The following is a 115,343-nucleotide window of genomic DNA, read 5'->3' as shown; positions in this document are numbered from 1 at the left end:
GATTTGTAGTTGTGAGATGCATTACAATTTCCTTCATATTTGGTAGAAAATTCTCATGCTTCTCGATACCGCTCAAACCTAAAAAGTTGGCAATTTGTCCGCTGAAGATTATGACGGCAATTCCAGCGGTAAATCCGATGGTTACAGGGCGAGGAATAAATTTTATCAATGCACCGAGTTTAAATAGCCCCATGAGAACGAGAATAATTCCCGCCAAAAATCCCGCAAGCAATAAATTTTCGTATCCATATTCCATGACAATTGCGAAAAGGATCGGAATAAATGCACCGGTCGGTCCGCCAATTTGAAATTTAGAACCTCCGAACAAGGAAATACAGATACCGGCAACGATGGTGGTATAAATGCCATATTCCGGTTTTACACCAGCCGCAATAGCAAACGCCATCCCTAATGGAATGGCGATAATGCCAACAATGAGGCCTGAAATGAGATCCTTGCGGAATGCGGCTGCATGGTATCCTTCAAATCTTCCCATCCATTTCATCTGAACTACCTTCTATTCTTCATATATTTGATTATTTGAATATATATGAAATGTTACTCCTGTCATCGAATAATGTCAATCGTAATAATCTCGTGTCGCTTCGCATGTTTCCGGCTGCAAAACGAAAAAACAAGGTGATCCTTGATGTTGCTCATGGATACCCTTGTTTTTCAGTTTAAGATTCATTTCGAATGACCTCAAGTAATGAAATGGCATCAACGAGATGATTATCGAAGATCTGCTTTGTGACTGCGAGCAGGTCTTTAATCAACGGGTCACGTAACGAATAAATGACAGAAGTACCATCTTTTAAGCCCGTCACCACATTTTTATTTCGCAATACTGCCAACTGCTGAGAAACGGCTGAACCTTCTGATCCTAAAATACTCTGTATCTCATTTACGTTTTTATCTCCTTCACTCAGAACCTCCAGGATACGAATCCGCATGGGATGCGCCAGCGCCTTAAAAAAATCGGCTTTAAACTGTTGGATATTTTGATTCATGGCTAACGCCTCCTTAATCACTATACTTTTGAATATATGAATATCATAACACAACTTCACCCAAAAACATTCTGGAAAGAAGGGCATACCGGAGCATGGATTGTGATTTGGTTGCAACTCCTATATAATACACATTATATTCAAATATCTGATTATTTGATTAAAAGAACATAAGGAGTGGGTACGAATGCCGGACTCTACGAGTAATAACTCATCACATCAAGATTCGTCATCCTCTCACGAATTGACTACACCTTTCATGCAGGTAAGCAGACAAACCGTCATAACAATGGGGATTCATGCGTTACATGAGATTGGGTCCAATTCCATTTGTAACGTTTGTATCGCCAATGGAGGTTCCTGTTGTCAAGGGTGTCGACATCTTGTCAAAGGTATTGGATGCCAAAAACGAAATGCAAGTTGTACGGCATGGTTATGCGGGTTTTTAAAGTTCTTTTTGTATGAAACTGGTCTACTACGAGAATGGAATGACTTTTGGGAGCAAGTCCCGGGACAAGATTACCGTGAGGACTTTACGCCAGAGGTCTTTTATGTGACAAAGTCGTTATACCTTCCGGATCTTCGCAATTTGAGTGAGGCTCTTGCTACTGATCTTCATGAACTGGCTAAATCTCACATTGCGATCGGGTTTATCCTAACCCTACGGGAAAAAATCGATAAACAGATTGATCAACTCCACGAGTGTCAGCATAATCGGAAAAGGAAAACCAAAATAAAACGGAATATAAAAATGTTATCCAGTTCTTTCCACCGTTTTCAAAAAGAACTTCATGAATATCGACAAAAATTTCCGATTTCGTAGCAATTTCAATAAGGATGAAGGGTGGGAATATTGGTGTTTCATTCGCGTATTACAGCCATTGGAACGTATGTACCCCAACGAAAACTGACAAATGATGATTTGGAAAAGATGGTGGATACCAGTCATGAATGGATCGTACAGCGGACAGGCATTCATGAACGACGTATTGCTGAGCGAGACGAATTTACCAGCGATCTCTGTATAAGTGCAGTCAGGAATCTCGTCTCTCGGTATAACAAGACAATCGAGGATGTGGATTTTATTATTGTTTGCACCACTACACCAGATTTTCCTTTTCCTACAGTATCCTGCTTAATTGAAGCCCATTTTCAAATTCAAAACGCTGGTGCGATTGATATTAGTGCCGCTTGTGCTGGATTTACTTATGGACTTATCATGGCTCATGGCTTGATTGCTTCTGGATTGCATAGGAAGGTTCTGGTCATTGCCGGTGAAACGCTGTCCAAAATTACAGATTATTCGGATCGTACAACCTGCGTCTTGTTTGGCGATGCCGCCGGTGCCGTTCTCGTGGAAAGAGATGACCAGTTTGAGGGATTCGTCAGTCATCATGTTGGCTCCGATGGCACAGGTGGGGTCCATATTTATCGGACAGGGCTTGCCAATAGACTCGGCGAGCAAAAGTTGTGCGACAACAATTGCATTGTCCAAAACGGAAGGGAAGTATTCCGTTGGGTGATGCGAACAATACCCAATTCGATTCATCAATTGATGAACAAAAGCAGTCAGACAATAAACGATGTGGACTGGTTTATTCCCCATAGCGCGAATTTGCGACTGATTGAGCCGCTTTGTGAGAAACTGGAGTTCCCTATAGAACGTACGTTGCATAGTCTAACTCACTTCGGTAATACATCGTCTTCAACGATCCCCCTTTCACTCGATTTAGGGATTCGGAGTGGGAAAATCCGTGCGGGAGATAAAGCCTTACTGTATGGGTTTGGGGCTGGGCTCGTGCATGCGGGCGTCCTCGTAAGGTTACAGCTTGATCCTGTCGTTAACGAACCTCTTCCATTATAAATAACGATTATATGTAGCGGTGGCACCTTATGAAGGTGCCTCTTTGTTTTAGTGGGAATAAATCTTGCGAAGGGAGGGAACAGATAAGTTAAATATTCAAAAATTCAAATATTTATTGGAGGCCCTTGTTGTGTCATTAAAGAAGTCCCGCAGCCTGCTCTGTTTGGTTGTATGGATGTGTTTGCTGTCCAGCACAGGATGTCGTTCATTGAACCAGCCTGCTTTCAGCGAAAAGATAAAGCAGGAAATGAATCCTGTGCAAGCGATTCGTCTGTTGGAAGAAGGAAATCAACGATTTGTTACGGGGCATTTAGCAGAAAAACATGTCATTCGAAATCGGAGGCAGCTTATCTCCGAACAAAAACCGGTCGCTGTCATCATAAGCTGCTCCGATTCACGAGTAGCACCGGAAATTGTGTTCGATCAATCACTGGGGGATCTCTTTGTGATTCGCGTTGCTGGAAATATCGTGAATGATGATGTCATAGGAAGTGTCCAATATGCAGTGGATCATTTACACGTTCCGATTGTGTTAGTTTTAGGGCATGAGAACTGCGGCGCGGTTATTGAGGCATTACAAAGAAGGAGGCATCCAGCTTATTTACAATCCATTGTTAATAAGATTGAACCGGCTGCTGAAAAGGCGATATCCGCTGGCATATCCGAAAAAGACATAATTGACCGGGCTGTAATTGAAAATGTCAAAATGGTTGAGGATGAACTACTTGAATACCCGGCATTCAGGTCTCATTCTGGCTGTCGCGACCATTTGGATCGGAGATGGGTCCGCCAAATTTCTGGCTAAGGTACAGCCCGAAAAGTTGGCTGCCGCTGAATGGCATTTCGAAACCGGAAATCGGGTTTCTTTGATTGTAGGAGGTCATTTGAACCCGGACACGTTGGAAGTAACCGGTGCAATTGAAATCCCATGGGGGCTCAGCTTTCTCGCCACAGGCGATCCGAATGGAACCGTAGTGGGGTTGAACGATTTTCCAAGATCGGAATGGCCGCCGCTATATGTCCATTATTTGTTCGATTCGATGGTCGGCATCGGCTTTTATTTACTTGCTATTCCTGTTCTGTTCCTGACTATCAACAAAATAAAGCGCTGGAATGCCTATAATCGATGGCTCCTGACCGGGATTGTTGCAGGAGGGCCATTATCCCTTCTTGCCATTGAACTGGGATGGTTTTATGCCGAGGTGGGAAGACAACCCTGGATTATCAGAGGATATATGAAAGTTTCAGATGCGGTCACAACAAATCCCAACGTTGGTGTTACGTTTTGGCTTTTTGCCGCACTGTATGCGCTTCTCGGCGTCATTTGCTTATTCGTCCTTGGTCGATTGTTCCGAAACAAGCCTGCGGAAATGGAACTAGAGGAAAGGCGTATTATTTTGTAGAGGAGCATGGAGATGTCGTTGGAGCAGCTTGGAATTACGGTGCTTTGGGTGTTTTTGTACGGGTATTTGATCGTTGCTTCGATTGATTTCGGCGCTGGTTTTTATGCTTATTACGGCAGAGTCATCGGAATCGAGTCCGTTATTGGGCCGCTGATTTCCCGATATTTGTCTCCCGTCTGGGAAGTAACGAATGTGTTTCTGGTCTTTTTCTTCGTAGGTATTGTCGGTTTTTTTCCGGACACTGCTTACTACTATGGTACCGCTTTGTTAATCCCCGGAAGTATTGCGCTAATCTTGCTTGCGGTCCGAGGATCCTTCTACGCATTTACGAATTACGGGGCAAGAAAAAACAATCTTTACTTACTTGCTTACGGATCCACGGGATTACTGATTCCGGCTGCGCTGTCAACAGTTTTCACCATATCGGAAGGAGGTTTTTTGTCTTTTGAAGGCCACTCCGTCCACTTGTTGATGGAGGAGTTGTTTTTTAGTACCTATTCCTGGGCGGTGGTTCTGCTAGCCATTTCAAGCGTTCTATTTATAAGTTCTTCTTTCCTTACTTATTACGCGGCGCGTGCTGAAGATCGAAAGGCGCTGGAATGGCTTCGCCGGTTTGCACTCTGGGGAGGCATTCCGACCATCATCTCCAGCTTATTTACGTTTATGGCGTTGCGAAATCATAACCGAGACCATTTCCTAAACACATTGGATGTGTGGTGGATGTTTGGCTTGTCTTTTATTTGTTTTGCGATTGCGGTGTGGTTCATCTGGCGCAGGCATCGATATGGATGGGCGTTTATCTTGGTTATGGCCCAGTTCGCCTTTGCCTTTTTCGGTTACGGACAGTCACATCTCCCGTATCTTCTCTATCCCATCTTGACATTAACCGGCGGCGTGACCAATCCAGTGATGGGGCGTGCACTGGTTGCAGCATTCACGGCGGGGCTGCTGTTGTTGATACCGGCATTGATATTGCTGTTACGCTTGTTTTTATTCAATGCAGACTATGTAAAGGGGAAAATAAGATGAATCTTTTTGATCGACAAGACAAATGGCTCATGTGGTTATGTTTTGGAATTGCCTTTTTGCTTTTCTTATCGTCGGTTCGATATTTATTTTAACCGGCAAATATATAGGTTTGGCACTTTTTTTGTGCATTGTGCATAGAGCTCAGTTCCCTGCACGTCATGGGGCGATACGTCCGCTCAGCGATGCCACTCTCATCTTAAAGACAAGAGCACCGGGTTTTCCCTGTAACCATCGAAATACTCCTTTATAAGCAAGAAATTTCGCTTTGATTGTCATCCATAGTCATATGGGACTGCCGCTAGACATCAAGCTGGCTTCCCTGGTTTCAAGCATCTATATTTTGCTCAGTGCGCACAGCCATGACTGAATCAAGCGGCCAATTCGCAAGAACAGGCCTTCATTATTCAATCAGGGCCAGCGTTTCATTCGTCGGCCGAATCGATCGAATCGGGTCGACTCATCACCTTCGAGCATCGGCTGGTGCCCGTACTGGATACAGCACTCCTATGCTGCCATGGAAGCTGACAATTAAGGATTTGTATTGCATCATTCCCACCAACCCTGAGCTGTTTACAATGGAGCTCGAAGGCAGTGACTTGCTGCCCCCCTGCCCGTATCCATTGTGTGTAGAGAAAAATGAGCTTCCTCCGTCGATCGGGGAAGCTCATTTTTCAATCAATTGACCAGACTAGCCTTCCTGCTTTGAAGTTCATTCATACTTACTTTACCCCGTTTAGCGCTTTGTAATTGGCTAACGGCAGCTTTCACTTCGAAGACGTATACCGATCCAACAAGGCGAAGGCCCGCCGTCCCAGCCTTTTCTGTTCATCTAACTCAAGCGTTCAGTAGCAGTTGTATGGATGTGGCTCAGATGCTCTTATCAACACAAGCAGTCAAACGCTTCTCGATGTCGGAAGCAATGTTCATCAAGGCCTCATTCTCCACAAGTCCAATGAGAGCCGTTGGCTTCGGCATGCCGATCTTGGTCCTTTCATTCTCCACATACACAGCCAGTTTGCAGGGAAGGAAGTATCCGACCAACGCATTTTCGGACAAAACCCGCCTGGCCTCCACTGGGTTGCAGACCTCGAGAATCTGATACGGCATGTCGAATTCGACGCCTTTCTCGTTCAGCTTCGCCTTCATATCCAGTTGCCATAGGACGCCGAACTTCTCCGCCTTCAAATTTTCCGTCAGTGCTTCAACCGCCTGCTCAGGTGTTTTGGTAGTTTCAACTGTATAATGGAACATCGTTTACAACTCCCTTTACATCATTTCTGTACGACCAGAACGTAATGTGCGCCGGTGGGGTGATCCGTTTCCAGTATGGTAAAACCGGCTTGCTCAAACGAGTGTGTCAACTCCTCGGAGCCTATTCGATGGTGCAGCGGCGGCCCTTGATCCGTCTCCTGCTTTTCCCACTCTAGGCATGCACACCGGCCGCCTCTGCGAAGGACCCGGTGAATCTCAGACAAAGCCTGTTGAAGCGGCTCCGCTTCATGCAGGACCAGGGACGCGATGACACGATCCACCGACTCTTCCTCCAGAGGAATCTGCTCAAGCCGGCCTTCGATGGTCTGAATATTTTTTATCTGCTTCTGTTTCGTCTTGCTGCGAATAACCTCCAGCATCATGGGCTCGATATCCAAGGCAAGTATGGTCCCACTTGTTCGCTCTGAAACAGGGATGGAAAAATACCCCGTGCCAGCTCCAAGATCCAGAATAGTTGCTGACTCGTTCTCATTCAGGGCCAGCTTCTCTAGCAAAGATTCCGGGGGAAGAACAGCCTTACGTTCGGGACTGTCGAGTTTAGCCATATTTTCAGGATTAAAGCGACGCTCGTGCATGGGATTGTCCTCCATTCATTCACTAAAATACTTTAACCGTTTTTATCCTTGCCCTAAACCACGCTCACCACTCGTTTACTTGCTTGCCAGTTTACCTTTCCAAGCCCCGATGCCACCTTGCAGATGGGCGATCTCCTTATGGCCGTTCTTCAACAATATTTTTGCCGCACTTTTACTACGCATACCGCTGCGGCAATAGAGCAGCACGTCACGATCCTGGGGAATCTCGGAAAGCCTTCGGGACAATTGCGAAAGAGGAATATTCTTCGCATCGGCAATATATCCGCCTTTATATTCATTCGGTTCTCGGACATCGATCACCAGCGGTTTGCCGGGTTTGCCCATATGGCTCTTAAATTCCTCTGCGTTAAGGTTTCGGAGTCCTTTGGCCGGTTTAAAGCGCGAATATGCAAACCACACGACTAGCACAAGGATTCCGATATTAATGATTGTACCTGTGTCCAAAGATTCCACATCCTTTCGTATTCACTTGTTTGCCTGTCGGCTGAAAAAAATCCCCCTGCGCGGCACACAGCTGCCGGAAGCCGCGCTTATGCAGGATGCGGGCTGCTTTATTACTCTGATAGCAACTTGAGGACAAAATAATGACGGAGTCGTCGTTAGAGAGCTCTTTATGCCACACATAAGGCAGACGTCCGAGCGATATATTGATCGAGCCGGGAACATGCCCATGCAGATAGTCCGATGCATCCCTGACATCGAGTATTTTCACACTTGACTGATTTCGTGCTTTCTCCAATTCATGACAGGGCACATATTGGAAAGAAGGAACGGGCCAAAAGCCGCGCAGGACCCACAGGATCACGGCTCCGGCAAGAATATACAAGAGTGTTATCATATGAAGTCCTTTCTACAGTACTGCGACAGCTGAATAATGACACAGCTGCCGCAGACCATGGTTATTAGAGAGGCAAAACCTCATACAAGCTTTTCTGTCCAGGCGTTCAATCCGCCGGTCATATTTACGACGTCGAAGCCCTTCTCGCTTAGCAATTCACACGCAAGACCGCTGCGATTGCCGCTACGGCAGATGACGATCGTCTCTTTCGACGGATCAAGTTCTTTTAGCCGCTCGGTGAGCTGTCCAAGTGGAATGTGCTTGGCGCCTGCGACATGGCCGGATGCCCATTCGTCGGGCTCCCGGACATCAAGCAGGTTCAGCTTCTCGCCATTCTTTAACCTTGCGGCCACTTCTTGCGGCGTTGTTGCTTTCGGAATTTTGAATGCCATGTTTTTCACTCCCTCAGATTGTTAGTTGTTGTATTAGCGGCTCTTAACCAGAAGCTCCACAGCTTCTTTGACCATCTTTCCTGTATCGTTACCGGCAGCATGTTCCGCCATGATGCATTGCTGCAAATTTTCTGCAACGATCTGCGCGATAGCCTTGTCCGATGCGTTGCGAACGGCGGACAACTGTGCCACAACTTCTTTGCAGCTCTTTCCTTCCTCCATCAAACGCAGCACCCCGCGGACTTGTCCTTCGATTCTGCGCAGCCGGGTTTTGATTTCGTCCGTGTATTCGTAGTTCATGTCCAACAACTCCTTATACGAGTATGGGTATAGTATAAAGGAAAAAATTATAAGTTCATATACGCTTGTTCAAATGAATAAGTTTACCTTTCCGTTCGCGGCGTCACCCAGATATGCGGCTACTCCTGCATACTCCAGACCATCGATCAATTCTTCCTGTTTCAGACCGAGCAAGTCCATCGTCATCGTACAAGCGACTAACTTAACGCCTTGTTCTTGAGCCAGTTCAACCAGCTCGGGCAACGACAATGCTTTGTGCTTTTTCATCACATGCTTGATCATCTGGGGCCCGAGGCCGCCGAAGTTCATTTTTGACAAACCCAGCTTCTTCGCGCCGCGCGGCATCATCCATCCGAAAGCTTTTTCAAGAAGGCCTTTGTTTGTCTTTATCGGTTCGTCCCGGCGAAGCGCGTTTAATCCCCAGAACGTGAAGAAGATTGTCACCTCGTGATCATAAGCCGCCGCTCCATTCGCAATAATAAACGCCGCGATTGCTTTATCCAAATCGCCGCTGAAGAGCACGATTGTCGTTTTATCTTTTTCCAATTCCAACGTCACATACCTTCTCTCTCATAATATTTACTCATACCCCTATAGGTATATTAACGGACAATAATAAAGAATGCAACCCTTCTGCCGCGGCAAATGTTTGCAGATACGATTAATGCATTCACAAAATGGACGACCACACTTTAATGGCCGTAAGTGCGATCAGGACGACCAAACCATATCGAAGTACCTTTACATTGATTTTCGAACTGATCATCGTGCCGATCGGTGCTCCGATCAAACTGCCGATGACGGTATATACCGTCGCCCACAGAGGGATATCCCCGCCCGTGATTTTTCCGATGACGCCTCCAACGGCCGAAATAAAAACGATCGCGAGCGAGGATGCAATCGTTGTGCGCGTGGGAATTTTGAGCACGGTGAGCATAATGGGAATTAAGATAAACGCTCCGCCGGCCCCTACGATTCCAGAAACGATACCTACTACAAATGCCGCAGTAATGGCGATGATTTTGTTGAAACGGAGGTCATCCGTATCTTGTTGTGTCCCCCTGTTGGGTATTAGCATTAGCACGACCGCCAGTACCGCAAGGATGCCGTAAATCAGGTTGATGACATCTCCGTTCAACATACCCGAAACAAAGCCGCCGACCAGGCTGCCGACGAGGATGCTGCACCCCATATAAAGGACCAACTGTTTATTGACGACGCCCGTTCCGCCCTTTTTGCTTTTTTTCCGGAACGCGATAACACCAGCAAGTGAAGCGAAAAAGACCTGAAACATGCTGATGGAGGAAACTTCGTGGGCTGTAAAGTGTGCCGCACCGAAAAGGGATGGAATATACAGTAGGAGGGGATAATTAATAATTGCGCCACCAATACCAAGCAACCCTGAAAAGAAAGAGCCGACCAGACCGATGAGCACCATGACAATGAGCAGTAAGAAATCCATGACACCCTCCTGTCGTAAAGTTTTCTCTAATGCGTGACATCAAGTTGAATACAGGTTATAATTAAAACCAAGTAAACTTATCAGAAATAAGGTGATCCGATTGCTTCAACATTTAAAAAGCTTTTTCGAAGATAAATGCCCGGTGTGCAATCAAAGACTGCAAGCGAAAATCGATATGGCTTGCAGCACGAAAACTTGCCCCCATGGCCATTATACCGAAGAAAGTTACTGTTCCCTTGGCATCACTATCGTATATGACGAGGCGAAATAAGCGGGCCCTTCCGGGCCCTTCCGGGTCCCGCTTTTTTTATACTTTGCGAACGTAAAATTTATAAACGCCGTCTTCTTCGACGTGCTGAATGAGTTCGTGTTTCGTCTGTTTAACCCAGGCTTGAAAATCATTGACGGAGCCTTTGTCTGTAGACAGGACCTCCATAACTTGACCTTGTTGCAGACTATCCAAGGCTTTCTTCGCCTTAACGATCGGCATCGGGCAGGCCATACCTTTCGTATCTACCGTGATATCTGTATTCACTTTGATGTCCTCCTTTATTTATCATGAACCGCACAGCGGTTCGGACCAATTTCCATCTCGCGTTGCTCGTCTTCGTTCGGTGTAATCTTACCCATATTCGTTTGTCGAATCTCCTGATAGGCGTTCGGTTGAGGCGGCAAATTCACGGTTACCGTCCGCCGGAACGTCTCCTCGTCTTTAATGTTCAAGCCCGGATTGTCGCGGTAGAGATCTGACAATCGGGCCATGACGCGGCCGCCATCTCCAAGCTCCGTCACTTTGCCGAAGTGGGCAGGCAGTACGATCAAATCCTGAGCCAAGCCTTTGTAACGGTTGTACAAGGTGTTGCGAAGATCGCCGACCCAGTCCTCTGCTTTGCCGGCCAAGTCCGGGCGGCCGATCGATTCGATGAACAGGATGTCGCCCGTAAGCAGATATTGATCATCCACGATAAACGACGTGCTTCCGATGGTGTGACCCGGCGAGTATATAGGTTGAATTTTGATCTTGATATTCCCTACCGAGATCTCACGACCTTCTTCCAGTTTCTCATATTGGAACGTTACTTCTGTCGCGTCCTTGGGCGGCAGCCAGTACGTTGCACCTGTTTGCTCCGCCAATTTGCGCCCGCCGGAAATGTGGTCCGCGTGCAAGTGCGTGTCCAGCGTATGTTTAATGGCCGCTCCCTGTTCCTCAGCGAAGCGTTCGAATACATCCGTCATTCGGAGCGTATCGATTACAGCTGCTTCACCGCTGGAAATGACCATGTAGGAAAGACAGCCTTTTCCGATCCGCACGAACTGGTACAGGGAGCCCCCGTCTTTCAAATCTCCGATTTTCACCGGCTCCAAATGCTCGCTCCAAGATTTCATGCCGCCTTCCAGATAAGAGACGTTAGTTCTTCCTGCTCCAACCAATTGTTCTGCCACGAATTTGGACGAACCTTCCTTGGCGCATACCACAAGCAAAGGTTTGTCGCTTGGAATTTGGTCTAGCACTGGATCCACGCCGTCAAGCAAATCAAAATACGGAATGTTGATTATCTCGACGCTCTCTCCTTCCACTTTCCAATCGTCGAAGTCACTTTGATTGCGCACGTCGAGAATGAAGAGTTCTTTTTTGTTCAGAACGATTTTCGTCAGTTCTCCCGCTGTCATCGGGCGGAGTCCGGTTGCAGTAGTCAATGTTGATTCCCCCTTTGATGAATTAGAACGTCAAGGACACGTTTGCGTCCTTCGCGAAATCCAGGAATGTGACGGCGCCGCCGACTTCGATTCCTTCAATGAAATCCTCTTTCTTTAAGTTCATGACGTCCATCGTCATTTGGCAGGCGATGATTTTCACGCCCATTTCCTGCGCCATATTCACCAGTTCCGGGATGGAAGGAATGTTGGCGTTCTTGAAGCCTTCCGCAAAATATTCTTTGCCTGCCGGCAGCGGAAGCTGGTGATGGACCTGCTTGTGAATCAGGTTCAGTCCTTCGAAGGTGAAAAAGATGGCTACCTCCGCGTCGGTTGCTGCAGATGCCGTCGCGATGTTGAAAACCTTATAGGCATCGAACATTCCACCATTGCTTGCGATAATCGCTACTTTCGTGCTCATTTTAAACGACCTCCTTGGTCCATGATTAGATTTGAAAGTTCTTTTCTATCGGTCCGGACCACCCAGACATGCCGGGCTCCACGTTTTTTACGTTCTTGAAACCCTTCTCGGACAGCAACTGGCAAGCCAGATCACTGCGCGTGCCGGTACGGCATACAACATGAATATCATCTTCGGTATTCAGCTCGCCTAGGCGCTCTTCCAGTTCCCCAAGCGGAATGGAGACGGCGCCAGGAATCCGGTTAAACGCATATTCGGCAGGCTCGCGAACATCGAGAACGGTTACGCTGCCCAGCTTTTTCTCCAGCTCATCATTGGTCACGGTGTGAGGATATTTTTTCTCTTCCTTGATCTCATCCGCGCTCGATTTACGGATAAAGTGCTTAAGCACATCGCCATTCTGAATCGTGCCCAAATAGTGATGGCCGGTATTCTTGGCCCAGCCCTGAATGTCCGCCAGTGAACCTTTATCGGTTGCCTGAACCTCGATGACCTGCCCGGAATGCAACTGATCCATCGCTTTCTTGGTTTTGACGATAGGCATGGGACAGGCCAAACCTTTGCAATCGAGCGTCTGATCTGCTTTGATTTCTGAATGTGCAGTCAAATCGTAACCCTCCTATATTGGTGTTTTGCCGGGGCTTACATATCCTGTACGAGTTTACCCTACGGATTCACATAATATAATTACTCATACCCCTATAGGTATATTACATCCTAAAGAAAGGCATTGTCAACAGGGGAGAATAGTTAACTTCAGGGTTATGACTGTGAGTCCCCGCTGACTATCCACTTTATATTTACACTCTTGATCCCATATGGCGCTAAGGTATGTTCCAATACAATCTTCATCTTTTCCTGATCCAATTCTGCTTCCGAAGGATGAACTAGAATCGTCACCTCGCCAATCCCTTGTTCAAAATGCACCCCTTCCAGAGCAGAAGACGGCGGAAACGGGTTATCATATTTATCAATACGAGTATTTAACAGTTGCCCAATAGCTGTAATTCGAGGTGCCTTAATGGACGTTTTATTCACATAGAAAGTCTCGACTGGCACTGCCATACCGTTCTGATATAAATAAATAACATAGGTTTCTGTAATTTCCTGGTTCTCAGGAAGATCGTCTGATGACCGCAACGATTTGTTATTGACTTGTCCGATGATTCGGAGCGTTTCCTCTGTCTCTTTGAAGCCCTCGAACCGATATAACTCTTGGTTGCTTGCGTCTACAAGAAGCGTAGTCGGATTTGTCTTGATCCGGTAATGGTTCGCGAGGTCGGGATGAACATCCACATGTACGACTTCATAAGAAAGTTCATCCTGACATATTTGAACTTCGCGAAGCACATTGTTCATAGATCTGCCTAATGGGCACGCCGACAACGTAAACAACATCATTTTTTTAACGGGCAAATTCATGTTGAACACCTCTTTTCCATTATTTGATTTTGGAAACAGCTTCTTTCATGGTGTCATAATTGATAGCTCCTTGATATTTCTCGCGAATAACTCCGCTGGAGTCTAACAGATACGTAGTTGGATACGCGACGACCTGATACGTCTGCATGATCGTTCCTTCCGAATCTAATAAGATAGGAAATGTCAAGCCATAGTCTTTAACAAATGACATAACTTTGTCCGTTTTCTCCTCCGTCGGTGTTAAATTAGCCCCTAAAATGACGACGTCTTGTTGGTTATAGTCTTCATAAAACCGCTGCATATGGGGCATCTCTACTCTGCAAGGCGGACACCAGGTTGCCCAGAAATTAATAAGTACTGTTTTTCCTTTATAATCGGATAGCTTGACAGGATTGCCTTGCAAATCATTCAAGGTAAAATCCGGCGCCTGTTGTCCCTTTTGAATGCCCACTTTAATATTCTGGCCTGCGGATTCCCTGACAGAAGTCCCTTCAGACGATTTTTTTTCATAATAATCATAAGCCCCATAAGCAACAAGCATAACGAGGGCAATGATGGCAATCACACTTTTCTTCATCTCTATTGATCCCCCTTGTTAGAATGTAATGTCCCAAAATGTATATTGAGAAAGCCAAGCACTGATCTTTTGCAATTGGCCGGTAAATAGCAGCAGTCCCATTCCAATAAGAAGCCAACCGTTAATTTTCGACAGAAGAGGCATCCATCGATTCATTTTTTTCATCATGCTCATCGAATACGTCAACAACCACGAAATCAATAGAAAAGGAACTCCCAACCCAAACGAATACACGGCCAGCATCCCTATTCCGTTCCACAGTGTCTCCGTAGATCCGGCCAGAAGCAAAATAGACGATAACGCCAACCCAACGCATGGACTCCAACCTGCTCCAAACGCCACACCAGTAAGAAGCGAACGGATTATGCCGCGGCTCGCAGTTGGTTTGGTTTGCCACGTTCTACCGGACATCAGCAGACGAAAATTTAGAAATCCGGCCATTTGCAGACCAAACACAACAATCAACAGACCGCTTATTCTTTGTACCAGCTCGCGTTCTTGCGCGAAGAAGCGTCCAATGAAGCTTGCAGACGCACCCATCGTAATAAAAATCAGACTAAACCCCACGATAAAACTAAACGCCTGAAGGCTCAGATTCCACCGATTCACGACAAGTTTGCCATCTTGAAAGGTAGAGCCTGTTAAATGGGAAATATAAGCGGGGATAAGCGGAAATACGCAAGGGGATAAAAAAGAAAGCATCCCCGCTGCAAAGGCTACCAGGATTGTAAGATTATCCATGAGGACCTCCTTTCTGTTGCTTTTCATCCAACCAGGACCATCCTGTTAAACACGCGGCAGCCAATAGAAAAATGATCTGCTGTTTACTGAAGGACAACAACCATACCGGACGATCGGCAACCAGAAACGAAAGCAACACATTTCCGATCGAAAACCAAACGGCATGGTTTAATCCACTTCCCGAATCGGATCCTTTTTGAGAAACCAATAATGAGATCAGGAGAAGAACAGTCATTCCAGCGTTTGCTGTATGATACAAGGAAGACTCCTCGCCTGTAATAAGCAACAACAAGTGATAGACCAACCAGCCCGATAAAGTAAACCAAATCCCCATATCGATCCACATTTTGACGCTTAAATTTTGTTTCGAATTTCTGTACCAGATATAGGAAGCCGTAACCAGACTTGCTATCCATCTTCCGCGTTCCCCACCATCAAAATAAAGTAAAGACATGGGTTGTGTGATCACATCTATGGGATAAAAGATCAGAAAGCTTCCTTTCCAAACGAGCAACCACAGCCAGAATGCATTCGCTGCATCGGACAAGTATATCCGACGCTCCAAGCTGCCTCTAAGCCGATACTGCAGCATCAACCAGCCTCCCGCTCCATAACTCAGATAAAGAATCAGTTGCCCATTTAGAACGAAAGATCCGATCTGTATATTTTGCAATTCTCTTCACCTCCTTCTCACGTAAAGCCTAATCTTCTTCTTTAAAGAAATGATAAAGCTCTCCATTGGGGGAAATTACCTCCAAGTCCAACTAACCTCCTGTGATAGGCTTTGCTTAAACCGTTAGCGCATCCTTTTCGCTACGGTAAATTACAAAACTACAGGAGGTATTACAATGCTGAAGAAAAAAATGACCTTGTCTTTACTCGCTTCTGCTCTAATTTGTGGCTCAATTATAGCGGGACAACCTACGGTTTCGGCCGCGGGTCAAGAAGGAATCATCGAAAAAAGTGTTAACTTTCGTGAGAAGCCTTCCCTAAGCGGTGACCGCATTCGTTATCTAAAAGCCGGTGAACATGTCGATATATTGGAACAAGTAAATCAGTATTGGTTTAAAATCAAGGACCTGCGTGGTCAAACTGGGTACGTAACCACTCAAAGTCAGTTCATAAAAACGAATGGTTCCGTTACGGACAAGCCTGCTGAACCGGTATCTGGGACGCCCAAGAGCATTATTGACGCGGGTATGAAGTACTTGGGAACGCCTTATGTATTCGGTTCAAGCCGTTCCAATACCCAAACGTTCGATTGTTCTGATTTCGTCAGACAAGCCTTTAAAGATGGAGCCGGAGTTATTCTTCCAGGGAATTCAAGAACCCAGGCTGCTTATGTAAAGAAAATTGGAGCTACTACGACAAACTGGAGGGAGCTGCATCCTGGAGATATTATGTTCTTTATGTCCTACGAGGGGAGTAAAAGTAGTGACTACTCCGGAATCAATAAATCCTCGCAGCGAATTACCCATAATGGAATCTATCTAGGAAATGGGAAAATTCTGCATACGTATTCCGAGAAATCGGGCGGGGTTCGAATCGATCAAATTGAAGGGAAGCATTGGGAGTACCGATTTGTATTTGGCGGAAGCGCTATAAAATAGATGTGTAAGGAAGGGATGCTATTGTCCCTTCCTTTTCAAACTATCAGAATTGGAAATTTGAAGCATCTTCCTTCTCACGATTTCAGGTTCCAGTTCTATACCTGCACATAGCACTTCAAACCAAGCCGTATTCAAAAAAGCAAGCGCTTCTTGTCGGTTTTGAAAATTCTTCCCTCCTTTCTTTGGTCTGGGGGATATATCCAAATAGGTCAATATCAATATTTCACAGATCAAAGTCCGATATCCTTCATTCATCTTAAACGACCTCCTAAGCACCGTGCTTCAATACTATCGGAGGGGTGTTAAGTTTTAATAAAGCTAGGTTTGGCAATGATTGGTTTGCCTATACTACTATGTAGGTATGAATCACTTGCAGAGAAGAGGAGAGAAGATGGAACTTACCATAATTCAGCAAAACGATACGCATGGTTGTTTGGATGCCCATCCTGAATTTTTTTGGCATGATACACAACCTTCGTATATGACATGTGGAGGGTTTTCGCGCATACATCGATATGTAACAGAACTAAAAAAAAGACGTCCCCATGTCCTTTTTGTCGACGGAGGCGATTTGTTTCATGGCACAGCTCCTCTTGTATTGTCCAAAGGAGAAGCCATTATCCCATTATTGAAAATGATGCCGCTTGACGCATTCGTTCCAGGAAATTGGGATTATGCGTATGGCCCATCACAGTTGTTTGCTCTCTTGGATCAGGTTTCTTTTCCGGCCCTGGCAATGAATATGAAATCTTCATCCGCTGCCGCCCCGCTTAAGACGCAGTGGATTAAAGAAATGGGCGGAATTCGTATAGGTATGACGGGATGGACCTACTCATTTGTAGATCAAACGATGCCACCTGCTTTTTCCGAGGGATTGTCTTTCTCACTTGATCTAGCTGAGATGAGCCGGAACATACGAAAATTACGGGTGGAAGATAAGTGTGATCTCGTAATCGTATTGAGCCATATGGGACTGCCCCTGGACGTGAAAGCCGCTTCCAATATCGAAGGAATCGATATTATTTTAAGCGGTCACAGTCATGATCGACTTACCCATCCCATTAGACAAAATGGAACATGGATTATTCAATCCGGAGCCAGTTCTTCGTTTCTTGGGCAGTTTGAACTGAATTTTGAATCCGGCATGATAACGAAGGTTCAACATCGTCTTATTCCGCTATTTGCACATGAATTCGAAGAAGATCCGGAAATCTCCAAATTAATTGTTGAAATTAACGAAAGGCATGAAACGCATTTAAGTGAGATCATTGGGGAACTACAGACACCGCTGCATCGCATGTTCCTCAATGAAACGCCAATGGATCGACTAATTACCGATGCTTATCTCCATTCTGTCGAAGCCGATATTGCTTTATCACATGGTTGGAGATACGGAGCCCCTATTCTGCCAGGTCTCGTAACCTTGCGGGACTTATATCAAATCATTCCGACAAATCCAGAGCTTTTCACCGTAGAACTGGATGGCAAACAGATTCTGGAGGCTTTTGAATCTAATCTGGAACAGGTCTTCTCCCCTGATCCTTTCCACCAAAAAGGGGGATATGTCATGCGGGCAAGCGGCATCACAATGGCTTACAAACCTTATAATCCGCCTGGCCATCGAATTGAACATTTTCTTATCCAAGGAAAACCATTGAAGCTAGGAACCACCTATCGAATTGTGAGCGCAGGTGAACAAATTCTATACCACTATGATCCACTTAAGAAGAAGCTAGGGATCCATGCTCACGATGTGATTACACAGTATTTTAAGTCTTACAAGAAAATTGAAATCAGTGATACACCCAAAATTTTTTGCATATAGCAAAACAAACCGGTGCAATCCATGCCGGTCTGTTTTGTTATTTCAAATTTTTTTTCGAGTTGCGAGGCAGTGTTACCCAAAACGAATGTTTATTATTCTCCGACTCCAGTCCCACTCTGCCTCCATGCTTCTTCACAATTTCTTTTACAATAGCCAAACCAAGCCCGCTTCCTTTTGCTTTCTCTCCGCGATGTCTCGATGGATCCGCTTGAAAAAAACGTTCAAATACAAATCCGCGCACCTCTTCAGGTATTGGCTCGCCAACATTACTGACGGTGATTCGATACTGAAGAGGTTCGATAACCCCGATCACCCAAATCATCCGTCCCGTATTATAGCTTATCGCATTCTGTATCAGATTGTTTAACACCTGTCTTAATCCGCCTTCGTCACCGATGACAACGTCTTGTGAAACAGATACTTCCAACTCCATATTGTTGCTTTGAAGTTCCCATTGAAAAGACTGCGTGCACCGAGTAATCAGGTCATCGATTTGTATATTGCTGTAAGTCATGCTTGCAGCTTGTCGATCCTCCCATACAGAAAGCTGATGCAACTGCTCCACAAGCCGGGTAATATGCTGAGACTCTTCCAGCAGTGACAGATACAAGTCTTTATCCCCGACAATCACACCGCTGCTTAATGCCTCCAGGTAGCCGTTTAGATTGCTAAGAGGTGTTCGTAAATCGTGAGATATGTTGCTTAGCATCCTTTTGCGATTTTCTTCAGTCTGCTTTAAAGTCTGAGTCAAATCGTTAAAATACTGAGTCAATTGGCCAATTTCATCCACTGACGATACTTTAATGGGCTCTGGGTATGATCCGTCCATTAGCTGCCGTGTCAATTGGGTCAAACGTTTTAAAGGAGAAAGTATTTTCTTGATAAACACAAAATGGATGAGCGCGGCAACAACGATTGCTAGCAAACTTGCCCGAATCAGATAAAAATGCATGGTTCTGTTAAAGAAAATGTTCTTATCTTCACCGACAAGTCGATACTTTTCTACAAGAACACAAGCAAAATCCTTGACTGAAACACCTACTAGCCAGATGACAATGAGCATGACCAGAACGTTAACCGCAATTAATTTCCAAGTTATATGCTGCTTCCATGTACTAAACTGCTTAATTTGCGACAAAGCGATACCCCATTCCACGGATCGTTTCAAAAAAACACGGGACATCGCTCGATGTCTCGATCTTTTCCCTTAGCTTTCCCACATGAACATCTACCGTGCGGTCGATCACATTTTTCTCTTCGTTCGGATAAAGCTCGCATAAAATTTGCTCACGCGATAAGATTTGATTGGGATGTCTCATAAAAAAGTACAACAGTTTAAACTCATGCTGAGTAAGAGGGACAATGTTCCCGTTATATTTGACTTCTCCACGCAAAGGTTTTATTGTCAATCCTTTAAAACTAATTTTGCTGCATCGATTTGATGTTCGTCGAAGTACAGTATTCACCCGTGTGACCACTTCTTGAGGGCTGAAAGGCTTTGTTACATAATCATCAGCACCCATTTGAAGTCCTTCAATCCGCTCTGATTCCGTAATTTTGGCCGTCAACATAATAATGGGAATATCACTTTTGAGTTCGCAGCGAATCCACGTGCATAATTCTTCACCGCTTAGCTTCGGCATCATCAGGTCTGTAATGACGAAACAAGGATCATGCTTTTGAAAAGCCTCCTTTCCTTCTTCTCCATTTTCAGCCTCTAATACTTCGTACCCTTCTCTTTCCAGATATAGTTTAAGCAGCTTTCTTATTTTCGGATCATCTTCGATGATCAATATGTTTTTTCCCAGCATGCGTTCCCCTCCCTAGAGTAGGTTTTCATTTTATAAGGATAGTTTAAAGAAACGTTAAAGTTCATTCCAGAACTACAATTTGGATATCGGTTTCTGACAGGGTCGTAATCATAGCTCTACGGTGAGTCTATAGATCCTTGTTCACGGAAATTAAAAGAAAACAAACCGGAACCTTGCAACTAAAGTTGCCATGGTTCCGGTTTGTTTATATGCTTGACGTCAACCTTCTGGCGTTGGTTTCCCTTCAATCGTCAATGGTGCATGCTTCATGGACTTTTGTGGAACAATGGGATCGGAATATCTAACCTTATCTTTGAACCAATTTCGACGAATTATGATGAATACAACTGCTGCTATAATTATCAGCACTGCTATTAGCTGAGATATGCGAATGTTCTTTCCTGCTTCCATCATCCCCCAACCAAACGAGCTCATTGGCGACCAAGTCGTCTTAAGGAATGAGGCAAGCCATTCCGGTCCGGCAAAAACCAAGCTATCCGTGCGAACCCCTTCAATGTAAAAACGTCCAAGCGAATACCAAATGAAGTAACTCATAAACAACTCGCCAGCTCGCAAAAACGGCCGTCTGCGCAGCCAAAGAAGGAATAAGAGCCCTGCAAAGCTCCAGACAGACTCATACAAAAATGTCGGATGGTAATATTGACCGTTGATATACATCTGGTTGACTATAAAGTTCGGAAGATGAAGTGTGTTTCTCAGAAAACTTTCTGATACTGAACCGCCGTGAGCCTCTTGATTCATGAAGTTTCCCCAACGTCCAATCATTTGACCGACGATTAAACCTGGGGCGCATATATCTGCGATACGCCAGAAATTATAGCCTTTTTTACGTGTGTAAATGACAGCAGCCGCAATGGCAGCGATCAAAGCTCCATATATGGCAATACCCCCATGCCATATGTTAATCATTTCCAAGGGATTGTTCTTATAATTTTCCCATTCAAAGGCTACATAGTAGATTCGTGCTCCGATTAATGCAGAGGGAAGACCATACAAGACCAGATCCATAAAAAAGTCGGACTTTATGCCAAATCGCTTTCCCTCATGAGAAATCAGTATCAAACCAAGTAAAGCACCCAATCCAATAATGATTCCATACCAGTGAACAGAAAACTGGCCTATCGAAAATGCTATCGGGTCTAACATGAGAGATCATTCTCCTATCTTTATTTCTCCTATACTGAAATGTGTTGTGCGAGTCTCGTGCTTCTTTATAGGATTTTGTTCTTCTTGGCTCAAGCCTAATTTCTTTCGTGAATATTTTACAGTGGAAGGAAGTTTTTTAAGCCTTACCTCTTAAGAATTATAACACATGATATAGACACTTGCCGAATCTGTGACAAGGAAGTCTCTTACTGTACATAAAAAAGCCGTGTGCATCTTTGCAGCACGCACAGCGGCTTTCTTGTATCGATCCCCGTATTAGGATTGATAATATGGTCTCCCATACATCACTTGAAATTCGGCGTCAAATACATTGCGATAAACAACTTGTAACCGGCTGGAGGAGGCATCGATAACCTTGCCTTCGCCGGCATAAATGCCAACATGTGTAATATTCATAAATCTCCCGTTCGCCTCATAGCTCCAGAAAATCAAATCACCCGCTATTAGCTCATTGGAGGTAAGGGAAAGTTCGTTTTCCGCGATAAAGCGCGCCTGTTCTGCCGCCGTTCGGGGCACCTCAACGCCTAATTGCCGATATACCCACTGTACTAGATAACTACAATCGGTATAGTTATCTTTTCCTGCTTTTAGCTGGCTGTATGGATCGCCCAACCGAGTCAATGCCAGTTCGACAGCCTGGCTTCCAAGCACACCAGCGGGCAAATCGGATATAACCGCCGCAGACTGTTCGGACGTTAATCCGGTATCACCGTTCTTCCCAAGAATGGCCATCATCATGGGACGAAATTCAACCGATAGAAGTTCATTCGTCAAATCGACCTGTTCCGTGGAAAAACCATAGAGCGTCGCTTGCTGCTCTGCTGTTCGGGTAGAAATCGACAGTTGCAGGACGTGCTCGTATTCTGTTACCGACTGTTCCTCCACACTTCCATCACTCTGTTCAACGGCAACGGTTCTTGTATGCTCTAGTGTTTCGAGCTGCGAGTCGATCTGATTCATATCCCAAAAAACAGCCTGCAGCAACTCCTCTCTCTGTTGATCCATTGTAAACACTCTATGCGAGCGGCAAACTGGGCGTCCATTTCCTCTAAGATTTGAATCATTTTTTTGTGTCGGGTCCTGTATTTTCGTCAGCCACAAAAATGCCGAACGGTGAGGAAAGCAGCGCCGCGACGATCATAATGATTATTACCGCTCGCCGGGCTTCGTCGTCATCAAGTTATACAGTTTCGTGTGCCGCGGGAACTTATCGTTAAACGGTACAAGGGAACTGCCGACCTTCATCAGTCCATTCCCGGCGTCAACATTCGTAATGTAAGACAGTTGCAGATCCGAAATGTTGAGCAACTCGGCAAGCTCCATCCGGTCGGTGCTGGCCTGATTCAGCATGACGATGAATTCACTGTTTGCGAGCATGGTGCGGGCTGTATGGCTTTGCAGTAGATCGTCCACATTTTGCGTAATCCCTGTGCAAAAAGCGCCATACTTTCGGACACGCTTCCAGAGCGTGAACAGGAAGTTGGCGCTGTATTCGTGCTGAAACAAAAGGTAGATTTCATCAATAAAGATAAACGTATTCTTGCCTCTGGCGCGATTTTGCGTAATCCGATTCAAGATGTTGTCGAGTACGACCAGCATGCCGATGGGAAGAAGCTGCTTGCCCAAGTCGAGAATATCGTAGCAAATCAGCCGATTGTGGACGTTGACGTTGGTCGATTGGGCGAACGTATTCAGACTGCCGGAAGTAAATAATTCAATAGCCAGCGCGATGTCCTGAGCCTCCGGTTCTGCTTGCTTGAGCAGCTCCGCGCGAAAATCCTGCAATGTCGGCGGCTGTCCCTTATAGTTGCTCCGCAAATACTTGCGGTACACAGCGGCGGTACAGCGATCGATGAGCGACTTCTCCTTGGCTCCAAGCTGATGTCCTCCGATCAACTGCTCGCACAACGACAGGACGAATTCCGATTTAAGAATGATCGGATTGGCTCCGTCGCCATAATCCCGGTTCATATCCATCGCATTGATATGGTTCGACGAAGTAGCAGAAATGTGAATCGTCTCGCCACCCAGCGCATTTACCAGAGCGGAATACTCCCGCTCCGGGTCAATCAGGATAATGTCGTCATCGCTCGCCAATATCTGGTTGACGATTTCCCGTTTTGCGGCAAAGCTTTTACCGGAACCGGATACGCCAAGGATAAAGCTGTTTCCATTCAGCAGTTGCTTTCGATTGGCGACGACCATATTTTTGCTGATGATGTTTTGCCCGTAATAAATGCCGTCCGGATGCACGATCTCCTGCGCTCGAAACGGGATAAAGACAGCCGTACTTTCAGTCGTGAGCGTCCGCAAAGCATGAACCTTTCGCAGCCCATACGGTAGCACCGTATTCAAACCGTCCATTTGCTGATAGGAGAGCGTAGAAAACTGGCACAAATGCTTGCGGGCCGTAGTGAGCAATGTCTCCGTATCGCTATCGAGTTGTTCTTTGCTGTCCGCGACATGCACCATCGTAAGTAGTCCGAACATCATCCGCTGGTCGCGTGTGGTCAGGTCGCTAAGAAATTCCTTGCTTTCTTTGCGCTGCTGCTCCATGTCGTAAGGGATGACAGCAGAAAAGTTGTTGTTGCGATTTTGCCGCCGTTGCCAATTCGTAATGTTCGTTTCCACACCGAGCAGTCGATTCTCCACTTCGCGGACAGCTTCGTCGGTCGGAATCGGGATCACATCGAGCGATAGAAGCAAGTTGCGGTTCAAGTCGCACAGTTCAGCTACCATGCTGTCCTTGATGTAGCTGGCGTAATCACGCAGAAAGATGACCCGACCGTAGTATTCGCCCATCCGAAAATGATCTTTGGCAAACTCGAAGGTGTCCGGGCAAATGTAATCCTTGAAATCGTGACCCTTGCGCATCATCTCCTGCATGTCGAAGCGAAAATCGGCTTCCTCGCCAATCCGGAAGAAGTCATGCAGAATGCGCAGGCGGTCAGTCGCATCAAGCTCGGTACATTTCGAGCCGAGACGAGAGAAATGCGCCGTCAACTCCGTGCCGACCCGCGCGAAGTAATGGCGAGCTTCATCCACATTCTTTTTAACCACGGAGATGGTGATGTATTTCTCTTGAATCGTCCCATTTGTGTTGCCATCAGTCGCTTTACCAAGCAACATGTCGTTGTACTCCTGCCGATACACATCCAGCCCGTCGTGCTGGAGCGGAATAAGAATGGAACGTTCTACATCTGCCTGATTCAGCCGCCGATTGTGAATCGTAATCTTCGTCGTTGCGCCGCTGTCAAACGAATTAAGCAATTCGGAGTAGGAAAGGAACATCGTCTCCTTGTCCTCTCTCGATGCGACAGCGTAATTTATGTCCGCGAAACGGAACGACTTCGAGAACTTGTTGCCGACAGCAAAAATCCCGTCCGGCCAGATGGCGCGGATCGGGATCGCTTGTTGTACGCTTTTGGGAATGACAGACCGCTCCTTGTCCTGCTTCATGGTCCGCCTGAGCGTCTTAATCATTGCGCTTCATCCTTTCTTGCTCACGCTTGTGCAGGCTTCCTTTCAGCGCTTCGTAGTATATGTTGGTCGAGCGGAAGACAAGCCGTCTTGGCATCAGAAACTCCGACTTCACATACGCCCACAATAGTTGCTCCGCCGTCATACCGTGATAGCGGATAAACCCGAGCGCGGCGCAGGGAGCTGCCCCCAATATGCACATCCAACTGAGCGTTTCCAGTCCAAAATGACTGCGCAGCCCGAAATACAGTCCAATCGCCGCAGCGACCGCCAGAACAGAAAAAAAGAACTGCCGCAAGGACAGTCCGAAGAACAAGCTTTCCGTATAATCCCGGATTTCCCGGTTGATTTTCACTTCCACTTTTATCCCTCCCGGATGAGCAGTCTACGCCTCAGGCTCGTTGCATTCAGGTTTGAACAGTGTGTCGTCATCAAATGGCACAGGATTGCTCAATAGTTCCACAGCAAGCTGAAAGCCATCCTTCATCCCTTGCAAATATAACCACTCATTGATAATCGATTGTTTAAAATGATGTCTGTCCTCCCAAGCTTCAAATTCAGGCATACGACCAATATCCATACCAACAAACAAGACTTGAAAAGCCTTCTTTTCTTCAGCACGAACACGCTTGAGATCAGGATGATGCTCGAATCGTGCAGAAACGTAGTCCAATCGACCTTGAATAGCTGTTCGAAACCACGGTGGAATTTCCATTACCTGCTTCCCCCCCACAACTCTTTTACCTTACCTGCTGCTTCTGCTTGGCTTTCATGTGATGATAGCAGGCTACTAGCTGATCGACCTTCTGACTTTGCTCTTGAAATGCTTGATGGCCGGATAAAGAAATGGATTGCTTTATTAACTGTTCACCAAGCGTATTCAGCTTTCGCCGCTCCTCTTCCAGCTTTCTTAACAATTCGTTCATTTATCCATCCTCCCGTTTTTATTGTGAGAGCCGACATTTTTGAATGAAATACGGTGTATGTTAGAAGACTACTTCGATGGTAAGTTTTAATCTCATTTATGTCAATTGTGTGCTTCTCCATAATGGGAGTTATAAACTCATCCCCTTTAAAGAGGTGACGCTTGATGATTGGTTACGATAAAAAGAAGGTGGGGCAACGCATTCGGAAGCAACGAGAGGCTTTGGAAATTTCTCGTGAACAGCTGGCTGAACGAATTGGACGGGTCCCAAGATTTTGCGCCGATATTGAACGAGGTAAAGCCGGGATGTCCATTGAAACGATGTTCAGCATTTGCAATTTGCTCAAGCTTTCTCCTAATGAATTGCTTCTGGGTCAAGAGGAGAGCTCCACACCTTACGATGAAACAGCATTGATTATGGCTGCGCTCAATCAATGCACAGAAAAGCAGCGTAAGGATGCTTTGGCGCTATTGAAGCTTTTTCTGACAGCAATCCGATAACTCCCATCATTCACAAGGTGGTTACAGTCCCATCATTTCGCGCACGATGCGATCTGCCATTTTTACCGTACCGACAAGAACGAGCATGTTGAAAAGTAGGGTAAGCGCCCGGCGCCTTACCGCATTGCGGCGGCAGGTTTCCAAGCACTCCCCTCCGAACCGGACATACACCTCTCAATGTATCCGGCTCTCCAGAAATCAGTCTAAGTTTCCAGCGTGTAACTGTACGTGGCAGTGTTCGCAGAGAGCCATCGTTTTACGCCTTCGCGCAATCATGGCTTTTTCCCATTTTTTCCTGCCCTTCAGGTCTTTCAGCTTGCGGACATGGTGAATATCCATGTCCACATTTTCCGCTCCGCACCATTCGCACTTTTTCGCCTTTAATCTTGCAATCAGGCTGTTCGGACTGCTGTTGGCGTAGACTTTTGGTTCAGCGTCAACATTTTCGGCAGCGGCTTCGTCACTGTGACGGAAGCCCTCGTTGTATAGCAACATCACTTTTGAGCCGGATTTTGTTTCGTATTTCACGCCAAAGTCTTTGCCCATTCTGTATTTGTCCTTGATTGCGCCAATACGGGTCTTGTATTTCGCGGCAAATGTTTTGAACATGCTGTATTTCATGATGTAGCCAAAGCCGCTCAGCACGGAAACATTGTCGGCAATTTTGTAATAGTTATACAATCCCCGTATTTCGGCGTTATACTGTTGCAAGATTTCAAGGTCGTCATTGTGGAATAGGTGCGTCCGATGGAACGGTTTCCAAACCTCACGATTGCCGTTTCTCGCGTCATAATGGATTTTCATCGCGCCGTAATAGATCAGCTTGTTCATCCATTTTCCCTTGGGGACATACAGCTTAATCCGCTCGTTGTACACGCGGCGGGTCATACCGTTTTTGTCCTTCTTGATGTCCCTGGAACGGTTGGAATAGATGTCAAAGCTAAGAAAGCGCGCTGTATCTTTTGCATTTGTTACCAATGTCTTGTCTGCAGATAGATCCAATTTCAGGCTGTCCTTGAGGAATGACCCCACTTCGGTCTTGAGGGTTTCTGCATCCCGCTTACTTCCGATGACGCCAATCAGAAAATCGTCCGCGTAGCGGATATATACCACTCTGCGATAAGATTCATCCATTTGGTCTGTGCTGTCTATGCTCATCATCTTGGCTCGTGTTTCGCGGATTTCCCTTTGTGCCTGCTTCTTTTGCTCATCCGACAGGGATTCCCATTTCTCTTTGCTGTATTTCCTGCCGCGCAGATAGTCAAGGTGTCCCCGATAACGGTTGTATTCGCAGCTTCTCAAACGTTTCTTTCCGGAATTGAATTGCCCTGCGTATTGCTCCATAAATTTGTCCAGTTCATTCAAGTAGATGTTCGCAAGAATCGGACTTGCTCCGGAGCCTTGCGCTGTGCCGGATAAGGTATTGTGATAAACCCAATTTTCCATATATCCGGCTTTCAGGAACTTCCAAATCAATCCCAGAAAATGCTCGTCTTTGATTCTGCGGCGAAGCAGACTGACCAAAACATGGTGGTCTACGTTGTCGAAACAGCCACGTATATCTCCCTCAACAAACCATTTCACGCCCGTAAAACGGGTTTTGACCTCCAATAACGCTGTGTGACAGCTTCTTTTCGGTCTGAATCCGTGAGAGCGTGGCGAAAAAGTACCCTCATAGATACTTTCCAGTATCATGCGGATAACCTCTTGCAACAATTTATCGTCGAAAGAGGGAATACCCAGCGGGCGCTTCTTTGTCGAGTCGCTGTTTTTTGGGATATAGGTTCTTCTTGCAGGGTTCGGCTGGTAACTGTAATTTTTGAGTGACGCAATCAGCTTGTCGATCCGTTTGATACTCATTCCATCGATTGTCGACCCATCCGTTCCCTTTGTCATGTTGCCCGCCGTGGCATAGATGTTCTGATAGGCTTGCAAATAGAACTCCGGGTTGTACAGGTTGCGATACAGCCTTTCATAGCTGTAATCGCTGATACACGCTTTTGACCGTAGACTTTCCAATACTCGATTAGGACTCCTCATTGTGCCTCACGCACCTTTCCTTATCTTGTATGGGATGATTTCCTGCCGCCCTTCGCCATGTGGACGCCATTAACGCCCTCGGACTACTACGGCGGCTCCGTTGCCATGCCGGATTTTCAGCGTCATCTCTCTTGGCTCCCGCCTTGAGATTTATCACCTTGTGGCATTACACATAGCTGTAAAACAGCGTTCCGGTTTAGGCAATCTCCGTTTAGGTTTACTGAACATAGCTTGTTGTGATGTCGGATGGGATTTTCGCCCGTTACTCGCTTATTGCGATTGGTCGTCACGGATATACCGCGGTTGGAAAACTAATTGTTCCTTCCGCCGTGACGCACGGCTTCTCAATCATCCTAACGCCGTTGGCTTGGCTATGCCCCCTTGGGCTATCCTTAAAGCAGTGTAGCTTTCATCCTCGTTCACAACATTTCATCTCGCCGCTCAGTCGTGGATAGATGATTTCTCCAACTTGCGACTTTACCAGTATGCTGCACTCCCCGTCAGGTTTCCCCTTCGGATAAACTGGTCGATGACAGCGCGGCGCGTACCGCGCCCGTTATATCTTTACGCTGCTGCCTTGCCAAAGGCAGGATTCACATAAACCCGCGCACGGGCTTTTTTGCCCATGCTTACGGACGCACTGAGTTCCCCAATATACGTCCACACCATCGTAACCGCGCCCGCACTAGCATCGACGGCTGGGGGAGCGGTGGCAAAAGCGGAATAGATGATACAAGCCAGTACAATAATCGCGCCTTCCAGACACGCTGCCGCGTACCCTTTCAGGAACGACTTGCCGATATTTTGGCTTGGCTCCCCCGCAAATGCGGACAGCGGAACGGGGGCTATTGCCGTATACAAATAGATACGGAAAAAGCGCCCGTACACCGAAAGGATCATCACAAAGGATAGTACCGTAATGAACAAACTGCCGAGAATGGTGACGATCCACAGTGGAATGCTTTGCCAGAAGCCAACGTCTTCAATCGCTTGCGCTACCGTATCCGGCAAGGCCATAGCCTCTGACGTTCCGAACCCGGAGCGTCCCATCATCGTTGAGATGATCCCCTGTACAATAGTAAAGAGAGCCATCATCAACTCCAGCCCATAGGTTACGACCGCCTTGGCGAGCACAAAGCGGATAAACAGCTTGACGGCCATCTCCGGCCTTTTCACTTCCGCAAAGCTGCCGGTAGTCTTCACAACGCCAATCACAAAAAATAAGACCAGGAGTGCCAATCCCGTAGCTTGCAACGCACCATGAATATCAATAATCACACGCCATACGCCGCCACCCTTAAAATCCGCTGGCGATTGCGTAACGAGGCTCCAGATTTCATTCATCTTATCGTTCCAGGTATCCAAGGCATTTTCGAGATTGTCGATGACCCAACTGTTTTTTGCCATATTCTCACCCCTTCCGTAAACAGGGGACAGACGAATCGTCCGCCCCCCCTTATGCTAAAGCTTCAAGCTCATCCGGCAATCAGGGCAAGGATTTCCTTCGTAAACGTAATAATGACTCCGCCGGCGAGTGTCAAAAATCCGTTTGCGCGCTGAGAAGGGTCATGGGACTTTAGCGACAACCCAATTTGAACAATGCCAAAACCGAGAATAATCATGCCGATCGCACGGATTAAACCGAATATAAAAGTAGATAGGTTGTTGATTGTCGTCATTGGATCGCCTTCTGCATAAGCGGTAGAGGTGAATACGGTTCCCGCTAAGATCAGCACGATGTACAGGGCCAGCAGCCGTTTCGTTTTCATTTTCAAGTTCATCATTCCCTTCGTATAAATAGCGACTCTACTTCTTCTTCCGAAAGAAGTTCATAATCCCCGTCTTCATGAAGGAACACGGATTGCCAGTCCAAAGCGTGTTCCGCGCCGCCATGCTGAAAGGGAAGACCGTTACCATCCGTCGTTAGCGAGACATGAGGATGCTTGAGCAAATCATATTTGTCGTCCTGGACTGGATGTTCGCCACGAATAAAGAGCAGGCAAAAGCGGTTATCCAGCAGCCTCACCTCGTCGGGTGTGAGCAATTCGCGGCCTGATTGCTGGTAATTGATCGAGTAGCTGCCGTTTCTCCCCTTGCTCTGGCCGTAGGTATTGGTGTCAATCGTTTCCTTACCAAGCAGCTCCGAGACGTATTTGTGGGTAGACTGTTCGTTGCCGCCCAAGTACAAAAATTCGTCGCAGTTGCCCACAATCGATTCCCATGCGTCCTTGTACAGCGCCTTGAGCTGCGCTAAATTTTGCAAAATGATAGAAACGGAAATTTCCCGGCTGCGCATCGTGGAGAGCAGCTTGTCAAATTCGTCGGGAAGCGCTACATTGGCGAACTCGTCCATCACAAAGTGAACATGAACCGGGAGACGTCCGCCGTGCCGATAGTCCGCTTCGTACATCAAGCATTGAAAAAGCTGTGTGTAGAGCATGCCGACAATGAAGTTGAAGCTGCTGTCGTTATCGGGAATGACGGCAAACATCGCCGTCTTCTTCTCCCCCATAACGGGCAATTCCATTTCGTCGACTATGCTCATCCCCGCAATCGTATGCAAGTTGAACTTCTCCAACCGAACGCCGAGGCCAATCAAAATGGACTTGGCCGTCTTGCCCGCCGCCAGCTTGAAAATGTTGTACTGCTTGACGGCAAGGTGTTCCGGATCGCGCATGGCCAGCCGCTCGAACAGCTCATCAAGTGGACTTTGGTACGTTTCGTCCTCTTCCCGCACCTCAGCAGCAGCGATCATATCCATCACCATCGGAAAGTTCTGCTCTTCCGGCGGCGCTTCATACAGGAGGTACAGCACGAGCGCTTCCAGCAAAGCGGTCTCGGAACGCTCCCAAAAGGGATCGTTTGTATTGCTGCCCTTAGGAGTCGTATTGCGAATCAGATTGGTAACCAGCTTGAGAACATCCTTGTCGTCTTGCAAATAGGCGAATGGATTGTAGCCATGCGAACGGTGCGGATTGATGAGGTCCAGCACCTTGATGTCGTAGTCTTTGGACTTGAGCAAATGGCCGGTATCGCGAAGAATCTCGCCCTTTGGATCAAGCACGACAAAGGACGTATGCGCCTGCATAACATTCGGCTTGGCGTAAAACCTTGTTTTGCCGGACCCGGAACCGCCGACGACAAGAACATTCAGGTTCCGGAGATGCTTGCGGCCATCCAAGCCGATGCGTACCTGCTGCGTCAGAATCTTGTTTTGTTCCGGTTGCTTGTCGCGATACTTGGCATTTATCCGTCCGGCCTTGCCCCATCGTGCGCTGCCATGCTCTTCGCGCCGCCGATAGTTGCGCGGGGACGCCAAGTAGATGCCGACCGAAATCCCATAAGTCAGCGTGAACAGCAACAAGCTTCGCGGCGTATCCTCGACCCATTGAATCTGGAAGGGATGGTTAATCGCTTCGCTGAGATGCAGCAGAAGTGCAGGTAATCCCTTTGACAAAGCAGGGGCGGCAAGCAGCGCCGCCCACACGACCGGAATAAAAAAAACCGCAAAGAGTAAAAGATTACTCCTTGCGGTTTCAGCGCGCCGCATGATGACTCCGGCGCTTTATTTTTTGATAGGGAGCGTCAATCGCTTTGAGCAGTAAATCGTCAACAGGATCGGTCGGCCGCTGCTGGCCGATCAAGTCGTTGCGGAGCGCATTTAAGGCGTTGATGACAATGCCATGCTCGTAATGATCCATTCTCAGGATGCGTTCTTCCTCTTTCATCGCCACTCCTCCCAACGGAAAAATGAAAAGCAGATTCATGCCACGACTAGCGGGTGGTGGAATCGCTGCGATTCTGTTGCTGCTGTTGCTGCTGTCGCTGCTGGGCCAGCATACGGTGCATTCGACGGGATATGTCGTGTGCCGCATCCTTCATCACCGTCAGCTCGGCGCGAATATGCTGCGGCTCCAACTCCTTGAGCCGTTCGTGAACCCGGCCGAAGCGGAAAGTAGCCGTCTCGACGCCGAACTTTTTGCAAAGCATATACGCAGCACAGTAAGCTTGAAAATTGTAATGTGAACGGCTGTAGTCGTTATGGCCGCGATCAATCTCCGCATGCGCCAGCTCCTGTGCGAGCGCCCGAAAAATGTCACCAGCCCCAAGTCCGCGACGTATCACGATGCTTCGCGTATCCGGCTGATAAAGCGCATGAACCTCCGCAGGCAAGCTATCTCCAATCGTAATCGGAATAGGTGACCGGTCCATCAATGCCTTGATGCGCGTGCGGTCATCCGGGTAGATCGGCGATTCCTTTTTCGGTGCGGTTGTTTGCGCAACATCGAACATCTTCTTGGGGTTGTAGCTGATTGCGGTACTCCCATCTTCCCGCTTGTATTCCTCGCCTGGCTCCAAGATGTAGAGGCCGGTTTCCTTGCGACGGATATAGACGCCTTGTTCTTTCCAGCTATCAAAATCAGCAATGCGAGTGGCATCCGGGCGCTGCGCGAGAATAAGCAGCGCATTCGCGACGCTGTAGAGATCAAAACGGCTTTGTACGTCCAGATAATGCTGAAATTGTTCGCCGTTTTGCGCAATGTCGGCTGTGGCAGTATCAATCGTCTCATACGTCCACTGCCGCAGTTCTTGCTTTTTTTGCGCCCATGCTTCTTTGTCGAACGGCTGCTCACGCTGACCGGAGGCCGTCGTGACTTGGGGCTGGAATAACTCGTCCAGTTCGCTCATTTCGATTTCCCTCGCTTTCGACTCCCGGCCATCGGAACGGATGCTTTACTGCCGGACGCCGACTTCCCGCGATCTCTGCGCTTAGGCAACGACGGTTCCTGCACCTGCTTCCGCCGTCTGCTCTCTGCCGCCCGGTTTTCCTCCCGAATTTCACGCAGCAATTGGCGGACGGACACTTTTTCCTTCGGCTTTTCAGGGTCAATCGTAACCCTTTCGTATGCCGCGCTGCGCTCGGAGGTAGGCGCGGACGGAGAGGATGGTTCCGTTGTCCTCTCCTCCTGTGTCGGCGGGAGGGGAAGCGGACGCTCCGGTTCCGTTCGCTCGACCTCCCACGCCTCGGCCGCCGGTTGATTGGCTCCCTGCTGCGCGTTTACCGGCTGAACCTCCGCCGCCGGCTCGGGCTTTCCCAACAGATCGTCCAAAAAATCCTCACTGACTGCCGCGCCCTCGTTTGAAGCTGGAGGCTCGCTGGTTCCTTCTTCGGGTGTTACGGCATGTTGCTCTGGTGGTTGCGCCGCTCCTTTACGCTCGTCCGACTGCTTCTCGCTGCGGGACTTCACAATCTCCTGCTTGATGCTGGCCGTATCTACGGTCGCCAGCTTGAAGCGTTCAACGATTCGGTTGATCTTGGACGCATCCTCGGCCCGCACCATGACATCGCAAAGCCCGTCCACATTTTTCTTGTCACGCAGCGCGCAATAGAGGACACCGTACCGCTTCGCTTCTTTGCAAAAAGTCGGCAAGTCTTCATTTCGTACTGCAAACACCTTCAGCTCCTTGCCGCTGCGCAGCAAGCTTTCCAGGCGAATGCGGCCTCTTGTTCGTTTTTGCCCTTGCAGGGCGGCGAACAAATAAACGGCCAGATGCTTCGCGCCTTCGCCGGAGATTTTCGCCATGACCTCAATGCCACGAAGACTCATGCTGACGACCTGATCGGCCGCTTCGGTTCCGCTGCTCATGGACATTGGCCTCCCTTCGTGTCGATTGGTCTTCCTCGTTACGTTGCAGCTTGTTTGCCAGTTCGTTGGATCGGGCAAGAATGCCCGTACAAAGCCTCACCTCCTTTCGGAGCTTCGCAAGCTGACGGGAAAGTTCGGCAATTTGCGACTTGTACGATTCGATTTGCTCAGGATGCTGGCAGCGGCGAAGCCGGTTGTACAGCATTTTGCGGGAGCCGTATCCTTGCCGCAATTCTGTTTGCAGCTCAGCGTGGTAAGCCAACAATTGTGCTTTGCTGGAAATGCCGTGACGACACAGCAGCCTGGTCTGCTCCGTAATGGCCGTCAGATGCCGCAAGTCTTCGCGCAATAAAAAAGACGTCCGTTTGAGGGACGCGCGGGAATGGGGCAGAATCCCCATCTTGAATAAGTACCGCAGATACAAGGCTTGCAGACCGCTAAATCTACGTCTGATGTGCAGGGTGCTGCGAACGATGACGGCTCGCCTGCGCCGCGGCAACGGCATGGGTGGCTGACGCTGCGGTAACTGGTTTTGCAGAATACGCTCTTTTATCGCATGCTCCGTATATTCATCGCCAAGACTACGCAATCGAACAAACCGCTCTTTGCCCGGCGGACGTACCGCCAAATGCTTGACGTTCGACTTCATTTCATAACCCTGCTTTCTAAGGATCGCGAAGAATTGCGTCACCGTCATGGCAGCGGCGATAGCGGCGTCGATGTCCTCGCGAATCAACCCGCGCCAAGTCGGCTTGCTCTCCTGTTCCGCTCGCCACTCGCCGTAATGCTTGGTCTTACCCGGTTCCGGCTGCTCGATGACCGATAAGGTATGCTCCCGGCAAAGTCGATCGGATGTTTGCCGCATCAGCGCGTAAGAGGCTTTGTTATCGTAATAGCGTTTACCATCCAGAAACGACACCGAGTTTAAGACGAAGTGATTGTGCAGATGCTCCTTGTCCAAATGGGTCGATACCACGACTTCAAAGCGCTCCCCCCATAATTCCTGTGCCAGTTTGACGCCAATGGCATGTGCCACCTCCGGCGTCGTTTCGCCCGGAGCAAACGCCTGATACCCATGAAAAGCTACAATGCCATCGGTCTTTTGAAATTGTCGTTTGGTTCGCAGCATTTGCTCGTAAGCGGTGAGCGGATCGCAATTGATCCCGCTCACGTAAAGCTGTTTTTCAGTTTTCGCATCCGCGCTGGTATAAGCGAGCACCTGATGTAAATCATCATGCGCTGCACGCGCTTGATCGGTTTTATCAGGATTGGTGGCATAATCCAGCACACGCTTGAGGCGGTCGGTAATATCCCATATTGCGGTTGTTGCCATGTACGCTGTCCCCTTTACGGTGGATGTACGTTAGAATTTCCTTGTAGCTCGATTCTCGGTTCCGGTGCGGTCACGGCCTGTTGAATCTGCTGGACGGCGCGGCGCAAGTGATCTGCTTCCTGCTGAAAAACTGCCCGATCCAAATGACCTGTCGCATGGGCCTTCGCTGCGAGTTGATTTAGGTTATTGCCGACGGCATGGAGCTCGCGCATCATCGCGAAATAGTCTTTTGGCGGCATCGCCTTCGGAACATAGCCATTAATGAGAGATCGAATATAACCCTCCTGTGAAAGTCCCGATTTTTTCGCGCTCGCTTGGAGTCTAGTGTTTTCATCATAGTTCACCCATACCTGAATGCGAATCGCTCGTCTTCTCATCATGTTCACTTCTTTCTTCAAAGGAAATGGCCCGCATGAAATAGCTGAATGGTTTCTGCTGTTTCTGAAAAATACCGATCATTGTTGAACCTATATTCTTGACAAAACAGCGTGCTGTTGAGGTAGGGGTATTAGGGGTTTGCCCCTAACAAGCGAATTTGGGAGACCAAATTCAGTGCTTGCTACAACACGAGACATTCGTCTCGCGTTGCCCTTCAAGGCACCTGCCGGGAAAAAGGGAGGGGCATCGAAACGACAAAAAGACGCTGATCGCTCAGCGTCTGTCACTTAAAGTTGTTCACACATCCTTTGCTGCATGGCGCAATATTCCATAATCTGACGGTGGAAAGAGGCGTCTGATTGGCGCAATGCTTTGCATCAGTTGCACGTATAATTGTCCCGTGCTATCATAAGAATAGAAACAAGGAGTCGGACGCCATCCGACTCCCCTGTACAACATTTGGGTGGGAAGCCTCCCAGAGAAGACTTATTCGAAAATAACCCGTACCCTCGGCGCTAACCTGGGCGGGTTATTTTCGCTTTTTCAGGTATGTGAGCAATGCCAGCAAGAACATGCCGAGCATAATCACTTCTGTAAGCGAAAATTGCATAAGCATCACCTCCGCTCTGGAGGCGATACTTTCCCACCCAAGTCAGTTGTACATCCGTATTATAACAAACAAAGAAATAGATTAATAGAACACAGAACCGCTTGTGTTCCCAGCGATTTCACCCGACGCCGAGCAAAATACAGAATACCTTATCGAGTTGGCTCTTCGCGCTGTTTACGATAGACCATCAGGTCGTCGTTTACATCTTTCACGAAGGGCGGCTCGTCAGAAATCTCATAAGTTTGACTGAATAATTGCCGAATCATCGCTGCCGCAGAACGGCCCGGTTCGTCGTTGTCCAAATGAAACACCAGACGCTTCACTTCCGGGTAGCTTTGCAAATAGTTAGTGAGTGCAGCCGGTGCGATGCTTTCCTTAGCGCTGTATATCCCGGCCAGCGACAGTTGATGCGATTGTCGCCAGTCTTTCCCTGCAATTGTCTCAAGGGTGCAGTAGGATAAGAGATCAATTGCACTTTCAAACAAATGCAGCTCGGTGCCGTTGTCATCGGCCGGTATAGCGAACGAATACCGTTTATCGCTGCCTGGCGCTTCGCCCAGATATCGAGTGTTGGTTGTCCCGCGAATTGCCGCATAGCGCGGAGTGCCTTGCAAATCAAACCCAACAAAAATCGCATTGTGGTACATTCGGCTTTCGTACAGTCGTCCCGTTTTGAGACAAAAATCGATTACATCGCGAGAAATGCCACGTTTGGAGAGATAAGCGACGACGCGATTCGAAGTCTCATACGGTTCGGGAAGCTCCAGCCGCGCATTTGAACCATCTTGCTGGATGGCAGAAGTAGCCGGAGCCATGTGAACTGGCGGATTACCGTCAATTTGCAGCACCGCATCGGGAAACGACATGCCTCTTACTTTAATGAGGTAGTCCAGCGCAGAACGACCTCCGATCCCCCTAGACCACCAGAACCATTTATCGTTGGAGATTTTAAGGCTGTCATGGGTTCGGGTCGAATAGGCGTTGCGTGAGCAACGAACCAGTTCGTATGGTTCGAAACATTGTAGATAGGTGAGCAGATCCCATTGCTTGGCACGTTCGATTTGTTCCTTGTTTACATAGCTCATTACCGTAGTTCCTCTCTAAAAAAGTAAGTAAGAGACGACGGCTTTATTACTCGTGTCTCTTAATCGTAAGGCTGATTTTCTTTCATCCTGCCGCACTTGGTCATCGTGCCTTACCCTTCTTTTTGGGATACAGATAAGCACTTCTTTCCCTCAACTCTGTAGCGCCTTTCTGTTTCATGAATGCGTCTAACTCGCTTTCATAGACTTGACTGGTCACCCCGTTCGAATCACGGATGTAATAATACGTGTCGCCAAATCCGTTCTTCCCTTTGGATATCAATTCTAATGCTGGCACGGTTTCTCCCTCCTCGGTCGGATCGGTTCCGTAACAAATAGGCGGTAGAATTGGGCAAAAGCATCCGCCGCCGCTTGGGATGGCATACAACATGTGCGTTCCTCCAGAAATGCGAAAAGGACCCCAAAGCCGGAGTCCATTTCGTCATGTGATTTTACCTTTCCATTGCTGCTATCGCTCTCGATCCGCAACCCGCCGTTCGGGTGCTTCCGGTTCTTCATCCGACACGCTGTCCACGGCTTCGTTTTCCCGTTTGTCCATGTTCAGCAGCACATTTAACTCCGCGAGCCGCGCGGACTTGGTTTGCAGTTCCTGCTCTTGCTTGAACGGTGCCTCGATCTGCTCCTTCGCCGTTACCATCTGTTGCTTGAGTGTTGCGAGCTGCTCACGGCAATAAGCGAGCTTATTCGGCAAATCCGACAAGGTATTGTTTATTCGACTCATATTGCCACCTGCATCCGGTCCTAACGTAATCGTATGGCCCAAAGCGCCGCGCAGTGTCACTTTGTATTCCTTTGCAAAGCTATCAAACGATAGCCATAAAGAAAAGCCCATGTAACTGCCTGCTTCCTGCGGATCGGGAGAGGTCATGCCCTTGCAGGCTTCTAATAGCGCTGCGCCCGCCGAAGCGCGTTCCGTATACGTAAAATCTTTGATGGTCATACCGGGAAAACGGGAATCGTCGCTGCTAGCCTTATCCGACACTTGGGTGCGCATGAACAAGGCCACGTCCTGCTCATACCCGGCAATACGTTCCTCCGTTGACTTAATTTGTTGCGGCAGCATTTTGAGCAGCCGATCCTCCAGCGCATATCGCTGGCTTAAATGATTGGCCTTGAGCAGCTTGAGCTTCGACACTTGAATGTCGAGGTCCATCTTCTCCTTGATGTACGGATTACCGGTCGCCAGCGCTTTAACCTCGGCATAGGACAACGCCGTCTCATCAATATCCTCGGCAGACCGTACCGGCGATTTGCTGGTCATAATCTGCGAGATAAACCGCTGCTTGTTCTCCAGCGTTTGATAAAGATAAGCGTCGAACGTGTTCTCTGTAACATAACGGAAGATGTGAACCTCGCGGTTCTGGTTGCCTTGCCGAATAATCCGCCCGCTGCGCTGCTCCAGGTCGCGTGGTCGCCACGGACAATCGAGGTCATGAAGCGCGATCAACTTGGTTTGAACGTTCGTTCCCGCGTAGGGTAAGCGCCCAGCGCCTTGCCGCATTACTGCGGTAGGTTTCCAAACGCTCCCCTCCGAACCGTACATACAACTCTCGCTGTATACGGCTCTCCAGTATTCTTAGTCTAACAATCCGGCGTGTAATTTCTTATGACAGCTAACGCAGAGCGCCATCGTTTTCCGCTTTCGAGCGACCATCACTTTTTCCCAAGCCCGTTTGCCTTTCAGGTCTTTTAGTTTCCTGACATGATGCATGTGGATGGAAACACCCTCTCCACCGCACCATTCACATTTGCGGGCTTTTATCCGGTCCATCATGCTTGTTCTAGCCATAGTGACCGAGATATTGTCGGGATTGTTGTCTATGGATGGGCTCGTATCCGGCATTTCTTGGCGTCTGAATCCTCCATTGTACAGAAACAGCGTCTTTTCGCCCGCAGTTGTTTGGTATTTGACCGCGAACTTCCCGTCAATGCAGTATTTTCTTTTGAGTTTCCCGATACTGCATTGATATTTCAGACAAAAGGTTCTGTACATGCTGTACTCCATCACATATTTGAAACTTTGGAGGTTGCTGACGTTGTGAGCTAATCGATAATAGTTGTATGTCCCCAGAATTTCGCTATTGTACTTTTTCAGAATTTCAAGGTCGTCATTGTCTACCAGATACCGTCTATGCGTAGGTCTCCAGATTTCTTTATGGTCTATATCCGTTTTGATGTGAAGAGCCTTATAGGCCAGCAGTTTCTTCAGCCACTTATCTTGCGGCATATACAGCAAGACTCGATTGCTCATGCTGCGCCTGCCGTTGTGTGTCTGTTGATCGCGGCAGACGCAGATATCGTAGCCTAAGAACCGTGCTTTGGTTGCTGTGTGCGTAATCAGCGTTTTTTCCTCGGACATTTCGAGCTTTAATGTTTCCCGAAGATAGTTGCCAATATCACGCTTAACCTGTAAGGCATCTTCCTTTGAACCAATAATTCCGACCAAGAAGTCGTCTGCATACCTGACATATTTGAGCCTGCGGAATGTGGGATCGAAGGGATCACGACAATGCACGCTCTGTATGCTGGCTTTCAGTGCCTTGATCTCCTGCAAAGCCAGTTGTTTTTCCTCGTCCGACACACCATTCCATCTCGCCTTGGTTTCTTTGCGCTTGACCGAGAGTCTGTATTCCCAGAAGCGATATTCTTTTGTTCGTTGATGAACAGTTCCTCTATCGAACGATTTGATATACTTTTCCATATGCTTATCAAACCGGTCGAGATAGATATTTGAAAGAATCGGGCTTATGATAGAGCCTTGCGCCGTGCCCGAGTAGGTATTATGGAATTTCCAATCTTCCAAATATCCGGCTTTAAGAAACTTCCATATCAAGGCGATAAAATATTCGTCGTCGATTCGTCGCCGCAGCGTATCCACCATAATATGATGGTCGATGTTGTCGAAGAAACCGCGAATGTCGCCTTCAACGAACCATTTCGCTCCTGTGAATTCCTTTTTAATTTGCGCCAGCGCGGTGTGGCAGCTTTTGTTCGGACGGAAGCCATGAGACAGGCGGGAGAACGCACTTTCAAAAATGCTTTCCAGCATCAGACGAACCACTTCTTGCACCAGTTTGTCATCGAAAGACGGGATACCGAGAGGCCGCTTTTTACCGTTTGCTTTCTCGATGTACACCCGTCTTGCGGGATTCGGCTGGTAAGAATGATTTCTCATGCTGTCGATAATCTTGGAGATACGTTCCATTCCCATGCCGTCAATGGTTTTTCCATCCGCGCCTTTGGTCATGTTGCCAGGTTTTGCGTAGATGTTTTGGTAGGCCATCAGATAAAATTCAGGGTTATACAAATTCCGATATAGCCGTTGAAATCGATATTTGGTGTTACACGCCTTAGTGCTTAGACTTTTTAATACCTCTAAAGGATTTCTCAATGTCTCGCACATCCTTCCTTTTTCAGTATTAAACGAATACCTGTTTCCCTTCGCCATGTAGACGGCTTTCCCGTCCTCGGACTACTATGGAAACTCCGTTGCCTTATCGGATTTTCAGAGCCTTGCGCTCATAGCTTGTTGCAAGCGTTCCGACTTAGGCAATCTCCGTTTAGACGATTGAAAATGGCTCGCTGTGATGTCGGATATGACGGTTCGTCCTTTTCCGTAAATTACGGCTTGGAAACATGCGGTATCATGTAAATGCACATGGGACACCGTACATTTACGCATGTTATACGGCGTATCAACTATCTTTCGCCGTAGCTGCACAATGGGGCCCATCGGACTGTCATTCAAGCAGTTTAGCTTTTATCCTCGTTCACAGCTTTTCATCTCGCCATTCAGTCGCGGTAGCGATAGTTTACCGACTTGTGGCTTTTCCTGCGTGCTATTGTCCCCGTCTGGTTTCCCTTTCGAGTAAGCAGGCTGATGATAGAGTGGTGTGGTCACACCGTGCATACCTTTCTCTACTACCTTGCCAAAGGTAGAATTTTCAATCGTCCGCAGATCGACCAGGATTCTGGCTGACCTTTACGGACGCACGCCCATCTTAAACGTCGATCCAAGCAGCACCCGAACCTGCCCCGTTCGTACTTTCGCAAACAATTCTTTCTTCTTCACTTCTGTGTTGGCGTCGTGAATAAAGGCGATCTCCTCTGCCGGAACGCCTTTCTCCGTCAGTTTTCGCCGCAGCTCGTCGTACACATTAAAGGTTCCGTCTTGCTTAGGGATAGAAAGGTCGCAAAAGACCAGTTGCGCGAGCCGCTGCTCACGACTATCGGCCCATTTCTGATAGACGTTATCCGCGCAAGCGCTTACCTTACTGCCTTCGTCATCGGGTAGCATGGCGTTTGCCAGCCGTTGATCGAGGGCCAGCTTGCGTCCGTCGTTGGTGATCTTGAGCATGTTGTCTTCATGCGGCTCTACTCGCTTCGCTCTCACCTGTTCGGCGCGGCTGGCGAGATCCGCGACCATCTCACGCTGAAAATCGCTCGGCGGCACAGCGACGTTGTGGAAGTAGGCTTTGGGAACCGGAAGCTGGAGCATATCCGCCGTCTGAATGTCCGCCACTTCCTTAAAAACGTTCATCAGCTCCGGCAAATTATAAAAACGGGCAAACCGCGTTTTCGCGCGATAGCCCGTTCCTTCTGGTGCCAATTCGATGGCGGTAACTGTTTCGCCAAATGTCGAAGCCCACGAATCAAAGTGCTGCAAGCCTTGCCCGCGTAGCCGCTCGTATTGCAAGTAGCGCTGCATCGTGTACATCTCGGTGATGGAGTTGGAGATCGGCGTACCCGTGGCAAAAATAATGCCCCGTCCTTCGGTCAATTCATCCAAATAGCGGCACTTGGCAAACATGTCCGACGACTTCTGCGCTTCGGTTTGCGACAGCCCGGCGACGTTGCGCATTTTCGTATAAAGGAACAGATTTTTATACGAGTCTGCTTCGTCGACGAACAATCGATCTATGCCGAGTTCCTCGAAGGTGACCACATCATCCTTACGGCTCGCGTCGCTCAGCTTCTCCAGCTTGACCTGCAGCGTCTTCTTTGTCCGCTCAAGCTGCTTGATGGCGTACCGCTCGCCCTTGGCTTCCTTTAGCTCGCGGATGCCGCTTGTGATTTCGGATATTTGCTCGTAAAGCTGCTGCCGCTGGCGCTCCGCCGAGATCGGAATTTTTTCAAATTGCGAGTGGCCGATAATAATCGCGTCGTAATCGCCGGTGGCAATCCGTGCGCAGAACGTCTTCCGGTTCTTCGTTTCAAAATCCTTCTTGGTGGCGACCAGCACGTTCGCGGACGGATAGAGCATCAAAAATTCCGCTGCCCATTGCTCGGTCAGATGATTAGGAACAACCAGCATGCTTTTGTTGCACAGGCCCAAATGCTTGCTTTCCATAGCCGCGGCGGTCATTGCAAAGGTTTTGCCCGCGCCGACGCAATGGGCGAACAGGGAATTGCCGCCGTAGAGCGTGCGGGCAACCGCATTGACCTGATGCTGCCGCAACCGGATTTCCGGATTCATCCCGGTGAAGCGGATATGACTTCCATCATATTCGCGCGGACGGATGGAATTGAACCGATCATTGTACAGTCGCGTGAGCTGCTCCCGGCGCTGCGGATCTTGCCATATCCAGTCTCGAAACGCTTCCTTCATGGCTTCCTGCTTTTGCTGTGCGATAGCCGTTTCCTGCTTGTTCAGCACCCGCTTTTCCACACCGTTCTCAACGGCCGTATCGAAAATTCTTACATCCCGCAGATTCAGCGTGTCTTCGAGAATTTTGTACGCATTGATGCGATTCGTACCATAGGTGACATTAGCCTTAATATTGTTACTGCGATCATCGCTTTTGCCTTTGACGTTCCAGGCTGCTGTGTAGCCAGAATACATCACATTGATGGAGGTTTGGTACATATACGGCGTATCCACCAGTTCGAAAATGAATGCCCGAATGACTTCCGGCGGCAGCCAGGTTGCGCCCAGTCGCACATCAATCTCGGAAGCGTCCAAGTCCTTCGGCTGCACGGCTTCCAGCGCTCTAACATTTTCAGCGTACCGCTCGGTGTCATAGGCCGCAAACTGTTTGGCAGCGCGCAGCTTTTCACGCACATTGCCCGATAAATACGCATCCGCTGTTTCGTAGGTCGGTTGTCCTTCTTCGTCCAGATTCTCAGGATTCGGGAAGATCACGCCGCGAAGCTCCTGCACAAGCTGTTCCTGCGCGAGTCCGGTCAACTCTGCCATATACGGCAGATCGACGCGAGCTTTCGTACCGATGGAAACCGCCAGCGCCTCCGAGGCCGTATCCACCTGTTTGATGTTGGCTCGTTGCCGAATGGTACGCTTCGTGAACATATCCGCCTTACGTAGCAACCGTCCTTCCTCATCTATGACTTCCAACGAACAGAGAAGGAAGTACGAGCTGTCATCCGAAAAGGCAAGGCTATTGGCGCGACTGTTAATCAGGCCGTATTGCGCTGTGAACCGTTCATATTGCGTATCCAGCTTGCGCTGCTGCTCCCTTATCGCTTCGTCGCTGTAATCCTCGGTCTGGTATTCGATCAGTTCGCGCACCGTGTCCCGAAGCTGAATCATGCCCTTGATACGACCCGCCGCAGTTGCTGATGTTTCAACCGGCCGCATCCGGCTGTTTTCCCGAAAATAGATTCGTCCCTCGACCAGCGCAAAGCTGAAATTACGAACGGACGGGTCGGCAAGCAGGGAGACCTCTTCCTCCTCCGGCTGTTCCTCCCGTTCCAACTCGACCCACTCCGCATGGATGTTCGTCAGTGCCTCACGCAAAAGCTCGTCCAAAGGAGCGTCCGGGTAGGGCCGGCAGGTCGTTTCCTGTTGATTGCCGTACATCCGGTCATCGTAGGCCATCGTACCAAGCACCATTTCGGGGCGGGCTGCAAAGTAGCTATTCACCGGCACATCCTCTGCCGTAACGCCGAGCGAAAGCCATTCCTCGGTTTGCTCGCTGACAGCCACCATCCGGTCCCGTTTTTGCAAAAACAAAATGTCGGCGGTCACTTCGGTTCCGGCATTCGCCAGGAACGCATTGCTAGGCAGACGCACCGCGCCGAGCAGCGCGGCCCGTTCCGCGATGTATTTTCGGACGGTTGGGTTTTGTTTGTCCATCGTCCCTTTCGACGTAATGAAGGCGACAATCCCGCCTGGACGAACCTTATCCAGCGTCTTCGCAAAAAAGTAGTCGTGAATCAGAAACTTGTGCTTATCGTATTTTTTGTCGGCCACGCCGTAGCTGCCGAACGGCACGTTGCCAACCGCGAGGTCAAAAAAACTGTCCGGCAAGCTGGTCTGCTCGTAGCCGCTGACAGCAATCGATACTTGTGGGTAAAGCTGCCGCGCGATGCGCCCGGTGATGCTGTCCAACTCCACGCCAAACAGCCGAGCGTCCTGAAATGACTCCGGCAATAGACCGAAAAAATTGCCGATGCCGCAAGACGGCTCCAAAATATTACCGCTACGGAAGCCCATCCTCTCCAGGCATTCGTACATCGCCTTGATGACGATTGGAGAGGTGTAATGCGCATTCAACGTGGAGGCACGGGCAGACTCATATTCCTCCGGGTCCAGTAAATCTCGCAGTTCCGCATACTCCGTTCCCCATTGTGGATTTCCTTCATCGAATGCCTGTGGAATCCCGCCCCAACCAACATAGCGGGCAAGCACGGTTTGTTCATCCACTGTCGCCTGACGGTTATCCTTCTCCAGTTGCCCGAGCAGCCGAATGGCTTCCACGTTCCATTTGTACTTGGTTTTCGCTCCGCCGTGTCCCAAATCGTTATTCGTAATCCGGTAGTTGCTGGCTGTAGTCGATTCAAGTTGGTTCTCGGGCGTGGCAGGAGAAGAAGTGCCGAGAGATATCCTGTCCTCGTCTGCTTGTGTCGCTTGCTCCGGTTCGTCCACCGGTTCCATATCCCATTCCGCATGTTCCGAATCCAATTCCTGCTGGCCGGAAATTAGATGATCGTTCAGTGGATTCTCGCGCAGCATGCGTTCGAAATCCCGGCGGTTCATTTCCTGCATGAATAACGGAAATTGAACGTTCTGCAGCACAACCTTTCGCGGCTCCAGTTGCGCAATTTCGAATTCATCCGCACCGATAAAGACTTTGCTGCCCTCGGCATAGGCATAATGCGCATGAACCCGATTGGGTGTTTGTATTTGCTGTGATTCATTCGATTGCCATTCGGATAGCGGTTGGATGTGTTCCGTTGTTTCCGATATTCGTTGCCTGCGCTGCTCCTCCTGTTGCTCGGCATAAGCAGGCAATCGCTCTTCTTCCTGACGGTTCAGGTAGCGACCTGCTGCCAGCAACTCACCGATACGCTTCTGTACCTTGATCCACGGCAACACAACCCGTACATTCGGGTTCATAATGGAACCGCGTGTCAGCGTAATCCCCTTACTATCGTGATTTTCATGAATATCCGTGCCGATCAAGGCAGAAAGGCGTCCGCCAGTGCCATATTCCCGTTTCAGAAAATCCGCGTTTTCTTGCGCGGATAACGACTGTTGGAAAAAGAGCGCAACGCGAAGTTTCCCGTTCTCAATGCCGCTGCCGTTTTGCAGAACGGTGTCGATTGCAGCTTGTGGAAGTGAAAAAGCGGAGGCTTTATCGCTCTCCGCTTGTTCCACCCATAAGGTCTGTTGCTGAATAGAAGGCATCGACTTTCGAGCAGGATCAAACTCGTTAAGGATGATCATGCTGTCGATATGCCCGGCAATAACCGACCAATCGTAAAAGCTCTGCGCCGTCTTGCGTTCTGCCGTGCCTGTCCAAAGACGCAACACGTTGAGGTACGGCTCAAATCCGGCTTGCGTGCCGTCGGCTAGTGTCAACTCGGTGATTCCTGCTGGGAACAAGTTGCGTATATACAGCGTTCGTTCCCGATTGTCCTCATGTATGCCGTAAAATGCTTCTATAGCTGCCTTGCTCTCTGAAAGCGGTGCAGCGCGGAGCATGTCGTTGATGACCGTCTGGTCATGAAAAAACGGAAGACTTCTGTCCTCCGTTTCCCGGTCGTACCATTTTAGTGATAAATCAACTCTGCGAGAATCAGTTCCTCGGCCTGTTGCTTCAGGCTGTTCATGTGACCCATCCAGCCCATCGGGTCGGTCGCCTTCTCCGGTGCTGGATACTGCCGGATCAGTTCCTGCATCGTCAGGTCGATCTGCTCCCGCGCTGTCCGGTCGATGTCCGCCAGATGCTGATTCAACTGCTCCGACAGCATCAGATGGGCGTAGGTTCCCCTCCGTTGGTCCTTGAGAAACGTCTTGCGCAACATCCCATATTTCCCGAACCTCATCGGATCGGCCATCGTCAGGTCGGGCAGGAGGTAATCCCCGTTCGGCGTGTAGGTCAGTTCCATGTTTCATCATCCTTTCGCGTGCTTTAGCTTCATTTTGCGGCAAGGATTCTGGCCTTGCAACGGTACGGCTGGCCTGACGCTCTTTTTTTCGCTGCTCATCGCGGCGCATCGCCCGGACGGTGGATTCAATCTCACGCAGCATGGTTTCAGCTACGTCGCTGATCGCCGCGCCCAAATGAGAGAGCGCAGGGAGCGTATTGAAATAGCCGACGCCGGACAGATCGTCAACGCTGATGTAATGGGAGGGTTCCAAACCGCAGCGTGTCAGCGCCATAAAGGCGACCGCGTATTGTGCGGCTTCCCTGAACAGCAGTTCTACATGCGGCTCATCCAGTTCTTCCAGCAGGCTGCTGTCGCGTTCGGTGAGCAGCATCCGCACGTAATCGGCGCTATGATCCTCCACCGCGTTTCGGGCAGCGGACAACAGCGCGTCAACCAGTTCCATCCCCGATCCCGATTCACTGCCAAACGCATTTTCCAGCGTTTCAATGACAGCCTCCGTGTCCGGCACCTCCATGCGCCACAGGGGGACGGTTTGTCGGCTTCGGCTCTGCGTATCTGACACATCGAAGACATGACGCAACCCCAAATGACTGCCCCGATCCTCGATCAACGCGATGCCTTTTGCGCCGCGCTTTACCCACCGGTTCAACCGATTGTTCCAGATTTCAATCGCCGCGCAGGCTGTAGCATCTGGACGCTGCGCGTAGATCAACAGTTGATCCTGAAACGGATACTTGTAGTTCCAGGCTGCCGTCCGTAAAAAATCGGCCCAGCGCTCGGGATGATCTGAAACCGCGTGGGCCGTACTCGCGGCAAGCTCGGCGATTCGCTGTAACTTTGCTGTCACCGGTCGCACCTCCTTATACGAAGGTAATTTGGTTCGTCAGACGAATGCCTTCCTCGGAATATCTTGGCGTGAGCCGAATAAGTCCATTTTGCTGAAGCCGATGTAGGTTGCGACGCACAGCAGAAGTGGAAAGACCCACCTCTGACGCAAGTCGCCTGGACGAAAGCAGTACCGCGCCGTTTCGCCCGCCTGCACGATCCAACAAATAGCTGTACAGCAGCTTCGCTGCAGGGGGAATAGATGCTCCGGTCAGCAACCGGTAACGGGCAAGATCATTCATAGAAGTGCATCCTCCTATCGTTCCAGTTCAGACTTCTGCTTTAGTGGTGCCGATGAAGGGGAATGGAGGGGCGACGAAAATTCATTCATTCGCTCCGGCCGGGCAAAGCAATATAAATAGAAGTTATAGTCGCCGGCACGCGGAAAGCATCGCAGATAGTAACGATGCTTTGCCGTCTGTAAACAAAAGCCATAGACATCGCTGTGCCGTGCGCTTGGTAGACGGGCCTCTGGATGTTTTATACAAAAATCGTGCATGCCACTGCGGTTTTGAAGCAGCCCCTGTTCCGTCAACGCTTGAATGACCGCTCCAAGCTCCTCCCGAAAATCAGGAGTTTTCAACGAAGAGATATGTTCGAACCAAGTCGCCCAGAATGCCTCCCCATCTTTGCCGAAATCACCGCGCACATGCCCAATACAACCGCGTTCTGTATCCTTCTCGATGGAGGCGGAATAAAAATAAGCCTCATCCTCAGATGTGGCAATCTTCAACTTCTCAATCATGCTCTTTTCCTCCCAAACGATATGCTGTCTTTAATGGGTGCCGCCCGTACCAAAATCGTCGTAGCTAGACAAGTCGGCGTGATAAAACACAACGTCCCCGTCTAGCAAAGAGAACATCCCCCCGTAAGGATCGACAAAACTGCGCTGAAAACCTTCCATCTGCCACTGGTTGTCCAGCGGCGCATTTTTATACTGCAAATGCGGGTGAGCAATGTCCTTATTGCGAATGGTTTCGATGTCAAAATTGACTACAAAATAGCCGTCACGCAGGAAGATCGGCGCATTGTCGTCCAACCGGTGGGTACGTCCGTACTCGGCCAGATTCATGCCTGCTGGCACTGCATAGGGAGCAGCGGGAAGGCTATACTCGCCAAACCAGCGCTGCACCGAGGCATTAGCTCGTGCAGTATCAATGCCGGACGGCACCTGCATACTGCCGATAAACATCCGAAGCTGCGAAGGAAGTAACATTCCGTCGTAGCCGCCGACGTAAATCCGCTTTTGCGCCGCTTCCTTCAAATACTGCTGTACATACGATGTCTGACTGCCAGAAGAACCATTCACCCTCCAAAGTGAACTGGCAGTATTGGATAACTCCTGCTGCGACACATTGCGCATACGGGTATCAAGCGTCACCAGCCGCTGCTCGGTGTCTTCCGTGGAGCCGATCCGAATAAACCGCTTGGTTCCCGAATGATAGTACAAGTCCACCTGTTGTCGGTTTTTGCCCTGCTTGTCAACGAAATAAAAGGTAGGCGTGATTTTAATCCCGTCGCCCGCGCTGAACATGTTGCCGAGCGTTTTGACCTCAAATTTGAAGTGATAGCCTGTTTTTACAACAACATTTTTCTTTCCGCTCTCCGGGTGACTGCCGGGCCGAATCGGCAGCACGTAAGGGGCCGTATTGCCGCGCGTCGCGCCGTCGATACCTTTTGTACCAACCCAATAGCTATTTCCGGTCGGCGTCGCACTGCCTGCCGCCGTTCTGAACACCTTTTCCCACTGGTAGTCGGCAACATCGGTAATTCGGAAGTCGAACAGACGGCCAATAACCTCAACCGCCACAACTTGCGTCGCCACATGATTAGTTAAGTCCAAATTGGCATTACTTTGTGATGTGAATGAAGCCGGACTGTTTTCGGCAAACGTTCGGAATAGTACATCATAATTTCCCTCATCTACCCAAACGGGCATGTAAAAAGTGGTTGTAAGCTGGCCGACAGGAATCGAAGTCCAGGTGTCCTTCGGAATCAACGTTGCGTGGTCAGCCTTGTATACATCGAATGGGAACCTTACCTGCTTGTCTCGCACATATTTGGCATAGTCCCGATTGCCGTAGCCGATAATGTCTCGGTGCGGCCCGCTGGTAGGAATCGTCACGGTAAAGGAGCGATCCAGAATAAGCGCCGAACGATCGGCTGTCGGCACCGTTTTCTGATTGTGCGCCTGATCGTCGGCTACAGATGCCAGATTGACGACGGGGGTATGCACCGTCACCGGATTGATGCCGTTGATCGGGAAGCTTTGGTTCGACCCGCCTCCGATGCCCTTGACCAGCGTATAATAAATCGTCCCCGTGCTTGGCTGGCTCCCCTTGTTCGTTTTAGTCGCATCGATGACAAATCCCGAACCATATAAAACATCCTGACCGATCATGGGAGATGCGGGAATCGCCCCCGGAGCAGGAGCCGTTTCCTCCACCGTCCGATTGTCCATGATCGTTTGTCCATTAAAGACGACCGTGTCGTTCTTGACCTTGATTTTCCCGACCGCATTTTCAGCCTCTGACTTCCAGTTCTCGCTTGGAACCGAAGGTCTACTGGAGCCGCCGTAAACCGTTTGACCGGAAAGCACAACGTTGCGATACACCGGGTCCGTAATATGGGACGAGACCGCTGCATCATGGGTGGCGGAAACAGACGGTGCGGTATACCCGTTTGCTTGCAGCGTTACCGAACCGGAGGGCAGGGCATAGTTGGCGACTGTCGCCTTCTGTAAGCCGTACACTTCCAAACGGTCTACCAGCCAATAGCTGTACTTTCGTTCCACACTGTAGCTTTGGGTGACCGTTTGCGTGTCGGATCGGGATACCGGAATCGTGGTCGAATGACCTTCGCTATCCGGCGGGCCGGGAACATATTCCGTCCATCTCAGCGTATAGGTGCGACTGACTGTAATCGGATACGATTTCGAGCCTTTCACTTCTGTGAACGTGTTGCGATACAAATACGCTTTGGCGCTCGCGTTAACATAAAGGCTTTCAGAGGTCGGTATTCCCTTTAAAACGTCAAATCGTTCAGCGCCGCGAGAATCCGCCTTTATGATCGCCGATGCCGTGGCATCCATCGCCTCGACTTGCTGGCTCGTGCCAGGTAACGAGGTATCGCCGCCGTCACTGTCGCCTTTGCGTACGGTGTGATCCGAGGTGGAATCTCCGCTGTTACCATTAGCATCTTTCACGACGACCGTGATTTTGACGGTAATGCTGGAGCCGGATGTGAATGGAATTTTGATCGGCAGCGATTTACTTGCCGTCAGCCCGCTGAGTGAGCCGGACTTATCGTTAGGCGTAACGAATGTTGCGTTCTCTATTTTTGTGATCTCATACGTTTTGAGCGGCACGGGTGACTTCGCTTCAAATACAAAATTCCCATCAACCGTGGTAACTGAAGCCTCGACGTTATCTGGTGCGTCGATACGGGAGGTCACGGTAATCGGGGAAGGAATTTTATAGATGCCGACGAAATTGGAGCCGCCAGAGCCAACCAAGATGGAGCGTTCGAGCAGCTTCGCGTCGCCTTTTTCTTGTATGAATAGCTTCTCATCCGGCTTCTTGTTGTTTGTGATATATGTGCGAACAATTTCATAGGTCTGGCCGCCAGATGTGAGCTGCGGATCAAACGTATAGTTCACTTCCTCTCCAGTCTCGTAGACGCCTTTGTCGACTTCCTTGAGCTTCGTACCATCTTCCTTTTGATAGATCGCCTTTACCGGGTTATTTTCAGCGTATTCGGCAATCGCGTCCGTTCCGCCAAGCGCCGCCGTGAAGCTTCGCGTTCGCACCTTCGGATTTGTATCCGGATTTTCCTGTAACCAGCTTTTCTGCGTTAGGTCCTTCTTCGGCGATAGGTAGGAGCGGACAATACTGTACGTTTTCCCGTTATCCTCAATCGTCGCAGGAAACTCGTGGTTGATCGTCTCGCCGACTTTGTAGTCACCCTTATGGAACGTGACCTCAGGCTGCTTGAGGATCGTTCCTCCCACGGTTTTCGCAACGACATCGACAGGAAAATTCGCGCTGCGATAGGGGACGTGAATCCCAAAGTAATCATCGAGATCATCCGGGTGCGCCCAAGGTTCAGCGTTCTTGATTCCTTCTAACGTGTAAAATGGGCCTTTGCGCACGTTTCCATTGCCATCGACGGAAACCATGATTGCGTACAAGTACAGGTCGTCGTTGTCCTTGATGTCTCCCATGCCTGCTTGCCACATGCCGTCCGTTACTAAATCTTCACTGACTTCGTAGTAGGTCGTGACCGGCTCTCCGGGAATTGGGGGGTTCGGATTTTGCGCGACTTGACGCACCTGTTGATTGACAAATGATGCGTGACTGCCGTTACGCGGATCACTGCACTGTTTGGATGATGTATTCGTGCAGAGTTGGTCACGACGCACCGTCCAACCTACCGTTCTGTAGCGGATGGACGAGGTTGCTGCTGTGCTAGTGATTTCAAATTTGATCTTACCCTCATCTACCCGGACAGCCGGTGTCGCGGCATTCGTAAGAAACGGAAAGCACGACAATAAAAAAGAGCATGCCAGCAGCATGCTCAACGTGATTCGTATGAATTTAGGTTTGCGCATCTAGTTCGAGTCCGCCTTTCTAATGATATGATTGCGGAACAAACTTGCATTCGGATCGACCTTCAACGTATTTCCCCAATCGCCGCCTACATTAGTGGATAGAGAAATATCGGCGTAGCCTTCGTACCAAACACCTTTCTCAAACGTTTGTTTTTTCGGGAACCACTCATCGTAAAGCAAGTCATTGCTTGCCTTGTACGAGACGAATTTAATCCTGAACTTGGATCGCACAAAGTTGTTGCCAAACCCATCTTTATAAATCATGGATGGCTCGGGATCAAGATAGCCTTCCATCTGGATTTGGTTCTCTTTGACCCATTCTGCGTAGCGGCGAATATGCTTCAGTTCGGCATCAGAGTTTTGCATTTTGGTAGCAAAAACCGCCTGCGCCCACGCGTCATCAATCGTGTTGTAATTTACATTCAGCCAAAGCACACCGAATGCTTTCAGTCTTCCCATCCAAATATCCACGTTCTTCTTGTTGAATTCCGGCTTCGTCGAATAAAGGACGGATGAAACTTTGCTGTCTGTTGGATGCGAAAATGGATAGCCCATCTCGTACATTTCGTTCGGAACGTCCGCAAGAATGTATGGATAATCGCTCGCATTCTTCGGTAAGTCGGTCGTGCGTATCAAGCGCCCCCATTGGTCGGTCTGCGCCGTGCTATCTTCGCTGGCCTTGATAAACACGGTGTCTGTCGGATTGTCCCAATCCACCTTCGCACCCAATACCTCGCTGACGAAACGGAGCGGCACAAACGTTCGACCGCCGCTCAGGATGGCTTTCGTATCCAAAGTGACCGCTTTGCCATCTACCTGCACAACATTTTGGTCAATCGTCAGAACGATAGATTGATCGTCACTCGTAATCGGAACCGTTTGTGTTTTCGATTCCCAGCCGACTTTCGCTCCGAGCGATTCGGCGACAAAGCGTACCGGGACGAGCGTTCGCCCGTTCTCATCAATAAACGCCTGCGCGTCTGGAAACCAGATTTTTTGGCCGTCCATGACGACGCTGACAAAGGTTGGCGGTTTACTGGCTGCGCTTGCCGTCAAACTGAATATACTTCCGAAAAGTGTCACAATGAGGAGGGATACTAACCTTCTTTTCAAATGCCTCACTCCCTAAAGAAAATGTGCGAAACTGGAAAAACTTTCTGTTGCCTACATCATAGTGCCGATTCTGTTGCCTGTCCACTGTCCGGTAGCCTCTCCTCAGCAGGAACCAGGAGCCGCTCGTTATTCCGTGCGTGAAGCTCTTCTTCTTATAACAACAACGACGATGACAAGAATCAGCAGCGAGCTCCCGTAGACGCAGGATGGGCGCAGTCCAAATGAACCTTCATGAAGCGGAGAACCGTCCCCAGTAGCCTGAATCACGGTTCCTGATGGCATAGTCCGACCGTCCGTTACTTCAAAAGGGAATTCCTTCTGTTCTATACGGTTACCCAGCGTAGTCTTCACTTCCACCGTGTAAGAACCGGGAGAAAGCGGCCTGTTTAGCTCCGCCATGTACTGTGCGACCGTGCCTGCATAAATGGAATCAACCGTTGATTTCCTTTCAATCAAAAGCTCGCTGACATCGTCCTGCTGTTTGAGCTGCACCTCGATCTCCGGTTCGGACAAGCTTTCGCCTTCATTGACCAGCAAAATCGTCAAGCTCGCTTTTCCGTTCTCCAGCGTGTATACGGCTGCGTGCGGGACAGCCTCAGGAGGCTTCGCTTCGTCCAACTTGTAGTTGAGGACGACCCGCAACCCGATTTTACGTGCCGCCGATTCCCTCATACTTTGATCGTAGACGCCGATGACGGACACGTACTGGCCCGGCTCCACACTATCAGGTATCTGCATTTCCATTGTAAAGCTTTGCGTCTCGCCAGCCTTGAGGGTTATACTGCGATCCGGCGCCCTGTACCATGCAGCCGAACCGGTATCGGGATCGCTCGGTAAAGTAAAATCCTTACCGCCGCCCAATGCGGGCATGGCATCGGCCGCATAGAGCAGCGCTGTTATTTCCTCATCTGTGGGATTCGTGACGTGAACCGTGTACTCGCGCTTATCGCCGGGTACTATATCCTCGACATATGCGCCCAACTCCGGATTGATCCGGTCGGAATCCCCGCTGATGACCAGTTGCTGCCCATCCATAGGGTTTGTAAATCCGGCGGCTATACAAAAAACGATTGCCGCCAGCAACAGTCGAATCCACATGATTGATGAACTCCTTTACTTCTATTCCGCTTGCCATCGCTCACATGAGCGAATAGGCTACGTTCCTGCTAGAAGGCCGAGCCGAGGCAAGGCAGGGGCATATATCCCTTGCGCGCGGCTGCTTGCCCGCTGGCAAACGTTTCTTCGGCCGGATAGGTGTAACCGCAGGAACTGCGGTAGTACACCTTCATACTGCCTTTTCTGGCCCCGATGATCGTTGGACGTTTCACGATGCGGCTCCCGCCAAGCGCATAGTTGTTGTACACCTTTGCTCCCATCGGGATACCTTGTACAAAAGCCAAAACGCCCACATCATCCACCGTATTGTGCCAGTCCTCATCAGAGATCAGAGGCAGGGTGAACGTGTAGGACAGGCCATTTCGAGAGACCGTTTCGTTATATCGATTGATCCGGTAGGCCAACTCGTCCTGGATCGCCCGGACAATCGTGCTTCGTCGTACCTGCTCGAAGAGCGCAGCATCCTGCAAAAGCGGAATCGTCGCTTGCTGCCGAATGTCCTGACGCAAGCCCTCATGCCAGCTTCGGCTGACCGCATCGTAAGCGAGTACCTGCTGGTCGAGCGTAAAGGAAAGGCTGTTACCCGCCGAATCGGAATACGCATAAGGCTTCTTCGTTCCCCAAGCCGGTTTCATGACGGTTTTTCCGTCAGTCCCCGTCCATTCTTGCTCGGAATAGACGTAAAAGCCGTCGTACCCGATGATCACGATAGCCGGAATGTAGCGATGCAGGACACCTTGCGACACCGGATCATCCCCAGCGCCGAAGCCTGCGTCCAGCGTCCGGTAGAACGCCGCTAGTGCTTCTTCCTTGTTCAGCGCGACATGTTTGGCCGAGGCATATTGCGCTTCCTGCTGCTGGCTTGCGTTAACGACGAGCAACCTCGCGGCGTCGTCCACCGCGGCATCCAGCGCAGCGTCGTATCTCATCTCTGTCAGCACCGTCCGTCGCAGGGTATCTGTCTCATTCCGGTTGACTATCGCGAGGGGGAGAAACAACAGCGCACCGACGATTGCCCATTCAATCCATTTCATTGCGCACCACCCCGCCATACGGAATCACGATTTTTTCATTTGGGCTGATGGTATTATTCAGAAAATCGAAGAGCAGCGTGCCTGCCGTTCGGTTCGTATTGCGCACAATCACCGTGAAGCTGTCACCCGCGCGCATCCGATAACGTCGGCTTGGGTCATCCTTTGCTGCCCGATTGTCAGGGAACAGCACCGGCAGGATCTGCGAATTGAAAAACGCATCGTACTGTACCTCGTAGTTGCCCTTAAAGGTTTCGGGCCGTGTCGGATCGTCGTAAACCGGTACATACTTCTTGCTGTCATGCTCCATCTGAACGTCAAAGCTATTGCCGGTCGCCGCAAGTGCGGTCATGAATTCGTTATACATCGTTGGCGTGATGCCGCCTTTGTCCCGAACCGCATCAACGAAGGCTGTCGTCGCGCGCAAGGCAACCAGTTCCGAAATATCGTCCTGCTGATCAAAGGCGGCAGAGAGCGGGTAGAGGTAGAGCAGCAGAATAGCGATCAATACGGCGAAAATTTTGATCAAACTGTTCATGGCAGGCTCCTTAGTGTCAGGCGCTGCAAGTGACCGGAAGCGTCCCGCTCATAGGCGGGCTGATATCGCCCCTTCAGACGTATGCCTGCGGACGAAAGCTGCTCCCGTTCCAGCGGCGGCGCGAATCGAATGCCGTCTACCACCATTTCCGCATCTCCTTCATCTAGGCGAGCGATAGCTTGCAGCACTTCCGCACCGGATACCGAACCGTCGCCCGAGAGCGGTACAGCGATTTGCTGCAAGTTGCGATCCTGCGATTGGCCGGTTACATAGGCGAGCGAATTGAGTGAGGCACCGGTCTGAAACAAAATCAGACCGCTTCCTGCGGCCATGAGGAAAACGAGCAATGCTGCGCTCATCTCCAGCATCGTTCTAGGCACATAGTTCATGCGTTACACCTCCTTCATGACGAAAGCGTCCAACCTGGGCCGGACGCTTTCGTAACTTCATCCGACCTTATTGCTGCCGGAAGATGATGCCGCGAATGACATTGCTGCTGTCCAGCACCAGCGTGCTGCGGAACTTGCCGCTTGGATTAACGTAGTTGATGTCCGCTTCGTCTACGGTCTGGCTAATCTGGCCGGGTGCGGCTCCGACGATTGCGCCGTAGGTGACGCTATCCAGAGGCACACCGGTATTGACAACCTTGCCGTACCACTGACCGGTCGGGTTTTTGCCGGTAACGATCTGGATGCCAAATTGGTCCTGATCGCGGAACTTGCGAAGCGCGTTGACAACCTGACTGCCCGAAAGCGTCGTATTGTCATACACCGTAAACGCCGTTTGTGAAAGCTCCGTCTGGATATTGCTGAAATTGCTTTGAGCCGCCTTGGTCGAATCCTGGGCGGAAATAAACAGCACGACAGCCAGTGTAATGAGTGCGATGGCAAGGAAAATTCCTGCTGCCATGACAAGTGCCTTCTGCGCATTGGACATGTACAATTCTCTCCTTTGATTGGGGGGATAAAAAAAACGCCTTCCCGCTGATGAAGGAAAGCGTCTGTATGGGTTACTGGATGCGTTGAAGCTGATCGTAGTACACGGTCATCTGATGCAGGCTGACGACGACAAGCGGAATGACCAAATACCCGAATATCAGCGTCATCAAGGGGGCAAACCCGATCCAGCGGCCCCAGCCTGCCTTTTGTTCAATTAACTGTTCATACTCCTGCTTGCGCTGCTCTCGCGCAAACCCCTGCTCTGCTTCGAGATCGTCGAATGCCTGCCGGATCGTCAAATGCTGCGAAGCCATTTCCAGCTTTTCCACGATCCGAACAAAAGGCAGAAACGGTGCATCTTCTTTGAGCTGCGCAAGCGCCTGCTCCTCACCCTGTTCAAAATGAAGAAGGCAGGATTGCAGTGGCTCCTTGAAGACCTGCGCGAACTGCTCCATCCATAGCAGAAGCTGTTCAACCGACATCCGTTCCATCCCGGCCAGCATGGCAATCACGGCCTGCAACTGATCCACCTCGTGTTTCATCTCCATCTGCCGCATACGCCGCTGGAACAGTCGAATACCAACTGGCAGCGTGTACCCGCCCCATCCTGCGGCGAACGCCAAAAACGCTTCCCACCACGCCAGAAAAGGCTGATTCAGCTTCTCCAGCTTGCCCAGGATGCGCCGCGCCGCCTCTCGAAGCTGATCCTCCTTGATCTGTGCAGCCGGGTCCTTGCGCAGCAGACTGATGACGCTATTTTCGCTTCGCGGCCTCACCTCCTTTAATTGATCGAGCATCCTGCGATCCAGAGCGGCGGCTTCCCGCGCCTTCGTTTCCTCCTCCGGAGACAACTGCCCGAAAAGTGTTCCCGGCTTCACTGGTGCATACAGCACCTGATGCCGCTCCGCTGCATGCAAGGACACGAACAAGCCCAGCACCGTCAAAAAGGCTGCGAACCCGGCCACGATCCGCTGCACGTAAAACCATTCGAGACGTAAGGGAGAGGCTGTATCCTTGAGCAGCTGGGTTATCCGTTCCGCTTCTCGCGAGCCGGGAACCGGCCCCAGCCTGTGGGCTAGCCAGCGCATCCACGGCCAGCCATAGACCCGTTGCTCCCATCTTTTTCGGCTGGTGGGCCTTGCGGTCGCACCCAGCTCCGACAGGTTGCGCAGCAGCACGTAGCATAGCCACACGACGACAAGCAGACAGAGTTTGACGGCCCAACCGAAAGCGCTGGCGTAGAACGTGTCCATTGCCGGAAAAAAGTGGCTGGCCCAGGCTTCAATCGGACGGGTAAATAGCAGCGGCAGCAGCGCGATAACGGTCAGCCCCTGTAATAAGAAGCTGAGACGCTCGCGACGCAGCAATTCCAGATTCAGTTCGATGGACAGCTTTTCCAGTCCCTTGAGGTAGACCGAACCGCTTTCCGTTTGCTGATCGCCATGCTCCTTGATGAGATACGACAATCCCGCAAAGCCCTGCAAATAGCGATTTGGGGCATGCTCCACATATTGCGCTAGTTTATCTTCGGCGTCGCTGTCCGTCAGCATGTCGTACAGCTCTTGCCCGTGCAGTGCCATTTCATACGGCGCGCTGTCCGCCGATTCATAGACGGCTTCATCCACCATCCCGTGACGATGGTAATGATGTCTCACATCCCCAAGAAACAGACGAAGTTGTCGCAGCAGCCTCATTTCGAGCCGATAAACACCCATATCCGAGAGGATGCCGTGGCCGACCCAAAGACCAATGCCGAGCATCGCCAGCGTGTAAGGGTCGCGCACCGCCAAAACAAGCGGAATCGCGGCCAAAAGCAGGACAAGCCACATCAAGAGCGCCGATTTCATCACCTCAAGCCGCAGCTTCCATTCGTCCCCGAGCCGCAGGATGACCAATCGCCTGCGAAGGTGCTGCAAGTACATCCTTAGAACCGGCATCTGCTCGCAAACGCTGTATAGCCGCTGCATGAAACTGTAAACCGCCTGCTTGCGAGGCGCTTGCCCCGGCTTACGCAGCGCTTCGTAGCGCCGGACTGCCGCCACCTCCGAATCACGCCGGGACAGCCACAGGAAGGCCGCGACAGCGGCAAAAAAGAGCACGGTTGCGATGCCAAGCAGAGGGGAGAGCCATTCCCGAATCATGTCTCATCCCCCCAATGGGATGCTAGAAACGCATCAAAGACGGCCTGATCGGGGCCGCTCAGGTATTCCGCAATCTCGCAGCGACTTTGCTTGGACAGGGGATGAACGGCAACGTAACGACCGTCGCGGTATTCGACGAGATTTTGGGCGGTGTACAGCGGGCGATCCGTCGAGCGGCGGAAGTATTCGAGCGTCGTTTCCATAAAGGCTGCCATCCGTTCGTCCTTTGTCATTTTCCCGCGAAAGGCTTCCGGGTACGCCGTCTCCTGCGGCACTGGGACGCATTCCGTAATGCGCTCGATATACCGTCGTCCGTCCAGGTCGCGGCGAAGGTGAATATCGAAGTTGACGACGCTGACGACCTGCTGCTCTGCCACACGCTCGTTCGTAAACACCTTTGTTTTCAACAAGGAATTGCGGAGAGATAGCACAAGGTCACGGAAGGTTTTGGCGTGATGCGTGAACAAGGTGAATAATGATGCCACCTGTGCCATCTGAACCATCCAAGCGGCGACCGGATCGGTCGCTACCTCTCCCAAAATATTGACGGAGCCGTCCGTCTTCTTCTGGATGTCCAGCCCCTGTTGACCGGAAATCGTCTCGGTTTCGCGCAGGCTGACGATGTTGCGTTCCGGGTAAATTTTGCGCAACTGAAGCTCGAAGCTCATTTCCTGTACCCGGATGGGCAGCACTTCTGGAATATGACGCACCATCGCCATGAGCAACGTTGTTTTGCCGCTGCCCTGAGCGCCGGTAATCGCGGTGATCCGCGCACCCGATACCAAGTAACGAATGAGGCCAATCGGCAATTCCGCGCCTTCGTCCTGAATCAACTGCTCTAGCGTCGCGCTTTGCACGTCGAATTTGCGCACAAAAAAAGCCCACGATTCACTGAATCGGGGGCGCAGCACGACGACGCGGGAGCCGTCTGCCATTTCATTGACCTTAAATCCGTTCGCCTCGGACAACTGGCCGGGAAAATTGTGCTTATAGATGATCTGGCAAACGCGTCGCAGTTCCTGCTCGGAGCCGAAGGACAAGAAGCTCAGGTGGATGGACTTCCCTTTGTAAAACAGCCATACGCTATCATGCGAACGGGGCAGCGACTGAAGTTGTGCGTCCTCCTCCAGCGACCATTCGCCCTCCCACATGAGCGGCGGCAGACCAGATACACCCCCGGATACGCCGTCCACACGCATGTCGCGCAGCTCGTCCACGACGCTGAATCCTTTGTAATGCTGATAAATCCGCTGGACGACAAGTTGGAGCTTATCGTCCGTCGTCAAACACGGCGCTTCACGGGCGAAGACGCTACGAATATCCTCCGCCGTAATCCGGTACGTTTCAAGCTGGCCTTCCTCGTTTCGTCTTTGCCGATCCCATTCATAGGTTTGAACGAGCCGGTCGAGCGCATGAAGCCCGGCTTCCTTTTTATATGTGTAAAGCAGAATATCAAACTGGTCTTGCGCGGAGAGGGACTCCGGCTGATGAAAAGGCAGCAGGAGGTTCAAATGCGCATCGTCCAACTCATAGCGCTGCGCGAGCAGGTCGGCAATGATCTCCTTGACGTATTCCTTGTCCCGCAGATCACCGGAGGTGCAGCCCCGCAGCGCCTTTTTCAGCTCCGCCCGTTTGCTTTTTCGGCGGCGGTATTCTTCCTCCGACAAACCGAAGTCGGCCAGGTTGCTGCTGGTTAACTCGTGTAGCGTTGCTTTTACGAAAGTGGTCATCGCTTCCAGCGTATATACCGATGTGTCGTCCGTCCGTTCCGGCAATCGTCGGCTCAGGCGCAAATAAAGAAAGAAGATTGAAAGCAACAAGAGCGCGATCAGGATGAAGGCATTGAGCATAGCCGTCATGGCGTGTCGCCCTCCTTCCCTCCGAAAAGATGCTGCCTTGCGCCTGCGCTTTCGATCACAGCCTGCGCCAATCGTCGCACCTGCTGCACGAACAGGTGGTTCTCATGACCGCTTGCTATCTTCCTGTTGCGAAACCAGAAAGGATTCGCTTCGCCATGCTGTGCCGCATCCATCCAGCCTGTATTATGTGCAACAGGGTACACGGTCGGTCCTATACGGAATTGACGCATGAGATTTTTAGAAGTAAGCGTCGAATAAGGGTCGTACTGTCCGAACACGAGCAGCGTTCTTCGGCCTTGCAGCATCGCTGCTTCTGCCGATTGAAAAAATCGCTCTAGAAGGAGACGGTTTTGCGGCAGGCAGACGACCCATACGTCGGCCTGCTGCCGCAGCATTTCGTCCCAAGCCGACCCGCTGCCGCTCCCCCCATCCAACAGCACTACATCGTAAGCGCGGCGGGCAACCGCAAGCAGCGGTGTGAGCCATTCCTTTGCCGTTTCAATAAAAATATCCTCTTGCTTGATGGAGCCGGGCAAAATATCCAGGCGATCCCGCAGTAACGGATGGGCATAGTCACGCAGCATGACAGGCTCCAGCTTGCGGTTTTTCAGCAGACGCAAGAGCGCATCAATTCCCGTGTCCGGGTTTTGCATGTCCTCTCTTCCGGCAGGTCGAAAATAGGCTCGTTCGACAGCGGCGTAGCTGCTTAGCAAATGCCCAAGCAACAGCAATCGCGCCGAATATTCCAAACCCATGCACGTCGCCGCGGCGAGCAGATTAGTCGTTGTCCCGGCCTGACCGGATACAGGACTCCAAAATACAACGGTAGCTCCCATAAACGTTCTCCTTTCTACCACACCCGCACCCGTTTACGGGCGGTTGCCCAGGCTCGTCGCGCTGTCTTGCGGTCGCAATCGCCAAGCTGCTCCAGCATCGTCAGCAGCATCTCGCGAAACGCCCCGGTCAGCCCGCGAAGGTCGATGCGGCCGTGGTGTTGATTGTTCAAATCGACGGCTGCATCGCGTTCGTCCAAAGGGAAGCGAAACACCGTATCCTCCAACTGGATATGCCGCAACCGCTTTTCGGCTCGCCACGCTGCCAACTTTCCCGGTATGTCAGGGGAGAGCAACTCGAAAAAAGAGATAGGCTCTTCCGTGTTCTGTAAGCCGAGACGAAGCATCAGTTCCTCGTTTTTCTCCAGCGATAACCGCCTTCCATCCCAGCACCACACCCGCTTATCAAACTGGGACAGGTTGTGGTGGAAAACAAATTCCGTATGGTCAGTGTCCACCAGCATGATGTCGTATGCCGGTGTCGTCCCTGCCTGTGCCAAGCCTCGTTCAAGCTGTTCGGGAGTGAGATAGCCGTAGGCCACATCCATACCTTCATAATCCTGAACGGCGCTATTGGCATAGGCGTGCGGCAGATAACCCCGAATCGACTGCGTGACGGTGGAATCCACCAACAGCACTTTATTCCCCAATGCCACAAACAAGCGACCAAGCACCAACAAAGCATGCGTCTTGTCCGCTACGCCGATAAAAACAATTTTTTTCATATCCGCACTCCTCATTGATTGAAGATGTTTTCCCACTTATCTTCGCTTGCCGGAGGCGCTTCGGTTGCAGGAGGCATACTCGATGGCAGCGACGGCGAAACGGCAGGAGGGGGCGTCTGTTGATTTTTCGGAGATTGCGTAGCTGCTGCACCAGCAGCATCACTCACGCTAGGCTGGGGACCATTCGTCGAAACTGCTGATTCTCCAGACTGCGGTGTGCCTACTGGCTGTGTTCCGCTCATGGCATTGCCCTGCCGCGTCGTCATCCGTTCGTTTTGCAACTGCTGCTGCACGGTTACACTACCGCTGGTGACGCGAAGTTTGTCCGAGTCGCTGACCGCCTTCAAATTGCCATCCAGCGTTTGACGCAGCGCGCGGGCAAGTTCGATTTTTGCAGTTTCGAGCAGATTGGGATCGAACGCCATCAGGTTCAATACCTTCTGATTGGCCGGATAGTTGACCACAGCCGCTTCCTGTAAGCCCGGCTCGATGTACGGGAGGGCATACAACCGCGCTCCCTGCAAGTACGCATCAATAATTGCGCTGGACGTTTGGAGGATGTCCATCTCATTCAGTTCCAGCCACACAACCGTACCGGACAGCTCCTGTACCTTCTTTTTAGATAAGAGAACAAAGTCCTCGCCGGTTGGAAAGCCGATTCGAACGTCTATATATTGGTTAGGTTTGAGATTAGAGGGAAGCTGAATGACCTGAAACTCCTGTATGCGCAAATCCTTCGGAATGGGCTGCCCTTCGTACAATAAAGAGGAAAGTAGCGGCGTTCCTGATGCAAGCTCGATCTTGGCGTTTTTGCCGATGATGCTTTCCCGGTCGGTGATGACGCCCGGCGGAACCAAACTGACGGGCATCGGAACAGCCTTGAGGTCATCCGCTTTGAGCGAGACGCCTGCCGGTATTGTTTTTGCAGTCGTCCAGACATTTCGGCTGTTTTGCTGCTCCTCCTTTTTCAATTGCTGAATCTGCCGCTCATACTCCTCTTTCATCTGTTGCTGCTTTTGCTGCTGATCGGTGTGCTGCATCAGCATATACAAGGCCGCTGCTACCAGAAGCGCCACGCTGATCGCGATGGCTCCCATGATGAGCGTCTTGCGGTGTCGATACGTCCATGACATCGTTCACGATCTCCTTTCATTTATATAGAAGATACCTAGCGCTTCTCTTAACGCGCTTCGCCTCGCGGACGCGGCTTTGATGGGACTTGATCCGCTTGTCGTTGTGCCAGCTTCTCGGCCGCCCATGTGGGCGTATGCTCCGGCTTCAGGAACCCCATCAGGTCTTCCCGGTTATAGCGGTATTCATCGCCGGAATAGAGGGTTTCCGCATAGACCGCCCGCCCACGTGAGTTCCCGGAGGCACCGAAGCCTCCCGTTACCCAAATCAACTGATGGTCTGCCGTGCGAAATTCCGGTCGCAACCAATCCAAACGGGTCACAACAATTCTGCCGCCGAGATCATCGTCACTTTTGATGGGCAGGCATTGGTCGGGTTGAATGGGAGGCATCGGCTCCGTGATCGTAGCGCGCTCGGTCTGGAGTTTCTCGATTTCCCATTGCAATAGCTTAGTAAATTCCTGCATTGCGACCAGGTAATCCGCATATCCTTCTGCACCGTAATACTGATCGATGCCAAACAAATTATTCTGCGAGCAGTAGCAAACCAAATAGGGCTTTTCGGTATTCGTGATGTCGATGCCTAAAACAACCTCCACCCTGCCAATGGGTAGCGCTTGATAGACTTCGTAGTCACCGGCCATTCGTTTCTCTTGCTCCATCGTCAGCCCTCCCGGTTCTTTTTGTGGTCACGTTTCTTGTGCCAGCCTTCGGCTTCCTGAGCCTGCTTGCGCAGTTGTGCTTCTTCCTCCTCGGATGGCCTACTACGCGCAAAACCCGGCTTTTCTTTCATCAGACGTTCATACTGACGCCGTTTTCCTTTCGTAAAGTCCATTGATGATCTCCTCCCCGAAAATGGGCATAAAAAAAGCTCTCCGTCAGGGGAGAGGGCGCATGAACAGGACGGCAACGGGGGAATTACCGTTCGTGCTCCCTCTGCCGCCTTTTGTACCAGCTTTCCAGCAGTTGCACGATTAGGTCTTCCTTTTGTTTTTCCGAGAAATCTCGTGGGAAAAAGCGGTCGATTCGTTCTCGCTGAATACTCATTTTTTCTTTCTGATTCGGCTTTTCCTCCGTCAGTATGGTGTAAATGACATCTGTATTCAGCCTCCCTTCTTGACTCATCTTTTTCATACGCTGAGCCTGAGCAAGTGAAGGCGTGCAGTCCTCGGCCTGCATGGTCTCGAATAGGGCTTGCTGTTCTTTCTCGGCCAAGTAAGATAACTCAACGGCAGGATTAAAGGCAATCCGTTTGTCGTCTACCATTTCGAGAATGTGAGGAGTGAGTTCGGTTAGGCGAACGTATCTAAATATTTGGTTTTTGCTTTCACCCATCTGTTCTGCTAATATCTCGCTTGATTTCTTTGCAGCAGACTTGTTCCCAACTTGGGAACGAGTTAAATCTGTTCGTTGTCCTTGTCTGTTCATAGCTTCCAATTTCATTTTGTAGGCAAAAGCTTTTTCACTCGGAGAAATATACTCCCGTTGCAGGTTGCTATCCACCATGATGATAGTCGCCTGATCGTCATCCAACTCGCGAACGAGACATGGAATTGTCTCCATACCAGCCAATTCACTTGCCTTCTTTCGACGATGTCCGGATACCATCTCGTATCCACCGCCTACCTTTGGCCGAACTAAGCCGGGAACAAGGACACCATACTGCTTGACACTATCCGCCATTTCTAACATCGCTTCATCCGCCCTTACCTTAAAGGGATGACCGGGAAATTCACTAATTTCAGCCAATGGAATATCCATCACCTTTTCCCGTTGCGAATCGTTGCGGCTTTCCTCTGTCGAGAATAAATCATCGACTTTGGTCAGTTTTATGCTGGCGAGCCGATCTTCTTTCGCTGCCAATATCCTGCACCTCCTTCGTAAGTGCAGCGTAGGCTTTAGCAACCTGTCCGTTCGGATCGTGGGCATAAATGCTTTTGCCTTTGGCACTTGTTTCCGCCGCTCTGATGGACAGGGGGATTTCTGTATTGAATACACGCAGCTTATCCCCATAATCTCGGCGCAAAACTAAAGAAATGTCTTTGGCGAAATTGGTTCGGCTGTCTACCATCGTGAGCAGCACACCGTCCACAGCCAGCTTCGGATTAATTTGACGCCGAACGCGGGCAACCGTCTGCAAAAGCTGCGTCATGCCTTTGGCGGGCAGATAGTGTGCCTGTACCGGGATGATGACGCTATCCGCCGCTGCCAATGCGTTGATCGTCATCATGCCCAAGCTCGGCATACAGTCGATCAGGATAAAATCGTAATCTGCTTTTACGGAATCAATGTACGAACGCATAATCGTTTCCCTGCTCATCGTATTGACGAGTGCCACTTCGACTGCCGATAATTCGATGTTTCCCGGCATCAGGTCAATACCTTCATGATGATGCAGAATGCCTTCCTTCGGTTCATACGGCTCCTCCGTCATGCTTTTCACTAGCATTGTGGCGAGTGAAATGGACAGACTATCCGGTTCATGGAAGCCTAACGAATCCGTCAGGTTGCCCTGCGCATCCGCATCCAACAGCAGAACCTTGTTGCCCTCGGCAGCCAGCCCGATTCCCAAATTAACTGCAGTTGTCGTCTTGCCCACGCCGCCCTTCTGATTGGCGAGGGCGATTACTTTGGACATGTTAGAATCTCCTTTCACGCATAAAGCCGGTTGCTCTGGCATTCAGGGCAACCGGCTTATAAAGAATATCTATGTAAAAAGAGAACGCCAAAAAAATCGTTCTCTTGGATATTCCTATTTTAATTTGTCGTCGTTTCGCGGAGGTCTTAAACCGTCGTAAAGTGTTGAAATCCAAATCTGCTTCTCATCACTTTTCAATGGTCACAATGCCAATGTTTTTAAACAGGGGTTTGCATAACAAAAATAATCTCGTCCGGCGGACAGTGGTTAGCCGTCCTCATAGGCTGTCGCCTCTCCCAGGATCACTGCAAGCCGCCCCCATTGCGATAACTGTGGCTAGACGGATGTATCATTATCCCCTCCGCACGGATTATCGCCTAAATGATACCACCATTTATTTTTGCTTAGGTAATGATCGCTAGCACCCTATAAATAAGGATGGTCGTGGCGTACCTGCAAAATGGCTTTCCCTTTCAGGCATGCGGGGAACGTACCGGATGAGAAGTTATGTTATTGTCAAAGAACGGTCGAGGACGTGTCCCTCTACCATCCTTTTCATTTTTGAGGTCAAACCGGACCCTTCTTTCAAAAAAAAATCGAAAATAAAAAAAAACAGCACCAAACTCGAAATAGAGCTTGGTGCTGCGACAATTTATTAATGGGCAATTTAATTGAATTGAGGTTAGAACTAAATTTAGGTTAAGTCTACATTTTCAGCAGCTTTAGCTAAGGGTTAATGAGGGTTCACTTGCCATTGCAAGTGATTGATGATCATAGCCAAGAAAGTGAAAGACCACCTATCAAAGGTGGCCTTTCATATAACAACTCATATGACTTAATGGGTTCGCTTTAAATTTTCAATATAATCCATAATCCGAGCATGTTTAACGAATGGCGGAATAATCGGCTTATCATCAGGAGTAATAGCGTAAGTAAGCCAGTCATCTTCTTCTAATTCCCATGCATTTTTTATTTTAATATGTTTTTTCAGGATATGATAGTCAAATAACAATTCTGGCCTCTGGTTCTTGGGATTTATATAAGCAGGAAGTATAATGTATTTCCATGTTGACTCTACCTTTTTTAGGGCACTTTCGAAATTTCTAAGATTAAAATCATTGTCAACATCCATTGTATGAAACCTTGAAAGAACAGTAATCAATCCAGCTTTTTGCGAATCTAATGAGTTCTCAAGATTTGCGGTTAATATCGCCTTATAAAAGAAGGGATTTTTATTATCAATTCCTTTTATTATTCCAACTCGTATTTTATCATTTTCATCAGCCTTACCCACTAAGGTATGCCATTGTTTGAAAATCGAAATAGCTGCTTCTTTATTATTAAATGCTAAAGCTAATAAAGGAGGCCCATTATCATTAGTCCAACCAAAGAAAATTCCTTTCCACTGTGCCCTGTTCCATAATGGTATATTTATTATTTTTGTAATTTCAATGTCTTTTTGACTTACTGATTCAGTATCAAACTTCTCCTTATTATCCGACTTTCCACGGTTTATTTTTTTCTTATCTGTCTGGCCTACATCCAACTTATCTAACTGAAATCTAATTGTGCTATCTCGTATTAACGGATAATTATTCCCCTCAGGATTTAGCCATTTATTAAAGAGAGCATATTCTTACCGAATAAATCAGCAATGATAAAAATACTGCTTGTAAAATTCAATGATCTTTCGAAAGCTTGATCCTCAATTATCAGTTTTTCAAGCTGCTCTGTATTTCTAAACATTATTATTTGAGCAATAAATGCCGCAAAGAAATTAAGAATAAACTGTTTAGTTTGTTGCTGCGCTTCAAAAAATTCTTCCTCACCAAAATCAGAGCAAGTAATAGTGAATATAGGTTCAATATCACTGGGTTCATTTTTGAAGTCAAGATGGTATTTTACCGACTCAACATATTTAACTTTAATCGTTGCTCGGGGAATCATCCCTACCAATCCATCTAAAATAGCCGTTGCAAGGAAGCTTTCGATTGCAGCTAATATACTTTCGGCTAATTCGATGCATGGAAATTTGGCATCTGATTCAATATTAATCAGACATCCCATTATTTTTGAAGAAAAATACTGGGTGCCATCGATAACAAATATCGGTATATCCGGTATTTGCTCTTTTGCTGGTTGGTTATACCATTGCTGCATAAATTCTTCTATAGACTTTTTATCATCGTTGTAAGATTTCTGAATCTCTTCATCTATATAGCCTAGTGCATATTTCAATCCAATGGCAGCCATATGAAGACCTTCATGATCTAATACATCTGGTAATGATGCAAGTGAGTGGAGATCCTCAAAAGATGTTCTTAAAAGAAGCATTCCCAATATTGCATCGTATAAGTTGATATCATCGATTTCGTTTAGTCTCGTTGCATCGTAACCACTTGATATTAGGAGACCTTTTACCAGTCGATCTAACTTATACCATTCTAGCGAATGAGGAATTCTCCCATGCCGAAGTTCAATCATCTTTAGTTCGGTAGAACAACCAACTAATAAGGGACTGACATTTCCAAACTTCATGTAATCAATAAAGGCGATAAAGAAAGCATTAAGGTAATAACCACGTCCCGCCCACAATAAGCCAGCTTTTTCACAAGCGTGAGCCATTAAAGTCATTGCCAACAAGTACTCATTTTTACTCTCATCTTTATATAATTTTTGGAGGGCACGACCAATATAACGTATAGCGCTATATGGTTTTGATTCAATTAGTTGCTCTCCTCGTTTTAAGAGTAATTTTGCAGAAACTAATTCTTGTTTTCTGCTGCTTGAAGCTGAAATTATTGTATCAAATAAGGAATCATATTGGGGACTATCCTTTAAATTTGGGCTAACATTCATAATCAATTCAGAAAGTGTATCAAGGCTAAAATCAAGAACCCCATCACAATCATTAATGATCTGCGTTAGTTCATCAACTAACTCATCGACATTATCCCCAAGCATTAATTTTACAAAGACAAAGTTAGCCCTAGCTTCCAAAGCAGCATTAGGGCGTGTCTTATTGTCAATAAATCTTCTGTATTCTTCTATCAACGTTTTAGTGTGTACTTCAAACTTGCTTACTTCAAACTTGCCTCCAGTTATAGTATATAGATTCATCCATAGATTTGTTAATCGTTCAAGGTCAAAGAAATTATTACCATCAAGAATAATAGTTTCATATATACAATACTTTTCATAGAACAGATCGAACTTTTCATACCACCAATACAAAGTCCATGCCCATTGATAAGCACATTCTTTTTGCTGAATGATCGTTCCGTATTTATCTGAAAGCGCAATAGCTCTCTCAAAACGTCCCTTTGTAATATCAAACGACAGTTCTAGTTCCCTACTTAATATTGCTGCTTGTGTTGCATTCTCTACAAGAGCAATACTGTTTATTCCTTCAACGATGTATTGACTTATCTCTTTTTCTATTTTCTCCAACTCTGACTGACGTTTATAATCTAATGGGCCTACTTTCCGTTCATCAGCAAATGAATCTGAAAGCCCAAAAGACTCAACCGCTATTTGTTCACGATGGTTTGAAAACAGTTTATCCAATATCCATGATCTATCAAGCACTCTAGTTTCAATATTATATTGATTGGATAATTCGTCTTCTATAGCTGCTCGTTTCTTATCAGGAATATATTGATTGCTTATAAAAAAGATTTTTTTGTATTCTCTGGATGTGGAAACGATATTCTTAACATCTGATTTGATTTTGGATCTCCAGTCCCTTTTTGCACTTATCGCAAAAGCCCATCTTTCGGAAGATGCTTCTCTTCCTATACCACTAAACCATGATAAAGATAAATCATCGGATACCGGATATGTTTCCGAATCCACCTTACTATCTCCTCCTCCGGTTGGTCCAGTCTGAGGTAGAAGGTTTGGACATATTTCATGTTCTGCCATGCGTCTGCAGAATACCTCAAAATTCTTTTCTTGTCCTCTGCTTGTTAAGCTATCAAGATAAAAGTCAAATATTTCTCTATTTAAATTTGCTTTACGGATAATTGTAGAGTCGGAGTATTTTTCAGGTCTTTTAGCTTTTAAAAGCTCATATGGGGATATGGATTTTTTCATTACATCGCTCACCTCCAAACATTTTCTTTTCTCTTGCACATTATTTCTTTATTTTGGACTTCATTGAAATTTAATCTCTGGAAACTTTTCATCATAAGGGAAGTCGGGATCAAAAACTTCATCTGCTCTTGCTTTAATAACTTTTTTATTTCAGTAGAGAAGTAACCTAAATACACCATTCCATAAATTTTAACACGGCGAATCACAATTGGAAATATCAAACAAAAAGGAGGCGCAGAACCAAACCTGATCTGCTACCTCCTTATGCTCAATTTATACCATTTCTCCTACCTGCGGCAGGTGTCTTACTATGATTTCGCGAATACTTCGGATATGGAATTTTGTGAAGTACTTAACTAAAGCGTATTTGAAATATGAAGATAGCGAGGTAAATATGAAAAAATTCAAAGAATCTTACCCAGACCATATGTCGTATGATAACGAGACATACATAATGAATGAAGTACCTAATAAGCTGTTAACAAGCATGCCCAGTATCTTGATAAAGGGAGCTCGTTTGAAAATTGACTCTTACTCAGGACCGGGAAGACTTGTTAATGATTCAGTAATGGAAGTAATAGTGAATAAAATTGCAGAATATTCTTACGTTGAAAGAACAAAAAACTGGGGCTGGGATTATCTAATACGCGATCTTGAGAGAAATATTGATTCGCTCGGAGAAGTACCATTTGCAAGATTTATGGATGCAGTTAGTGATATCACGTTTAATTTTCTTGAAGCCTTTATAGTTGATGATCTTAACGAGATATTCGAATTTGTTAATTTCGGATATAGATTAAGTGACAATTTGGAAGAACCTTGGATATGTATCAATCACAATACTACAAAAACTATTGAAATTGAAAGTGTAGCAGAATTAACAAGAAAGCTGTGTAAGCAAACAGCTGATCATATAGAACAAGCAAAAGAACAATTAAAAAGATCTGAAAATCCAAGGGCAAGAAAAGATGCTATTAGAGACTGTTTATCAGCAATGGAAGCACTTATGAAGCGGATAACAGATACAAAAGATGTAAGTGGAGCCAATAATCATATGGTAAACAACCGTGAAGTATGGGGACCCAAAGTGATAGTGACAGAAGGTCATAAGCTATGGAAGTTATTTCATGAAGACTACACAGATATTAGACATGGTGATTTCGATATAAGTTCTATTACACTGGATGAATCAAGGTACTTTATTGATAGGATTTTATCTTATGTTATATACATTTCAAAAATTGCTTTGAAAGAACTAAACTAAGTTTTTCGAAGTAGTAGAGTCGGGCAGAAAATCTTGCAGGGCAAGATGGCGAAGCCATCAGGCAATTAAATTGTCTCAGTCTTTCGGATTCGTGAAGATACAACGTTATCAGGTATACTCGCGGGCACAAAAATACTTTGAATTTGAAATTTATTGAACTAACGTTCCGCTAACGAGTAACGTTAGTTCAATAACAACAGCGGCAGTCTAAGATTTTATTTTTCAAGTCTTGGTCTACCGCTGTTTGATTTTTCCAGTCTCAAACTTACAATTTGAAGACTAACGATTTTCAATCTCATCACCCTCAGTTTATAGCTTTATTTTCATATGACATTAATATACCGCTTCAATTCCACACCTTTGAAAGACTCATTGATACAAGATATATTGTAATTATCAGCTTCGTATATCTCGAAAAAAACAGATGCGTATATCTCGTTTTTCGCTTATCTTTTCAGCGCCTGGTTCGTATATCTTAGCTGAGAAAATTCAAGTTATGCGAAGTCAAAGCGACAAAAGCGAAGTGGGAAAAGTGGAGAACGCCTTGCGGGGAAAGGGATTCGGGCATTTCTGAAGGGGCAAAAAAAGGTTCGTATAATATTATGTTATGCGATGTCATTGGCCACTTCGAGTTAACCCCAAAACATTCCGTTATGCCCCTCGTCCACAATCTTTAACTGTGTTTCAAAATCTTCATTCGGATCTATATCATCTATGAAATGCCATTTCCCTTTACTGTCTTGCCAATATATTTTCCATTCATTCTCATCTAATCTGAACTGAGCTACTGACATCTGAACCCATTGATCGCTTTTGTATCCTTGTCTTTCTTCAATTAATGTCACGTGATTTCCTCTGATCTTGTAACAGATTCTAATCTGGCTTTTCACATGTTCTGGTACTGCATTTTGGGTGTATTTGTCCATGATTTTCATAATCCGCTTCTTCGTAAAATCATCCATAATTCTGTCTCTCCTGCTCTAATCGGTTTTGCTTTGATTATATCACGATGATTTCTCATAACGTTCCCGTATTTCTGACGTCCAAGCGGCTTAAGGCACAAAGTGCCGGGTCGTCAGACTTAGCCGATTGGATGTGGCGCCAGATTCTACTTCTCTGACATACTTCTTGGCGACCAAAGAGCGTCAGCGACGAAGCAGAAATGTTATGTTATAAGATGTTGGCGGCTTCTTGAACATCTAACATAATCTTCTTAAAATAAAAAGAGCCCTAACTTTATTGCTAGGGCTTTGGTGTCATTTATATATGTCTCCTCTAGGTCCTTTACGAACTACAAAGATGATTAATTCATTATTAAGAACCTCATAGATTATTCGATAATTTCCCACACGTAATCTATAGACTATCCCTTCTTTACCCTTCATTTTCTTTGTATTCGGATTGATAAATGGGTCATTAGATAATTCTTCAAGGGATATAAAGATTCTTCCTGCGGTAACTCGGTCTATTTTCCTAAGGTTCTTTTCAGCTTCACTTGAAAATGTGACTTTATATTTCAAGTTCACGTTTTAAATCCTCCAAGGATTTAGTCTGACCATTTTGATATTCAATACGCCCCTGTTCTATCGCTTGAATATCTTCAGGTGTCAGACTATCATCGTCTTCATCAAGCTGTTTTTCAAGTAACCATGATAAAAAGCTCTTTGCGACAACCTTATTTTTCTCATTTAAATTGCCTAATATGTTTTCCAATTCATCATTCGGGACACTCATCAACTGTACCCCCTTTTATTTAATCATTCTTATTATACCCCAATATATAAGGATGCTCCAGACATAGCTTTTTCACTACATCGATGTATTAACCTTCATTTATCCGCTCTTACGCCAATTACATCTAACGTTCTTGTATTCACGACTCAGCATATGCTGAGTATCCGGCAAATGCCGGATCAAGGACGAATGTCCGCAGTGTGAATATTATGTTATATGAAGTCCGTTTAGTTATTTAGCTTACCCAACAATTCTTCTACACTAGAAGTATTATTTTTTTTGTCCTTTGTTGTCCATGCCACAGTCATATTAAATTTCTTGAGCAATTGAATTAATTCGGTTATATCTTCAACTGTTCCATCAGTATAAACATATAATTTTCTTAGAGTTTTATCTTGAGGTTTTCTGTTTTTAGAGAGTTTTACTTCATGCTTTAACACTGTTTTATCGGCTTCATCTACTACTTTTAACTCGCTTATCAAGTCTCTATTTTTTCTTAATTCAGTAATTTTGTTGTCACGATTTATGATTTGAGGAATTCTACTATTAAGCTGTTCAAGAAATTCCATAAAATTAAAAGAACCTGAACTCGAATTTAGCTGTAACTCCTTTATCATAGCTTCTTTCAAGTCATCTTTTATGTAGACTTCAAACTGACCTTTACTGTGGTTACCATATACCTTTACAGGTTTTATAAGGTTAATATTTCTCATGTATATAAATAATTTGTCTTTTGAATCTTTATCTTCGTCTGATAAAAACATCATAAACAAAAATCTTCCTTTTCCAATTTCAGTTTCAAAGATCAATGTTTTATCATCCGATGCGATTGCTTCTGCATAAAGATTATTCAACTTGTTAAAATTAAATTGTGTTGTCATTTCTGTTCCTCTCATTCTTTAGGATTTCATATAACGTTCCCGCATTCACGAACCCGAGAGGCTTAAGACGACAAAGTCGCCAAGTGGCTCCGCCTCTTAGCCTCGCAGGGTTGTCCGCCTGCATCGGCATCCTCGAAATGCCTCGGGCGGACCAAGGAACGGCTTCAGCCGGACCGCTGCGTGAATATTTTGTTATCAGAAGTTGTTGCATTCTTCGAGTTACTTAATTGCGGGTTGCAGGTATATCATGATTTCTTCTACATTAATTATTACCAGATCTCCTACTGAGGCTACTCCTCTACCTACTACAAATCCACGCTTGTTTTTAATGATCTCATAGTATAGGTCTATCCTGTCACCTGGAGTAGCTTGACCAATCACTTCGACTCCTTTAAGTGAGGAAAGAAATCCTAAACTACTCTCTTCTGAAATAACTGCAAAAGCACCAAGCTGAGCCAATGCCTCTATTACCAATGTACTTGGCATTTCAGCATTCCTTTCATTAATATACCACTCATTACTTGAAACATTCTTATATCCCTTAGCCCATTTGTTTTTTTCGATTTCCAGTACTTTGTCAAGTAACAAAAACGGATACCTGTGAGGTAGAGTATCTTGAATATTTATCATCTATGAGACTCCTTTGTATTAAAATGCAACAACAATTTCTGGTAACGTTTGTTTATCTACGAACCCGAGAGGCTTAAGGGAGCAACGCGACCGGGTCCAACGGACTTAGCCTCGCAGGGTTATGAGCTGATTCAGCTTCTCTGCCTACCACTTCTCGCGAATAAGGGCCGAACGGTCCGAAGCGTAGATACGATGTTATCTGATGGAGATGCCATCTTCGAATTAATTTCAGTATCAGTCTATATGCCTGTTCAACAATGTTTTCTAACTCAATTTGTTCTTTGATACATCTTTTCAAGTATGGTATATTATATTTAATAAAGACCAAGTGCGCTAACACTTGGTCCATACAATTGGCTTGGATGGGTAATCCCTTCTTAGTCATTTACGATCGGAAACCCACCTTCGGCGGTCAACCTTAGGGTGGGTTTTTACTTTCTCTTGTTGTTATTATTAATGTAAGTTAAAAGTGCAAGAATGAATGATCCAAATAGGAACATAATCGTTAGTGCATCTTTCACTATCATGGCTTCACCTCCTTTCGAAGGGAAACCATGACCACTCAAGATTCAATTGTAGTTATATTTTACCTTTATATACATCTGCGTACAAGCGTTCTTATTATAACTTTGGATTTTTGATTCTAAATATGGTTTTAATACAATTGGTGGCCCTTTCAGATAAACGTTCCTGTATTCATGAACCCCAAAGGGGTTGTCTGCTGAAATGCCTCCTCGAAGTCCATTCCAGCAGACCAAGCTCCGTTAGGAGCGCAGCTTGAATATAATGTTATCAGATGTCAGTGCCTTCCTTGATTTACTCAACGTCAATTTTTGTTTAACTCCTTTGTCAGTATTATTTCCAGAGGTTCATTCTCAAGCATTAGACATCCAGCATCTCTATATCCAAGCTTTCTATAAAAATGTTGAGCTTCTTCATTTGAAAGTGTTGAGGTCATAACCATTTCAAATCCTTTTTGTTTCATCAATTCTTCCCAATAGTGGACAACTTTTTTACCAATACCTGTTCCTCTATACTCCTCATCTATCCATATCATATTCATAAATGGTGTGTTGTCCCAAAAAAATCCATATCTCATCCAACCTATTTCTTGATCGAATTCTCTGATTATTAGAATTTCATTTTCTTTTATTTTTGCTCTTATAAGAGTCTTATGTATGTGCTTGTCTCTTAACGAGATATACTCATAATCTGATTCAATCGCAAAATCAATCTTCATTGTAGATCCTCCTATTTCACTCTCATTGAATATCTGCTTGGCTAACACTTAGCACTGATTTCTGATAACGTTCTTACATTCACGACGCCTCACCACCTTAAGGCACCGGTGGTGCCGGCCGCGACGCGGTTAGGTGGTGCAGGTGTGTCCGCCTGATCCAGCCCCCCTGCTAATCTATCGGGCGACCGAGAGCCGAATGGCCTGATGCGTGAATGTCGTGTTATCAGAAGTCAATGCCTTCTTCGAAATGCCGAAACAAGATATCAATCTCTTTACTATCTGAAATGCCTTGTTTAACGGCTAAGAACGATAATAATGAAATTGATTCGTTAGATTCATTGGCGGCAAAAATTTTATGATGACCATCAATAAGATAATGTGTAAGACACCAATGTTTTGTAATCTCTTTGTTTTCATATCCATCTGCAGGTTCTTTAACATCAAGTATTGAAAGAGCAATTGCAGTAGGTTTATTGCCCAAAGAAATGCTAGACATATATTCTTCTACAGTGTCATAATCTAACCATCCTTGCGGAAACATAGGAACAATAAACTCATAAATACCATTACTCCTGACTGTTTTGCTTGTCCCACGGTAATATTGGATCATGGGGTTGTGTGGTAATCCCCAAAAACCATCAATCCCCCACAAATCAACTTGCTCACTGGCAAAATAATCATTTTCTGAACCAAGTTTTACAAGAGCGGGCTTCACCTCAAATAGCGAAACGATATATTCATCGTTAGGAATAATTTGAGCCAAATCATTTAACAATTTCTTCTCAATCGAGGAAATACCTAATTTTAGTTCAGCATTCAATTTTGCCGCTGAGACTTTTTGATTGGCACCACCAAGTCTTTCAAAGAAGAAACTGCATGTACCACATATGTTTCCTATATGATAGGCCTGTTTTCCGTCTATACATAAATATCTATCCCACACTTTCCATTGACACCCGCCAGTAGTCTCAAAGGTAATTATGGATTTCGAATTTGTTATCTCTAAAGAAACTCTCTGTGAGATTAACTTCAATGGGTATCACCTCATCCATCCTTCATCGATTTCTGATAACGTTAACGTATTCACGACGTCCGACGGAGTCGGTGTGTCTGGCCGATTTCTACCTCTCCGCCCCCCTCAGCCGGACCGAGGGCGTAAGCCCAATGCATGAATATTATGTTATGTGATGCCTGTGCCTTCTCGAATACGCTTCAAAATATCTACAATTTTCAAGCCTTCCATATCCTTTATTTGAACCCCATAGATCTCATATATTTTTCTAAACTTTTCATCTAACATCTCGTTCGTCCAACAAAAATCATGCATTAAGGTTTTATCACTTACAAACATTTCATAGTAATCCATTTCAATAATTCTTTAAAAAAATGAACTGCTTCGTTCTCATAACGATCCATCCGTTCTGTGCTTACAAAAGTTAGTTGAACCTTCTGACCAGGTCTAGGCAGAATCTGACCCTCTGATTTATGCTTATCAAATTTTTCTTTTAGCTTTAGATATGCTTCTCCTTTTGAATGCCTTGCCCATCTCCATTCATCCAGTACCAATTAATTATTCTTGCTTCCCAAGGATACATGGTGAGGTTGGAGTCTGAAAGATCCAGTATCTGTTGTTGCCTAAATTCAATTGGGTAGTCTTGTAAATCCCATTTGTTTTTTGTGAATGAGAATAAAAACTTGTACATTCTTTTAATTGGTCTTGTAAATTTTGAGAGTCGATTCAATGATTTATTCTCCTTCTTTCAAGTTTTGCACAGGCTTCACATAACGTTCTTGTATCTGCGAACCCGAGAGGCTTAAGGGAGCGCCAGCGACCGAGTCCCACGGACTTAGCCTCGCAGGGTTGTCTGCGGAGATCGCGCATCTTCGAAAATTCCGCGGCAGACCAAGGAGCGAATTCGACGCGGCGTAGATACTATGTTATACGTAGTTACTGCTCTGCTTTGAAAGGCTGCTGAATTCCAACTTTATTAGTTCTAACTTTTTTGCTTGTTTAAATGCTCTTACTAAAAATTCTTCAAAAGACAGGTTAAGATAATCCCAGTTCATCGCTTCAATAGAGGTGGGTCCTGAATAATCAGCCTCTACTATTTTTCGCATAATTACAGCCCAGTCAAGCGTGCCATCAAAAGGCAATCCATGTTGAGCGTAGCTTCCGTTATTATCATGCAGGTGCGTAGCTTTTAATCGTTCACCGTATACGGACAAAAAATCATATTCTGGATAATATCGATAGTGGTGACTTACATCGTAACAAAAACCGACTTGCGGCGAATCCACTTCGTTCAATACGTGTGTCAAGTTTGTTAAATTCCATAAGTTCTCTAAAGCAAGGCTAACTCCTCGCTGTTCCGCTCTGTCCACAATGTATTTAAATCTATCCATAGCAAAAGGGTTATGTATATGTTTTTCATCCGGAAGATGTATGACTATTGTTGGTATTTCTAGATTCGAACAGTCTTCAATACATTCCAAGTAGCAATTGACCAAAGCTTCACCCGCCAAATTAGCTAACCAAAGATCATTTTGATATTCGATAGGGGCATGAATGTTTTCAATCGTTAGCCCCGCTTCTCGTGCAAGTCGTGCTCCGCTTCGATATTCTCCACGACCAAATCCTTCACTCCACCACAGCATCACACCATCAAAACCTGCTTTCTTGATCAAGCGATATCGTTCTTCAATAGGCAGTTCATATCCGAACCAATCATAGATACTAATCATATTAAACGCTCCTTTTCTCTTAAGTTATGATTTCATGTTCTTTAAGTTTACCTGATAAAGTAAAAGTGCTGATTTTCGCTTTGAGTAATTACGTATAACGTTGTTGTGTTCACGACGTCCCACCGACTTAAGGCACCGAAGGTGCCGGGCGCGATGCGCTTAGTCGGTGCAGATGTGTCCGGCCAATGCTTCCCTGAAACCCCTATGCCGGACCGAGGGGCTTGTCCACTGATGCGCGAACACTGTGTTAGACAAATTTATCTCTCCTTGATCTACTTCCAAATCTCTGATCTTGAACCTCGTCATATTCTTGTTTTATTCTTCTAATCCCACAATAATAGTTTTTCCAAAGAAAGTTTATTTGTTCCCTCTCCTTATATTAGAATTATAATCCAAAGCGATCTGTCCCCGCACTTTAAATATTCGCAAAGAAAAAGTCGCGATCCCGAAGTGAATTCATACCTCCGACTAACTCGCGACTACTGTGTTTATGCTTTATTAAATTAGGATCTTGATTACTATCAATAGAAAGTCGCCTCTTCTAAAGTCGGCATCCTTATGCTATCTTTTCACGTTAGCTCAATGACCTTAGTCATTTGGAATTAATCTATTGGATCAATTTTTTACGGAATGAGAATTTTACATATTCTATCTCAGGAAGACAAGATAGTCGGCAAGTTTATCGAAAGTCCCCTCAAGATCTTGTTGGAGCTTTGGAGCCATGCCGTTGTATGATTCTTGTTCCTCAGCAGAAGCGTTCATAGGGTAACCTTTCAGTTGTAAGACAGTTTTACCTTTGCTATCTTTAAACGTTATGATATTCAAAATTTCAAGAGGCCAACTCGTGCTAAATGGCGCTCGGATCGTGTTGCCTTGCTCATCGGAAAAGGATTGGATATAAGTAACTTTCTCAGGGTCGACAACCTCTTGGTACTCAAATTTTCTCCACATAACTAGATTTCCGTCAGGAGACGTCTGAAAACTTAACAATGCACCACCTGATTGAGCGTCCATTTTAACGACTTCGAGGGTGGACCCCTTTGGTCCCCACCATTTCGCGAAATGCTCAAGCTCTGTCCATGCTTTAAATACGAGTTCGCGAGGGGCATTGAATACACGCGTAATTTCAAACGATTGATTTAGATTATTCCCCATGAAAATCCTCCTTCTTTATTTCACAGTTCAAAGATACTAGTTTCTGTTTAATATCTTTACCTTTAGAACTTATAGATGCACTAACAGAGAATTTCGTCTAACGTTTTGTATTGACGACGTCCTGGCCCCTTAGAGTTGCTGCTTATAGTTGTGAGGCTTGCCGAACACCTAATGCAGTGACATCCCGACGGGCTTAGGGGGTTGGATGTGGTCACTCGCTTCTCAGAGTGACCCGGAGCGTCAATATGGTGTTAGCCGAAGGAAGTTCTGGAAGCAGCCATTGTATTTAAGGCGTTCTCAAAATAGCTATATACTTCATCTGCAATTCCCAGAAACTCTTCAACAAGTACATTACTATCAACGTAACAAGCATACAGATAATCAACTAAAGCGGAGTCAATCTCACAATAGTTTAATATGGCATTCTTCATCTTAATAATGTCATCTTGCCATACACCTGTATCTACTAAAACCAAAGAGTATAATGCACGAATTAATCTCTTAGAATAACCTTTAATATATCTAGTTTTCATTGTGTTATCACTAACATTAGAAAGTAAACTATGTATACGATCTACTTCCTCCTTGGTCTCTGTATTTAAGTCTAAAATGAACTCTGGAGAAATAATTATGGGTGGTACTTTTTCACCAACGTCATCACCATATATGCAAACACAAACTATCTTAACCCAAAAACCCCACTCATTTGGTTTACTTAATACATCGTCAATCGAGCAAATTATCGTATCAATCTTAGTTACTACTGGATATTCTTCCAAAAGCCTGTCTTTAATATTTGACAATCTTTCGTAATCAATATCTTTGGGATTTACACATACAATAGTAAAGTCTGCATCTGACTTAAAAGGTTTAGCAGTTCCCTTTGGAATCGAGCCACACATATAAATGCTATGAATCTTAGCTTTAAATTCGGTAAGTATATTATCTAAATACTTATCAACAAAATCCTTATATTCACTTTGTATTACAATTCTACTTATAACTTTTTTTAATATCATATAGACTCCTCCCAAACTAAGAACTTCTTTCGGCTAACGTTCCTGTATTCACGACGCGAGCCAGCCTTAGATAGCTCTTATCTTAGGCCGGCTCGTGTGTCGTCTGAGTCATCTTCCATGATTATACATCGGACGACCAAGGGGTGTAAGCCCCCGCAGCGTGAATATTATGTTATGGGATGTACCGGCTTCCTGAGTATACTTACAATCTATCACTTCTGTATTCGTTAAAATAATTATCTATTGTGTCTCTGACATTTCGTAAATTCTTATTACTTTATCCTATTCGATCCTTACTTCTATGTTGCTTTCCCATGTCCCCTGATCGTGAAGGATTCTCTACTAATCGCTCCAGTGCTAAAGGCAATAAAAAATCTAAAACTATTTTGTTGTATTGTTAATAGTCTTGGATCTTCAAAATTGAACTCATTTAAAGGTTTCTTTCTTTCGAGGGTTTTAGTTATATCCGCATGCTTCATGAATTCACTTCCTCTTTAAATAAGTTCCCGGTATTTCACATGAATTTTGTTATGTGAAATAACTGTCTTCCTGAATCTTCTTTCACATGATTATTCTCCATGTAGAATGCATTGAAATCTTTCAACACCAGGGTATTTCTCCCCTAAACTCATGATTTCAAATCCAATATTTCTATAAAAATTGACTGCATCTTTATGTGTTTCTGCTATCATCTTGTTTATTTTATTCTTCATTATATATTCATTAATCATGTCTCTTCCTATTCCTTGCCTCCTATAATCAGTTCGAATCGCTATATGTTTCAGCTCAACTTCCTTTGTCGAAAGATGTATTAGTCCTATTAGCCCTATAAGCTCATTATTCATGAATCTCCCATAAAGTTTCCTTGAGTCATCCGCTTTGTACTTATTGAGTTCTTGAAGTATTCTTTCATTATCTGGCCACATACACTCGGCCAATAAGTAGCTTACTTCAGTTTCATGATATTCTTTCAAATCGATCATATTGACATCTCCAAACATAGAATGTTTATTTGGTTTGGGTTGTATTGCTCTACAGGTATTTCACATAACGTTCCCGTATCCACGACGTCCCACCGACTTAAGCGACCAATGGGAGCGGCCGCAATGCGGTTAGTCGGTGCGGATGTGTCCGCTGATTCTACTTCCCTGCCAGTCGCTTCTCGCGGACCGAGGGCCGAGAGGCCCGAAGCGTGGATATGATGTTATGTGTAGTTGACAAACCTAGAATCCACTTTCAAAATAAGCAATTATCTTGTTTCCTATGTAGTTGTTAAAGTCCTTGAACTCATTCTTATAGTAACAATCCTAATAACTAATTACTCTTTGTTTCATTCTATTATAAAATACGGGGTTGTCTTTAAAGAATTCTATATACTTCACTCGTTCGATCTTATCAAGATTACTATTGATTTCAAAAAGTATCTCAATTACATATTCTCCAACTAGTTGGCTAATATATGGTATAATCCATGCTTCACTGCTTTTAATCACGTTCTTCAAATTGCATTTCGAAATTATACGAGTCACTTAAATTAGTTTTAAGTTTCAATTTGGTATTAATACTTGATATATCTTCTGAAAGGAATGCAGGAAATAAACAGGGTTTGATATTATACTCCATCACATCACCGACTTCAGAATTATTATTTAATAGGTTTTAGTCAATTACACATAACGTTCTTTGCATTCACGACGCGACCCAGCCTTAGATAGCTCTTATCTTAGGCTGGATCGTGTGTTGTCTGAGCTACTTCCATGATTATTCATCTGACAACCAAGGGGCGTAATCCCCGCAGCGTAAATACAATGTTATGTGAAGTACGTGACTTCATGAATTCTCATTCAAAAATCCATTTTTCTCCATAACCATCATTATATCTGCCAGGGGTTTGATCATGGATATTATTAATTGTCTTAACAGCTCTGTACCATGCCACATGCTCATTACTGTCTTTAGTATATGTTATCTTAAATAAAATGTTGTGATTGCTAACTTCATAGTTAAATGGTGTTGTAAAGTCCTGTTCTTTTAATTTTTCTATAGTTAATACATGACCGCCGCGAGATTCAATTATTTTGTGTATTTCCTTCTTTAAATTATCCTCATGTAAATTAGATATGACAAAAATAATCGGAATGCAGATAAGCATAGTTATTACTATTATTCCAACTACTATTCTCTTCTTCTTCCTAAGCATGACAGCTAGTATAATGCCTGAGAGTAATACAAATAAAAAAATGAATAGTAAAATATTACTCGGGTATCCCATAGTTATTTCCTTTCTCAGGTATTTCACATAACGTTCCCGCATCTATGAAGTGACCCGGCCTTAGATAACTCTTATCTTAGGTCGGGTCGTGTGCTGTCTGAGTTAACGTCTATGAGCTTGCTTCTGACAACCAAGGGGCAAATGACCCGCAGCATAGATGCATTGTTAAGTGATGTTACTGCCTTCTTTGTATTTACATTCTCATATAAGTTTTACAGATTTATATTGTTTCCTATGTATTCTAGTTATTTATAGTATTTTTATGGTATTTCATCATGTCTTATATGTTATAATTTTCTGGTGCAATATGCGGCTTGAAGGACGGTCGGCTAGTCTCCCGGAAGGGAGGTGATGCCCGTGGAGGTTAAAGATGCTCTCACCTTAATGCTCATGTTTGGCATGTTCATTTTGGCGCTTCTTACCTACATGAAAAAGAAATAGACCGCCCTCCCTAAGGTAACGGTCTATTTCGACCACCACTTAGCGGCCGACTGCTCTTTATGCAGTTATTGTGCTTAGGAGTCGTGTTCGCGCACGGCTCCTTACTTATTCTTACCTCAGTATAACTGATTTTATAACGGTTTTATAGATTTTCTTGTTAAATTTATTTATATTTGGTCTGTGATTTTTTTATCGCAGTAATTTCACTTAACGTTCTTGTGTTCACGACCCAGCGTATGCTGGGTGTCCGGCGAATGCCGGACCAAGGGCGTATGCCACAGCGTGAATATTATGTTAGCAGATGTCCCCGACTTCCTCGGTATGCTCACGAATCAGCTCTTCTATTAAAATTCTGGTTTGACCCATTCTTTCATTCTATTTCTTTAGATCCAATGATCGTCTTTATACGTTCTTGTTCTTCACTCTTATTCAAGTACTCAAAAAATCCAAGACGATTTCCCCAAGGATCTGAAAAGGTTCCCCATTTGACTGGAACTTCTGGTCTTGAGTATATTTCAAAATCATCTATTTTTAATAATTTAACGAGTATATCTCTTTGAACCTCAATATTTGTTGTTCCCAAACGTAATGGTCCATTACCTTCAGTAGGTGTTCCTTCAGCTACCTGTAACCAGCACCCAGGAATTAGTTCCCACTCTGCAAATCCCTCATGTGGTATAAAGTCAGGTTTTCTATTTAAGAGTGTTTCATACCACTTTTGTCCTTGTACGATATTAGATACCCGAACTTGAATAGTCATTTCAAAGATCATTTAATTCCCTCCAAAATTATAGGATATTATTACTCATAATCCCAGATAATTCAATTAATGTAAGCACTGCTTTTCATATGTTCTTTTCCTCTCGGGGATTTCTGCTAACGTTCAGGCATTCACGAACCCTCACCGGCTTATGCGCGTAGCGCGGGTCGTCAGACTTAGCCGGTGCAGGGTTGTCCGCTGAACCAACTTCTCCGAAAATACTTCTTGCGGAACGAGGGGCGTCAGCCCCGATGCGTGAATGCTATGTTATGCGATGCCCCTGACTTCCTCGAAATACTACATCATTACTGTTCTCTAATTCTCTTTCCAAATCGCATTTTAGCACTTCCACTTCTAATACTGCCGAATCATCATTATTAAAAAATATAGAGGGTTTAACTCCATCTTCTACCATTCTCAACAAAAACAACTCAATGAATTCCTGAAGATCGATGGCTTCTGCCTTATAATTACTCCAATCACCAATTGCACAGTATTCGGCAAACTCTTTCCGAGGCCAAAAAGGAAATAAGTAATTCCCCTCATCGTCAGCGCTTGCTGCCCAGCCATCATCATATAATCCCCAAATCTCTTCTCGGTCTACGACTTGCTTAATGAAATACTCATATCGGATATTGGCTGGTTGCTTAATGAGCGATTCAAACTCTTTATTGTTCATTGTCTCTACACCTTTTGTTTTCATTTTTCTATCCAGGGGTTTCGCATAACGTTCACGTATTCACGACGCGAGCCGGCCTTAGATAGCTCTTATCTTAGGTCGGCTCGTGTGTCGTCTGAGTTATCTCCTATGATTATACATCGGACGATCAAGGGCGTAAGCCCCGCAGCGTGAATATAATGTTATCGGATGTCGGGAGCATCTACTGAGTTACTCTCAACGATTCTTTTGTGTTTTTGTTTTATTTCTTTTATTAATGCATCCTGATATTCGATTTTATAAATTAGCACATACATTACCTTAGAAACAACCCATTCATATGCTTTTTCAACGATCTTTAATTCACTATCGCTTATCACAAAATCATCTAGTAATTTTGGATGAACAATTTTATTTCTTATTGCTATTGCTTTTTTAAAATAATCCCATCCAACAGTATCTAACTCCAATTCTTTATTGGGAATTAGTTTCAGATACATCTTAATTGCAAATTTAAAATTATCGGCAACTGGTAAGAAATTTTGTCTCACAGAACCTTCCGCTTTATTGTTTAAAAAATAGGTCTCATCATTTAACAAAGCTATCTCTGCTTCTGAATAAATTTCACCATTATTTTCATTTATACAATGTTGCTTTAACAAGTATGAAGAAGCCTCAACAGCAGCAAATGCTGTTCTGATATAAGTCCGTCGATTATATTGACTATCGTTATTTTGAAGAATTTCGTGTGATATTTTTACATCTTCATATGTACTAACAACCAAATCTTTCAAATGGTCTCTTTCATTAGACATTCTTCGTACCCCTCATTATTTTATACTTCCCGATTTCCGATAACGTTTTCGCATTCACGAACCCGAGAGGCTTAAAGGAGCGTAGCGACTGGGTCGAAGACTTAGCCTCGCAGGGTTATCTGCCTGCAAATCGCTTCCTCGAAACCTCATCCGCAGACCCAAGGCGTTAGCCCTGCAGCGTGAATGTTTTGTTATCGGATGTTCGGTGCTTCTTTGATTAACCTACAAGTGTTTCATCACCCTGATAATTGTAGTTGTAACATCCTTATGTAAATTTGCATCATGGATTATTAGTTTAAAATAAATACTTCTTAATAAATTCTTTGTGTTAGTACGTAATATATCATCTTCTGGATAGTTACCGATATATTCAAGAACACTGAACTGTTCAATCCAGTCGGATATAAATCCCTTCCTTAAAATATCGCGTCTTAATATCCGAACTATCACTTCTGCAATTCTGTCATCTTCACTGTTAATAAATGCATATAAACAATTACAAAACTTCTTCCTAATCAAGTCTAAAACCTCAACACAATGATCCACGGAACAATAAGAAGAGGCAATTAGAGATTCTAATGCATCGGCCGTATGTGCAACTGAATGCGCCCATCCCTTTCCTTTTATATATCCTCTTAAATCCTGTTCGAGGGCAAAATAACCAGAAACCCTAGAGTATATGTACTCAAAATCTTGATTTGATAAAAAAAGAATTGACTCATTATATTCTAATGCTAAGGGCACAAGTAGAATGGAAAACGTTCGTGTAAAGACTTTATCGTTATTACTTTCGTCCAAACCATAAAACAAATGTTCATCGTCTAGAGCGGTATAAAGTATTCGTTTGACTAACTCAGTACTCAGTTTCTTATTAACGATCAACTGATTGAATGTATTATAAATGAGGCTATCCCTTAGTTCGCTATGTGTTGCTCCAATATTGTTCATCATTTCTATGATTAATTCCTCAATACTAATTCCATTTGGGATTATGTAATTATTATTTCTTATTTGTTGTAAGGTCTCTTTAATGTTATTTATCTTTGTTCTCCTTATTTGCATTTTTACCCGAATTTCAGATAACGTCTTTTTCACGAACTTCGCAAAAATATCATTTATTAGGTATTTACGAACTTCGTGAACCCACCTTCAAAACCAAAGTTTACGACTCCTCTTCCAATTGATCTAACGGACTTTTAATCCTTCTTATGTCCTTCACACTCACATGTGTGTACCTTTCGGTGGTGCGTACACTCTGATGACCGAGCAACTCTTGAATGAAGCGAATGTCAATTCCACCTTCCAATAGATGTGTAGCGAATGAATGGCGTAAGGCGTGAATACTAACCTTTTTCTGAATTCCAGAAGCAATACGTGCTTGTTCGAACACTTTTTGAACCGTTCGTTCATTTATATGGCGCTCTGGGTGTTGACCTGGGAACAGCCATTTCTCGGGCTTTTCTTGTTGTAAATACGGTTGAACAATATCCATGGCTGTATCGGATAATAGGGTAAGACGATCCTTTCGACCTTTGCCTTGAGAAACTCGTAGTGTTTTTCGCTCGAAATCAATGTCTTGAGTTTTCAACCGGACCACTTCCCCTACCCGTAATCCTGAGGAATAGGTAAGGTATAGGATCGCACGATGTTTTAAATTATGGAGTGCTTTTAAGATCAACATCACTTCATTCATCGATAGAACATTCGGCAACTTCTTTTCTTTCTTAGGGCGAACATAAGAGACTGTTTCCTCATGCAATAGTACTTTCTGAGCAAAAAATTTGATCGCGCTGAGCGCTTGATTAACATAGGAATGGGAACATTTCCTATGAAGTAAGTGTAAGGAATAACTCTGAATCATTTTCTCGTGACCCATCCCATTATTTTGCTGCTGTACACAAGCATGAAATCGATGGACTTGACTACAATAAGCTTTTATCGTTTTTTTACTATAACCTCGAAGCTGCAGTGCATGAACGAAAGAGCTTTTTAACGACTCATTCCATGAATAGATTGGAATGTGATCCTGCATGTTAACTTCATTGTTATACAAGTTGCACTCTTTCATCAACATGCTATCAACATGAATCTTCGTTCCTTCAAAAAGTGTAAGCAACTGTTGAATCGATTCGATTGTAAATGGAATCAGCCAGACCTTTTTATCACGGACCCATTTCCTTCCTGGAATTTCTCGAATCTTCATCACCATTTGTTCATCATACTTAAAACGAACATATAAGGAACCTTCATCATTCCGAGACACCCATATACTCACGTTCCCACCCTCTCATTATAGCAGCAACCTAATTATTGGAAAGCAAAAAGAGCTCACAATCGCCGTCATCGACGTTGTAAGCTCCCAATACTTTCGGTGCTGTCCACCCTTTATAATCTAACAGCATTCAATTCAAGTAATATTACGCTTAGGGGTTTAAAATTCTTATAGCCATTAAATAGATTAAACCATAATAAAGGTAGCAATAGCTACCTCATATCTCACCTTACTTCAAGCACGAAAATGCAGTACAAGCGAAATCTTAGTACTACACTTCGCGTGGAACATGATAACGAGTAGCGTAGCGAATCGGTCTTGATGTTTCACGCCGTCTTCGAATAACTTACATCTTAAGATATATCACTGCGTTTAATGGCGATTCTTCATCAAGAATAGAGTACACGTGGATGTTGCGCAGCTCCTGCCCAGATTCAATACATAATAGTATTTTGTATAATAGAGAGATACATATTGTGGTACTGCGAAGGGGTGGACCTATCGTCATGAAACCGGAGTTAGATCCGAGAGAAATCAAACCCCTGCAAAAAATAAAAAACGCTCTCCTTCACATGATGGCTTCCCGAATCGATCCCATATCCATTACGGATCTATGTGCCGAGGCACAAGTGACACGGCCTACCTTTTACAAGCATTTTAGCAGCGTAGCCGAGTTAATGGAGGTTATGTCCAAGGAGACGATGGAAGATTTGGAACGCCGCATCGTGATCGAGAAAAAAACATCCCTTCAAGAGATTGATTATGATGAACTGGCTTCCAATATGGTCGCTTTATTCAACCATGTGCTGGAGAATCGGCAGTTTTACGAATCCTTCATTTTAATCCATCCGGACACGCCGTTTACGCGTTATTTCAAAGCTACGCTATACCATTTTGTAAAGGTTGGGCTTGAAGCTTCCATTGAAACAGGCGCTGAGATCAGTGTGCCGTCCGACGTGGTCATCAACTTTATGACAGGTGCATTTCACGAGACCATCTTGTGGTGGATGTTGAAGGGATATCCCTACACTCCACAGGAAATGACGGCTATGGTATTACGATTATCCATTAACGGCCCCTATCAATTCTAGAATATTAAAAAAGAGTAGCGCCTCTCCGTCGTGAATAGGATACGTCACACTTTTGTCAACTTCTACCTAGAAGGAATATTTGTCCATTTCATCGAAATACAATGTACTAACACGAAATCGATAGAAAGAGATGTGTATAAGATGAATGGAATTCTGGGCGTATCCGGACTATCGTTCTTGTTGGTGACACTGTTCACCCCTCTGCTTATCTGGGGATTACGTACGTTAAAGCTTACGCAGCCAATCCGGAGTGAGCTGCCTCCCGATCATCAGGCCAAACGCGGGACGCCGTTAATGGCAGGTCTTATATTGCTGATTGGCGTTGCCATTTCACTGCAATTTCAACCTACGCCGCTAACCGTTTTTTTATGCTCGACCTTCCTCTTGTTCAGCTCGATCGGGTTTATGGATGACTTCAAGAAAGCTGCGTGGCAGGACCCGTCCGGAATCTCCGGTCGCATGAAGCTAGTATTTCAGTTCCTGTTTACCGGCGCGTTATTGTATGTACTGTTCCATTCCTTTTCACTGACAAGTGATATCCGACTCTTCAACGGGTTCCAGCTCCAATTGCCGGTAAGCGTGTACGTCATTATCATGCTGTTATTCATTGTGGGTTCGGCGAATGCCATCAACTTTACCGACGGATTGGACGGACTGTTAATCAATGTAGCTATACCTACTTATTTTTTCTTCTTTTTAATCTCCGACAAACCGGAAGTGCAGATGTTCTCGTTAGTCATGGTCGGCTGCCTGCTCGGCTTGCTGCTCTACAATATTCATCCAGCACGGGCTTTCATGGGCGATACGGGATCTCTCGCCATTGGCGGCTCCCTTTCATTCTTAGCGGTGATCGAGAAGGTCGAAATTTTGATTCCGCTTCTGTTCATCATCTATTTGGCTGAGCAGCTCTCGGTTATCCTGCAGGTATGGTACTACAAACGCACCAAGCTGCGTCTGTTCCGAATGGCACCGATCCATTTCCACTTCAGTCTCAAGTACGGCTGGAGCGAGAACAAAATCGTGATGATTTTCGGTTTTGTCTCCTGGTTTATGGCTTTGCTCTGTTGGTTGCTTGCCAAATACGTAATGTGAAACATTGGAATAAAATAATCAAGGAAAAGCCTCCTGGTAGATGTCCGGAACACTACTGGTTGGCTTTTTTACATGTTGAGACCCTGGCTTTGGACTTACGGCATAATTCCCTCCAGCTCTTTTCTCAGACTGTTGAGCGTTGATGTTCGTTCTTCGTCATTCTGTTCGTCGTAGAGCAGTTGCTCCATGAATTCCCAGACATCCTCCAGCTTGCGTCTCCCTTGATAAAATGTCAGCGCCTCGATGTTCACCTCATAATGACTGTGGGTATTCGCATAAATTCTCATGAATTCTGAAAAATAGGGCTCATCCACAAACGACATCATATCGGCTTCGACCGGTGCCAGCTTCAGTCCCTCCCAATCAATCAGCTTCAGCTGTCCCGTAGACATCAGGTTCCATCCATGTACGTCGGTATGGCATAATGCCATTCGCAGATCACGATTCTTCAGCGCTTCGGACAGCTCTTCAATTTTAAGCATTAATTTCTTCATGCTATCGATATGATGAAGCAGCACTTTCCCGAGGTCATACGGCAACTCCCCGTCCAGCGTGCTCCTTAGCTGCTCAAGAAACGGCACCGTAAAGCTTTCTTTCATCGCACTTGTCACCAGCGGAACCTCTTCCCCATAACGATGGAGCTCTGCGATCATCTCTGCCAATTGTCTCACTTGATCCTTCGTCAGCTTGGTATCGGCGATTGTATCCCCAACGATATATTCATACAACAGATAAATTCCTTCGTCATCCTCGCATTGATAGCAGCCGTCTTTTGTGAGAATCGGAACTGGAATCTTCCCCTTTAAACGACTATGCTCCTCAAGCCACAACAGTACAGGCACGTAATCATCAATCAGCGCAGTCCACTTGGGGGTAGATGCACGGCTTTTCTCATATACCTTCAGGAAATAGGCATGTCTCTCACTCTGCACTTTATAAGCCAGCGCTGCCCAACCACCCTTTTGGGGTACAACATGGGTACGATCCAATCCGTAATATTCCTTCAAAATGCCTTGTAATTGTTCCATAGTACCTCCTATCTATGCCTCATATCTTTCGGGGGGGCTCCCCTCTAACATATCATAGCGGTGCCATGATATGATTTAAAGACCACCATTCATATCACCTGTGCTTATTTGTTTTTTCGATCACCCTCTTCTTTCTGTAAGAGCTGGCCTTGGTGCATCTCGTATAAAAAAACAAGGATGCATCTTCTGCATCCTTGTTTGCCGTTAACCAGATCTTATTTTATTCTAACGGCCTGCCTTCTTTATAATAAAGATTCCGCTTCAGAATCACGAAGAAAATATGTACGTTCCGGTACCCATGTTCTGACAAGATGTCGTGAATGCGGGCTGCAACAGCATCATGAATCTCCTGAGATCTCTGGAACATAAGGATTTCAACGGATAGCGGCGTATTCGTAATGATCTGATAAGGAAGCAGTTCGATCTTCACAATTTCCTGTGGAATTTGTACAATCCCCGCGAATTCATCAACGACCTGTGGCGTTATTTCTTCAAGAAAGACTTCGGAGAATCCTTTAAAGCGTAAATATGGCACTCTTATCCCTTCATTTCGTCGAATTATTGTGTTATAGATGTCCTCAAGTGACTTTTATCTCTCTACTACTATACAATATTGTTATTGTGAAAGGAATCACTATGATTCGATGCACACATTCGCAGGTGGATTTCAACTATAGCTATCCTTTCAATTGCCCTGTACGACCGCTTCCGTTAAACTTGATAACATCCGATTCATCATACGAGAAATTTATTATGGAGGTGAAGGTCCTCATGGGACAAAATCTATGGGATGCCGAATGGGAAGTGACCGAGCCGTTAGTCCGGTTATTGCTTACTCGCCAATTCCCCCAATTGTCTACCCTCAAGGTCCAGGAGATTGGCAACGGATGGGACAACACCGTTTATCGCGTTGGCGATGAGTATGTGTTTCGCTTTCCTCGTAGAAAGATAGCCATATCTTTACTAAATACCGAAGCAAAAATCCTGCCCAAGCTTGAACACTACATAACGGTACCTTATGCGAAACCCCTCTTCTTCGGAAAAGAAAGTGAAGATTATCCTGCACCTTTTCTAGGATATACTTATCTTCCCGGTAAATTTCCGATTGGAATTTCGGATGAAGCGCGGATGCAATCAGCGGAAACGCTCGCCCGCTTCCTGAAGCGCCTGCATGCTTTTCCCGTAGAAATAGCGCAGCAAGCAGGTGTATTGTCTGACCAGCGTAATCTGGCCGATATCGCCGGCCGCAAAAACAAAATGCTGAATTTCCTCTCCAATCTTACCCAATATATAACGCAAGAGGAGTTACATGAGATCGAGGACTATTTGCGGGGCATCCATTTGGTTCAGGCGAGGCATCGACATGTTCTAATCCACGGGGATCTCCATTTTAAAAACATGCTGGTCGATGATAATGGCAATCTTTCGGGGATTATTGATTGGGGCGACGTCAACATTGGCCATCCTGCCTGTGACCTGAGTATCGCTTATAGCTACCTGCCGCCGGCCTCCAGAGCGGATTTCTATGATATCTATGGCGAAGTGGATGAAGAAACGAAGATTCTGGCACGAATGATCGCCGTCTATATCCCTATGTTAATATTCATGCAGGCCATTGACGAAAAAGATGAAGCCATTGCATTGGAAGCCAAATCAATTATTCAGCGTGCCATGGCCATATAATGGTTCGATGGTTATGGCGGAATCATATCTCATACAAAAAAGAAGCTTGAAAAAAACCTTCAAGCTTCTTTTTTCTTTGTTTCGTGATTTGCCATACGTTGCAGCAACGTTATATTTTTAACATTCCCATTAACGGCATAATGGTTTTTATTACATTCATGCCCAGTTTAATATGCGGCACGATTTGTCCCAAAAAGCCCAAACCGCCTACAGCCGCAACTCCTTCTCCTTCCTCAGCCCCTTCGGCTGCCGGAGCGCTTGGAGGACCTCCAAACAAGTCGCTTAAAAATCCGGAAATCTGCGCTTTGTCCCCGCTCCGTGCAATCGAAGCCGGCATTTTTTGGTTAGCACGAAGTCCGGATAGCGTCACTTCCCGGCCTTGAATCTGATTCAGTTCTCCGATATAGTAGCTGCCATCCTTTAGAACAACCACGACTGGTTGACCTACCCAATGCTGGGGAGGTCTCGACTTCGAAGCGGCTCTGGACTTCCTGACGCGTTTCGATGACATACTAGGATCACCTCGCTTCCCTATTCATCATGTAGACATCATATGCAGAGCCGTCTTTCATTCTTGTGCCTTTATAGGAGGATTGATATAAATGCGTCAATAACCTAGATTTACAAGGCTCCATCACTATATAAAAATGAGCAGAAATTTAATTTATTTCCGTCGAATGTGGCTTTTTGCCTCTCTTCGGTGTCTAATGAATTGTAAGGTCAAGAGGAGGTTCTTATCCATGTCAAGAGCTCATGACAATCTCCCTGTTTATCCGGATAACCAGGGAACCAAACGCACATTTGAAGAGGTGTATGATGAATACCGCCTGAGGATTCGCCAATATCTCGCACTGAAAGTGAATCCGATGGCTGCAGATGACTTAACACAACAAGTGTTCTTAAGGGCCATGGAGAACCTCGATAAGTTTAACGGGAATTCCAGTCTGTTCACCTGGATTTTCAAGATCGCCCAGAACACGATTAAAAATGAATATCGAAGTATATCACGTAAACATGAGATGCCTTATGACTTTACAAGTTATGAATCTCAGTCCATCTCCCTTGATTTTTCCAGATATGTTGATATTCGAATTGATATTAGCGCGGCACTTAAGCGGCTGAGTGAGCTTGATCAGCAGATTATATCGTTGCGATTTTTCGTGGATTGTACGCTGTCGGAAATATCCAGGATCGTGGGCATGCGCGAGAGTGCGGTGAAAAATCGATTGTACCGGTCCTTGGAGAAGCTAAAGAAAGAATTAAAAGAATGGGGTGACATCACCATTATGTCAATTCTGGATTTGATATCCTTTGAAAGCAAAAGTGAAGTTAGTCATCTTCAGAGCAAAGTGCATCAGGACCTGTTTCAAGAACTTAAGAACAATGTAGAACAGATTGCAGCAAAATATAGTCATCAGCCGTCACACAAAATCGTAATTGAAATCTATCCCGATCTGCCAACATTCCATCAAGCCGTTGGTGAATCGGATGCACCTGATTGGTTCATGGGCACGTTCGATAACAACACGTTAAAAATCGTCTCACCCTTGAACCCGGGTCCCGAGCATACGTATCAATCGATCCTCCGGTCCACCCTGCACTTGTACACCATGTGGTTGATCAGCGACATCAACCCCCTCGCCCCCAAATGGATCCGTCAGGGCATCGGTGGGTACGAAGCGCAGCAAATGTCCGAAGATTTCATTCGAAGCACGACTTCGGAAGCCATCAGCAATCGGGCGATTCCAAGTTTCGAGGATCTCAATGATGATTCCTGGGATTTTGGCAAAACGGGATTTCAGTTCTCCTATCTGATCGTTGAGTTCATCATTAAAAGATATGGGTTAGGTCCATTGAATCAACTCATCCGCAACCCGGATGGTTATCATGACATTTTCCATCTTTCCGAAGAAGAGCTTCATGAGCAGTGGTCGAAAGCCCTCCAAGATCAGCTTGTATAAATTAGAAGAAAGGAGTGTCCAAAAAGATCCTTGGATCTGGGGGGATGCTCCTTTTTCTGTCGTCGATTCCTTGACCGGAACCGTTATTAACGCCCCGTGTACGAATCGTTCTCCCTATAAACTTTCTGATACAGGGGCCGAATCCGAACAGCGGATGTCTTAAACCCGGGCATTTTACAGAACGGGTCCAGATCCGGCCGGGTCGCGTGATTGACATTCTGCACGCCGCCCCAATGCATAGGCACGAACAGGGTGTCTTCTCGAATCTGGTCTTTGATTCTGGCGCGTACGGAAAAAGATCCATGCTCCGACTGGATCTCTACCCACTCGCCGTCCTGGATTCGGTAACGCTGTGCGGTCATCGGGTGGATCTCCACGAAATTTTCCAGCTCGCGTGCAAGCAAAGAAGGACTTCTCCGGGTCTGTACGCCGGTCAGATAGTGGGACAGAACACGACCATTGGTCAGAATAAGTGGATACGCCTCTGACACGCCTTTCCAAGGATCCCCTTCCATTACAGAGAACACGGCCCTTCCGTCCGGATGGGCAAACGATTGTTGAAACAGAAGACCAACCCCAGCCTCTTCAGGGGAGGGGCACGGCCAATATACTCCCTTCTCCCGGCGCAGTCGGTCATAGGTTATACCGTAGTAGTCTGCAATTCCACCCTTGCTCGCGAGCCTCAGCTCATTAAAAATCTCTTCAGGCTCGTTGAAGCGAAAATAATGCCCCTTCCCCAGCATGTCGGCCATGGAGCACAGAATCATCCAGTCATGACGCGCCTCGCCAGGCGCCTGACGCCCTGCCTCTCGCAGGAGCACGCGTCCCTCCAGGTTCGTCAGTGTCCCTTCATTTTCCATGTAGGAGGTTACCGGCAGAACAAGATCGGCCAATTGGGCCGTTTCGGACATAAACATGTCGGCAACCATCAGAAAATCAAGTTTGTTCAAACCTTCCTCCACAAGCCCGGCGTTCGGATTCGATACGATGGGATTGGAGCCCATCACGAAGAGCGATTTAATCACTCCCTGATGAATCAGCTCCATCATCTCATAGGCAGAGACGCCTTTCCCGGGAAGGCTTGCAGCATCCACACCCCACACGGAGGCAACATAAGCCCGATCCTTTTCACTCTCGATCGACCTGTAACCCGGCAGCTGATCGGCCTTCTGCCCATGCTCCCTCCCCCCTTGTCCATTCCCCTGACCGGTGATGGCTCCATATCCGCAGCCCTCTCTCCCGATTTTACCTGTAGCCAAGACCAGGTTTAGAAAATGGCGAACCGCAAGATGGCCATCCGTCTGCTGCTCCACCCCTCGCGCAGTCAGCACCATGCCAGTATCCGCCTCGCCATAGGCTAAAGCGGCCTCCCGGATTTGCCCCAGCGCCAATCCGCATATACCCGCAGCCTGCGAGAGATCGAGGCTGTTCAAATAAACGCTCAGCTCGTCGTAACCGTTCGTCCTTGCTTGAATAAAGGTCTCATCGATCAAGCCTTCATCCATGATGATCTTAAGCATCGCATCCGCCAGTATGGTATCCGTTCCCGGTCTGATCGGCAAATGCATATCGGCCATGGCGGCGGTGGCTGTTTTTCGCGGGTCGATGACAATGATCCTGGCCCCATTCTCCTTAGCCCGGTTGAAGTAAGTCAGCAGCGTAGGCTGACATTCCGCTATATTGGTGCCGGCCAACACGATGCAGCGGGCCAGAGGAATATCAGCCAATCTGAAGGTCAACCCCCGGTCAATCCCGAAGGTTTTGCTCCCTGCAGAAGCTGCGGCAGACATACAGAAGCGGCCGTTATAATCGATATATCGGGTTCCCAGTGCCACCCGGGCAAATTTCCCGAGCAAATATGCCGTTTCATTGGTCAAAGATCCACCGCCGTAAACGGCATTGGCATCAGCGCCATACTGCTCTGATATCCCCTGCATATGTTGACTGGCCACAGCAAATGCTTCATCCCACGAACATGGGACAAGTTCACCATTTGAGCGGATTAATGGATGTGTGAGACGCTGCGAATGGACTGCATGCTGATGCGCATGCATGCCTTTGACGCATACCCTGCCCTCCGATGCGGAGTTCGGAACCCCTTCCACCCTATATTCGGCCCTGCGCTGACCCGGAATGCCGTTCCCACCCTCGGTTACCGTCATCTTGCACTGCACACTGCAGAACGGACATTGCGTCTCGATCACGGCAGCAGCTACTGTCGATTCAGCACGATCCGATTGAAGCATAACGAGACCACCTCTTTCTATTATTCTTCTGCTTTAACGGACCTGCGCCTCCCATGCATAGCGAGTCAGCTTTTCTGCAAGTTCTCTTTGCAGATCATCGTCAAGAACATTCTCCCGGATCGCCGTCACGCCTGTACGTTCCACCCACCTCCACAGCGGTTCCTCATACATACTGTTCTGACGGTACCACTGCAAGCAAGCAGCTGCGAGCTGAACGACATCTTCTTCACTCTCCGCAACACCGATCAACTGCCCTTCACGGACAGGATGCGCCGCATGTCCGCCGAGATAAACCTCCCAGCCCGCAGGAGAAGCGGAAATTCCGATCCCCTGAACCAGGATGCTGACGGATGACGCTGTGCAATCAGACACCCCTGCACTAACCGGGGAAGGAAGGGACACCTCTCGCCAGCCGGTGCGAAGCCATTCTCCAATTCTACGAATGCTTGCCGCCTCTGGCTTAGATCCTTCCGTGTCTCCCACCCATACCTTGACCCCCTGAAAGGACGCTGATCCCTTATAAAAAACGTCGTCGTCACTTGCTTTAATGGACTGCCTCCGCTCATCAAGGTGAACTGCACCCGTCATTTCAATGTGAAAATAAAATCGTAAGGCTGGACGGCACACCTCACAACCGTCCAGTTTCTTCCAACCTTGTCGTAACATGAAATCCTGAACGGAATGACAGCCTTGATCCACGGCATGAACCACCGCTTGCTTCAATGAAGATGGACCAAGCACCGTGCATTCACATACAGGAACCTCGATTGGCGTTCTGGCTTCCGTAAGCAAACCCTCTTTCCTCTTGCCGCTTCGCATATATTTGACAAGAGCGTCCACCATAGGCCGGCAGCCGCCGCAGGAACCGGATGCCCTAGTATGCTCCTTCACTTCATCCGAGCTTTCCAGATGATGTTCGGTAATGGCCGCCATGATCGCCACTTTGCTGACGCCGTTGCAAGCGCAAACCGTTTCATGTTCCGGGAGCGCCTCTGCAGCGGATTCAGCTGCGCTGAGGCCGCTGCTTTCAGAAGGTATAAGCTCTGACACAGCCGCACCCTGCTGCACCAATGCCAGGAGCGAGGACCCCTCATTCGTATTTCCGAACAGAACCGCACCCGTAACCCTGCCTTTGCGCATGGTCACTTTTTTGTATGTGCCGCATACGGCATCGTAATGCTGAATGGCCGTTTCAGCACCTTCCCCTGATATCACACCGGCGGAGAATACATCCACGCCCGATACTTTTAGCTTGGAGTAGGGAATCGACCCGCCATAAGGCTCCGCCTCCCGGCCGCAGATGACACGGGCCAGCACCTTCCCCTGCTCATACAGAGGAGCGACCAGACCATAACTAACGCCTCGGTGTTCCGCGCACTCTCCCACGGCATAAATGTTCGGCTCGCTCGTTCTCATGAAGTCATCCACCAGAATTGCCCGCTGCGTTCGAATGCCGCTTCTTTGGGCAAGCTGCACATTAGGCTTGATCCCAACAGCGAGAACGACTACATCCGCATCTAGACGCGTCCCGTCCATAAACCGAAGACCTTGCGCCCTCGTGCGGCCAACAATTCGCGTGGTGTCCTTCGCCAAGTTAAATTGCATCCCTTGAGCTTCAAGTTCCCGCTGCAGCATCATCGAAGCCGTTCGATCCAGCTGCCGGTTCATGATATAAGGAGCATTATGAACCACTTGGGTATCCATCCCGAGATGGAGAAGCCCGCGGGCAGCCTCCAATCCCAGTAAGCCTCCGCCAATGACTGCCGCCTTCGTGTACATCTTGGACATTTCGGTCATTTTCGTACAGTCATCCACGGTCCGAAACGAAATGACTCCTTCCTTATCCGCTCCGGTTATAGGAGGAATGTAGGGAGATGAGCCTGTTGCCAGAATTAACGCATCATACGTTTCCCGTATACCGGAGACTGTCTCGACAGCGCGGGATTTGATATCGATATGACAAACGGTCTCCCCTGCCAACAGCCGAATGCCATGCAGCTCATACCAGGACCAATCGTTCAGAATGATATCCTGGAGAGAATGTTCACCTTGAAGCACTTTGGATAGGAGGATCCGATTGTAGTTGGGGCGAGGTTCGGCACCGAATATCGTAATATCGAAGAGCTCTGGGTCCAGCTTGAGGATTTCCTCAACACATCGTATTCCCGCCATCCCATTGCCAACGACAAGTAGCTTCTTTCTCCTCATGAAACACCTCCACTCCCGCCATGTCATCTTCATGTAAGAAAATAGAAAACGCCCTTTCCCATAATGAGGGAAAGGGCGTCATTGCCTCGAATTCGGCACACCATTGTGCCGATTTTCAATAAAAATCATACATTCAGATTAGTTGATGCACAAAAAAATGTCAATATACATAACACCAAATTCATTTCACTGCTGAATAAATAAATATTCAGCAAAATTATGTAAAGTATATTGACATTCATTTGACCGCTTCTCTATAATGTGAATCATCATAATCAAATGTTATTTTACGGACGGGGACACAATGATGTGTCTTTAGTCTTTGGGCAATGAGGCCGCAAATCGTCTTGGTAAAGGACGATTGCGGCCTTTTTATGCCTGCAGCTGGGAGTCGACACGAATAGAGAAAGTACACATTTTGGATAAGGAGCGATAACTATGGAGAGGAAAGGATTTTGGCAAAGCGGGCATAAGCCCTCGCTGTTCGGTGCTTTTCTGTATTTTGACATCAGCTTTATGATATGGGGCATGCTTGGCCCCCTTGCGGTGGTCATTGCCGCGGATTATCCGATGGACCCGGTACAGAAGGCAAATCTGGTGGCGCTTCCCGTTCTGGGCGGCTCCATCCTCCGACTCGTATTAGGATTCCTGGCGGATCGCTTGGGTCCCAAACTAACAGCTCAGATTGGAATGATCGTTACGCTGATCCCTTTATTATTAGGATGGTTGTGGGTAGATTCCCTGGATCAATTGTATGTCGTCGCTATTCTGCTAGGGGTGGCTGGAGCTTCGTTCGCTGCAGCTCTGCCACTGGCGGGACAGTGGTATCCCAAGGAACATCAAGGTTTGGCGATGGGAATTGCCGGTGCCGGTAACAGCGGCACGGTCCTCGCAACCCTCTTCGCCAATCGGCTTGCCCAACATTTCGGAAGCTGGGAAATTGTATTCGGACTCGCCATAATCCCCATCGTGCTGGTCTTCATTTACTTCTCGCTGTTTGCACGCAACAGTCCGAATCGTCCCGCTCCCAAAAGATGGTCCGAATATGGAAATGTCCTTAAGCAGCGTGATGCCTGGGTATTCTGTGCCCTGTACTGCGTGACGTTCGGCGGCTTTGTGGGACTCGCTAACTATTTGACGATCTTCTTCAACACCCAGTATGGTCTCTCCGCGGTCCAGGCCGCGGACATTACCACGATCTGTGTCATAGCAGGGAGCTTCTTCCGCCCTGTAGGCGGGTTTCTAGCCGATCGAATCGGAGGCTCGCGGATGCTCATGTTTCTCTATACCGGTGCGTCCGTCATGCTCATCGGCGTCTCCTTCTTGCCTCCCCTTTGGCTTGTTGTCACGCTGCTGTTTATTGGCATGATGTGCCTGGGTGCGGGAAACGGTTCGGTATTTCAGCTCGTCCCTCAGCGGTTTGGCGGCGAGATCGGCCTGGTTACCGGTATTGTCGGAGCTGCCGGAGGGCTTGGAGGCTATGCTCTGCCGCTTATTCTCGGCCGATTATACCAGGCGACAGGCTCATACACAGCGGGCTTCATTATTTTAAGTTTCATAGCTGCCGCTTCGCTGACCCTTACAGTCGTGATGCAGCTGAAATGGCGGAGAAGCTGGCTTCGCAGTGTGTCATCAGGTCCGCAGGCGGGTTCGGCCAAGCTATAAATGAAAGTCGCTCAGGTTATAACCTCGTCAAACGAATACAAATGTTAAGAACATGTTGATGAAGAGACCAATACCCGGTATTAAACCGGGTATTGGTTATGCTTTGTACCTGTGTTTTTTCAATCCCCTTCTATCCAATCCACTTCAGTTCCTTACTCGTTCGTTCCCAGTTAAAGGCTTACCCGTTCTTTCTCGTCTCTCGTCAATAGGCAGCGTTGTTCCTGAAAAGATTAGCTTCAACATGAGAAACACGCCGTATCCAAGCACACCGCCGGCTGTATTCAGAATTAAATCATCCACATCAAAACTTCCCATTGAAAAAACGAGCTGGGAGCATTCCAGCGCGAGACTCAACCCCAGGGATGTCGTAAAAGAGCCAATGAATCCGAGGAACTTGCTCCTAAGCATAAGACCGACGAATATGCCGTTAGGCATGAATATGGCGATATTCCCGAAGAGATTGATCACGTCATGTGGACTCGAAAGATGCCTCATATTCATTCGAATGGATTCAAAAGGCGTGAAATTGGCAAATTGCAATCGATTCTGTGCATATTCAGGGATCTCGGTGGCTCGATGCAGCTGCTGCCACAGAACCGATATATCTACGGAACCGAACTTGAATAGAATCACCTTGAGTAAGACGTAGAGATACAATGAATACGGCAATAATAGTAACCATTTATTCGATATTTTCATTCCGCATCATCCTTGCTTAGCAGTACCGTCACTATGATTCCGTCGATATTGTTTCCAGATATCTCATACTCGCTTCCTGCCGGTATCTCAATCTCCATGTCTTTGGATGTCACGGGTACATACTTAATTTCGTATTCCTTCCCCTCTACGGTTGTTCTGTAGCTGGATTGATCCTTTAGGTAATCCAGATATTCCTCCAAGGTAAGATTCAGTTCCTTCATGATCATGCTGTGCGGCTGCCCGACATAACGAAAATGCCACGGTTCATACTGAATACCTGTAATCTCTGTCTTGTCCTGAGGATAGCGCAAAATGAATCCGTGCGCCCATGCATGCTCCTTCAGCCATTTCCCTTCGGGCGATCGATCAATCGACTGCTGAGTCGATCCGATATCCATCGAGAGCCCGAGATTATGCTCGCTGTAGCCTGGAGGCAAGGCGTAATCGGAACCTTTTTCACGATAAAGTTGTTCTTGCTCGTCTTCATCCCGATACCCGCTGCTGATCATGAAGCGATTGACTCCATCTTCTCCGGCGGCTTCAATCATATTACGGAAATTCTCCGCCACACTGCGCGATAACCGGATCGTGTTATCCAGAACCACATAACCATGCATTAAGTCTTGGTTTTCAAACAATGTTACGATATCCTTCGGCACCGCTTCCGGATCAAGCGGTTGCTCCTTATTAACCAGAACCAAATTTCCACGTGTCACTTGTTCATCCGTTACACGGATCGTCTGCGTAGCGGATGTCTGATTCGATTGCGTGCCGGAATCCGTCTTCACTTCCTGTCCATCTCTACTGTCCACCCTATCCTTCACGTTAGGCGTCTCCGTCAGAATGGACTCGCATCCGACCAACAGAAATATAACGAGCATGATCAAACCCTTTTTCAACTTCAACAACTCCCTCTAGCTTGGTCTATCCAGATTAATGAATAGAGTTTAAGGAAAAGTAGGAAAAAGTTAAAGTTTTTCTTAAGAGAGATGATTCTCGCCTATTCCTTTTCCCTTTGACAAGATTGAAGCCAATGGCTTAACTTGGTATTTAGACTAAAAAGAATAAAGAAGGTGCCATTATTCTTGCTCAAATTATTTCGTTATTTACGTCCCCACTGGGCTGCGGCCCTGCTTGCGCCGCTGCTTATGCTGCTGGAGGTCGCCATGGATTTGCTCCAGCCCATTCTCATGGCCAGCATTATTGATCAAGGCGTCATGCAGAACGATACTGCGCACATTCTCCATACAGGTCTCATCATGCTGGGTGCGGCTGCCGTCGGGCTGCTTGGAGGTCTCGGTTGTACGATCTATTCTTCCATTGCCTCGCAGCGTTTCGGTGCCGACCTGCGCCGGGATTTGTTCCTTAAGGTTCAAACCCTCTCCTTCCGTAATCTGGACGATATCTCAACGGGTTCGCTGATCACACGGCTTACGAGCGACATCGTACAGATTCAGACCATGGTCCAGATGCTGCTGCGCATCTTCGTACGCTCTCCGTTGCTCGCGATTGGAAGCATGATCATGGCAGTGATCATTAGCCCGAAGCTCGCCATCATTCTGGCCATTGCCGTTCCGTTGTTGTTCGTTGTGATGTTCTTTCTGATCCGGGCCACCCTACCCTTATTCGCCACCGCTCAGAAGAAACTCGATAAAGTGAATACGGTCCTGAAGGAGAATTTTGCCGGCATCCGGGTATCCAAAGCATTCGTGCGAGCCGGATATGAGAAGGATCGATTCCATCAAGCGAATACCGACTTCACGCAAGTTTCGGTTAAAACACAACGGATTGTTGCGCTCAATATGCCCATCTTGACCATGATACTGAACGTCAGCATCGTCGTTGTCCTCTGGCTCGGCGGGAAGAACGCGATTGATGGCTCGTTCGAGGTGGGAAGCCTGGTTGCCTTCATCAACTATGTAACACAGGTGCTGTTCTCCGTTTCCTCCGTTGCGATGATGCTGGTTCGAATCTCTACGGCCAAGGTTTCCGCTGATCGTATCCAGGAAGTCATGCATACGGAATCCGAGATTGCAAACGCTGCTCATCCGGCGATAAATGCATACAAGCAGGGAGAAATCGAATTTGACCAGGTGACTTTTTCCTATAAACCGGGGATTCAGAAGCCTGTTTTACATCATGTCAGTTTCAAGGTTCGACCGGGGCAGACCGTCGCGATTATGGGAGCAACCGGTTCGGGAAAAACCTCTCTAGTATCCCTGCTCCCCCGCCTGTATGATGTAACTTCCGGACGGATCTTCATCGATGGAAGCGATGTGCGACAATTCGACTTATCGGCGTTACGCGAACGCATCGGCATCGTCCTGCAGGAATCCATCCTCTTCACAGGCACCATTCGGGACAATATCCGCTACGGGAAAGCGGATGCTTCCGATGAAGAAGTGATTGCAGCGGCCAAGGCTGCGCAGGCGCATGAATTCATTTCGTCCATGCCGGAAGGATACGATACGATGCTTGGACAAAGAGGCGTAAACCTCTCCGGCGGTCAGAAGCAGCGGATATCCATTGCACGGGCATTACTGCTTCGCCCCGCCATTCTGATTCTAGATGACAGCACCAGTGCCATCGATATGGGAACGGAGTCCAGGCTTCAGAAAGAGCTGGCCCGGCTGATGAACGGTCGTACCTGCCTCATGATTGCCCAGCGGATCTCTTCCGTAATCGATGCCGATCGCATTCTGGTGCTGGACGATGGAAAATTAGTAGCGGAAGGTACGCATAGCGAGCTGCTTGCTTCCTGTGAGCTGTACCAGGATATTTATCAATCGCAATTCGGCAAGGAGGTGTCTTCCCATGGCTAAACCCGATCAGGGAACCAAGCAAGGTAATACAGAAGCTCCGGATCTGAGTTTGCGCGGCGGCAGCCCCATGCGCGGAATGACGATGGCCAAGGCGAAGCCCAAAAATACGATGGGAACGATACGCCGGATCTGGGGTTACATTCGACCATTTAAGGGCGGCATGATCGCTGTTTTCTCATTCACGCTCATCACGACGATTCTGTCCCTGATTGCTCCTTACCTGCTGGGAAATGCGGTGGATCATTATATCATTCCGGGAGATTTTAAGGGACTCATGGGGCTGTGCGTGGTGCTTCTAGCGGTTTACGCGGGTACCGCACTCACAGCGTGGCTGCAGCAGCATGTCATGGTTAAGGTCTCGCAGCTGTCTATCCAGGCCATGCGGAGTGATATTTTTGCAAGACTTCAAGTCCTTCCGCTGCGGTTCTTCGACAGACAGACGCACGGCGAATTAATGAGCCGCACGACCAACGATATCGAGAACGTCTCCGGGACGTTGAATCAGAGCGTAACCCAGCTCATTTCAAGCGTACTGTCCCTGGTTGGATCGCTTGCCATCATGCTGTACCTGAACGTATGGCTGACGCTGCTCAGCATGGTGACCATTCCGCTTGTCATGCTGTTCACGAAGATCGTAGCAAGCCGGACAAGGAAGCATTTCTCCAAGCAGCAGAGCACGCTGGGTGAGCTTAATGGCTTTATCGAGGAAACCGTCTCGGGTCAGAAGGTCGTTCAGGTATATCGCCGGGAGCGTCATGCCGCTGCGCAGTTCGATGTCATGAACAAGAAGCTGACCGATGCCAGCATTCAAGCTCAGATTTATTCGGGGACCGTCGGTCCGGTTATGAACGTGCTGAATAACGTCAGCTTTGCTTTAATTGCGGCGGTCGGCGGGTATATGGCATTCAAGGATTTTACTACCGTGGGGGTTGTCGTTGCATTTCTGAACTACTCGAAGCAGTTTCAACGGCCGCTGAACGACCTGGCGAATCAATTTAATCTCGTGCAATCTGCTGTGGCGGGTGCTGAACGGGTCTTTGAGGTGATTGATACCGAGTCCGAGTACCAGGACAATCCAGACGAGAATACAACAGATGACATGTATGGCGAGGTGCAATTTGACCGGGTCTCCTTCAGTTATAAGGAGGGCGTCCCGATTCTGAAGGATGTTTCCCTTACCGCCCGGCCGGGCGAGACGATTGCGCTCGTCGGCCCGACAGGTGCCGGCAAAACCACCATCATCAATCTGCTGACCCGTTTCTATGAGATCGATTCTGGCAAGATCACCATTGATGGAGTCGACATCCGACAGCTTGATAAGGATCACCTGCGGAGCAAGCTGGGAATCGTGCTGCAGGATGCCTATGTATTCTCAGCATCGATTCGGGAGAACATCCGCTACGGCCGGCTTGATGCCTCGGACGAAGAGATCGAAACTGCCGCCAAGCTTGCCAATGCACATGACTTTATCATGAAGCTGCCCGAAGGCTATGATACGCTGCTTCTCTCGGGTGGAGGCAACCTGAGCCAAGGCCAGCGGCAGCTCTTGACGATCGCTCGCGCGGTGCTTGCCGATCCGGTCATTTTGATTCTGGACGAAGCTACCAGCAGCATTGATACGCGGACAGAGATGCATATTCAGACCGCCATGCGCACCCTGATGAAGGGCAGAACCAGCTTCGTCATCGCTCATCGTCTAAGCACAATCCGGGAGGCTGACCAGATTCTCGTCATGAATCAAGGGGGTATCGCGGAGCGCGGCACACACGAAAAGCTGCTGTCCAAACGCGGCTTTTATTACGAGTTATATAACAGCCAGTTTATGTTAAGCGGTTGAAGATGGGTTAGGTAATTTTCTTACAAGCCGCTGACAACAATTAAGAGAGCCGGTTCCATGGAACGGCTCTCTTGTTTGTCTGCTATAAGGATAAGTGTCTTTAGTAATGGGTGTTGCGTGTTGGGTGTTGCGTATCCACTACCTTCTCCTTATTACTGCAGAGCAGAATCTGTATCTGCTTAAGACTATCGGGAATGACACAACCGGACCTGAGCGCCTTTAATTCGATCAAACCAGCTCGATTCGCAAATCGAGCGGAGACTAGGGCCTTCATTTCCATCAAACACCAACTCAATCTACAAATCGAGCGGGCACCAGATCCGTTATTTCCATCAAAACAGCTCAATTCGCGAATCGAACGGGGCACCCGGGCCTTCATTTCCATCGAACCAGTTCAATCTACAAATCGAGCGGACACCAGATCCGTTATTTCCATCAAAACAGCTCAATTCGCGAATCGAACGGACACCAGATCCGTTATTTTATTAGCATAGGGCGAAAATCACACTTTTACGGGGAATAACGTACCTCATGTCCGCTAAACTAATAATTTCGTCTTTTTTAACTAAATAACGGATGCTCAGTCCGTTAACAAAACAAATACAATGCGAAGCAATACAAATGCCATTCAATCGTACTTGCGATGCCATACAAATGCCATTCAAACGCACTTGCGATGCAATACAAATGCCATTCAGATGTACTTTCGATGCATTACAAATGTCATTCAATCGTACTTGCGATGCCATGCAAATGCCATTCAAACTTACTTCCGATGCAACACAAATCCCCATCAAACGCACTTCCAATGCCACGCAAAGGCACTACAAGGCCACCAACTCGTACGATCCCATCATTCCAACTCAACTTGACTGGCATTACTCACGATCCGTTTTACAGCCCCGATCATCCATTCCATCTCCACATATTGATTGTTCGGCGCATTGTATTCGACGCCCCAGTAGCCCTGGTAACCGCCTGCGAGCAGGCTTCGTACCTTCTCCTCCGCACCGGGATGGACCGCTGTTTTCGCGTCAAAATGAGTATGTACCGTCCACGGGGCAACCATCGCATCCCCTTCAGCCTCATCGGCCTTCCATCTGCCAAGATGAAGCAGAAAACCAAAAGCCGGATGATGGACTTCCTCTGCAAGCCGTTTCATTTCACGCGGAAGCAGCGACGCGCCCATATGATTTTCCGGACCAATGGTATAACCGCCATCCGCTGCGCGATCCGCATATTCCCGATAACGTTTAACGGTATACTCGAACTGTTCATCAGTCATCGGCTCCGATCGCTTATAACTGCCGCCTGTGTCGATCCGCACGGTTTCTGCGCCCAGAATTTCAGCGGCATCCAGATGAACCAGCGCATTCTCATACAGCCTCTGCCGAAGATCCGGGTCAGGATCCCATAGATGCGCTCCGTCCACAGCAAAGTTGACCACCCTCATCTCTTTCTCATCCAGTGCCTCTCTGATTTTCCGGATGTAGCTCTTATCAGCAAGCTTATATACGCTGTCGCTCCGATCGATGAAAAAACCGTTCCACAAATCAACCGCATCCATTCGGTACCGGTACTTCACCGTCTCCAAATACCCGAACACATCCATTTTCCCTTCCAGAAACGTATTATAAAATGAATAACCGCCAATCGAAATGTTCAACTGAATACCTCCTCAGAGAATGGATGAAGGAACTTGCTTCCATTTATCGCACTTCCAAAAGACCTACGCATCACATCTTACTCGATGGTGTATCTAAGATGATGATATTCCCCGCCGGAGGAAAGCCTCTCTTCCTATACAGCTGCTCCGCCTGATTTCCCTTCGTTACAAAGAGACGCAGCACAGGATAAATAGGCTCCAGAACTGTTAACGCCCTATCCAACATCGCGGTTGCCAACCCCATTCCTCGATGTTGGGGTAATACGGCGATACTATAGACGAGTGGCAAGCCCTCCCATAAAGAGATCATACATACACCGACGATTTCTCCCGTTATTCGGTCATGTACAACGGAAGATGCAGCCAACAACTTGGGGTCCACGACGTCAAAATATCGTTCCGCATCCTCAGCATAAACATGGGCTTCCCGCTCATCCGGTCCATTAGCATAGGCTTCCTTAAACACCTCTACAATCTTAGACATATCATCTATTGTCGGTATTCTATGCATATAATTGAGATCCATCGATGTTTCCAGCTGCTCGGTAGGCCGCATCATGCATTGCCTGGATTCAACCCGAACGAAACCAGTTTCACGAAAAGCGATCTCCTGCTCAGCTAGAACGTTATATGCATGCAGATCCTCTGTCAAATTCCAAGATTTTAAGGCATAGCTTGTTACGTCATCAATCATCTTGGTGGTAATGGAATATGGGGGGATGCCAAATACAAGTCCGATGGAATGGTCAGACAAATAAACCCCAGCCGCTTTATCTTCGCCTGCGACAACCCAGTAACCGTCGTCCGAAGCCGATAGAACCTTGGTTAAATCACCCCAGCTCGGTCTAAACCAATATTCTTATAATAGGTAGCGAAATATTTCGAGAACATTTTGCGATCCGCCTTTACTAATCTGTATTCCATGACTCCCCCTCCTTATCCCTTTTTGAATTAGGCTCATTATATCAGGCTAACCCCCAGATACCCCGCTGTTCCCCACATAATCAACGCTGATATTCGGTTCAACGTGGACAACCATTTCCCAGATGGATCCATCCTTCCCGCTGCCCTGCCCGCTATTCCAAGGCCCAAGAACCACAGGCATGAAACTGCGATGCATACGACGGCAAAGGTCACTTTGTCCATCCCTGTATATTGAAGAGAGCTTGTGCCAATGACCCCCATCGTGTCCAGGACGGCATGCGGATTTAACAAAGATACGGACATGGCAAAAACAATTTGCCTCTTCGGTGTAAACGAACGAGCCTCTTCCAACGCTTGACCCGAAGGTTTGCTCTTCCAGGTCACCATTCCCATATAGACCAGGAAACAGATCCCCAGTGAAAACAGCACCGTTCGGATCCACTCATATTCTAGTACAACAACGGATACCCCCAGAACCGCTAGTGAAATCAGCAGCGTATCACAGAGCGATGCCGTAATTATGGCGGGCAGTGCCTTGACGAAGCGGGATTGTACCGCTCCCTGATTAAATACAAACACGTTCTGGACGCCCAAAGGAAGAATAAGGCCTAAAGCCAGGATGAAGCCATGAAGTAAGACACTGATCATATAAAACCAAACCTCCAGTGAATATTTTCACCATTGTAAAGGAGGATGTCGGCTGCGTCTCCAACCAATTGGTTGGCGCTTGAACCAACCAATGAGGTATACTGAGGCATATTCCTACATGAAGGCGGGTTTACTTATACTTATGGCTGAAGAATGGAAATTAAATAAGTACTCCGATGTGCCGCTCCATCAGCAAATTTATGATGATATCAAGAGCAGAATCATGAACGGGGAATGGCCGGTCGGAACCCGAATTCCCACGCAGCGAGAGCTGGCTTCCAAATATCAAGTTAACCGCAGCACCATTGTGTATGCGCTCGGGGAGCTCGCTGCAGACGGACTAATTGAATCCCGCGTGGGACAAGGCACGGTGATTATCAACAATACTTGGAGTTTACTCGCTGCCACGCCTCCGCCTGATTGGAATCAATATGTAAAATCCGGCTCCTATCAGCCCAACATCCAGATGATCCAGCAAATCAATCGTGCGGAAACCGATTCGAACATGATCCGCCTCGGAACAGGCGAGCTCTCGCCCGATCTCCTCCCGACCGACCAAATGCGGGAGACGTTGAACGGCAGGATGTCCAGCCGTTTCACCTTGGGCTACTCGGAACCGAAAGGGAGCCTATATTTAAGAGAAATCATCAGTGAGCATCTGAAAAAGAAAGGGATTATAGCCTCCCCTGCTTCCATACTCATCGTTTCCGGCGGGCTGCAAGGCTTACAGCTGATCTCGCTGGGACTGCTGCATCACGGCTCCTCCATGTTGGTGGAGAATCCCTCTTACCTGAACTCGATCCATGTGTTTCAATCCGCCGGCATGCATTTGCACGGCATCCCTATGGATGAGAACGGGATCCGAACGGAAGCCATCGGGAGACTCAAACGCCAACACAGGGCTTCCCTGCTTTATACCATTCCTGCCTTCCATAACCCTACCGGCACCCTGATGTCTTCTGACAGGCGGGCAGAGCTGCTTCGGATATGCGCTCAGGAAAGGCTGCCCTTAATCGAGGATGACGTGTATGGGGATTTATGGTTCGATACCCCCTCGCGACCTCCGCTGAAGGCTTCAGATAAACAAGGTCTGGTGCTCTATATGGGCAGCATGTCCAAGACCCTGGGTCCCGGGCTGCGCATCGGGTGGATCGTCGGGCCTGAGCCGGTCATCGACCGGCTGTCCGACATCAAAATGCAAACCGATTACGGCTCCAGCTCACTATCCCAGCATGCCGTCGCGGAATGGCTCTCCAGCGGGTTATATGAGAATCATCTCAACCATATCCGGTCAGAGCTTAGGAAACGCCGAGATTTTACCCTATCGTTACTGGAGCAACATTTCCACGATATTGCACACTGGAATATCCCTCAAGGCGGATTCTATATTTGGCTTCGTTTCAAGAACCCCCTCTCCATTCGCCCTTTATTTGAGCAGGCGCTGAAGGAGAACATTCTGCTTAATCCCGGAAATATGTATGATCGTAACGACCACCAGCATCTGCGCCTATCCTATGCTTACGCCTCGTACGATCAGTTGGAGAGCGGACTTATCCGGCTTGCGGAGCTTATCCGCCTCCATGCGTTGTCATGAAAAAAAGGGCATTCCCGAGGACTTTGATCCACAGGGAAGGCCCTTGCCTTATGTCAGTATGCCTGCTCCATATCGCAAATCTATACCTTTCACCTACACATGACGCCGTTCCATCAGATTAATGCCTATGCCCATGCACAACACCCCGATGAGCAGCATTTTGGAAATCGGGATCCAGAGATCCGCGATGCCATAGCCGTACACGGCTATTCCCGTCAATGCTTTCATGGCATGGGTCAGCGGAATGACCTCAGCGATACCAAGCAAAATCGGATTCGTGATTGTACCCGGCGGCATATATACCCCGCTAATGAGCGGCAGGATCGGAATGATGGACGGAAACAGCGTTCCAAATTGCTCAGGCGACTGCAATATGCCCACAAAGAGCATACATAAAGCGACGATGGTCAGTGTGTAGATCACAGTGACTAGCAGCAGCAAGCCGTATTGGTCGCCGAGGTCGAAGCCGAAACCATACCGAAAGATGAGCAGCACCAGGATGATCTGCACGATGCCGATCACAGAGCTGTATAGCAGATGACCCATATACATCTCTGTTTTTCGGACAGGAGACAGTATCAGCCGATTCCATACGCCGGAGGCTTTATCCTTCGTAATCGTATTTACCTTGAAACCAATGGTAAACATGACGAGGAATAACGAAAATCCGAACATCAGCTGAAGTCCCATATCATGAGAAACGAGTTCTCCCCCACCCTGAGACTCGGATTGGAGACGCAAGGGTGGTTTCTCCATATAAGCATAGACGTGCTCGCGAAATTTCGTTTCATCTTGCAGGTTCGCCGCTGCGGCCCGAAGCTGCAGCTCTCGTTCATAAACCGTACGGAGATGCTGATCAGCTAACTGGGCGTATGGGTTATCCATTGCGGCTATGATGCGATAATCATCCGAGACCAGCTTCACGGCGAGATCTGCGCGTCCCTCGCGCACTTTCTTTCTTGCCGTCTGTTCATCCTCCATTCGAAATTCGAACGTATCGTTTTGATTCAGCCATTCGATCCACTTGGCTTCGGACTCATCAACCGCCCCGTCTGCGGTGAAGATGTCAATCTTGATCTTGCTGTCAGCCTTCCCTCCGAACATCAGCGTGGCCAATATGCTCAGACCGATGAACATGATGATCATCCATGGATTTCGCTTTTCTTTCATCCATTGCGATAATAAGATGGGCGCCATCAGATCCGCCCCCTTCTTGGAAAGATCCATAAACTCGCAGCTAGAATAACGATGAAGAATACCCCTTGGTACAGGATCGGCAGCCATAGTTCTTGAAACGGACTGCCCTGTATCCACTGAATCATGGACATTAAGGCCAAGCCGTTGGGGGTTACGCTGCCGATGCTCATCAGCCAATCCGGCAAAATATAGATCGGCACCAGATTCCCTCCGATGACGCCAAGCACAAGAAGCAGTATGAATGAAATGCCGGTTGCGACATCCGTGTCCTTCATTCGGAAGAGCATGGCCGTATAAAGCGCAGATAACGCCGCAACCGTTAGACACATCATGAAGACAATGAAGGTCAAACCGATCCAGAAGATCAGGGATTTCCCCGGAAAAAGCTGAAACAGAAAATGCGAGACGATCAGCAGGGCCGCAGATTGCAGCAGAGACATGCAGAAGGTCGACCCAACCTTACCGGACAAGTAGCGATATGGATGGGTTCCGGCGAGAAGGAGACGCATGAACACCATCTCTCGCTTTTCCGTGATCGATTTGGACGCCGTCGTTGTGGAAACGGACAGCGCAAAGAATATACTGACCGCCAGGGCGTAATATTGAAACGAGGTGATCATGTCCACACCCTCAATTTGTTCCAATCCGCCGACAGGGCTGTTCGCCAGCGCAAGCTCGCCCTCACCCTTGCTTTCCTGTTCTTCCATTCCGCTGTCCAGCGCAGCTTGATAATTAACGGCACCCAAAAACCCATCCAGCATATTTTGCAGAACATTCACTTTCATTGAATTCTCTAGCGCCGTCAAAGTCAGCACCGCACCGTCCCCCTCATGCAGGAGCAGCTTGTTAAGCGCCGCCAGTGTGTACCCCTCAGGAACTGTGATGACGGCCTCCACTTTCTCTTCCTCCAACTGCACATGGGCGGTCTTGTCATCCAATGCAGCAACTTGAAGAAATTCCTCAACCTCATCGTTGCCGAACATATTCATTAACAGGGCTTCCGGTTGGAAACTCGCGGCTGCTTTACTCAGTTCGTTCTTCTCTTCCTGGCTGATCGACATCCTCTTTAGGGTTTCCTGAAAGGCATGGACTCCCTCTTCATGCCGGTCCTTCACGACCAATGCAACTCTCATCTCAAGGGATTCATTCGAATTCTCTACCCAATTCGGCAAGGCAAATCCAAGAATCAGGATTAGCACTAATGGCATAAACAAAGCAATCAGCATCTCTTTCCGGTCTCTCCAATAGACAAGAAAGTCTTTTTTGAAAAATACGCCCAAGCGGCTGTCCCTCCCTTCAATCCCGAAGTTTGCGGCCGGTCAAATGAAGAAATACATCCTCGAGACTTGGCGACTGGATATGGATATTCTGAATCTGCACTTCATGGCGTTCGGCAGCCTGCACAATACCGGATAGAATGTAACTGTTCTTCATGACAATGAGCTTCAGCCCATGATCCGTCTCCTCAACCTGCCTGACGCTTTCTAAGGAGCGAAGCTCCTCGGCCAGCTCCGGATTCGGGCGATTCAGCTGGATGACCAGCGTATCCTCACCGGACAAGATGTGCTGCAGCTCCTCCTTGGTACCCGATGCGATAATCCGCCCGTGATCCATAATGTACATCCGGCTGCACAGCTGCTCCACCTCTTCCATGTAATGGCTTGTGTACAGTACCGTTGTCCCTTTGTCCCGATTTAAGCGCCGCACGGTTTCAAGGATATGATTGCGGGACTGCGGATCAATGCCCACGGTCGGTTCATCCATGATGACGATTTGCGGATCATGCAGCAGAGCAGCTGCGATATTGATCCTTCTCTTCATGCCTCCGGAATAAGTTCGAATTAACTCCTTCTGGCGATCCCGAAGACCGACCGTCTCAAGCAGCTCCTGAATTTTGATCTCCAGTTCCTTTCCGTTCAATCCATATACGCGCCCGAAGAATTTAAGGTTTTCATACGAGGTTAGTTCCTCATACAAGGCAATTTCCTGAGGCACCACGCCTAATACGGTGCGAATGTCCTGCGGATGCTTGAGCACGCTTTTGCCGTTCAGGCGCACATCGCCGCCCGTCGGTTTCAGCAAGGATGATATCATGGAGATTGTTGTCGATTTCCCGGCGCCGTTCGGTCCGATCAATCCGACGGATTCTCCCCGGTCCAGATACAGGCTGACTTCCTCCACAGCAGTCTTGCCCTTAAACACTTTTCGAAGTTCTACGGTTTCCAGCATCATGTCCCCCCATTCTCGATATGAACCCTAACGTGCCTTGTTGCTCTTCGTTCATATCGTCCTCCACTGCTACAAGTGTATATGCAAAAAGGCAGTGCCATCACTGCCCTCGGTCATTGCTTTGATTCCGAACCATGACTTCAGTCATGTCAGGATCGGATTTAACGGGATATCGTCCTCTCTCGCGAATCAAACCACATTGTGCCGTATAGCATAAATCGCCAGCTGTGTCCGGTCTCTTAGATCAAGTTTGTCCATAATCTGGCTGACGTGATTCTTGATCGTTCCGATTGACAAACCCAGCTCGTCTGCGATTTCGCGGTTGCTGCGCCCTTCCCCTACCAGACGCATGATGGACAGCTCCCGCGGGGTAATCGAAGCATCAACGACG

114 protein-coding genes (2 of these 114 cut by a window edge) are annotated in these 115,343 nt (G+C 47.4%); 17 read left to right on the top strand and 97 right to left on the bottom strand.

Features of this window, described 5'->3' with window-relative positions; all coding sequences use genetic code 11:
- Together M4D81_RS18025 and M4D81_RS18020 are read right to left on the bottom strand one after the other, a co-directional pair.
- Nucleotides 1-505, bottom strand: partial view of a SulP family inorganic anion transporter gene (locus M4D81_RS18025; protein ID WP_169284762.1) — the beginning only. 1,256 nt of this gene lie to the left of the window's left edge; the window shows 505 of its 1,761 coding nt (coding positions 1-505); it begins with the start codon at nucleotides 503-505; its stop codon lies beyond the left edge, outside the window.
- Nucleotides 506-680: 175 nt separating this feature from the next.
- A complete protein-coding gene (locus M4D81_RS18020; RefSeq protein WP_036684721.1) occupies nucleotides 681-1,010 on the bottom strand; it encodes an ArsR/SmtB family transcription factor in 330 nt (109 codons plus the stop codon).
- A gap of 853 nt (nucleotides 1,011-1,863) precedes the next feature.
- Here M4D81_RS18020 and M4D81_RS18015 point away from each other — a divergent pair.
- The 4 genes from M4D81_RS18015 (at nucleotide 1,864) to M4D81_RS18000 (ending at nucleotide 5,306) form a co-directional block, all read left to right on the top strand.
- On the top strand, nucleotides 1,864-2,874 hold the full coding sequence (locus M4D81_RS18015) for a ketoacyl-ACP synthase III (RefSeq protein ID WP_169284805.1): 1,011 nt from the start codon (nucleotides 1,864-1,866) through the stop codon (nucleotides 2,872-2,874).
- A gap of 130 nt (nucleotides 2,875-3,004) precedes the next feature.
- Nucleotides 3,005-3,679, top strand: a complete 675-nt coding sequence (locus tag M4D81_RS18010) for a carbonic anhydrase (protein ID WP_169284763.1) — start codon at nucleotides 3,005-3,007, stop codon at nucleotides 3,677-3,679.
- Nucleotides 3,600-4,277, top strand: coding sequence for a cytochrome ubiquinol oxidase subunit I (locus M4D81_RS18005; RefSeq protein WP_248551623.1), 678 nt, complete (start codon nucleotides 3,600-3,602; stop codon nucleotides 4,275-4,277). The genes M4D81_RS18010 and M4D81_RS18005 overlap by 80 nt, the downstream gene beginning before the upstream one ends.
- 12 nt (nucleotides 4,278-4,289) lie before the next feature.
- Entirely contained in the window at nucleotides 4,290-5,306 is a 1,017-nt protein-coding gene (locus M4D81_RS18000) for a cytochrome d ubiquinol oxidase subunit II (protein WP_049868173.1), read from the top strand.
- A gap of 867 nt (nucleotides 5,307-6,173) precedes the next feature.
- Here M4D81_RS18000 and M4D81_RS17995 read toward each other — a convergent pair.
- From M4D81_RS17995 to M4D81_RS17920, 16 genes are all read right to left on the bottom strand, one after another.
- Nucleotides 6,174-6,557: a DUF302 domain-containing protein gene (locus M4D81_RS17995; protein WP_049868174.1), complete on the bottom strand. Its 384-nt coding sequence runs from the start codon at nucleotides 6,555-6,557 to the stop codon at nucleotides 6,174-6,176.
- Between the two features lie 20 nt (nucleotides 6,558-6,577).
- Nucleotides 6,578-7,153, bottom strand: a complete 576-nt coding sequence (locus M4D81_RS17990) for a class I SAM-dependent methyltransferase (RefSeq protein ID WP_169284765.1) — start codon at nucleotides 7,151-7,153, stop codon at nucleotides 6,578-6,580.
- Between the two features lie 75 nt (nucleotides 7,154-7,228).
- Nucleotides 7,229-7,627 carry a rhodanese-like domain-containing protein gene (locus M4D81_RS17985; RefSeq protein ID WP_310735628.1) on the bottom strand — a complete coding sequence of 133 codons (399 nt, stop codon included), beginning with the start codon at nucleotides 7,625-7,627 and terminating at the stop codon, nucleotides 7,229-7,231.
- Nucleotides 7,596-8,012 carry a rhodanese-like domain-containing protein gene (locus tag M4D81_RS17980; protein ID WP_084781442.1) on the bottom strand — a complete coding sequence of 139 codons (417 nt, stop codon included), beginning with the start codon at nucleotides 8,010-8,012 and terminating at the stop codon, nucleotides 7,596-7,598. The genes M4D81_RS17985 and M4D81_RS17980 overlap by 32 nt, the downstream gene beginning before the upstream one ends.
- Nucleotides 8,013-8,092: 80 nt before the next feature.
- Nucleotides 8,093-8,404 (bottom strand): rhodanese-like domain-containing protein, encoded by a 312-nt coding sequence (locus M4D81_RS17975; RefSeq protein ID WP_049868177.1) that lies wholly within the window; start codon nucleotides 8,402-8,404, stop codon nucleotides 8,093-8,095.
- 33 nt (nucleotides 8,405-8,437) lie between these two features.
- Nucleotides 8,438-8,704 (bottom strand): metal-sensitive transcriptional regulator, encoded by a 267-nt coding sequence (locus tag M4D81_RS17970; protein ID WP_049868178.1) that lies wholly within the window; start codon nucleotides 8,702-8,704, stop codon nucleotides 8,438-8,440.
- Nucleotides 8,705-8,773: 69 nt separating this feature from the next.
- On the bottom strand, nucleotides 8,774-9,250 hold the full coding sequence (locus tag M4D81_RS17965; RefSeq protein WP_372490924.1) for a DsrE/DsrF/DrsH-like family protein: 477 nt from the start codon (nucleotides 9,248-9,250) through the stop codon (nucleotides 8,774-8,776).
- A 124-nt stretch (nucleotides 9,251-9,374) separates the two neighbouring features.
- Nucleotides 9,375-10,166 (bottom strand): sulfite exporter TauE/SafE family protein, encoded by a 792-nt coding sequence (locus M4D81_RS17960; protein WP_169284766.1) that lies wholly within the window; start codon nucleotides 10,164-10,166, stop codon nucleotides 9,375-9,377.
- Between the two features lie 307 nt (nucleotides 10,167-10,473).
- Nucleotides 10,474-10,701, bottom strand: a complete 228-nt coding sequence (locus M4D81_RS17955; RefSeq protein WP_084781444.1) for a sulfurtransferase TusA family protein — start codon at nucleotides 10,699-10,701, stop codon at nucleotides 10,474-10,476.
- 14 nt (nucleotides 10,702-10,715) lie between these two features.
- Entirely contained in the window at nucleotides 10,716-11,837 is a 1,122-nt protein-coding gene (locus M4D81_RS17950; protein ID WP_049869724.1) for an MBL fold metallo-hydrolase, read from the bottom strand.
- 49 nt (nucleotides 11,838-11,886) lie between these two features.
- Nucleotides 11,887-12,282 (bottom strand): DsrE/DsrF/DrsH-like family protein, encoded by a 396-nt coding sequence (locus M4D81_RS17945; RefSeq protein ID WP_049868181.1) that lies wholly within the window; start codon nucleotides 12,280-12,282, stop codon nucleotides 11,887-11,889.
- Nucleotides 12,283-12,307: 25 nt separating this feature from the next.
- Entirely contained in the window at nucleotides 12,308-12,889 is a 582-nt protein-coding gene (locus M4D81_RS17940; RefSeq protein ID WP_084781446.1) for a sulfurtransferase TusA family protein, read from the bottom strand.
- A gap of 155 nt (nucleotides 12,890-13,044) precedes the next feature.
- The gene (locus M4D81_RS17935) at nucleotides 13,045-13,704 is read right to left on the bottom strand and encodes a thioredoxin domain-containing protein (protein ID WP_049868182.1); all 660 of its coding nucleotides are present in this window, start codon (nucleotides 13,702-13,704) and stop codon (nucleotides 13,045-13,047) included.
- A gap of 19 nt (nucleotides 13,705-13,723) precedes the next feature.
- Nucleotides 13,724-14,281, bottom strand: a complete 558-nt coding sequence (locus tag M4D81_RS17930; protein WP_169284767.1) for a TlpA family protein disulfide reductase — start codon at nucleotides 14,279-14,281, stop codon at nucleotides 13,724-13,726.
- An 18-nt stretch (nucleotides 14,282-14,299) separates the two neighbouring features.
- On the bottom strand, nucleotides 14,300-15,022 hold the full coding sequence (locus tag M4D81_RS17925; RefSeq protein WP_049868184.1) for a cytochrome c biogenesis CcdA family protein: 723 nt from the start codon (nucleotides 15,020-15,022) through the stop codon (nucleotides 14,300-14,302).
- Entirely contained in the window at nucleotides 15,015-15,569 is a 555-nt protein-coding gene (locus M4D81_RS17920; RefSeq protein ID WP_260067526.1) for a hypothetical protein, read from the bottom strand. The genes M4D81_RS17925 and M4D81_RS17920 overlap by 8 nt, the downstream gene beginning before the upstream one ends.
- 301 nt (nucleotides 15,570-15,870) lie before the next feature.
- Here M4D81_RS17920 and M4D81_RS17915 point away from each other — a divergent pair, with 301 nt between their 5' ends.
- Nucleotides 15,871-16,632 (top strand): C40 family peptidase, encoded by a 762-nt coding sequence (locus M4D81_RS17915; protein ID WP_248551621.1) that lies wholly within the window; start codon nucleotides 15,871-15,873, stop codon nucleotides 16,630-16,632.
- Nucleotides 16,633-16,650: 18 nt separating this feature from the next.
- Here the strand turns inward: M4D81_RS17915 and M4D81_RS17910 are convergent, their stop codons facing one another.
- Nucleotides 16,651-16,887 carry a hypothetical protein gene (locus M4D81_RS17910; protein ID WP_169284769.1) on the bottom strand — a complete coding sequence of 79 codons (237 nt, stop codon included), beginning with the start codon at nucleotides 16,885-16,887 and terminating at the stop codon, nucleotides 16,651-16,653.
- A gap of 136 nt (nucleotides 16,888-17,023) precedes the next feature.
- On the opposite strand from M4D81_RS17910, the gene M4D81_RS17905 reads away from it, so the two are divergent.
- A complete protein-coding gene (locus M4D81_RS17905; protein WP_169284770.1) occupies nucleotides 17,024-18,457 on the top strand; it encodes a bifunctional metallophosphatase/5'-nucleotidase in 1,434 nt (477 codons plus the stop codon).
- A gap of 37 nt (nucleotides 18,458-18,494) precedes the next feature.
- Here the strand turns inward: M4D81_RS17905 and M4D81_RS17900 are convergent, their stop codons facing one another.
- From M4D81_RS17900 to M4D81_RS17865, 8 genes are all read right to left on the bottom strand, one after another.
- Entirely contained in the window at nucleotides 18,495-19,595 is a 1,101-nt protein-coding gene (locus M4D81_RS17900) for a sensor histidine kinase (protein ID WP_169284771.1), read from the bottom strand.
- Nucleotides 19,582-20,268: a response regulator transcription factor gene (locus M4D81_RS17895; RefSeq protein WP_049868189.1), complete on the bottom strand. Its 687-nt coding sequence runs from the start codon at nucleotides 20,266-20,268 to the stop codon at nucleotides 19,582-19,584. The genes M4D81_RS17900 and M4D81_RS17895 overlap by 14 nt, the downstream gene beginning before the upstream one ends.
- A gap of 219 nt (nucleotides 20,269-20,487) precedes the next feature.
- Entirely contained in the window at nucleotides 20,488-21,435 is a 948-nt protein-coding gene (lgt, locus tag M4D81_RS17890; RefSeq protein WP_169284772.1) for a prolipoprotein diacylglyceryl transferase, read from the bottom strand.
- A gap of 276 nt (nucleotides 21,436-21,711) precedes the next feature.
- A complete protein-coding gene (locus M4D81_RS17885) occupies nucleotides 21,712-22,461 on the bottom strand; it encodes a C40 family peptidase (RefSeq protein WP_169284773.1) in 750 nt (249 codons plus the stop codon).
- 144 nt (nucleotides 22,462-22,605) lie between these two features.
- The gene (locus tag M4D81_RS17880; protein ID WP_169284774.1) at nucleotides 22,606-24,939 is read right to left on the bottom strand and encodes a VirB4-like conjugal transfer ATPase, CD1110 family; all 2,334 of its coding nucleotides are present in this window, start codon (nucleotides 24,937-24,939) and stop codon (nucleotides 22,606-22,608) included.
- Nucleotides 24,932-25,297 carry a PrgI family protein gene (locus M4D81_RS17875; RefSeq protein ID WP_101808189.1) on the bottom strand — a complete coding sequence of 122 codons (366 nt, stop codon included), beginning with the start codon at nucleotides 25,295-25,297 and terminating at the stop codon, nucleotides 24,932-24,934. The genes M4D81_RS17880 and M4D81_RS17875 overlap by 8 nt, the downstream gene beginning before the upstream one ends.
- Nucleotides 25,298-25,321: 24 nt before the next feature.
- Nucleotides 25,322-25,651, bottom strand: coding sequence for a hypothetical protein (locus M4D81_RS17870; protein WP_094869227.1), 330 nt, complete (start codon nucleotides 25,649-25,651; stop codon nucleotides 25,322-25,324).
- Between the two features lie 25 nt (nucleotides 25,652-25,676).
- Complete coding sequence (locus tag M4D81_RS17865; protein ID WP_094869228.1) at nucleotides 25,677-25,862, bottom strand: hypothetical protein; 186 nt, start codon at nucleotides 25,860-25,862, stop codon at nucleotides 25,677-25,679.
- 164 nt (nucleotides 25,863-26,026) lie between these two features.
- On the opposite strand from M4D81_RS17865, the gene M4D81_RS17860 reads away from it, so the two are divergent.
- A complete protein-coding gene (locus M4D81_RS17860; protein ID WP_094869229.1) occupies nucleotides 26,027-26,362 on the top strand; it encodes a helix-turn-helix domain-containing protein in 336 nt (111 codons plus the stop codon).
- 21 nt (nucleotides 26,363-26,383) lie between these two features.
- Here the strand turns inward: M4D81_RS17860 and M4D81_RS17855 are convergent, their stop codons facing one another.
- The 35 genes from M4D81_RS17855 to M4D81_RS17675 all read right to left on the bottom strand — a co-directional run bounded on the left by M4D81_RS17855 (nucleotide 26,384) and on the right by M4D81_RS17675 (nucleotide 70,479).
- Nucleotides 26,384-26,506, bottom strand: a complete 123-nt coding sequence (locus M4D81_RS17855) for a hypothetical protein (RefSeq protein WP_260067525.1) — start codon at nucleotides 26,504-26,506, stop codon at nucleotides 26,384-26,386.
- 54 nt (nucleotides 26,507-26,560) lie between these two features.
- Complete coding sequence (locus M4D81_RS17850) at nucleotides 26,561-28,402, bottom strand: reverse transcriptase/maturase family protein (RefSeq protein ID WP_260067524.1); 1,842 nt, start codon at nucleotides 28,400-28,402, stop codon at nucleotides 26,561-26,563.
- 564 nt (nucleotides 28,403-28,966) lie between these two features.
- The gene (locus M4D81_RS17845) at nucleotides 28,967-29,809 is read right to left on the bottom strand and encodes a VirB6/TrbL-like conjugal transfer protein, CD1112 family (RefSeq protein ID WP_260067523.1); all 843 of its coding nucleotides are present in this window, start codon (nucleotides 29,807-29,809) and stop codon (nucleotides 28,967-28,969) included.
- 68 nt (nucleotides 29,810-29,877) lie between these two features.
- Nucleotides 29,878-30,171 carry a glutamyl-tRNA amidotransferase gene (locus M4D81_RS17840; RefSeq protein ID WP_248551689.1) on the bottom strand — a complete coding sequence of 98 codons (294 nt, stop codon included), beginning with the start codon at nucleotides 30,169-30,171 and terminating at the stop codon, nucleotides 29,878-29,880.
- 11 nt (nucleotides 30,172-30,182) lie between these two features.
- The gene (locus M4D81_RS17835) at nucleotides 30,183-31,952 is read right to left on the bottom strand and encodes a VirD4-like conjugal transfer protein, CD1115 family (RefSeq protein WP_169284775.1); all 1,770 of its coding nucleotides are present in this window, start codon (nucleotides 31,950-31,952) and stop codon (nucleotides 30,183-30,185) included.
- Nucleotides 31,939-32,130, bottom strand: a complete 192-nt coding sequence (locus tag M4D81_RS17830) for a hypothetical protein (protein WP_021877380.1) — start codon at nucleotides 32,128-32,130, stop codon at nucleotides 31,939-31,941. The genes M4D81_RS17835 and M4D81_RS17830 overlap by 14 nt, the downstream gene beginning before the upstream one ends.
- A gap of 46 nt (nucleotides 32,131-32,176) precedes the next feature.
- The gene (locus tag M4D81_RS17825) at nucleotides 32,177-33,091 is read right to left on the bottom strand and encodes a hypothetical protein (protein ID WP_049868196.1); all 915 of its coding nucleotides are present in this window, start codon (nucleotides 33,089-33,091) and stop codon (nucleotides 32,177-32,179) included.
- The gene (locus M4D81_RS17820) at nucleotides 33,088-34,050 is read right to left on the bottom strand and encodes a PcfB family protein (protein WP_169284776.1); all 963 of its coding nucleotides are present in this window, start codon (nucleotides 34,048-34,050) and stop codon (nucleotides 33,088-33,090) included. The genes M4D81_RS17825 and M4D81_RS17820 overlap by 4 nt, the downstream gene beginning before the upstream one ends.
- The gene (locus tag M4D81_RS17815; RefSeq protein ID WP_260067522.1) at nucleotides 33,992-35,383 is read right to left on the bottom strand and encodes a relaxase/mobilization nuclease domain-containing protein; all 1,392 of its coding nucleotides are present in this window, start codon (nucleotides 35,381-35,383) and stop codon (nucleotides 33,992-33,994) included. The genes M4D81_RS17820 and M4D81_RS17815 overlap by 59 nt, the downstream gene beginning before the upstream one ends.
- A gap of 14 nt (nucleotides 35,384-35,397) precedes the next feature.
- Nucleotides 35,398-35,763, bottom strand: a complete 366-nt coding sequence (locus tag M4D81_RS17810) for a plasmid mobilization protein (protein WP_248551620.1) — start codon at nucleotides 35,761-35,763, stop codon at nucleotides 35,398-35,400.
- Nucleotides 35,764-36,520: 757 nt separating this feature from the next.
- Entirely contained in the window at nucleotides 36,521-37,456 is a 936-nt protein-coding gene (locus M4D81_RS17805; protein ID WP_169284778.1) for a DUF3991 and TOPRIM domain-containing protein, read from the bottom strand.
- A 100-nt stretch (nucleotides 37,457-37,556) separates the two neighbouring features.
- Nucleotides 37,557-37,751 (bottom strand): hypothetical protein, encoded by a 195-nt coding sequence (locus M4D81_RS17800; RefSeq protein WP_248551619.1) that lies wholly within the window; start codon nucleotides 37,749-37,751, stop codon nucleotides 37,557-37,559.
- A gap of 171 nt (nucleotides 37,752-37,922) precedes the next feature.
- Complete coding sequence (locus M4D81_RS17795; RefSeq protein ID WP_260067521.1) at nucleotides 37,923-38,975, bottom strand: hypothetical protein; 1,053 nt, start codon at nucleotides 38,973-38,975, stop codon at nucleotides 37,923-37,925.
- 75 nt (nucleotides 38,976-39,050) lie between these two features.
- The gene (locus M4D81_RS17790) at nucleotides 39,051-40,865 is read right to left on the bottom strand and encodes a reverse transcriptase/maturase family protein (protein ID WP_260067520.1); all 1,815 of its coding nucleotides are present in this window, start codon (nucleotides 40,863-40,865) and stop codon (nucleotides 39,051-39,053) included.
- Between the two features lie 591 nt (nucleotides 40,866-41,456).
- Complete coding sequence (locus M4D81_RS34960; RefSeq protein ID WP_427411133.1) at nucleotides 41,457-47,675, bottom strand: N-6 DNA methylase; 6,219 nt, start codon at nucleotides 47,673-47,675, stop codon at nucleotides 41,457-41,459.
- A 13-nt stretch (nucleotides 47,676-47,688) separates the two neighbouring features.
- Nucleotides 47,689-47,955 (bottom strand): helix-turn-helix domain-containing protein, encoded by a 267-nt coding sequence (locus M4D81_RS17770; RefSeq protein WP_084781212.1) that lies wholly within the window; start codon nucleotides 47,953-47,955, stop codon nucleotides 47,689-47,691.
- Between the two features lie 14 nt (nucleotides 47,956-47,969).
- The gene (locus M4D81_RS17765) at nucleotides 47,970-48,458 is read right to left on the bottom strand and encodes a hypothetical protein (protein WP_169284780.1); all 489 of its coding nucleotides are present in this window, start codon (nucleotides 48,456-48,458) and stop codon (nucleotides 47,970-47,972) included.
- 30 nt (nucleotides 48,459-48,488) lie between these two features.
- Nucleotides 48,489-52,322 carry a DUF5704 domain-containing protein gene (locus tag M4D81_RS17760; protein ID WP_248551617.1) on the bottom strand — a complete coding sequence of 1,278 codons (3,834 nt, stop codon included), beginning with the start codon at nucleotides 52,320-52,322 and terminating at the stop codon, nucleotides 48,489-48,491.
- Nucleotides 52,323-53,435, bottom strand: coding sequence for a copper amine oxidase N-terminal domain-containing protein (locus tag M4D81_RS17755; protein ID WP_169284781.1), 1,113 nt, complete (start codon nucleotides 53,433-53,435; stop codon nucleotides 52,323-52,325).
- Nucleotides 53,436-53,561: 126 nt separating this feature from the next.
- Nucleotides 53,562-54,533, bottom strand: a complete 972-nt coding sequence (locus M4D81_RS17750; protein WP_169284782.1) for a DUF916 domain-containing protein — start codon at nucleotides 54,531-54,533, stop codon at nucleotides 53,562-53,564.
- Nucleotides 54,534-54,601: 68 nt separating this feature from the next.
- Entirely contained in the window at nucleotides 54,602-55,585 is a 984-nt protein-coding gene (locus tag M4D81_RS17745; protein WP_169284783.1) for a hypothetical protein, read from the bottom strand.
- Nucleotides 55,572-56,120 carry a hypothetical protein gene (locus tag M4D81_RS17740; RefSeq protein WP_169284784.1) on the bottom strand — a complete coding sequence of 183 codons (549 nt, stop codon included), beginning with the start codon at nucleotides 56,118-56,120 and terminating at the stop codon, nucleotides 55,572-55,574. The genes M4D81_RS17745 and M4D81_RS17740 overlap by 14 nt, the downstream gene beginning before the upstream one ends.
- Nucleotides 56,117-56,509, bottom strand: coding sequence for a hypothetical protein (locus M4D81_RS17735; protein WP_169284785.1), 393 nt, complete (start codon nucleotides 56,507-56,509; stop codon nucleotides 56,117-56,119). The genes M4D81_RS17740 and M4D81_RS17735 overlap by 4 nt, the downstream gene beginning before the upstream one ends.
- A gap of 67 nt (nucleotides 56,510-56,576) precedes the next feature.
- Entirely contained in the window at nucleotides 56,577-57,056 is a 480-nt protein-coding gene (locus M4D81_RS17730) for a hypothetical protein (RefSeq protein ID WP_028598712.1), read from the bottom strand.
- A 73-nt stretch (nucleotides 57,057-57,129) separates the two neighbouring features.
- Complete coding sequence (locus M4D81_RS17725) at nucleotides 57,130-59,199, bottom strand: hypothetical protein (RefSeq protein ID WP_169284786.1); 2,070 nt, start codon at nucleotides 59,197-59,199, stop codon at nucleotides 57,130-57,132.
- Nucleotides 59,196-61,058, bottom strand: a complete 1,863-nt coding sequence (locus M4D81_RS17720; RefSeq protein WP_169284787.1) for a Flp pilus assembly complex ATPase component TadA — start codon at nucleotides 61,056-61,058, stop codon at nucleotides 59,196-59,198. Before M4D81_RS17720 ends, M4D81_RS17725 begins: the two co-directional genes overlap by 4 nt.
- Nucleotides 61,055-61,894, bottom strand: coding sequence for a CpaE/TadZ family protein (locus M4D81_RS17715; protein ID WP_169284788.1), 840 nt, complete (start codon nucleotides 61,892-61,894; stop codon nucleotides 61,055-61,057). Before M4D81_RS17715 ends, M4D81_RS17720 begins: the two co-directional genes overlap by 4 nt.
- Nucleotides 61,895-61,908: 14 nt before the next feature.
- Nucleotides 61,909-62,616 (bottom strand): hypothetical protein, encoded by a 708-nt coding sequence (locus M4D81_RS17710; protein WP_169284789.1) that lies wholly within the window; start codon nucleotides 62,614-62,616, stop codon nucleotides 61,909-61,911.
- An 11-nt stretch (nucleotides 62,617-62,627) separates the two neighbouring features.
- Entirely contained in the window at nucleotides 62,628-63,749 is a 1,122-nt protein-coding gene (locus tag M4D81_RS17705) for an SAF domain-containing protein (RefSeq protein ID WP_169284790.1), read from the bottom strand.
- A gap of 47 nt (nucleotides 63,750-63,796) precedes the next feature.
- Complete coding sequence (locus M4D81_RS17700; protein ID WP_169284791.1) at nucleotides 63,797-64,408, bottom strand: hypothetical protein; 612 nt, start codon at nucleotides 64,406-64,408, stop codon at nucleotides 63,797-63,799.
- A gap of 2 nt (nucleotides 64,409-64,410) precedes the next feature.
- Nucleotides 64,411-64,581: a hypothetical protein gene (locus M4D81_RS17695; protein WP_169284792.1), complete on the bottom strand. Its 171-nt coding sequence runs from the start codon at nucleotides 64,579-64,581 to the stop codon at nucleotides 64,411-64,413.
- Between the two features lie 83 nt (nucleotides 64,582-64,664).
- On the bottom strand, nucleotides 64,665-65,609 hold the full coding sequence (locus M4D81_RS17690) for a ParB/RepB/Spo0J family partition protein (RefSeq protein WP_240908720.1): 945 nt from the start codon (nucleotides 65,607-65,609) through the stop codon (nucleotides 64,665-64,667).
- On the bottom strand, nucleotides 65,557-66,384 hold the full coding sequence (locus M4D81_RS17685; RefSeq protein ID WP_169284793.1) for a ParA family protein: 828 nt from the start codon (nucleotides 66,382-66,384) through the stop codon (nucleotides 65,557-65,559). The genes M4D81_RS17690 and M4D81_RS17685 overlap by 53 nt, the downstream gene beginning before the upstream one ends.
- Before the next feature lie 835 nt (nucleotides 66,385-67,219).
- Nucleotides 67,220-67,930, bottom strand: coding sequence for a hypothetical protein (locus tag M4D81_RS17680; RefSeq protein WP_260067519.1), 711 nt, complete (start codon nucleotides 67,928-67,930; stop codon nucleotides 67,220-67,222).
- 62 nt (nucleotides 67,931-67,992) lie between these two features.
- Nucleotides 67,993-70,479: a hypothetical protein gene (locus tag M4D81_RS17675; RefSeq protein WP_260067518.1), complete on the bottom strand. Its 2,487-nt coding sequence runs from the start codon at nucleotides 70,477-70,479 to the stop codon at nucleotides 67,993-67,995.
- A gap of 394 nt (nucleotides 70,480-70,873) precedes the next feature.
- Between M4D81_RS17675 and M4D81_RS17670 the strand changes: the two genes are divergently transcribed.
- Complete coding sequence (locus M4D81_RS17670) at nucleotides 70,874-71,743, top strand: hypothetical protein (protein ID WP_174887716.1); 870 nt, start codon at nucleotides 70,874-70,876, stop codon at nucleotides 71,741-71,743.
- 632 nt (nucleotides 71,744-72,375) lie between these two features.
- Here the strand turns inward: M4D81_RS17670 and M4D81_RS17665 are convergent.
- The 16 genes from M4D81_RS17665 to M4D81_RS17590 all read right to left on the bottom strand — a co-directional run bounded on the left by M4D81_RS17665 (nucleotide 72,376) and on the right by M4D81_RS17590 (nucleotide 83,443).
- Nucleotides 72,376-72,705 (bottom strand): DUF3024 domain-containing protein, encoded by a 330-nt coding sequence (locus M4D81_RS17665; RefSeq protein WP_260067517.1) that lies wholly within the window; start codon nucleotides 72,703-72,705, stop codon nucleotides 72,376-72,378.
- 294 nt (nucleotides 72,706-72,999) lie between these two features.
- Nucleotides 73,000-73,269, bottom strand: coding sequence for a type II toxin-antitoxin system RelE family toxin (locus tag M4D81_RS17660; protein ID WP_260067516.1), 270 nt, complete (start codon nucleotides 73,267-73,269; stop codon nucleotides 73,000-73,002).
- Nucleotides 73,253-73,477 (bottom strand): hypothetical protein, encoded by a 225-nt coding sequence (locus M4D81_RS17655; RefSeq protein ID WP_260067515.1) that lies wholly within the window; start codon nucleotides 73,475-73,477, stop codon nucleotides 73,253-73,255. Before M4D81_RS17655 ends, M4D81_RS17660 begins: the two co-directional genes overlap by 17 nt.
- 227 nt (nucleotides 73,478-73,704) lie before the next feature.
- Nucleotides 73,705-74,358, bottom strand: coding sequence for a hypothetical protein (locus M4D81_RS17650; RefSeq protein WP_260067514.1), 654 nt, complete (start codon nucleotides 74,356-74,358; stop codon nucleotides 73,705-73,707).
- Between the two features lie 219 nt (nucleotides 74,359-74,577).
- On the bottom strand, nucleotides 74,578-74,988 hold the full coding sequence (locus M4D81_RS17645) for a 3-hydroxyacyl-ACP dehydratase FabZ family protein (protein WP_260067513.1): 411 nt from the start codon (nucleotides 74,986-74,988) through the stop codon (nucleotides 74,578-74,580).
- 431 nt (nucleotides 74,989-75,419) lie between these two features.
- Nucleotides 75,420-75,515, bottom strand: coding sequence for a competence inhibitor ComI (gene comI / locus M4D81_RS17640; protein WP_260067512.1), 96 nt, complete (start codon nucleotides 75,513-75,515; stop codon nucleotides 75,420-75,422).
- 299 nt (nucleotides 75,516-75,814) lie between these two features.
- Complete coding sequence (locus M4D81_RS17635) at nucleotides 75,815-76,228, bottom strand: GNAT family N-acetyltransferase (RefSeq protein WP_260067511.1); 414 nt, start codon at nucleotides 76,226-76,228, stop codon at nucleotides 75,815-75,817.
- A gap of 223 nt (nucleotides 76,229-76,451) precedes the next feature.
- Nucleotides 76,452-77,261, bottom strand: coding sequence for a hypothetical protein (locus tag M4D81_RS17630; RefSeq protein ID WP_260067510.1), 810 nt, complete (start codon nucleotides 77,259-77,261; stop codon nucleotides 76,452-76,454).
- Between the two features lie 147 nt (nucleotides 77,262-77,408).
- The gene (locus tag M4D81_RS17625; protein ID WP_260067509.1) at nucleotides 77,409-77,594 is read right to left on the bottom strand and encodes a hypothetical protein; all 186 of its coding nucleotides are present in this window, start codon (nucleotides 77,592-77,594) and stop codon (nucleotides 77,409-77,411) included.
- 145 nt (nucleotides 77,595-77,739) lie between these two features.
- Nucleotides 77,740-77,970, bottom strand: coding sequence for a hypothetical protein (locus M4D81_RS17620; protein WP_260067508.1), 231 nt, complete (start codon nucleotides 77,968-77,970; stop codon nucleotides 77,740-77,742).
- 196 nt (nucleotides 77,971-78,166) lie between these two features.
- Nucleotides 78,167-78,970, bottom strand: a complete 804-nt coding sequence (locus M4D81_RS17615) for a sugar phosphate isomerase/epimerase family protein (protein WP_260067507.1) — start codon at nucleotides 78,968-78,970, stop codon at nucleotides 78,167-78,169.
- Between the two features lie 648 nt (nucleotides 78,971-79,618).
- On the bottom strand, nucleotides 79,619-80,125 hold the full coding sequence (locus tag M4D81_RS17610) for an SRPBCC family protein (protein ID WP_260067506.1): 507 nt from the start codon (nucleotides 80,123-80,125) through the stop codon (nucleotides 79,619-79,621).
- 251 nt (nucleotides 80,126-80,376) lie between these two features.
- Complete coding sequence (locus M4D81_RS17605) at nucleotides 80,377-81,144, bottom strand: nucleotidyltransferase domain-containing protein (protein WP_260067505.1); 768 nt, start codon at nucleotides 81,142-81,144, stop codon at nucleotides 80,377-80,379.
- Nucleotides 81,145-81,443: 299 nt separating this feature from the next.
- Nucleotides 81,444-81,623 carry a hypothetical protein gene (locus tag M4D81_RS17600; protein ID WP_260067504.1) on the bottom strand — a complete coding sequence of 60 codons (180 nt, stop codon included), beginning with the start codon at nucleotides 81,621-81,623 and terminating at the stop codon, nucleotides 81,444-81,446.
- Nucleotides 81,624-81,713: 90 nt separating this feature from the next.
- Complete coding sequence (locus tag M4D81_RS17595) at nucleotides 81,714-82,127, bottom strand: GNAT family N-acetyltransferase (protein ID WP_260067503.1); 414 nt, start codon at nucleotides 82,125-82,127, stop codon at nucleotides 81,714-81,716.
- A gap of 857 nt (nucleotides 82,128-82,984) precedes the next feature.
- Nucleotides 82,985-83,443 (bottom strand): hypothetical protein, encoded by a 459-nt coding sequence (locus tag M4D81_RS17590; RefSeq protein WP_260067502.1) that lies wholly within the window; start codon nucleotides 83,441-83,443, stop codon nucleotides 82,985-82,987.
- A 324-nt stretch (nucleotides 83,444-83,767) separates the two neighbouring features.
- Here M4D81_RS17590 and M4D81_RS17585 point away from each other — a divergent pair, with 324 nt between their 5' ends.
- A complete protein-coding gene (locus tag M4D81_RS17585; protein ID WP_260067501.1) occupies nucleotides 83,768-83,857 on the top strand; it encodes a putative holin-like toxin in 90 nt (29 codons plus the stop codon).
- Nucleotides 83,858-84,227: 370 nt separating this feature from the next.
- Here the strand turns inward: M4D81_RS17585 and M4D81_RS17580 are convergent, their stop codons facing one another.
- From M4D81_RS17580 to xerA, 5 genes are all read right to left on the bottom strand, one after another.
- Nucleotides 84,228-84,629 carry a VOC family protein gene (locus tag M4D81_RS17580; RefSeq protein ID WP_260067500.1) on the bottom strand — a complete coding sequence of 134 codons (402 nt, stop codon included), beginning with the start codon at nucleotides 84,627-84,629 and terminating at the stop codon, nucleotides 84,228-84,230.
- A 250-nt stretch (nucleotides 84,630-84,879) separates the two neighbouring features.
- Nucleotides 84,880-85,296 carry a DUF2750 domain-containing protein gene (locus M4D81_RS17575; RefSeq protein ID WP_260067499.1) on the bottom strand — a complete coding sequence of 139 codons (417 nt, stop codon included), beginning with the start codon at nucleotides 85,294-85,296 and terminating at the stop codon, nucleotides 84,880-84,882.
- A gap of 182 nt (nucleotides 85,297-85,478) precedes the next feature.
- On the bottom strand, nucleotides 85,479-86,090 hold the full coding sequence (locus M4D81_RS17570; protein ID WP_260067498.1) for a hypothetical protein: 612 nt from the start codon (nucleotides 86,088-86,090) through the stop codon (nucleotides 85,479-85,481).
- Nucleotides 86,091-86,312: 222 nt separating this feature from the next.
- Nucleotides 86,313-87,041 carry a DUF2785 domain-containing protein gene (locus M4D81_RS17565; protein WP_260067497.1) on the bottom strand — a complete coding sequence of 243 codons (729 nt, stop codon included), beginning with the start codon at nucleotides 87,039-87,041 and terminating at the stop codon, nucleotides 86,313-86,315.
- 211 nt (nucleotides 87,042-87,252) lie between these two features.
- A complete protein-coding gene (xerA, locus tag M4D81_RS17560) occupies nucleotides 87,253-88,365 on the bottom strand; it encodes a site-specific tyrosine recombinase/integron integrase (RefSeq protein ID WP_260067496.1) in 1,113 nt (370 codons plus the stop codon).
- Nucleotides 88,366-88,868: 503 nt separating this feature from the next.
- Here xerA and M4D81_RS17555 point away from each other — a divergent pair.
- The gene (locus tag M4D81_RS17555; protein WP_260067495.1) at nucleotides 88,869-89,453 is read left to right on the top strand and encodes a TetR/AcrR family transcriptional regulator; all 585 of its coding nucleotides are present in this window, start codon (nucleotides 88,869-88,871) and stop codon (nucleotides 89,451-89,453) included.
- A 141-nt stretch (nucleotides 89,454-89,594) separates the two neighbouring features.
- Nucleotides 89,595-90,545 carry a phospho-N-acetylmuramoyl-pentapeptide-transferase gene (gene mraY, locus M4D81_RS17550; protein WP_220685678.1) on the top strand — a complete coding sequence of 317 codons (951 nt, stop codon included), beginning with the start codon at nucleotides 89,595-89,597 and terminating at the stop codon, nucleotides 90,543-90,545.
- Between the two features lie 95 nt (nucleotides 90,546-90,640).
- Here the strand turns inward: mraY and M4D81_RS17545 are convergent, their stop codons facing one another.
- Nucleotides 90,641-91,573: an aminoglycoside phosphotransferase family protein gene (locus tag M4D81_RS17545; protein ID WP_260067494.1), complete on the bottom strand. Its 933-nt coding sequence runs from the start codon at nucleotides 91,571-91,573 to the stop codon at nucleotides 90,641-90,643.
- A 220-nt stretch (nucleotides 91,574-91,793) separates the two neighbouring features.
- Entirely contained in the window at nucleotides 91,794-92,108 is a 315-nt protein-coding gene (locus M4D81_RS17540) for a DUF1904 family protein (protein WP_071224307.1), read from the bottom strand.
- A gap of 236 nt (nucleotides 92,109-92,344) precedes the next feature.
- Between M4D81_RS17540 and M4D81_RS17535 the strand changes: the two genes are divergently transcribed.
- On the top strand, nucleotides 92,345-93,256 hold the full coding sequence (locus M4D81_RS17535) for an aminoglycoside phosphotransferase family protein (RefSeq protein WP_260067493.1): 912 nt from the start codon (nucleotides 92,345-92,347) through the stop codon (nucleotides 93,254-93,256).
- A 109-nt stretch (nucleotides 93,257-93,365) separates the two neighbouring features.
- On the opposite strand, the gene M4D81_RS17530 is transcribed toward M4D81_RS17535, so the two are convergent.
- On the bottom strand, nucleotides 93,366-93,767 hold the full coding sequence (locus M4D81_RS17530) for a hypothetical protein (protein WP_260067492.1): 402 nt from the start codon (nucleotides 93,765-93,767) through the stop codon (nucleotides 93,366-93,368).
- A gap of 229 nt (nucleotides 93,768-93,996) precedes the next feature.
- On the opposite strand from M4D81_RS17530, the gene M4D81_RS17525 reads away from it, so the two are divergent.
- The gene (locus tag M4D81_RS17525) at nucleotides 93,997-95,217 is read left to right on the top strand and encodes an RNA polymerase sigma factor (RefSeq protein ID WP_260067491.1); all 1,221 of its coding nucleotides are present in this window, start codon (nucleotides 93,997-93,999) and stop codon (nucleotides 95,215-95,217) included.
- An 86-nt stretch (nucleotides 95,218-95,303) separates the two neighbouring features.
- Here M4D81_RS17525 and nasC read toward each other — a convergent pair whose 3' ends face one another.
- On the bottom strand, nucleotides 95,304-97,463 hold the full coding sequence (gene nasC, locus M4D81_RS17520) for an assimilatory nitrate reductase catalytic subunit NasC (protein ID WP_260067490.1): 2,160 nt from the start codon (nucleotides 97,461-97,463) through the stop codon (nucleotides 95,304-95,306).
- A 33-nt stretch (nucleotides 97,464-97,496) separates the two neighbouring features.
- A complete protein-coding gene (nirB, locus tag M4D81_RS17515) occupies nucleotides 97,497-99,671 on the bottom strand; it encodes a nitrite reductase large subunit NirB (protein ID WP_071224312.1) in 2,175 nt (724 codons plus the stop codon).
- Between the two features lie 438 nt (nucleotides 99,672-100,109).
- On the opposite strand from nirB, the gene M4D81_RS17510 reads away from it, so the two are divergent.
- Complete coding sequence (locus M4D81_RS17510) at nucleotides 100,110-101,336, top strand: nitrate/nitrite transporter (protein WP_071224313.1); 1,227 nt, start codon at nucleotides 100,110-100,112, stop codon at nucleotides 101,334-101,336.
- Nucleotides 101,337-101,480: 144 nt separating this feature from the next.
- Here M4D81_RS17510 and M4D81_RS17505 read toward each other — a convergent pair whose 3' ends face one another.
- The gene (locus tag M4D81_RS17505; protein WP_260067489.1) at nucleotides 101,481-102,035 is read right to left on the bottom strand and encodes a VanZ family protein; all 555 of its coding nucleotides are present in this window, start codon (nucleotides 102,033-102,035) and stop codon (nucleotides 101,481-101,483) included.
- Nucleotides 102,032-102,934, bottom strand: a complete 903-nt coding sequence (locus tag M4D81_RS17500; RefSeq protein WP_260067488.1) for a M15 family metallopeptidase — start codon at nucleotides 102,932-102,934, stop codon at nucleotides 102,032-102,034. Before M4D81_RS17500 ends, M4D81_RS17505 begins: the two co-directional genes overlap by 4 nt.
- Before the next feature lie 186 nt (nucleotides 102,935-103,120).
- On the opposite strand from M4D81_RS17500, the gene M4D81_RS17495 reads away from it, so the two are divergent.
- Together M4D81_RS17495 and M4D81_RS17490 are read left to right on the top strand one after the other, a co-directional pair.
- Complete coding sequence (locus M4D81_RS17495) at nucleotides 103,121-104,857, top strand: ABC transporter ATP-binding protein (protein ID WP_260067487.1); 1,737 nt, start codon at nucleotides 103,121-103,123, stop codon at nucleotides 104,855-104,857.
- On the top strand, nucleotides 104,850-106,694 hold the full coding sequence (locus tag M4D81_RS17490) for an ABC transporter ATP-binding protein (RefSeq protein ID WP_260067486.1): 1,845 nt from the start codon (nucleotides 104,850-104,852) through the stop codon (nucleotides 106,692-106,694). Before M4D81_RS17495 ends, M4D81_RS17490 begins: the two co-directional genes overlap by 8 nt.
- Nucleotides 106,695-107,547: 853 nt before the next feature.
- Here the strand turns inward: M4D81_RS17490 and M4D81_RS17485 are convergent.
- From M4D81_RS17485 to M4D81_RS17475, 3 genes are all read right to left on the bottom strand, one after another.
- The gene (locus M4D81_RS17485) at nucleotides 107,548-108,360 is read right to left on the bottom strand and encodes a sugar phosphate isomerase/epimerase family protein (RefSeq protein ID WP_260067485.1); all 813 of its coding nucleotides are present in this window, start codon (nucleotides 108,358-108,360) and stop codon (nucleotides 107,548-107,550) included.
- Nucleotides 108,361-108,430: 70 nt separating this feature from the next.
- Nucleotides 108,431-109,114: a GNAT family N-acetyltransferase gene (locus tag M4D81_RS17480; RefSeq protein ID WP_260067484.1), complete on the bottom strand. Its 684-nt coding sequence runs from the start codon at nucleotides 109,112-109,114 to the stop codon at nucleotides 108,431-108,433.
- A 206-nt stretch (nucleotides 109,115-109,320) separates the two neighbouring features.
- A complete protein-coding gene (locus M4D81_RS17475; protein ID WP_260067483.1) occupies nucleotides 109,321-109,932 on the bottom strand; it encodes a LysE/ArgO family amino acid transporter in 612 nt (203 codons plus the stop codon).
- A 142-nt stretch (nucleotides 109,933-110,074) separates the two neighbouring features.
- Here M4D81_RS17475 and pdxR point away from each other — a divergent pair, with 142 nt between their 5' ends.
- Nucleotides 110,075-111,526: a MocR-like pyridoxine biosynthesis transcription factor PdxR gene (gene pdxR, locus M4D81_RS17470; RefSeq protein ID WP_260067482.1), complete on the top strand. Its 1,452-nt coding sequence runs from the start codon at nucleotides 110,075-110,077 to the stop codon at nucleotides 111,524-111,526.
- Between the two features lie 93 nt (nucleotides 111,527-111,619).
- Here the strand turns inward: pdxR and M4D81_RS17465 are convergent, their stop codons facing one another.
- The 4 genes from M4D81_RS17465 to M4D81_RS17450 form a co-directional block, all read right to left on the bottom strand.
- Complete coding sequence (locus tag M4D81_RS17465) at nucleotides 111,620-112,723, bottom strand: ABC transporter permease (protein ID WP_260067481.1); 1,104 nt, start codon at nucleotides 112,721-112,723, stop codon at nucleotides 111,620-111,622.
- Complete coding sequence (locus M4D81_RS17460) at nucleotides 112,723-114,003, bottom strand: ABC transporter permease (protein ID WP_260067480.1); 1,281 nt, start codon at nucleotides 114,001-114,003, stop codon at nucleotides 112,723-112,725. The genes M4D81_RS17465 and M4D81_RS17460 overlap by 1 nt, the downstream gene beginning before the upstream one ends.
- Nucleotides 114,004-114,019: 16 nt before the next feature.
- Nucleotides 114,020-114,952, bottom strand: a complete 933-nt coding sequence (locus M4D81_RS17455; protein ID WP_260067613.1) for an ABC transporter ATP-binding protein — start codon at nucleotides 114,950-114,952, stop codon at nucleotides 114,020-114,022.
- A gap of 189 nt (nucleotides 114,953-115,141) precedes the next feature.
- Nucleotides 115,142-115,343, bottom strand: partial view of a response regulator gene (locus tag M4D81_RS17450; RefSeq protein ID WP_071224327.1) — the end only. 431 nt of this gene lie beyond the right edge of the window; only the last 202 of its 633 coding nucleotides appear in the window; its start codon lies beyond the right edge, outside the window — the gene reads right to left on this strand; its stop codon occupies nucleotides 115,142-115,144.

Origin of the sequence: Paenibacillus sp. p3-SID867 (genome assembly GCF_025142895.1) — a bacterium.
Lineage (GTDB): Bacteria > Bacillota > Bacilli > Paenibacillales > Paenibacillaceae > Paenibacillus_AQ.
This window is presented reverse-complemented; position numbering and strand designations above follow the sequence as displayed.

Excerpts from the sequence above, each read along its gene's own strand:
- M4D81_RS17685 (WP_169284793.1), bottom strand. The coding sequence starts at position 66,384 with ATGTCCAAAGTAATCGCCCTCGCCAATCAGAAGGGCGGCGTGGGCAAG.
- nasC (WP_260067490.1), bottom strand. The coding sequence starts at position 97,463 with ATGCTTCAATCGGATCGTGCTGAATCGACAGTAGCTGCTGCCGTGATC.
- M4D81_RS17605 (WP_260067505.1), bottom strand. The coding sequence starts at position 81,144 with ATGATATTAAAAAAAGTTATAAGTAGAATTGTAATACAAAGTGAATAT.
- M4D81_RS17870 (WP_094869227.1), bottom strand. The coding sequence starts at position 25,651 with ATGGAAATTCCACCGTGGTTTCGAACAGCTATTCAAGGTCGATTGGAC.
- M4D81_RS17710 (WP_169284789.1), bottom strand. The coding sequence starts at position 62,616 with ATGAAAAAAATTGTTTTTATCGGCGTAGCGGACAAGACGCATGCTTTG.
- M4D81_RS17600 (WP_260067504.1), bottom strand. The coding sequence starts at position 81,623 with ATGAAGCATGCGGATATAACTAAAACCCTCGAAAGAAAGAAACCTTTA.
- M4D81_RS17505 (WP_260067489.1), bottom strand. The coding sequence starts at position 102,035 with ATGAAAATATCGAATAAATGGTTACTATTATTGCCGTATTCATTGTAT.
- M4D81_RS17815 (WP_260067522.1), bottom strand. The coding sequence starts at position 35,383 with ATGGCAACAACCGCAATATGGGATATTACCGACCGCCTCAAGCGTGTG.
- M4D81_RS17950 (WP_049869724.1), bottom strand. The coding sequence starts at position 11,837 with ATGACAGCGGGAGAACTGACGAAAATCGTTCTGAACAAAAAAGAACTC.
- M4D81_RS17595 (WP_260067503.1), bottom strand. The coding sequence starts at position 82,127 with ATGATCGATTTGAAAGAATATCATGAAACTGAAGTAAGCTACTTATTG.
- M4D81_RS17530 (WP_260067492.1), bottom strand. The coding sequence starts at position 93,767 with ATGTCATCGAAACGCGTCAGGAAGTCCAGAGCCGCTTCGAAGTCGAGA.
- M4D81_RS17910 (WP_169284769.1), bottom strand. The coding sequence starts at position 16,887 with ATGAATGAAGGATATCGGACTTTGATCTGTGAAATATTGATATTGACC.
- M4D81_RS17490 (WP_260067486.1), top strand. The coding sequence starts at position 104,850 with ATGGCTAAACCCGATCAGGGAACCAAGCAAGGTAATACAGAAGCTCCG.
- M4D81_RS17885 (WP_169284773.1), bottom strand. The coding sequence starts at position 22,461 with ATGGATCAACAGAGAGAGGAGTTGCTGCAGGCTGTTTTTTGGGATATG.
- M4D81_RS17465 (WP_260067481.1), bottom strand. The coding sequence starts at position 112,723 with ATGGCGCCCATCTTATTATCGCAATGGATGAAAGAAAAGCGAAATCCA.
- pdxR (WP_260067482.1), top strand. The coding sequence starts at position 110,075 with ATGGCTGAAGAATGGAAATTAAATAAGTACTCCGATGTGCCGCTCCAT.
- M4D81_RS17695 (WP_169284792.1), bottom strand. The coding sequence starts at position 64,581 with ATGGACTTTACGAAAGGAAAACGGCGTCAGTATGAACGTCTGATGAAA.
- M4D81_RS17655 (WP_260067515.1), bottom strand. The coding sequence starts at position 73,477 with ATGAGTGTCCCGAATGATGAATTGGAAAACATATTAGGCAATTTAAAT.
- M4D81_RS17970 (WP_049868178.1), bottom strand. The coding sequence starts at position 8,704 with ATGAACTACGAATACACGGACGAAATCAAAACCCGGCTGCGCAGAATC.
- M4D81_RS17820 (WP_169284776.1), bottom strand. The coding sequence starts at position 34,050 with ATGAGCAGCGGAACCGAAGCGGCCGATCAGGTCGTCAGCATGAGTCTT.
- M4D81_RS17915 (WP_248551621.1), top strand. The coding sequence starts at position 15,871 with ATGCTGAAGAAAAAAATGACCTTGTCTTTACTCGCTTCTGCTCTAATT.
- M4D81_RS17760 (WP_248551617.1), bottom strand. The coding sequence starts at position 52,322 with ATGCGCAAACCTAAATTCATACGAATCACGTTGAGCATGCTGCTGGCA.
- M4D81_RS17650 (WP_260067514.1), bottom strand. The coding sequence starts at position 74,358 with ATGACAACACAATTTAATTTTAACAAGTTGAATAATCTTTATGCAGAA.
- M4D81_RS18000 (WP_049868173.1), top strand. The coding sequence starts at position 4,290 with ATGTCGTTGGAGCAGCTTGGAATTACGGTGCTTTGGGTGTTTTTGTAC.
- M4D81_RS17765 (WP_169284780.1), bottom strand. The coding sequence starts at position 48,458 with ATGATTGAGAAGTTGAAGATTGCCACATCTGAGGATGAGGCTTATTTT.
- M4D81_RS17580 (WP_260067500.1), bottom strand. The coding sequence starts at position 84,629 with ATGATCTTTGAAATGACTATTCAAGTTCGGGTATCTAATATCGTACAA.
- M4D81_RS17795 (WP_260067521.1), bottom strand. The coding sequence starts at position 38,975 with ATGCGGCAAGGCGCTGGGCGCTTACCCTACGCGGGAACGAACGTTCAA.
- M4D81_RS17990 (WP_169284765.1), bottom strand. The coding sequence starts at position 7,153 with ATGCACGAGCGTCGCTTTAATCCTGAAAATATGGCTAAACTCGACAGT.
- M4D81_RS17805 (WP_169284778.1), bottom strand. The coding sequence starts at position 37,456 with ATGAGCTATGTAAACAAGGAACAAATCGAACGTGCCAAGCAATGGGAT.
- M4D81_RS17720 (WP_169284787.1), bottom strand. The coding sequence starts at position 61,058 with ATGACGGCTATGCTCAATGCCTTCATCCTGATCGCGCTCTTGTTGCTT.
- M4D81_RS17585 (WP_260067501.1), top strand. The coding sequence starts at position 83,768 with ATGCCCGTGGAGGTTAAAGATGCTCTCACCTTAATGCTCATGTTTGGC.
- M4D81_RS17635 (WP_260067511.1), bottom strand. The coding sequence starts at position 76,228 with ATGAAGATTGATTTTGCGATTGAATCAGATTATGAGTATATCTCGTTA.
- M4D81_RS17700 (WP_169284791.1), bottom strand. The coding sequence starts at position 64,408 with ATGGAGCAAGAGAAACGAATGGCCGGTGACTACGAAGTCTATCAAGCG.
- M4D81_RS17975 (WP_049868177.1), bottom strand. The coding sequence starts at position 8,404 with ATGGCATTCAAAATTCCGAAAGCAACAACGCCGCAAGAAGTGGCCGCA.
- M4D81_RS17960 (WP_169284766.1), bottom strand. The coding sequence starts at position 10,166 with ATGGATTTCTTACTGCTCATTGTCATGGTGCTCATCGGTCTGGTCGGC.
- M4D81_RS17525 (WP_260067491.1), top strand. The coding sequence starts at position 93,997 with ATGTCAAGAGCTCATGACAATCTCCCTGTTTATCCGGATAACCAGGGA.
- M4D81_RS17615 (WP_260067507.1), bottom strand. The coding sequence starts at position 78,970 with ATGATTAGTATCTATGATTGGTTCGGATATGAACTGCCTATTGAAGAA.
- M4D81_RS17575 (WP_260067499.1), bottom strand. The coding sequence starts at position 85,296 with ATGAACAATAAAGAGTTTGAATCGCTCATTAAGCAACCAGCCAATATC.
- M4D81_RS17845 (WP_260067523.1), bottom strand. The coding sequence starts at position 29,809 with ATGGCAAAAAACAGTTGGGTCATCGACAATCTCGAAAATGCCTTGGAT.
- M4D81_RS17730 (WP_028598712.1), bottom strand. The coding sequence starts at position 57,056 with ATGTCCAATGCGCAGAAGGCACTTGTCATGGCAGCAGGAATTTTCCTT.
- M4D81_RS17510 (WP_071224313.1), top strand. The coding sequence starts at position 100,110 with ATGGAGAGGAAAGGATTTTGGCAAAGCGGGCATAAGCCCTCGCTGTTC.
- M4D81_RS17570 (WP_260067498.1), bottom strand. The coding sequence starts at position 86,090 with ATGTCTAATGAAAGAGACCATTTGAAAGATTTGGTTGTTAGTACATAT.
- M4D81_RS17745 (WP_169284783.1), bottom strand. The coding sequence starts at position 55,585 with ATGAAATGGATTGAATGGGCAATCGTCGGTGCGCTGTTGTTTCTCCCC.
- M4D81_RS17670 (WP_174887716.1), top strand. The coding sequence starts at position 70,874 with ATGAAAAAATTCAAAGAATCTTACCCAGACCATATGTCGTATGATAAC.
- M4D81_RS17475 (WP_260067483.1), bottom strand. The coding sequence starts at position 109,932 with ATGATCAGTGTCTTACTTCATGGCTTCATCCTGGCTTTAGGCCTTATT.
- M4D81_RS17825 (WP_049868196.1), bottom strand. The coding sequence starts at position 33,091 with ATGAGCGAACTGGACGAGTTATTCCAGCCCCAAGTCACGACGGCCTCC.
- M4D81_RS17840 (WP_248551689.1), bottom strand. The coding sequence starts at position 30,171 with ATGAAAACGAAACGGCTGCTGGCCCTGTACATCGTGCTGATCTTAGCG.
- M4D81_RS17905 (WP_169284770.1), top strand. The coding sequence starts at position 17,024 with ATGGAACTTACCATAATTCAGCAAAACGATACGCATGGTTGTTTGGAT.
- M4D81_RS17705 (WP_169284790.1), bottom strand. The coding sequence starts at position 63,749 with ATGTCATGGACGTATCGACACCGCAAGACGCTCATCATGGGAGCCATC.
- M4D81_RS17665 (WP_260067517.1), bottom strand. The coding sequence starts at position 72,705 with ATGGATGATTTTACGAAGAAGCGGATTATGAAAATCATGGACAAATAC.
- M4D81_RS17925 (WP_049868184.1), bottom strand. The coding sequence starts at position 15,022 with ATGGATAATCTTACAATCCTGGTAGCCTTTGCAGCGGGGATGCTTTCT.
- M4D81_RS17860 (WP_094869229.1), top strand. The coding sequence starts at position 26,027 with ATGATTGGTTACGATAAAAAGAAGGTGGGGCAACGCATTCGGAAGCAA.
- M4D81_RS17930 (WP_169284767.1), bottom strand. The coding sequence starts at position 14,281 with ATGAAGAAAAGTGTGATTGCCATCATTGCCCTCGTTATGCTTGTTGCT.
- M4D81_RS17725 (WP_169284786.1), bottom strand. The coding sequence starts at position 59,199 with ATGATTCGGGAATGGCTCTCCCCTCTGCTTGGCATCGCAACCGTGCTC.
- M4D81_RS17995 (WP_049868174.1), bottom strand. The coding sequence starts at position 6,557 with ATGTTCCATTATACAGTTGAAACTACCAAAACACCTGAGCAGGCGGTT.
- M4D81_RS17555 (WP_260067495.1), top strand. The coding sequence starts at position 88,869 with ATGAAACCGGAGTTAGATCCGAGAGAAATCAAACCCCTGCAAAAAATA.
- M4D81_RS17645 (WP_260067513.1), bottom strand. The coding sequence starts at position 74,988 with ATGATAAATATTCAAGATACTCTACCTCACAGGTATCCGTTTTTGTTA.
- M4D81_RS17850 (WP_260067524.1), bottom strand. The coding sequence starts at position 28,402 with ATGAGGAGTCCTAATCGAGTATTGGAAAGTCTACGGTCAAAAGCGTGT.
- M4D81_RS17750 (WP_169284782.1), bottom strand. The coding sequence starts at position 54,533 with ATGTGGATTCGACTGTTGCTGGCGGCAATCGTTTTTTGTATAGCCGCC.
- M4D81_RS17675 (WP_260067518.1), bottom strand. The coding sequence starts at position 70,479 with ATGAAAAAATCCATATCCCCATATGAGCTTTTAAAAGCTAAAAGACCT.
- nirB (WP_071224312.1), bottom strand. The coding sequence starts at position 99,671 with ATGAGGAGAAAGAAGCTACTTGTCGTTGGCAATGGGATGGCGGGAATA.
- M4D81_RS17880 (WP_169284774.1), bottom strand. The coding sequence starts at position 24,939 with ATGATTAAGACGCTCAGGCGGACCATGAAGCAGGACAAGGAGCGGTCT.
- M4D81_RS17810 (WP_248551620.1), bottom strand. The coding sequence starts at position 35,763 with ATGATGAGAAGACGAGCGATTCGCATTCAGGTATGGGTGAACTATGAT.
- M4D81_RS17545 (WP_260067494.1), bottom strand. The coding sequence starts at position 91,573 with ATGGAACAATTACAAGGCATTTTGAAGGAATATTACGGATTGGATCGT.
- M4D81_RS18020 (WP_036684721.1), bottom strand. The coding sequence starts at position 1,010 with ATGAATCAAAATATCCAACAGTTTAAAGCCGATTTTTTTAAGGCGCTG.
- M4D81_RS17610 (WP_260067506.1), bottom strand. The coding sequence starts at position 80,125 with ATGGGGAATAATCTAAATCAATCGTTTGAAATTACGCGTGTATTCAAT.
- M4D81_RS17945 (WP_049868181.1), bottom strand. The coding sequence starts at position 12,282 with ATGAGCACGAAAGTAGCGATTATCGCAAGCAATGGTGGAATGTTCGAT.
- M4D81_RS17835 (WP_169284775.1), bottom strand. The coding sequence starts at position 31,952 with ATGCGGCGCGCTGAAACCGCAAGGAGTAATCTTTTACTCTTTGCGGTT.
- M4D81_RS17935 (WP_049868182.1), bottom strand. The coding sequence starts at position 13,704 with ATGAATTTGCCCGTTAAAAAAATGATGTTGTTTACGTTGTCGGCGTGC.
- M4D81_RS17895 (WP_049868189.1), bottom strand. The coding sequence starts at position 20,268 with ATGCTGGGAAAAAACATATTGATCATCGAAGATGATCCGAAAATAAGA.
- M4D81_RS17715 (WP_169284788.1), bottom strand. The coding sequence starts at position 61,894 with ATGGGAGCTACCGTTGTATTTTGGAGTCCTGTATCCGGTCAGGCCGGG.
- mraY (WP_220685678.1), top strand. The coding sequence starts at position 89,595 with ATGAATGGAATTCTGGGCGTATCCGGACTATCGTTCTTGTTGGTGACA.
- M4D81_RS17830 (WP_021877380.1), bottom strand. The coding sequence starts at position 32,130 with ATGAAAGAGGAAGAACGCATCCTGAGAATGGATCATTACGAGCATGGC.
- M4D81_RS17740 (WP_169284784.1), bottom strand. The coding sequence starts at position 56,120 with ATGAACAGTTTGATCAAAATTTTCGCCGTATTGATCGCTATTCTGCTG.
- M4D81_RS17455 (WP_260067613.1), bottom strand. The coding sequence starts at position 114,952 with ATGCTGGAAACCGTAGAACTTCGAAAAGTGTTTAAGGGCAAGACTGCT.
- M4D81_RS17980 (WP_084781442.1), bottom strand. The coding sequence starts at position 8,012 with ATGATAACACTCTTGTATATTCTTGCCGGAGCCGTGATCCTGTGGGTC.
- M4D81_RS17625 (WP_260067509.1), bottom strand. The coding sequence starts at position 77,594 with ATGGATTACTATGAAATGTTTGTAAGTGATAAAACCTTAATGCATGAT.
- M4D81_RS17735 (WP_169284785.1), bottom strand. The coding sequence starts at position 56,509 with ATGAACTATGTGCCTAGAACGATGCTGGAGATGAGCGCAGCATTGCTC.
- M4D81_RS17565 (WP_260067497.1), bottom strand. The coding sequence starts at position 87,041 with ATGATGAACAATATTGGAGCAACACATAGCGAACTAAGGGATAGCCTC.
- M4D81_RS17770 (WP_084781212.1), bottom strand. The coding sequence starts at position 47,955 with ATGAATGATCTTGCCCGTTACCGGTTGCTGACCGGAGCATCTATTCCC.
- comI (WP_260067512.1), bottom strand. The coding sequence starts at position 75,515 with ATGATAGTGAAAGATGCACTAACGATTATGTTCCTATTTGGATCATTC.
- lgt (WP_169284772.1), bottom strand. The coding sequence starts at position 21,435 with ATGTTAGACCCGATAGCATTTTCGATAGGCCAGTTTTCTGTTCACTGG.
- M4D81_RS17865 (WP_094869228.1), bottom strand. The coding sequence starts at position 25,862 with ATGAACGAATTGTTAAGAAAGCTGGAAGAGGAGCGGCGAAAGCTGAAT.
- M4D81_RS17535 (WP_260067493.1), top strand. The coding sequence starts at position 92,345 with ATGGGACAAAATCTATGGGATGCCGAATGGGAAGTGACCGAGCCGTTA.